This is a genomic window from Polynucleobacter sp. MWH-UH35A, assembly GCF_018687075.1.
Lineage (GTDB): Bacteria > Pseudomonadota > Gammaproteobacteria > Burkholderiales > Burkholderiaceae > Polynucleobacter.
Window position 1 is genome coordinate 340057 of the sequence record NZ_CP061285.1, and the last position, 112628, is coordinate 452684.

At 45.7% G+C, this 112628-nt stretch carries 122 protein-coding genes and 2 tRNA genes (2 of these 124 only partly in view); 74 read left to right on the forward strand and 50 right to left on the reverse strand.

The window, feature by feature from the left end; all coding sequences use genetic code 11:
• The 3 genes from ICV36_RS01835 to ICV36_RS01845 all read left to right on the forward strand — a co-directional run.
• A protein-coding gene (locus ICV36_RS01835; protein WP_215400856.1) for a UDP-glucuronic acid decarboxylase family protein crosses the window boundary here: on the forward strand, nt 1-412 show its end. The gene continues 524 nt to the left of window position 1, outside the view; 412 of the gene's 936 nt are visible here — the last part of the coding sequence; its start codon lies off the left edge, out of view; it ends in the stop codon at nt 410-412.
• Nucleotides 413-440: 28 nt separating this feature from the next.
• Nucleotides 441-1610 (forward strand): nucleotide sugar dehydrogenase, encoded by a 1170-nt coding sequence (locus ICV36_RS01840; RefSeq protein WP_215400857.1) that lies wholly within the window; start codon nt 441-443, stop codon nt 1608-1610.
• Between the two features lie 364 nt (nt 1611-1974).
• Nucleotides 1975-2766 carry a hypothetical protein gene (locus ICV36_RS01845; RefSeq protein ID WP_215400858.1) on the forward strand — a complete coding sequence of 264 codons (792 nt, stop codon included), beginning with the start codon at nt 1975-1977 and terminating at the stop codon, nt 2764-2766.
• A gap of 159 nt (nt 2767-2925) precedes the next feature.
• Here ICV36_RS01845 and ICV36_RS01850 read toward each other — a convergent pair whose 3' ends face one another.
• Complete coding sequence (locus ICV36_RS01850; protein WP_215400859.1) at nt 2926-3954, reverse strand: calcium:proton antiporter; 1029 nt, start codon at nt 3952-3954, stop codon at nt 2926-2928.
• A gap of 97 nt (nt 3955-4051) precedes the next feature.
• Between ICV36_RS01850 and ICV36_RS01855 the strand changes: the two genes are divergently transcribed.
• A complete protein-coding gene (locus ICV36_RS01855; RefSeq protein WP_215400860.1) occupies nt 4052-4414 on the forward strand; it encodes a sirohydrochlorin chelatase in 363 nt (120 codons plus the stop codon).
• On the opposite strand, the gene cobA is transcribed toward ICV36_RS01855, so the two are convergent.
• From cobA to ICV36_RS01870, 3 genes are read right to left on the reverse strand one after another with little or no spacing between them, the layout of a single operon-like run.
• Nucleotides 4337-5221 (reverse strand): uroporphyrinogen-III C-methyltransferase, encoded by an 885-nt coding sequence (gene cobA, locus ICV36_RS01860; RefSeq protein WP_215400861.1) that lies wholly within the window; start codon nt 5219-5221, stop codon nt 4337-4339. The genes ICV36_RS01855 and cobA overlap by 78 nt on opposite strands.
• A 32-nt stretch (nt 5222-5253) precedes the next feature.
• On the reverse strand, nt 5254-5832 hold the full coding sequence (locus ICV36_RS01865) for a DUF934 domain-containing protein (RefSeq protein ID WP_215400862.1): 579 nt from the start codon (nt 5830-5832) through the stop codon (nt 5254-5256).
• Entirely contained in the window at nt 5829-7544 is a 1716-nt protein-coding gene (locus tag ICV36_RS01870; RefSeq protein ID WP_215400863.1) for a nitrite/sulfite reductase, read from the reverse strand. Before ICV36_RS01870 ends, ICV36_RS01865 begins: the two co-directional genes overlap by 4 nt.
• Before the next feature lie 184 nt (nt 7545-7728).
• Between ICV36_RS01870 and ICV36_RS01875 the strand changes: the two genes are divergently transcribed.
• Together ICV36_RS01875 and ICV36_RS01880 are read left to right on the forward strand one after the other, a co-directional pair.
• Nucleotides 7729-8007 (forward strand): type II toxin-antitoxin system RelE/ParE family toxin, encoded by a 279-nt coding sequence (locus ICV36_RS01875; protein ID WP_215400864.1) that lies wholly within the window; start codon nt 7729-7731, stop codon nt 8005-8007.
• 10 nt (nt 8008-8017) lie between these two features.
• Nucleotides 8018-8320, forward strand: coding sequence for a HigA family addiction module antitoxin (locus tag ICV36_RS01880; RefSeq protein ID WP_215400865.1), 303 nt, complete (start codon nt 8018-8020; stop codon nt 8318-8320).
• 79 nt (nt 8321-8399) lie between these two features.
• Here the strand turns inward: ICV36_RS01880 and ICV36_RS01885 are convergent, their stop codons facing one another.
• Nucleotides 8400-8786 (reverse strand): hypothetical protein, encoded by a 387-nt coding sequence (locus ICV36_RS01885; protein ID WP_251375045.1) that lies wholly within the window; start codon nt 8784-8786, stop codon nt 8400-8402.
• Nucleotides 8776-9000, reverse strand: coding sequence for a hypothetical protein (locus ICV36_RS01890; protein WP_215400866.1), 225 nt, complete (start codon nt 8998-9000; stop codon nt 8776-8778). The genes ICV36_RS01885 and ICV36_RS01890 overlap by 11 nt, the downstream gene beginning before the upstream one ends.
• Nucleotides 9001-9183: 183 nt before the next feature.
• Between ICV36_RS01890 and ICV36_RS01895 the strand changes: the two genes are divergently transcribed.
• The 3 genes from ICV36_RS01895 to ICV36_RS01905 all read left to right on the forward strand — a co-directional run bounded on the left by ICV36_RS01895 (nt 9184) and on the right by ICV36_RS01905 (nt 11114).
• Nucleotides 9184-9762, forward strand: coding sequence for an HdeD family acid-resistance protein (locus tag ICV36_RS01895; protein WP_215400867.1), 579 nt, complete (start codon nt 9184-9186; stop codon nt 9760-9762).
• A gap of 42 nt (nt 9763-9804) precedes the next feature.
• On the forward strand, nt 9805-9984 hold the full coding sequence (locus tag ICV36_RS01900) for a hypothetical protein (RefSeq protein WP_215400868.1): 180 nt from the start codon (nt 9805-9807) through the stop codon (nt 9982-9984).
• Nucleotides 9985-10052: 68 nt separating this feature from the next.
• Nucleotides 10053-11114 carry an acyltransferase gene (locus ICV36_RS01905; RefSeq protein WP_215400869.1) on the forward strand — a complete coding sequence of 354 codons (1062 nt, stop codon included), beginning with the start codon at nt 10053-10055 and terminating at the stop codon, nt 11112-11114.
• Nucleotides 11115-11123: 9 nt separating this feature from the next.
• Here the strand turns inward: ICV36_RS01905 and yjgA are convergent, their stop codons facing one another.
• Nucleotides 11124-11651 (reverse strand): ribosome biogenesis factor YjgA, encoded by a 528-nt coding sequence (gene yjgA / locus ICV36_RS01910; RefSeq protein ID WP_215400870.1) that lies wholly within the window; start codon nt 11649-11651, stop codon nt 11124-11126.
• Complete coding sequence (locus tag ICV36_RS01915) at nt 11641-12498, reverse strand: hypothetical protein (RefSeq protein ID WP_215400871.1); 858 nt, start codon at nt 12496-12498, stop codon at nt 11641-11643. The genes yjgA and ICV36_RS01915 overlap by 11 nt, the downstream gene beginning before the upstream one ends.
• Nucleotides 12499-12631: 133 nt before the next feature.
• On the opposite strand from ICV36_RS01915, the gene ICV36_RS01920 reads away from it, so the two are divergent.
• From ICV36_RS01920 to ICV36_RS01945, 6 genes are all read left to right on the forward strand, one after another.
• Nucleotides 12632-14266, forward strand: a complete 1635-nt coding sequence (locus tag ICV36_RS01920) for a GMC family oxidoreductase (protein WP_215400872.1) — start codon at nt 12632-12634, stop codon at nt 14264-14266.
• Entirely contained in the window at nt 14259-15179 is a 921-nt protein-coding gene (locus ICV36_RS01925) for an EamA family transporter (RefSeq protein WP_215400873.1), read from the forward strand. Before ICV36_RS01920 ends, ICV36_RS01925 begins: the two co-directional genes overlap by 8 nt.
• 144 nt (nt 15180-15323) lie before the next feature.
• Complete coding sequence (locus ICV36_RS01930; protein WP_215400874.1) at nt 15324-16508, forward strand: ABC transporter substrate-binding protein; 1185 nt, start codon at nt 15324-15326, stop codon at nt 16506-16508.
• Nucleotides 16509-16652: 144 nt separating this feature from the next.
• A complete protein-coding gene (locus ICV36_RS01935) occupies nt 16653-17531 on the forward strand; it encodes a branched-chain amino acid ABC transporter permease (protein ID WP_215400875.1) in 879 nt (292 codons plus the stop codon).
• Entirely contained in the window at nt 17531-19459 is a 1929-nt protein-coding gene (locus tag ICV36_RS01940) for an ATP-binding cassette domain-containing protein (protein WP_215400876.1), read from the forward strand. The genes ICV36_RS01935 and ICV36_RS01940 overlap by 1 nt, the downstream gene beginning before the upstream one ends.
• Before the next feature lie 30 nt (nt 19460-19489).
• Complete coding sequence (locus ICV36_RS01945; RefSeq protein ID WP_215348454.1) at nt 19490-20218, forward strand: ABC transporter ATP-binding protein; 729 nt, start codon at nt 19490-19492, stop codon at nt 20216-20218.
• Nucleotides 20219-20322: 104 nt separating this feature from the next.
• Here ICV36_RS01945 and ICV36_RS01950 read toward each other — a convergent pair whose 3' ends face one another.
• The 3 genes from ICV36_RS01950 to ICV36_RS01960 form a co-directional block, all read right to left on the reverse strand.
• A complete protein-coding gene (locus ICV36_RS01950) occupies nt 20323-20823 on the reverse strand; it encodes a hypothetical protein (protein WP_215400877.1) in 501 nt (166 codons plus the stop codon).
• Nucleotides 20824-20931: 108 nt separating this feature from the next.
• Complete coding sequence (locus ICV36_RS01955) at nt 20932-21750, reverse strand: sulfite exporter TauE/SafE family protein (RefSeq protein WP_215400878.1); 819 nt, start codon at nt 21748-21750, stop codon at nt 20932-20934.
• A gap of 3 nt (nt 21751-21753) precedes the next feature.
• Nucleotides 21754-22998, reverse strand: a complete 1245-nt coding sequence (locus tag ICV36_RS01960; RefSeq protein WP_215400879.1) for an FAD/NAD(P)-binding oxidoreductase — start codon at nt 22996-22998, stop codon at nt 21754-21756.
• Nucleotides 22999-23145: 147 nt separating this feature from the next.
• Here ICV36_RS01960 and ICV36_RS01965 point away from each other — a divergent pair, with 147 nt between their 5' ends.
• Both ICV36_RS01965 and ICV36_RS01970 read left to right on the forward strand, forming a co-directional pair.
• Nucleotides 23146-24006, forward strand: a complete 861-nt coding sequence (locus ICV36_RS01965; protein ID WP_215400880.1) for an MBL fold metallo-hydrolase — start codon at nt 23146-23148, stop codon at nt 24004-24006.
• Nucleotides 23996-24319: a metalloregulator ArsR/SmtB family transcription factor gene (locus tag ICV36_RS01970; protein WP_215400881.1), complete on the forward strand. Its 324-nt coding sequence runs from the start codon at nt 23996-23998 to the stop codon at nt 24317-24319. Before ICV36_RS01965 ends, ICV36_RS01970 begins: the two co-directional genes overlap by 11 nt.
• A gap of 5 nt (nt 24320-24324) precedes the next feature.
• On the opposite strand, the gene ICV36_RS01975 is transcribed toward ICV36_RS01970, so the two are convergent.
• From ICV36_RS01975 to ICV36_RS01995, 5 genes are read right to left on the reverse strand one after another with little or no spacing between them, the layout of a single operon-like run.
• Nucleotides 24325-24750: a hypothetical protein gene (locus tag ICV36_RS01975; protein ID WP_215400882.1), complete on the reverse strand. Its 426-nt coding sequence runs from the start codon at nt 24748-24750 to the stop codon at nt 24325-24327.
• A complete protein-coding gene (locus tag ICV36_RS01980; RefSeq protein ID WP_215400883.1) occupies nt 24747-25568 on the reverse strand; it encodes an FAD:protein FMN transferase in 822 nt (273 codons plus the stop codon). The genes ICV36_RS01975 and ICV36_RS01980 overlap by 4 nt, the downstream gene beginning before the upstream one ends.
• On the reverse strand, nt 25565-26152 hold the full coding sequence (locus tag ICV36_RS01985) for an FMN-binding protein (RefSeq protein WP_215400884.1): 588 nt from the start codon (nt 26150-26152) through the stop codon (nt 25565-25567). The genes ICV36_RS01980 and ICV36_RS01985 overlap by 4 nt, the downstream gene beginning before the upstream one ends.
• An 8-nt stretch (nt 26153-26160) precedes the next feature.
• Complete coding sequence (locus tag ICV36_RS01990) at nt 26161-26340, reverse strand: hypothetical protein (RefSeq protein ID WP_215400885.1); 180 nt, start codon at nt 26338-26340, stop codon at nt 26161-26163.
• 19 nt (nt 26341-26359) lie between these two features.
• Nucleotides 26360-27274 carry a DUF6662 family protein gene (locus ICV36_RS01995; RefSeq protein WP_215400886.1) on the reverse strand — a complete coding sequence of 305 codons (915 nt, stop codon included), beginning with the start codon at nt 27272-27274 and terminating at the stop codon, nt 26360-26362.
• 148 nt (nt 27275-27422) lie between these two features.
• Here ICV36_RS01995 and ICV36_RS02000 point away from each other — a divergent pair, with 148 nt between their 5' ends.
• Nucleotides 27423-27665, forward strand: a complete 243-nt coding sequence (locus tag ICV36_RS02000; RefSeq protein WP_215400887.1) for a DUF3820 family protein — start codon at nt 27423-27425, stop codon at nt 27663-27665.
• On the opposite strand, the gene ICV36_RS02005 is transcribed toward ICV36_RS02000, so the two are convergent.
• Nucleotides 27657-28700 carry a DNA/RNA non-specific endonuclease gene (locus tag ICV36_RS02005; RefSeq protein ID WP_215400888.1) on the reverse strand — a complete coding sequence of 348 codons (1044 nt, stop codon included), beginning with the start codon at nt 28698-28700 and terminating at the stop codon, nt 27657-27659. The genes ICV36_RS02000 and ICV36_RS02005 overlap by 9 nt on opposite strands.
• Before the next feature lie 539 nt (nt 28701-29239).
• Here ICV36_RS02005 and ICV36_RS02010 point away from each other — a divergent pair.
• Nucleotides 29240-30199 (forward strand): transglycosylase SLT domain-containing protein, encoded by a 960-nt coding sequence (locus tag ICV36_RS02010; protein ID WP_251375046.1) that lies wholly within the window; start codon nt 29240-29242, stop codon nt 30197-30199.
• A 93-nt stretch (nt 30200-30292) separates the two neighbouring features.
• Here ICV36_RS02010 and ICV36_RS02015 read toward each other — a convergent pair whose 3' ends face one another.
• Complete coding sequence (locus tag ICV36_RS02015; RefSeq protein ID WP_215400890.1) at nt 30293-30640, reverse strand: FKBP-type peptidyl-prolyl cis-trans isomerase; 348 nt, start codon at nt 30638-30640, stop codon at nt 30293-30295.
• 86 nt (nt 30641-30726) lie between these two features.
• Here ICV36_RS02015 and ICV36_RS02020 point away from each other — a divergent pair, with 86 nt between their 5' ends.
• On the forward strand, nt 30727-31743 hold the full coding sequence (locus ICV36_RS02020) for a DUF6352 family protein (RefSeq protein ID WP_215400891.1): 1017 nt from the start codon (nt 30727-30729) through the stop codon (nt 31741-31743).
• Here ICV36_RS02020 and ICV36_RS02025 read toward each other — a convergent pair.
• Entirely contained in the window at nt 31740-32936 is a 1197-nt protein-coding gene (locus ICV36_RS02025; RefSeq protein ID WP_215400892.1) for an MFS transporter, read from the reverse strand. The two genes, ICV36_RS02020 and ICV36_RS02025, sit on opposite strands and share 4 nt — an antisense overlap.
• Nucleotides 32937-33172: 236 nt before the next feature.
• Here ICV36_RS02025 and ICV36_RS02030 point away from each other — a divergent pair, with 236 nt between their 5' ends.
• The 5 genes from ICV36_RS02030 to ICV36_RS02050 all read left to right on the forward strand — a co-directional run bounded on the left by ICV36_RS02030 (nt 33173) and on the right by ICV36_RS02050 (nt 38451).
• A complete protein-coding gene (locus ICV36_RS02030; protein WP_215400893.1) occupies nt 33173-35407 on the forward strand; it encodes an NADP-dependent isocitrate dehydrogenase in 2235 nt (744 codons plus the stop codon).
• A 109-nt stretch (nt 35408-35516) separates the two neighbouring features.
• Entirely contained in the window at nt 35517-35924 is a 408-nt protein-coding gene (locus tag ICV36_RS02035) for a BLUF domain-containing protein (protein WP_215400894.1), read from the forward strand.
• 56 nt (nt 35925-35980) lie between these two features.
• Entirely contained in the window at nt 35981-36943 is a 963-nt protein-coding gene (msrP, locus tag ICV36_RS02040; RefSeq protein WP_215400895.1) for a protein-methionine-sulfoxide reductase catalytic subunit MsrP, read from the forward strand.
• A 2-nt stretch (nt 36944-36945) separates the two neighbouring features.
• Nucleotides 36946-37494, forward strand: coding sequence for a lipocalin family protein (locus ICV36_RS02045; RefSeq protein ID WP_215401522.1), 549 nt, complete (start codon nt 36946-36948; stop codon nt 37492-37494).
• Nucleotides 37495-37527: 33 nt separating this feature from the next.
• Nucleotides 37528-38451 carry an MBL fold metallo-hydrolase gene (locus ICV36_RS02050; protein ID WP_215400896.1) on the forward strand — a complete coding sequence of 308 codons (924 nt, stop codon included), beginning with the start codon at nt 37528-37530 and terminating at the stop codon, nt 38449-38451.
• Between the two features lie 19 nt (nt 38452-38470).
• Here the strand turns inward: ICV36_RS02050 and ICV36_RS02055 are convergent, their stop codons facing one another.
• Complete coding sequence (locus ICV36_RS02055; protein ID WP_251375050.1) at nt 38471-39268, reverse strand: hypothetical protein; 798 nt, start codon at nt 39266-39268, stop codon at nt 38471-38473.
• A gap of 56 nt (nt 39269-39324) precedes the next feature.
• Here ICV36_RS02055 and ICV36_RS02060 point away from each other — a divergent pair, with 56 nt between their 5' ends.
• Nucleotides 39325-40095, forward strand: a complete 771-nt coding sequence (locus ICV36_RS02060) for an SDR family oxidoreductase (protein WP_215400897.1) — start codon at nt 39325-39327, stop codon at nt 40093-40095.
• Here the strand turns inward: ICV36_RS02060 and ICV36_RS02065 are convergent.
• A complete protein-coding gene (locus tag ICV36_RS02065) occupies nt 40092-40634 on the reverse strand; it encodes a DUF2889 domain-containing protein (RefSeq protein ID WP_215400898.1) in 543 nt (180 codons plus the stop codon). The genes ICV36_RS02060 and ICV36_RS02065 overlap by 4 nt on opposite strands.
• Nucleotides 40635-40734: 100 nt before the next feature.
• Between ICV36_RS02065 and ICV36_RS02070 the strand changes: the two genes are divergently transcribed.
• Together ICV36_RS02070 and ICV36_RS02075 are read left to right on the forward strand one after the other, a co-directional pair.
• The gene (locus ICV36_RS02070; RefSeq protein WP_215400899.1) at nt 40735-41460 is read left to right on the forward strand and encodes a pseudouridine synthase; all 726 of its coding nucleotides are present in this window, start codon (nt 40735-40737) and stop codon (nt 41458-41460) included.
• A gap of 14 nt (nt 41461-41474) precedes the next feature.
• Nucleotides 41475-41765 carry a 4a-hydroxytetrahydrobiopterin dehydratase gene (locus ICV36_RS02075; protein ID WP_215400900.1) on the forward strand — a complete coding sequence of 97 codons (291 nt, stop codon included), beginning with the start codon at nt 41475-41477 and terminating at the stop codon, nt 41763-41765.
• Here the strand turns inward: ICV36_RS02075 and ICV36_RS02080 are convergent.
• Nucleotides 41762-41977, reverse strand: coding sequence for a hypothetical protein (locus ICV36_RS02080; protein WP_215400901.1), 216 nt, complete (start codon nt 41975-41977; stop codon nt 41762-41764). The genes ICV36_RS02075 and ICV36_RS02080 overlap by 4 nt on opposite strands.
• Before the next feature lie 225 nt (nt 41978-42202).
• On the opposite strand from ICV36_RS02080, the gene msrQ reads away from it, so the two are divergent.
• Complete coding sequence (gene msrQ / locus ICV36_RS02085) at nt 42203-42796, forward strand: protein-methionine-sulfoxide reductase heme-binding subunit MsrQ (RefSeq protein WP_215400902.1); 594 nt, start codon at nt 42203-42205, stop codon at nt 42794-42796.
• 12 nt (nt 42797-42808) lie between these two features.
• Here the strand turns inward: msrQ and ICV36_RS02090 are convergent, their stop codons facing one another.
• The gene (locus ICV36_RS02090) at nt 42809-43699 is read right to left on the reverse strand and encodes a transporter (protein WP_215400903.1); all 891 of its coding nucleotides are present in this window, start codon (nt 43697-43699) and stop codon (nt 42809-42811) included.
• A gap of 60 nt (nt 43700-43759) precedes the next feature.
• On the opposite strand from ICV36_RS02090, the gene ICV36_RS02095 reads away from it, so the two are divergent.
• On the forward strand, nt 43760-44086 hold the full coding sequence (locus ICV36_RS02095) for a hypothetical protein (RefSeq protein ID WP_251375051.1): 327 nt from the start codon (nt 43760-43762) through the stop codon (nt 44084-44086).
• 19 nt (nt 44087-44105) lie between these two features.
• Here ICV36_RS02095 and ICV36_RS02100 read toward each other — a convergent pair whose 3' ends face one another.
• Nucleotides 44106-44726 (reverse strand): SOS response-associated peptidase, encoded by a 621-nt coding sequence (locus ICV36_RS02100; RefSeq protein ID WP_215400904.1) that lies wholly within the window; start codon nt 44724-44726, stop codon nt 44106-44108.
• Nucleotides 44727-44810: 84 nt separating this feature from the next.
• Between ICV36_RS02100 and ICV36_RS02105 the strand changes: the two genes are divergently transcribed.
• A complete protein-coding gene (locus ICV36_RS02105) occupies nt 44811-45650 on the forward strand; it encodes a peptidylprolyl isomerase (RefSeq protein WP_215400905.1) in 840 nt (279 codons plus the stop codon).
• Nucleotides 45651-45698: 48 nt separating this feature from the next.
• On the opposite strand, the gene ICV36_RS02110 is transcribed toward ICV36_RS02105, so the two are convergent.
• Genes ICV36_RS02110 through fdxA form a run of 4 tightly spaced genes read right to left on the reverse strand, consistent with a single transcriptional unit; the run spans nt 45699 to nt 48429 of the window.
• Complete coding sequence (locus ICV36_RS02110) at nt 45699-46187, reverse strand: dihydrofolate reductase (RefSeq protein WP_215400906.1); 489 nt, start codon at nt 46185-46187, stop codon at nt 45699-45701.
• Between the two features lie 10 nt (nt 46188-46197).
• The gene (locus ICV36_RS02115) at nt 46198-46992 is read right to left on the reverse strand and encodes a thymidylate synthase (RefSeq protein ID WP_215400907.1); all 795 of its coding nucleotides are present in this window, start codon (nt 46990-46992) and stop codon (nt 46198-46200) included.
• A 47-nt stretch (nt 46993-47039) separates the two neighbouring features.
• Complete coding sequence (locus ICV36_RS02120; protein WP_215400908.1) at nt 47040-48086, reverse strand: NAD(P)/FAD-dependent oxidoreductase; 1047 nt, start codon at nt 48084-48086, stop codon at nt 47040-47042.
• Between the two features lie 19 nt (nt 48087-48105).
• Complete coding sequence (gene fdxA, locus ICV36_RS02125) at nt 48106-48429, reverse strand: ferredoxin FdxA (protein ID WP_215400909.1); 324 nt, start codon at nt 48427-48429, stop codon at nt 48106-48108.
• A 118-nt stretch (nt 48430-48547) separates the two neighbouring features.
• Between fdxA and ICV36_RS02130 the strand changes: the two genes are divergently transcribed.
• A complete protein-coding gene (locus ICV36_RS02130) occupies nt 48548-49561 on the forward strand; it encodes a D-glycerate dehydrogenase (RefSeq protein WP_215400910.1) in 1014 nt (337 codons plus the stop codon).
• Between the two features lie 83 nt (nt 49562-49644).
• Here the strand turns inward: ICV36_RS02130 and ICV36_RS02135 are convergent, their stop codons facing one another.
• The 5 genes from ICV36_RS02135 to ICV36_RS02155 all read right to left on the reverse strand — a co-directional run bounded on the left by ICV36_RS02135 (nt 49645) and on the right by ICV36_RS02155 (nt 55723).
• On the reverse strand, nt 49645-49938 hold the full coding sequence (locus ICV36_RS02135; RefSeq protein ID WP_215400911.1) for a hypothetical protein: 294 nt from the start codon (nt 49936-49938) through the stop codon (nt 49645-49647).
• Nucleotides 49939-49950: 12 nt separating this feature from the next.
• A complete protein-coding gene (gene glp / locus ICV36_RS02140) occupies nt 49951-51267 on the reverse strand; it encodes a gephyrin-like molybdotransferase Glp (protein WP_215400912.1) in 1317 nt (438 codons plus the stop codon).
• Nucleotides 51264-51869, reverse strand: coding sequence for a molybdenum cofactor guanylyltransferase MobA (gene mobA / locus ICV36_RS02145; protein ID WP_215400913.1), 606 nt, complete (start codon nt 51867-51869; stop codon nt 51264-51266). Before mobA ends, glp (ICV36_RS02140) begins: the two co-directional genes overlap by 4 nt.
• Nucleotides 51869-52996 (reverse strand): GTP 3',8-cyclase MoaA, encoded by a 1128-nt coding sequence (gene moaA, locus ICV36_RS02150; protein WP_215400914.1) that lies wholly within the window; start codon nt 52994-52996, stop codon nt 51869-51871. The genes mobA and moaA overlap by 1 nt, the downstream gene beginning before the upstream one ends.
• A gap of 93 nt (nt 52997-53089) precedes the next feature.
• Complete coding sequence (locus ICV36_RS02155; RefSeq protein ID WP_215400915.1) at nt 53090-55723, reverse strand: Rne/Rng family ribonuclease; 2634 nt, start codon at nt 55721-55723, stop codon at nt 53090-53092.
• Between the two features lie 464 nt (nt 55724-56187).
• Here ICV36_RS02155 and ICV36_RS02160 point away from each other — a divergent pair, with 464 nt between their 5' ends.
• The 3 genes from ICV36_RS02160 to sppA are packed head-to-tail and all read left to right on the forward strand — an operon-like array spanning nt 56188 to nt 58895.
• Complete coding sequence (locus ICV36_RS02160; RefSeq protein ID WP_215400916.1) at nt 56188-57204, forward strand: RluA family pseudouridine synthase; 1017 nt, start codon at nt 56188-56190, stop codon at nt 57202-57204.
• Between the two features lie 8 nt (nt 57205-57212).
• Complete coding sequence (locus ICV36_RS02165) at nt 57213-57896, forward strand: HAD-IA family hydrolase (protein WP_215400917.1); 684 nt, start codon at nt 57213-57215, stop codon at nt 57894-57896.
• 51 nt (nt 57897-57947) lie between these two features.
• Entirely contained in the window at nt 57948-58895 is a 948-nt protein-coding gene (gene sppA, locus ICV36_RS02170; RefSeq protein WP_215400918.1) for a signal peptide peptidase SppA, read from the forward strand.
• Nucleotides 58896-58955: 60 nt separating this feature from the next.
• On the opposite strand, the gene ICV36_RS02175 is transcribed toward sppA, so the two are convergent.
• A complete protein-coding gene (locus ICV36_RS02175; protein ID WP_215400919.1) occupies nt 58956-59726 on the reverse strand; it encodes an SAM-dependent methyltransferase in 771 nt (256 codons plus the stop codon).
• Nucleotides 59727-59762: 36 nt separating this feature from the next.
• Nucleotides 59763-60359 (reverse strand): Maf family nucleotide pyrophosphatase, encoded by a 597-nt coding sequence (locus ICV36_RS02180; protein ID WP_215400920.1) that lies wholly within the window; start codon nt 60357-60359, stop codon nt 59763-59765.
• 43 nt (nt 60360-60402) lie between these two features.
• On the opposite strand from ICV36_RS02180, the gene ICV36_RS02185 reads away from it, so the two are divergent.
• From ICV36_RS02185 to nagZ, 17 genes are all read left to right on the forward strand, one after another.
• Complete coding sequence (locus ICV36_RS02185; RefSeq protein WP_215400921.1) at nt 60403-60978, forward strand: DUF177 domain-containing protein; 576 nt, start codon at nt 60403-60405, stop codon at nt 60976-60978.
• A 105-nt stretch (nt 60979-61083) separates the two neighbouring features.
• Complete coding sequence (gene rpmF, locus ICV36_RS02190) at nt 61084-61263, forward strand: 50S ribosomal protein L32 (protein ID WP_011902241.1); 180 nt, start codon at nt 61084-61086, stop codon at nt 61261-61263.
• Between the two features lie 83 nt (nt 61264-61346).
• Nucleotides 61347-62360, forward strand: a complete 1014-nt coding sequence (gene plsX / locus ICV36_RS02195; RefSeq protein ID WP_215400922.1) for a phosphate acyltransferase PlsX — start codon at nt 61347-61349, stop codon at nt 62358-62360.
• Nucleotides 62357-63343, forward strand: coding sequence for a beta-ketoacyl-ACP synthase III (locus tag ICV36_RS02200; protein WP_305848871.1), 987 nt, complete (start codon nt 62357-62359; stop codon nt 63341-63343). The genes plsX and ICV36_RS02200 overlap by 4 nt, the downstream gene beginning before the upstream one ends.
• Nucleotides 63344-63401: 58 nt before the next feature.
• Nucleotides 63402-64337: an ACP S-malonyltransferase gene (gene fabD / locus ICV36_RS02205; RefSeq protein WP_215400923.1), complete on the forward strand. Its 936-nt coding sequence runs from the start codon at nt 63402-63404 to the stop codon at nt 64335-64337.
• 48 nt (nt 64338-64385) lie between these two features.
• Complete coding sequence (gene fabG / locus ICV36_RS02210; RefSeq protein WP_215400924.1) at nt 64386-65129, forward strand: 3-oxoacyl-ACP reductase FabG; 744 nt, start codon at nt 64386-64388, stop codon at nt 65127-65129.
• Nucleotides 65130-65231: 102 nt separating this feature from the next.
• Nucleotides 65232-65471 carry an acyl carrier protein gene (gene acpP, locus ICV36_RS02215; RefSeq protein WP_215361078.1) on the forward strand — a complete coding sequence of 80 codons (240 nt, stop codon included), beginning with the start codon at nt 65232-65234 and terminating at the stop codon, nt 65469-65471.
• 21 nt (nt 65472-65492) lie between these two features.
• Nucleotides 65493-66740, forward strand: a complete 1248-nt coding sequence (gene fabF, locus ICV36_RS02220) for a beta-ketoacyl-ACP synthase II (RefSeq protein WP_215400925.1) — start codon at nt 65493-65495, stop codon at nt 66738-66740.
• A gap of 50 nt (nt 66741-66790) precedes the next feature.
• Nucleotides 66791-68239 (forward strand): DegQ family serine endoprotease, encoded by a 1449-nt coding sequence (locus tag ICV36_RS02225; protein ID WP_251375052.1) that lies wholly within the window; start codon nt 66791-66793, stop codon nt 68237-68239.
• 136 nt (nt 68240-68375) lie between these two features.
• Entirely contained in the window at nt 68376-70181 is a 1806-nt protein-coding gene (gene lepA / locus ICV36_RS02230) for a translation elongation factor 4 (RefSeq protein WP_215400926.1), read from the forward strand.
• Complete coding sequence (gene lepB, locus ICV36_RS02235) at nt 70181-70987, forward strand: signal peptidase I (protein WP_215400927.1); 807 nt, start codon at nt 70181-70183, stop codon at nt 70985-70987. Before lepA ends, lepB begins: the two co-directional genes overlap by 1 nt.
• A 5-nt stretch (nt 70988-70992) precedes the next feature.
• Complete coding sequence (gene rnc / locus ICV36_RS02240) at nt 70993-71784, forward strand: ribonuclease III (protein WP_215400928.1); 792 nt, start codon at nt 70993-70995, stop codon at nt 71782-71784.
• A 44-nt stretch (nt 71785-71828) separates the two neighbouring features.
• Nucleotides 71829-72722, forward strand: a complete 894-nt coding sequence (gene era / locus ICV36_RS02245; protein WP_251375116.1) for a GTPase Era — start codon at nt 71829-71831, stop codon at nt 72720-72722.
• A gap of 5 nt (nt 72723-72727) precedes the next feature.
• Nucleotides 72728-73462 (forward strand): DNA repair protein RecO, encoded by a 735-nt coding sequence (gene recO / locus ICV36_RS02250; protein ID WP_215400930.1) that lies wholly within the window; start codon nt 72728-72730, stop codon nt 73460-73462.
• Between the two features lie 12 nt (nt 73463-73474).
• Entirely contained in the window at nt 73475-74218 is a 744-nt protein-coding gene (pdxJ, locus tag ICV36_RS02255; RefSeq protein WP_215400931.1) for a pyridoxine 5'-phosphate synthase, read from the forward strand.
• 37 nt (nt 74219-74255) lie between these two features.
• Nucleotides 74256-74648 (forward strand): holo-ACP synthase, encoded by a 393-nt coding sequence (gene acpS / locus ICV36_RS02260; protein ID WP_215400932.1) that lies wholly within the window; start codon nt 74256-74258, stop codon nt 74646-74648.
• A 29-nt stretch (nt 74649-74677) separates the two neighbouring features.
• On the forward strand, nt 74678-75766 hold the full coding sequence (nagZ, locus tag ICV36_RS02265; protein WP_215400933.1) for a beta-N-acetylhexosaminidase: 1089 nt from the start codon (nt 74678-74680) through the stop codon (nt 75764-75766).
• A 77-nt stretch (nt 75767-75843) separates the two neighbouring features.
• Here the strand turns inward: nagZ and efp are convergent, their stop codons facing one another.
• Nucleotides 75844-76404, reverse strand: coding sequence for an elongation factor P (efp, locus tag ICV36_RS02270; RefSeq protein WP_215400934.1), 561 nt, complete (start codon nt 76402-76404; stop codon nt 75844-75846).
• Nucleotides 76405-76491: 87 nt separating this feature from the next.
• Nucleotides 76492-77562 (reverse strand): elongation factor P maturation arginine rhamnosyltransferase EarP, encoded by a 1071-nt coding sequence (gene earP / locus ICV36_RS02275; protein WP_215400935.1) that lies wholly within the window; start codon nt 77560-77562, stop codon nt 76492-76494.
• Here earP and uvrC point away from each other — a divergent pair.
• The 5 genes from uvrC (at nt 77561) to ICV36_RS02300 (ending at nt 80951) form a co-directional block, all read left to right on the forward strand.
• Nucleotides 77561-79471, forward strand: coding sequence for an excinuclease ABC subunit UvrC (gene uvrC / locus ICV36_RS02280; RefSeq protein WP_215400936.1), 1911 nt, complete (start codon nt 77561-77563; stop codon nt 79469-79471). The two genes, earP and uvrC, sit on opposite strands and share 2 nt — an antisense overlap.
• 33 nt (nt 79472-79504) lie before the next feature.
• Nucleotides 79505-80080 carry a CDP-diacylglycerol--glycerol-3-phosphate 3-phosphatidyltransferase gene (pgsA, locus tag ICV36_RS02285; protein WP_215400937.1) on the forward strand — a complete coding sequence of 192 codons (576 nt, stop codon included), beginning with the start codon at nt 79505-79507 and terminating at the stop codon, nt 80078-80080.
• Between the two features lie 116 nt (nt 80081-80196).
• Nucleotides 80197-80272: transfer RNA gene (locus tag ICV36_RS02290), tRNA-Gly, on the forward strand.
• Nucleotides 80273-80321: 49 nt separating this feature from the next.
• Nucleotides 80322-80395 (forward strand) — tRNA-Cys (locus tag ICV36_RS02295).
• Nucleotides 80396-80489: 94 nt separating this feature from the next.
• Nucleotides 80490-80951 carry a hypothetical protein gene (locus ICV36_RS02300; RefSeq protein ID WP_215400938.1) on the forward strand — a complete coding sequence of 154 codons (462 nt, stop codon included), beginning with the start codon at nt 80490-80492 and terminating at the stop codon, nt 80949-80951.
• A gap of 75 nt (nt 80952-81026) precedes the next feature.
• Here the strand turns inward: ICV36_RS02300 and lexA are convergent, their stop codons facing one another.
• The gene (lexA, locus tag ICV36_RS02305; RefSeq protein WP_215400939.1) at nt 81027-81746 is read right to left on the reverse strand and encodes a transcriptional repressor LexA; all 720 of its coding nucleotides are present in this window, start codon (nt 81744-81746) and stop codon (nt 81027-81029) included.
• Nucleotides 81747-81805: 59 nt separating this feature from the next.
• Between lexA and ICV36_RS02310 the strand changes: the two genes are divergently transcribed.
• The 6 genes from ICV36_RS02310 to dnaB all read left to right on the forward strand — a co-directional run bounded on the left by ICV36_RS02310 (nt 81806) and on the right by dnaB (nt 87016).
• Nucleotides 81806-82882 (forward strand): asparaginase, encoded by a 1077-nt coding sequence (locus ICV36_RS02310; RefSeq protein ID WP_215400940.1) that lies wholly within the window; start codon nt 81806-81808, stop codon nt 82880-82882.
• 134 nt (nt 82883-83016) lie between these two features.
• Nucleotides 83017-83391, forward strand: a complete 375-nt coding sequence (rpsF, locus tag ICV36_RS02315) for a 30S ribosomal protein S6 (RefSeq protein WP_215400941.1) — start codon at nt 83017-83019, stop codon at nt 83389-83391.
• A gap of 59 nt (nt 83392-83450) precedes the next feature.
• Nucleotides 83451-83744, forward strand: a complete 294-nt coding sequence (gene priB, locus ICV36_RS02320) for a primosomal replication protein N (protein ID WP_215400942.1) — start codon at nt 83451-83453, stop codon at nt 83742-83744.
• 13 nt (nt 83745-83757) lie between these two features.
• Nucleotides 83758-84030 carry a 30S ribosomal protein S18 gene (rpsR, locus tag ICV36_RS02325; protein ID WP_011902267.1) on the forward strand — a complete coding sequence of 91 codons (273 nt, stop codon included), beginning with the start codon at nt 83758-83760 and terminating at the stop codon, nt 84028-84030.
• Between the two features lie 13 nt (nt 84031-84043).
• On the forward strand, nt 84044-84496 hold the full coding sequence (gene rplI / locus ICV36_RS02330; protein ID WP_215361102.1) for a 50S ribosomal protein L9: 453 nt from the start codon (nt 84044-84046) through the stop codon (nt 84494-84496).
• Nucleotides 84497-84565: 69 nt separating this feature from the next.
• Entirely contained in the window at nt 84566-87016 is a 2451-nt protein-coding gene (gene dnaB / locus ICV36_RS02335) for a replicative DNA helicase (protein ID WP_371743214.1), read from the forward strand.
• A 112-nt stretch (nt 87017-87128) separates the two neighbouring features.
• Here dnaB and ICV36_RS02340 read toward each other — a convergent pair whose 3' ends face one another.
• Nucleotides 87129-87395 (reverse strand): hypothetical protein, encoded by a 267-nt coding sequence (locus tag ICV36_RS02340; protein WP_215400943.1) that lies wholly within the window; start codon nt 87393-87395, stop codon nt 87129-87131.
• Between the two features lie 122 nt (nt 87396-87517).
• Here ICV36_RS02340 and ICV36_RS02345 point away from each other — a divergent pair, with 122 nt between their 5' ends.
• A complete protein-coding gene (locus ICV36_RS02345) occupies nt 87518-89641 on the forward strand; it encodes an autotransporter domain-containing protein (RefSeq protein ID WP_215400944.1) in 2124 nt (707 codons plus the stop codon).
• 6 nt (nt 89642-89647) lie between these two features.
• On the opposite strand, the gene ICV36_RS02350 is transcribed toward ICV36_RS02345, so the two are convergent.
• The 10 genes from ICV36_RS02350 to ICV36_RS02395 all read right to left on the reverse strand — a co-directional run bounded on the left by ICV36_RS02350 (nt 89648) and on the right by ICV36_RS02395 (nt 99715).
• Complete coding sequence (locus tag ICV36_RS02350; RefSeq protein ID WP_215400945.1) at nt 89648-90181, reverse strand: C40 family peptidase; 534 nt, start codon at nt 90179-90181, stop codon at nt 89648-89650.
• Nucleotides 90162-91820, reverse strand: a complete 1659-nt coding sequence (locus tag ICV36_RS02355) for a PhoH family protein (RefSeq protein ID WP_215400946.1) — start codon at nt 91818-91820, stop codon at nt 90162-90164. Before ICV36_RS02355 ends, ICV36_RS02350 begins: the two co-directional genes overlap by 20 nt.
• Before the next feature lie 232 nt (nt 91821-92052).
• Nucleotides 92053-92520 carry a peroxiredoxin gene (locus ICV36_RS02360; RefSeq protein WP_215400947.1) on the reverse strand — a complete coding sequence of 156 codons (468 nt, stop codon included), beginning with the start codon at nt 92518-92520 and terminating at the stop codon, nt 92053-92055.
• Between the two features lie 41 nt (nt 92521-92561).
• Nucleotides 92562-93479: a polysaccharide deacetylase family protein gene (locus tag ICV36_RS02365; protein ID WP_215400948.1), complete on the reverse strand. Its 918-nt coding sequence runs from the start codon at nt 93477-93479 to the stop codon at nt 92562-92564.
• Nucleotides 93480-93498: 19 nt separating this feature from the next.
• Nucleotides 93499-94545, reverse strand: a complete 1047-nt coding sequence (locus ICV36_RS02370; RefSeq protein ID WP_215400949.1) for a bifunctional UDP-4-keto-pentose/UDP-xylose synthase — start codon at nt 94543-94545, stop codon at nt 93499-93501.
• A 37-nt stretch (nt 94546-94582) separates the two neighbouring features.
• Nucleotides 94583-95452, reverse strand: a complete 870-nt coding sequence (locus ICV36_RS02375; protein ID WP_215400950.1) for a formyltransferase — start codon at nt 95450-95452, stop codon at nt 94583-94585.
• Nucleotides 95453-96415 (reverse strand): glycosyltransferase, encoded by a 963-nt coding sequence (locus ICV36_RS02380; RefSeq protein WP_215400951.1) that lies wholly within the window; start codon nt 96413-96415, stop codon nt 95453-95455. It lies immediately after the preceding gene.
• 41 nt (nt 96416-96456) lie between these two features.
• Nucleotides 96457-97620 (reverse strand): DegT/DnrJ/EryC1/StrS aminotransferase family protein, encoded by a 1164-nt coding sequence (locus ICV36_RS02385; RefSeq protein WP_215400952.1) that lies wholly within the window; start codon nt 97618-97620, stop codon nt 96457-96459.
• Nucleotides 97621-97646: 26 nt separating this feature from the next.
• Nucleotides 97647-99338, reverse strand: a complete 1692-nt coding sequence (locus ICV36_RS02390; RefSeq protein ID WP_215400953.1) for a glycosyltransferase family 39 protein — start codon at nt 99336-99338, stop codon at nt 97647-97649.
• Nucleotides 99338-99715 (reverse strand): Mth938-like domain-containing protein, encoded by a 378-nt coding sequence (locus ICV36_RS02395; RefSeq protein WP_215400954.1) that lies wholly within the window; start codon nt 99713-99715, stop codon nt 99338-99340. The genes ICV36_RS02390 and ICV36_RS02395 overlap by 1 nt, the downstream gene beginning before the upstream one ends.
• A 79-nt stretch (nt 99716-99794) precedes the next feature.
• Here ICV36_RS02395 and ICV36_RS02400 point away from each other — a divergent pair, with 79 nt between their 5' ends.
• From ICV36_RS02400 to ICV36_RS02430, 7 genes are read left to right on the forward strand one after another with little or no spacing between them, the layout of a single operon-like run.
• Nucleotides 99795-101051, forward strand: a complete 1257-nt coding sequence (locus ICV36_RS02400) for a pyridoxal phosphate-dependent aminotransferase (protein ID WP_215400955.1) — start codon at nt 99795-99797, stop codon at nt 101049-101051.
• On the forward strand, nt 101048-102358 hold the full coding sequence (locus ICV36_RS02405) for a homoserine dehydrogenase (protein WP_215400956.1): 1311 nt from the start codon (nt 101048-101050) through the stop codon (nt 102356-102358). Before ICV36_RS02400 ends, ICV36_RS02405 begins: the two co-directional genes overlap by 4 nt.
• Nucleotides 102359-102385: 27 nt before the next feature.
• The gene (thrC, locus tag ICV36_RS02410; RefSeq protein WP_215400957.1) at nt 102386-103828 is read left to right on the forward strand and encodes a threonine synthase; all 1443 of its coding nucleotides are present in this window, start codon (nt 102386-102388) and stop codon (nt 103826-103828) included.
• A 57-nt stretch (nt 103829-103885) separates the two neighbouring features.
• A complete protein-coding gene (gene glp / locus ICV36_RS02415; protein WP_215401528.1) occupies nt 103886-105109 on the forward strand; it encodes a gephyrin-like molybdotransferase Glp in 1224 nt (407 codons plus the stop codon).
• A gap of 18 nt (nt 105110-105127) precedes the next feature.
• Nucleotides 105128-105385: a molybdopterin converting factor subunit 1 gene (gene moaD / locus ICV36_RS02420; protein ID WP_215400958.1), complete on the forward strand. Its 258-nt coding sequence runs from the start codon at nt 105128-105130 to the stop codon at nt 105383-105385.
• Nucleotide 105386: 1 nt separating this feature from the next.
• Nucleotides 105387-105839, forward strand: a complete 453-nt coding sequence (moaE, locus tag ICV36_RS02425; protein ID WP_215400959.1) for a molybdopterin synthase catalytic subunit MoaE — start codon at nt 105387-105389, stop codon at nt 105837-105839.
• A gap of 41 nt (nt 105840-105880) precedes the next feature.
• Nucleotides 105881-107542, forward strand: a complete 1662-nt coding sequence (locus ICV36_RS02430; RefSeq protein WP_215400960.1) for a carboxylesterase/lipase family protein — start codon at nt 105881-105883, stop codon at nt 107540-107542.
• A gap of 51 nt (nt 107543-107593) precedes the next feature.
• Here the strand turns inward: ICV36_RS02430 and ICV36_RS02435 are convergent, their stop codons facing one another.
• Complete coding sequence (locus ICV36_RS02435; RefSeq protein WP_215400961.1) at nt 107594-107839, reverse strand: GIY-YIG nuclease family protein; 246 nt, start codon at nt 107837-107839, stop codon at nt 107594-107596.
• Nucleotides 107840-107954: 115 nt separating this feature from the next.
• Between ICV36_RS02435 and clpB the strand changes: the two genes are divergently transcribed.
• The 3 genes from clpB to aceA form a co-directional block, all read left to right on the forward strand.
• On the forward strand, nt 107955-110558 hold the full coding sequence (gene clpB / locus ICV36_RS02440; protein ID WP_215400962.1) for an ATP-dependent chaperone ClpB: 2604 nt from the start codon (nt 107955-107957) through the stop codon (nt 110556-110558).
• Between the two features lie 53 nt (nt 110559-110611).
• Nucleotides 110612-111847: an MFS transporter gene (locus ICV36_RS02445; RefSeq protein ID WP_215400963.1), complete on the forward strand. Its 1236-nt coding sequence runs from the start codon at nt 110612-110614 to the stop codon at nt 111845-111847.
• A gap of 283 nt (nt 111848-112130) precedes the next feature.
• Nucleotides 112131-112628, forward strand: partial view of an isocitrate lyase gene (gene aceA, locus ICV36_RS02450; protein WP_215400964.1) — the 5' portion only. The gene runs 801 nt beyond the window's last position; the window shows 498 of its 1299 coding nt (coding positions 1-498); its start codon is at nt 112131-112133; the stop codon falls past the right edge of the window.

The following is a 112628-nucleotide window of genomic DNA, read 5'->3' on the forward strand; positions in this document are numbered from 1 at the left end:
TGGTCCTCGCATGCATCCCAATGATGGTCGGGTAGTTAGTAACTTTATTGTCCAAGCCTTGCAAGGCAAAGACATCACGATTTATGGTGATGGTCAGCAAACCAGAAGCTTTTGCTATGTCGATGACTTAATTGACGCTATGGTCAAAATGATGAACTCCGAAGAAGGTTTTACTGGGCCAGTCAATATTGGTAATCCAGGCGAGTTCACCATGCTGCAGCTTGCAGAAGCCGTTCTAAAGCTATCAGGTAGTAAATCGAAAATCATTCATCAGCCGTTACCATCAGACGATCCAAAACAGCGTCAGCCTAACATTGAATTAGCAAAGGCGAAGCTCGGCTGGCAGCCCAAGGTTAATCTTGAAGACGGTCTAAAAGAGACCATTGCCTACTTTAAGAAGGTTGTGGGGTAAGTTAGTTTTTAAGAATTGAAAGTTTTTTATGAAAATAGCAGTCGTTGGCACTGGTTATGTTGGCTTATCAAATGCCATATTACTCTCTCAAAATCATGAAATAGTTTCGTTGGATATTGACTTTAAGAGAGTAGAAAATCTCAATAAAAAAATATTACCCATTCACGATGAAGAAATGGCTCTTTTCTTGCGTGACAAGCCATTAAATTTGCGGGCAACTTTAGAAAAGAATGATGCATATGATAATGCGCGATATGTCATTATTGCCACGCCAACCGATTATGACGAAGAAACAAATTACTTTAACACCAGCTCTATTGAATCTGTTGCTAAAGATGTCATGCACATTAATCCAACTGCGGTAATGGTGATTAAATCAACTATACCCGTCGGCTTTGTTGAGAGTTTGCGAGAAAAATTAAATTGCCAGAATATTATTTTCTCACCAGAATTTTTACGTGAAGGTAAGGCTCTGCATGACAATTTATATCCATCTAGAATTGTTGTGGGGGAGCGCTCCGAGCGAGCTGAGATATTTGCAAATCTATTAAAAGAGGGTGCTCTCAAAAAAGATATTCCGACTTTGTTTACTGGACCCACGGAGGCGGAGGCGATTAAATTATTTGCTAATACCTATCTAGCGATGCGTGTGGCGTATTTTAATGAAATTGATACCTATGCCTCTATTCATCATTTAGATCCACGAGAAATTATTGAGGGTGTAGGGTTAGATCCTAGAGTTGGTAAGCACTATAACAATCCGTCCTTTGGTTATGGCGGTTATTGCTTACCAAAAGATACCAAGCAGTTATTGGCTAACTATGATGCCGTGCCGCAGAATTTAATTCAGGCCATTGTTAGTGCAAATTCAACTCGTAAAGATTTTGTAGCGAGTGAAATTCTTAAAAAGAAGCCTGAGGTAGTAGGTATCTACCGCTTGGTTATGAAGGCTGGTTCAGATAATTGGCGTGCTTCGAGTATTCAGGGAATTATGAAGCGAATAAAGGCCAGGGGAATTAAAGTTATTATTTATGAACCTATGTTTACTGAGGACAATTTTTTTAACTCAAAAGTTATTTCTGATATCGAGCGGTTTAAGAATGAATCGGATTTAATTATTACTAATCGTATTAGTCCAGAGCTCGATGATGTGTCTAGCAAAGTATATACAAGAGATCTATTTGGCGTTGATTCATAGGTGGATTTAACTTGTGTCAATGTCAAGTTTTTATGTCTTATGTTTAAGTAAGTAATTCACAAAAAAGATATTTGACACAATGATTTCTAAGGCTGTTTCATGGGGATTTCTTCAAAGAGGTGCCTGGCAACTTTAAGTCTCGCTTTGCTTCTATCGCAAAAGAAAAATATCATAGACCTAAATAGTATGCCAGCATGGTATGTGAGTCTTAATATGAATGGTTTATCTTAACTGCTTACAATTGTCTGATGGAGGCCATCCAAAGTTTCTAGGGGATTAAATTAGTCAAGATCCCTCCTGATGAATATTTGGGTATAACGAGCTTACAGTGCAGATTTTTAATTCAATATTGGATAAATGGGTAATGAATAATTCAAATAAAGATTTTGCGATTTTAGTTTTATCTTGTGATAGGTACGCTGATTTGTGGGGGGCATTTTATTCGCTATTTTTTAATGCTCTAGGTCTGGATAAGTATCGCATTTATCATGGTTCAAATACAGTTAAATGCTCTGATGATCGTGTAGTGAATTTATTGTCGGGCAAAGATGAAAATTGGAGTACTAGCTATATAAAAATACTTAATCAGATTCCTGAGGAATCACTTTTTGTCATTTTAGAGGATGTATTTATTGAGGGTGTTATTGATATTGAAAAATTTAAAAAATGCATCCAATTGATGAGGCTAAATCACGTTAGACATATAAAATATTTTCCTAATCCTCGGGGGGATAGTGGTGTGGATGAAATAGATTTTTTAAGTGCCTATAATAAGGGTGCACCTTACAGGGTTACTGTTTGTGGATTTTGGAATAAAAAAACCCTACTAGAATTACTTATACCCGGGGAAAATCCATGGAATTTTGAAATTAACGGCTCTTATAGGTCGTCTTATTCTGATGGTTACTACTGCCTTAAGGACCCATTATTTAGTTTTAAGAATATGGTTGAAAAGGGTATGTGGATTCGCAAATCGATAAAATGGGCTATGCAAAAAAATATAGTCTTAGATTATAAAAAAAGACCCCATATGAGTATATTGACAACAATTTTTTCTAATATAAAGATGCTTTATTTCAACTTTATTTTAAAAATAAATTGGCGCTTGCGACTGAAAATTATAAATTTATTTAAAAAATTGCTAGCCGTTTATTAATTAAAAGATATAAATAATAACCAGCATATTTTTCTAAAATCTATTAGAGTACTACTCATCCTTTTTTCTTAGTTTTTAAACTAAATCTGCCCTTAAGAAATATTTAATTGATTCTTATGTTCGGGGGGGTGGGGGCTAATTGAGGGAGTGGGGACTCCCTTACGGCACCAAACTCAAGAAAAGATACTCAAAGAAAATAATCAGATGAACTACACCTTGCAGTAGTGTAGTTCGGCCTATTGCAAGGGTTAAGGCACCAATAAAGAAGGTGAGGTACATTAGCGTCATATTGAGATCGCTAATGCCTAGGCTCAGTGGCAGCTGAAAGTAAATGGCAATCGCCGCAATGACTGGAATGGATAAGCCAATGCTGGCCAAGGCCGATCCAAGAGCAAGATTCAAACTACTTTGCAGGCGATTGGCTTTGGCCGCTCGCACGGCAGCATAGCCCTCGGGCAATAACACCAACATTGCAATGGCAATACCTACAATGGTTTTGGGTGCGCCAGCGGCCTTCACTCCAGCTTCAATGGCTGGGCTGAGAAGTTCAGCAAGACCAACAACAATAACAAGCGAGACAATAAGCAATGCTGCGCTCACAACCGTTTTTAGATTGCTAGGCCTCGGAGCGTGAAAGTTAATATCCGTTTTCTTTTCTTCTGCTTTGGGTAAGTAGTAGTCTCGATGGCTGACAGTTTGGAAGAATAAAAAAGCGGCATACAAAGCAAATGAAGCAATCCCAGCAAAAGCCAATTGGCTTTTAGTAAAGTCGGGTCCTGGTGTGCTGATAGTCACGGTGGGCATTACCAAAATAAATGTGGCCAATGCGGTTAAAACCGCCAGGGCAGAATTAGTTCCCTCATTACGAAAAGACATCTCATGATGATGTAGCCCGCCAATAAAAATACATAGGCCAATAACGCCATTGATAACGATCATCACGGTAGCAAATACGGCATCCCTAGCAATGAATTGAGAGCCATCATGGCCACTAAGCATCATAGAAATAATGAGAGATACTTCAATAATGGTGACGCTGATCGCCAATACTAGTGCCCCATAGGGCTCACCCGTTTTATGGGCAACAACTTCAGCATGATGTACTGCTGAGAGCACGCCGCCAATCAAGGCTACTGCCATGAGGGCAATAAACCAGGTTTGGCTGGCAAGAGAATGAAGAAGCTCCATGAATAGGCCTTATAGGTACGCTTTTAAGAAATTAAGGTTAAGCTTACACATTAACTAATAAACAAATTTATTGATTATGAGAGTTTATAAGTAATTTATGAGGGCAATCATTCTTTTTGGCCACGGTGCTCGAGATGTACGCTGGCGTGAGCCTTTTGATCGTTTGATAGGACTGTGGCGTGCTCAGCATGCTGGTACTCCTGTCGAGCTTGCTTTCTTAGAAATGATGCAGCCTTCGTTAGAAGAGGCTGTGGCTGCATTGGCTGGTGGTGGGGCTACTCAAATTATCGTAGTGCCCGTATTCTTTGGTCAGGGCGGTCACCTGCGAAATGATTTCCCAGCATTGCTGGAAGAATGCCGGGGAAAGTTCCCTGGCGTGGAGTTAAGCGCTACGCCTGCCGTTGGTGAGGATTTGGCTGTCTTGCAAGCGATTATCGACTTCGGAGCCAGAGCTCTCTAGCCTCTCGTCTAAGTTTTCGTTTGGGCATTCGCTTGCTTGGATTTTGCTTCTTAGAGCTTCCCCAATCATGATGAGCGCAGGCGAGCTGCTATCAAACCATTGATCCGCTCTGCCTGCGGCCAAATCTCCTAAGGTGCTGGTCCACAAGCGCTCACGTGGCGTACTAACTGCTTCTAATATATGCACAGGTGTATCTGGGTGATGCTGATTTACTCCCCTAGTGCTTTGCTCAATTAGCTGTTGCGCAATTCGGGCTGCATCCTTGCGACCCATGTAGTAAACCAGGGTATCCGCACTCGGGTTGGGGATTGGCTGACCCATGGAGACGTTCTCTGTGCCCTGAGCCAGGGTAATGAATGCCACACTACGCGATACACCACGCAGCGTTAATGATTGCTGAATGCTGGCTGCACCAGCAAGAGCGGCAGTAATTCCAGGCACAACCTCAACTTCAATCCCAGCATCCTTAAGGCTCTGAATCTCTTCATCAGCTCTGCCAAAGAGCATCGGATCACCACCTTTGAGGCGAACGATTGCTTGATGCTTCTGGGCGGCATCTACTAAACGCTTGTTAATGAACTGCTGCGCTGAAGAAAGTTTGCCGCAGCGTTTACCAACGGCTACTTGAATAGCTTGCGGGCAAAGTTTTAGCATCCCTGGATCAACTAAGGCATCGTAGAAAACAATGTCAGCCTTCTCTAGAAGTTTGGCACCACGAACCGTAATAAGGTCCACTGCTCCTGGCCCAGCACCAACCAAATACACTTTACCAAGTGAATTGGTCTTGCTGTAAGAGATCTTGGCCATGTTTGTTATTGAGCTTGATTGATTACAAGTGCTTAAGGTTGTACGGGCAGTCCGTATGTGGTTCTTAACCCGCGCCAGCTGTTTTGTGTCGTTACACTAAACAAATCAAATTGCTTCAAAGCGACTTCGAGATTTTGATCAGGGCGTAGGGCAAAACTATCAAACCCAACACGAGCACCTTGTAATAGCTGGTCAATCAGAACATCACCAATGGCACGGATCTCACCTTGCCATTGGAAGCGGTCTCTGAGTAAGGCAGCAGTACTAAAGCTTCTACCATCTCTAAAGATCGGGAAATGTGCTGCCACTAATGGCCACACTGTTTTACCTGCTTCAATGACATCAGCGTGCTTAAGAATGTCATCATCGGTAGCAAACCACACACCAATTTGTCCGTTCTTGGCTTTGGCAGTGACATCAGCCTCATGGTGGTGCTCGAGCCACCAAGTAAATGGCACCAATACTTTATGAGCACCATGCTCTAAATCCGGCAAGCCACCTTCATCCTGACTGCCACTCCACACTTGCCATTCATTTGGGGCTAGAGCAGGTTTGTCATTTTTTGGAAAATGCAGAATTTCTGAATGGGAAGCTATATTCAATTGACTCATGATGCATCCTCCCCAGTTACATTGCTTTGGGACTTTTCTTTTTTCTTGGCATCTTTATAGGCTGCCTCTTTGAATGGTGCTACGCCAAGACGGTTATAGGTTTGGATAAACGATTCATCATCACTGCGATTATTTACATAAGTATTAATGACATTCGTAATCACATCCGGAATTTCATCGGCGTAGAAAGAAGGGCCAATGACTTTACCAATAGCCGCATCATTGCCTTGCTCGCCACCTAAAGTGATTTGATACCACTCCTCACCATCTTTATCGACTCCAAGTACGCCGATGTTGCCTACGTGGTGATGGCCGCAAGAGTTAATGCAGCCAGAGATGTTCAGACTAATGTCACCTAAATCAAATAGGTAATCTAAATCATCAAAGCGCTCTTGAATCGCTTTCGCAATTGGAAGGGATTTAGCGTTTGCCAATGAGCAGAAATCACCTCCCGGGCAAGCAATGATGTCGGTAAGCAAGCCTACGTTTGGTAGTGCAACCTTTTGCCCCTTCGCTTCTTGCCAGAGTTCATAAAGCTTTCCTTGCTCAACATCGGCCAATACCAAGTTTTGCTCGTGAGTGGCGCGCAATTCACTAAAACTATATTGATCTGCTAAATCTGCAATCGCATACATTTGCGCTGTGGTTGCATCTCCAGGTGCAACTGTGCCATGGGGCTTAAGCGACAGAATCACGCTCGCATAACCAGGTACTTGATGTGGTTTGACATTACGTTCTAACCACCGTGTAAAAGCAGCTTTATCATTTTCGCTAGCTGTATTAATAACCTGCTCATTTGTTAATGCGGGTAATGTTTTGTAGGCAGGCTTTGTGAAATGCTTTGCAACGCGATCCCACTCAGCTTGAGTAAAGTTGTCATCACCATTTTTAATGTGAGCCCATTCACCTTCAATCTGGCGCGCAAACTCTTCTGGACCCAAGGCTTTCACTAAGATCTTGATGCGAGCCTTATACAGATTATCTCTTCTACCGAAGCGGTTATATACTCGCAGCAGGGCTGTAAGGTAGCTAGGCAGTACATTCCAAGGCAGCCCCTGTTTAATCAATGAGCCTAGAATTGGCGTACGACCCATACCACCGCCTGCATAAATATCAGCAGTTAATTCTCCAGCGGAGTTTTTCTTGAGCTCAATACCAACGTCATGGCATAGCAATACCGTGCGATCTTCTTTGGCACCATTGACGGCAAACTTAAATTTGCGCGGTAAGTGGGCGAATTCAGGATGGAGTGTTGACCACTGACGCAAGAGTTCACAAACTGGACGAGTATCAACATACTCATCACCTGCCACACCCGCAAAGGGATCACTTGTAATGTTGCGAATGCAGTTACCTGAGGTTTGAATGGCATGCATTTCTACTTTGGCAAGTTCAGCCAAAATATCTGGAGTGTCTTCAAGCGTTACCCAGTTGTACTGAATATTTTGGCGCGTAGTGAAGTGACCATAACCACGGTCATACTTTTCAGAGATGAGCGCCAAGGTGCGCAACTGTTTTGAACTAAATAGACCGTAAGGAATCGCAACACGCAACATATAAGCATGGCGTTGGTGATAAAGGCCGTTCTGTAGACGAAGGGGGCGAAATTCTTCTTCTGCTAAGGTGCCGTTTAAACGACGGGCAACTTGATCCCGAAATTGGGCAACTCGTTGATCTACAAGGGTTTGGTCAATTGCATCGTATTTATACATAAGGAGGCTATTGTCGTATTTGATGGATATTTCTACAAATAATTAAAAATTGATTCTATATGTCTATATCAATATAAAAAGATTCAACTTCAGAGCGTCCCTGCAGGTCCGCTAAAGGGACTTTTATGGAAAAAGTACTAAATATTCCATTTTACAGATTCTGTAATACAGAATATAATGGGGAATGATCCGCTCATTTTCTTGTGAACTTACTAAAGATTTATTTGAAAGTAAGGTTACAAGAAGGTTTGTAAACATCGAGAGGGTAGCGCGACGCAAGTTACTGCAATTGCATGCTGTTGTTAGTTTGCTGGATTTGAGGGTGCCTCCAGGCAATATGTTGGAAGCTTTAGGCGGAAATCGCAAAGGGCAACATAGTATTCGTATTAACGCTCAGTGGCGCATTTGTTTTGTTTGGCGTGAAGATGGCGCATACGATGTAGAAATTGTGGACTACCACTGAGGAGATGACGATGACGAAATTGCTAGATGAAATTCATCCCGGAGAAATACTGCTGGAAGACTTTATGAAGCCGATGGGCATTACCGCTCGCCAGCTAGCTGCTGATATCGATGTTGCGCCCAGTCGAATTAGCGAGATTGTGAACGGTACTCGCCCCATTACTGCCGATACAGCCCTGCGACTTGGCCTGTTCTTTTCAATGGATCCTAGATTTTGGTTAAACCTGCAAGCCGATTACGACATGCGTGTTGCGAGAAGAACTCTGCAGAAAGAAATAGAACCAAGAATTCGTGTTTTTAAAATAGCCGCCTAGTTAGTGGCAACAAATTAAAAAGCCCCGGAACATCGGTGCTTTTAACCTAGATCTTTAGATCGATAAAAATGTTCTTAATTTACAACCCGTTTTCTCGGTAGTGCTTATAGAGGTTGGCGATGGAGGCAAAGCCAAGAACAACAATCAGTACTGCAAATAAATATTCTGTTGTGAGGTAGGTATAGACACCCATCTGCACCAAGACTATCGCAACAACGAAAGCCGCAATCGATCCAAAAGCCACCAGCTTAAAGTTAGGCACGAAAGCACCTAAAGTAATAGCAATGAATACGATGTAGAGATCAGAGACGAGTTGGTCTGCTGTTACAAAGATGCTATTGGTGAGCTCAGGATTGGTGAGCTTTCCTAAAACGGCAATGACCAAAATGGAAGCTAGGATCGCAAAGTTGAGCTTTGCTTTGAGAAGAATGGTCTTAAATTGATCGCCCATGGTTTTATGAAGCACTGCCGTTAAATACGAGGCTGATGCCAATCCACAAAATAATAAAAGCAATTAAAACGGTTGAACCAATTTTCTTGAGGAAATACTCTAGGCTATCCATATAAGCTTCATTACCTCTACCAAAGTAATGGTCAAAGCGCTTCCAATAAAGACGCCCCACAACTAAGGGAAGGAGCATCGCAACGATGCCTAAAATCACGGTTAAGGTGTTATCCATTCTGAAACTTTCTCTGCTAACAATCTCTAGGGATTGGCTGTAAAGGCTAAAGAATACCTGTTTTTGCTTTTCGTCCGGCTTAGTGCTGGTTTGGGGCTCATCAATTAGCGTTATTCGGGACCAAAAGGCGTTTGTTGATACAGTAGAGGCTACTTTTCAACCACTTCATTCGAAAGCATCTCTATGGCCGAACTATCAACCGCTCAGATTCAGGAACTTCGCACAAAAGTATTGGGCGCAGCCGCTAAAGTTCCAGGCGCTCTAATTGGCCTTGGAATTTTATTTATCGTTCTGGGCATGATCGGAATTGCAGGTCAAACCTTATTCTCATTTATTTCGGTTAATATTTTAGGCATTTTCTTATTTGCTGGCGGCCTTCTTCAGGGTGCGCATGCCCTCAAATCACAAGGCTGGAAAAGCGTAGGCGTGCAATTGGTATTAGCTGCTCTCTATATTGCCGCCGCTATCTTTGCTTGGGCTTTCCCAATTCCAGCGCTTGAAGCAATCACATTGTGGCTAGCCGCAATATTCTTTGTAACGGGCGCCTTGCGATTGATCTCAGCATTCCAACACCGTCACTTCCGTGAATGGTTCTGGTTGGTTTTGTCATCAGTTATCTCCATCTTGATGGGTGTGCTGATTATGAATGGTTATCCAGAATCTAGCCTTTGGCTGCCAGGCATGTTGATTGCGATCGAGCTATTGCTGCAGGGTTGGTCATTGTTGTTTATGGGACTAGCAGCACGCTCACTGATTAAATAACTTGGTAATAAGATTTAGAAAGCACAGCAAAGAGTCTTCATCATGGCAATGAAAAAAACCGATCTCTATAAGAACTTGGCTTTGAAAACAGCCCAGGGAATGAAAAACGCTGCCAAGACTCCTAAGCCAGGCTCCGCCGATGCCGTAGCAAAGTCTAAAAAAGAGCTGGCAGGTGCAAATCCCTTGTTAGCTTCTTTGATGGGTAAAACCAAAGCTAAATAATATTTGTAAAAAATACTTGAAGCGAATACTTGAAACGAATACTTGAAGCGAATACTTGAAACGAATACTTGAAACAGACAGCCCCGCTTTTTCTGATTGATGCTTTAAAGGCCTTTGCGGCCTTATTAATCATCCTGCATCACCTATCAAGTTATGGGCAAATTGCAGAAGATGCTCGTCGCGTCTTTCCTGGTTTGATGACTTGGTTGTTTGAGTACGGTCGTTATGCGGTGCAGATCTTTCTGGTGATGGCGGGCTATCTGGCAGCCCAGTCTTTAAGTCGTTATGCCAATCTTAAATTTAGCGCTAATAGTTTGCTAAAGCTCATTCTCAATCGTTATCTGCGCTTATTTGCACCATATGCTGCCGCACTTATTTTTACTATTGTGTGCGCATATATTGCGCGCTTCTGGGTCAATGATGAATTCGTTGGTGAATCAGAAACGCTATCGCAATTTCTGGCGCACCTCTTTTTTATCCAAGGCATTTTAGGTTTAGATTCCATCTCTGCTGGCGCTTGGTACGTGGCGATTGATTGGCAGTTGTATTCCGTGCTGGCAATCTTATTTATTTCTTTTCCGAGCTATCAAGCATTGATTTGGTTAATTAGCGTTCTGGCTGTAAGTTCTTTACTGTTCTTTAATCGCTCTGCTGACTTTGAAGCCTATTTCATTTATTTCATCGGCTCATATGGCTTAGGGGTACTAGCTTACTTAGCCGGCCGCTTTGAAGATATAGGTATCCAGCGCTTGGCTAAGTTGGCATTGATTTTAATTGGCTTCATTATTGCTGCCTCCTCTATCCAACAAGTTTGGCTCAGAAACTTCCTCGCTTGGTTTGTGGCCTTGGCCTTGTATTTATGGGGTGATACTCAATACCCAAAAGCTATTGCCCAGAAGGGTCTAGGAAAAGCTATTGCCTGGGGAAGTCAGCGCTCTTATTCTGCTTTCTTAATTCACTTCGCATTTATATTGCTGGCAAACACGCTCTATATCGCCTTTGGTTTGCATGCACATGAAAGTGGCGCATTAGCTATTGCTTTGATGTTAGGGGTTGTAATAACTAGTGTGATAGCGGCCAATTATGTTTATCGCTGGATAGAGGTCCCAGCAAATAAACTCAAGATCTAATCAAAAAGATTACAGGCCCATATCCTTCAGTACGCGGAAGATCTCGCGATAAGCCTTAGGCGGCTTGTTTAGCTCTTTCTCTTTGCGCGCATTTCGAATTAAGGTGCGCATATTTTGAATATCCATTTCAGGATATTGTTCAATCATCTTGGTAAATGCTTCGTCATTGGCAATGAGTCTGTCGCGATAACTCTCCAGAAAGTGCAACTTCGCAGTCTCGGCTTTGCTCACGCCTTGAATTGCATCTAAACGCTTTTGAATCGCATCTAATTCTTCTTCATCTAAGAAGCGCATGAGTTTGCCTAGATACTGCTTATGGCGGCGAATAGCTTCAAAACTCTTGATCTTATTGGTTTCTGCAATAGCGGCTTTGATGGCCTCATCCAGGGGGATTGTCTTGAGGGCATCGCTACTCAAGGCAGCCAAAACTTCAGCCAATTTCTGGCGTTCAGTCATTTGGCGCTTGAGCTCAGACTTGCTGGGACCTTCATCCGCCTCAACGAGCTTGGGAGTGCGATTTTTCTCGTTAATGTGCATATGGGCTACGTAGATATTTTTTTGTGAGTCGGCGAATTAAATTTTTAATGGGAGTTTCTTGGTGCGGCATCACAATGACATCATCGACCTTTATAGTCCCTAGATTGCCATCTGGAATGGTGCGATTAGTATAGTTATTAGGCAGATGATGCACGAAGCAGCGGCTATCAAATTGTTGATTTTTGAGATCAAAGCCAACTAAATTGCGCGAAGTGCACCAGTCAGGCACATTGAAAAAAGTTAGGCCGTGCCCAGCCCGCTCCCTTATGCCCCACTCACCAAAATCCGGATTTGATGATCGACCATTCAGGTGTTCCAACATAAGCTCACGAGTAAGTAAATACAGTCCTTGGTATGGATGTGGCAAATTCAGGAATACATAATCTGGGTTTTTATAAACTTTCGGTAGCTTTCTGAAGCGAAATTGTTCTCTGGCATCGGAGCTATACCATTGACCGTCAGATGATCTTTGTTCAATTCTCAGGAATGATGGAATTAATCCAAGTGGACTGAGCGTTTCCAAACTTTCTTGCCAGTACTCAAAATTTTCTTTGGTTATGAGAAGGTCATCCTCTAAATACATATAGTGAGTAATTGATGGATCAACGATTAACTTCCTGAATACATCAAAATGTGACCAAGGAAGTAAGTAGGGGTGTCCAATCCCTTGGGGGATAAAAAAATCGTATTTAAATCCTTTGTTCTTTAAGATTGCGTCTAATTGCTCTAGCTCACCTTGCTCTTTCTTGGCATTGGTAACAATGTAGACTTCAACGAAGGGACATAAGTGCGCAAAATGTTTTGTCATGGCCTCCAAATATTGAAGCCGTTCTTTTGAAAAATGCACAGTAACGCAGATTGCAAGACGGGTGTTGGTCATGGAAGATTAGCAAATTAAGTTCATTTTGAGCATTTAATAGTATGGATTCTGTAATTGGTAAATAATACAAAGTAAGGCTTCAAATTAATTTACGCTCAATATGACTCAATTAGATCAGAAAAACACTTACGATTACATCATTATTGGCGCAGGCAGCGCAGGCTGTATGTTGGCTAAGCGTTTAACTGAAAATCCCAATAAAAAAGTCTTGCTGATTGAGGCGGGTAAGAACGACAACTACATCTGGATTCATATTCCAGTTGGGTATTTGTATTGCATTGATAACCCAAGAGCAGATTGGCGTTTTAAGACCACTGCTGAACAGGGTTTGAACGGTCGCTCATTGTTATATCCCCGCGGACGAGTCCTGGGCGGTTGCTCATCCATCAACGGCATGATTTATATGCGTGGCCAAGCAGGTGACTACGAATCTTGGGTGCAAGCAACTGGTGACGATTCTTGGTCTTGGGAAAATGCTTTGCGCCGTTACAAATCATTTGAGGATTACCACGGCGCCGCTAATCAATGGCATGGCAAAGGTGGCGAGTGGACTGTATCCAAGCAACGTCTGCGTTGGCCTATCATGGATCGCTTTAAAGATGCTGCCGTACAAGCCGGCATTCCGGCGTCAGATGACTTCAATCGTGGCGATAACTTTGGTGTTGGTTACTTCGATGTGAGCCAACGCGCTGGTTGGCGCCTGAACACTTCAAAAGCATTTTTGAGGGATGCGATGAGGCGTGGCAATCTCACTGTCATTACTGAAGCGGTAGTGAATAAACTGAAGATTGACCCTGCCACGAAAAATTGTTTCGGCGTTGAGTACATTAAAAATGGCCAAGTTTGCGAGGCCTTATGTGCCATCGAGCAGGGCGGTGAGGTATTGCTGAGTGCTGGCGCAATCGGAAGCGTACAAATTCTGGAGCGCTCTGGCGTTGGTGCTGCTACACATTTAAATCAATTGGGTATCCCAGTCATCGCTGATCTTCCAGGAGTGGGTGAGAACCTGCAAGACCATTTGCAGCTTCGCATGATTTACAAAGTCAACGGAATTAAGACTCTCAATACCAAAGCCAATTCATTGCTTGGAAAACTCCTGATTGGCTTGGAATATGTATTCAAAAGATCTGGCCCAATGTCGATGGCGCCATCACAGCTGGGCGCCTTCGCCTTTAGCTCTCCCGAGCAAAAGAGTGCAAACGTGGAGTATCACGTGCAACCGTTATCCCTAGAAAAGTTTGGCGAAGACTTGCATACATTTAATGCATTTACTGCCAGTGTTTGTAATTTGCGACCCACTTCGCGCGGCAGTGTACACATCAATTCAATCGATCCAGAAGCGCCGCCAGTGATTAGCCCCAATTATTTGTCGACCGATGAAGATCGTAAAGTAGCAGCAGAGTCTTTGCGTTTAACTCGCAAGATTGTGGAGCAGGCAGCGCTGGGTCCTTATGCCCCAGAGGAATACAAGCCAGGTATTCAATATCAAACGGATGAAGAGTTAGTTAAAGCGGCTGGGGATATTGGTACAACGATTTTTCATCCAGTAGGTACTTGCAAGATGGGTCGTGCCGATGATCCACTGGCTGTGCTCGATTCTGAGCTGCGAGTAAGAGGTATTCATCATCTGCGAGTGGTAGATGCTTCGGCGATGCCAACCATTACTTCGGGCAATACTGCAGCTCCAACGATGATGATTGCGCAGCGCGTAGCAGAACTGCTGACGCATGCCTAAGGTGGCTTCGCAAAAAAGCTACTCATTACCAGCGAGTCATTTATTGCTGGCACTCGCTATTGTGGCGGTGTGGGGCACTAACTTTGTAGTGATTAAGTTATCACTAGCTTCCTTCTCACCATTCTTATTTGCCGCACTACGCTACACCTTTGCATTTTTACCGCTGGCACTTTTCTTTCCCATGCCTAAAGTTTCATGGGTCAATCTCTGCACTTATGGGGTTGCAGTGGGGGTGGGGCAGTTCGGTATTTTGTATTTTGCGATTGATGGTCGCATTTCTCCAGGTCTGGCTTCGTTAGTCATTCAGACGCAAGTATTTTTCACAATCGGTTTTGCCATGTTTTTCGCTAAAGAGCGTTTGCGTACCTATCAAACCATAGCGGTTCTGGTGGCGATGACTGGTTTAGTAATTATTGCGCTGCACACTGATGCTAGCACCACCGTTCTGGGTCTCGCCTTGGTTGTATTTTCTGGATTCTCGTGGGGTATAGCAAACACCGTCAGCCGCAGGGCAGGTTCTATAAATATGCTGTCTTATGTGGTCTGGGCGAGTGCTTTTACCATTCCCCCTTTATTTGCCCTGTCTTATGTGTTTGAGGGTGGGTGGGGTCAAATGAGCGCCTCATTGTTTGCTGCCCCAATGGGAGCATGGGCTGGGGTTTTGTGGCAATCCTGGGCAAATACCCTCTTTGGTTATGGGGCGTGGGCTTGGTTGCTCTCCAAGCATCCGGCGGCCGTAGTGGCGCCAGCGCCTTTGCTGGTACCTATCTTTGGCATGGGGGCTGCTGCTTATTTTCTAGCTGAACCATTGCCCCCATGGAAGATCGAGGCGGCGGGGTTAGTGATCGCTGGCTTAATCGTCAATTTATTCTGGCCAAGTATTGAACTCAAAATCAGGCGGTATTTTTCGTAAGGATTTTCTTCCCCAGGGGCTAATGTAAAACCCTAATAGATACCCCTTTTTTTGCCTTTGCATTAACAGTAAGATAACTATTCGTTTGTGTTGTACCTATAAAAAAGTATTTATTCATTAGCAATTTTTAGTCATGGAGACTTTATGAACATTCGTCGTCACATTTTTGCAGTAGCAGCTACTGCAATGCTTGCAACCGGTGCTTACGCTGCCGATATCAAACTTGGTGTTTCTGGCCCATTTACTGGCGGCTCTGCTTCCATGGGTGTGAGTATGCGTGATGGTGTGCGCTTAGCAACAAAAGAAATTAATGCTGCTGGCGGTATCAATGGCAACAAAATCGTTTTGGTTGAGCGCGATGATGAGGCAAAAAATGAGCGTGGTGTGCAAATCGCACAAGAGTTGATTAATAACGAAAAAGTAGTTGCTACTCTTGGATACATCAACACTGGTGTTGCATTGGCTTCACAGCGTTTCTATCAAGACGCCAAGATTCCAGTAATGAACAACGTGGCTACTGGTTCTATCTTGACTAAACAATTCCCTAATGCACCGGAAAACTATGTTTTCCGCAATGCTGCGCCTGACAATATTCAAGCGCCATTGATCGCTAAGGAAGCGGTTGAAAAGCGTGGCTTGAAGAAAGTGGCAATTTTGGCCGACTCTACAAACTACGGTCAGTTGGGTCGTGAAGACTTAGAGAAGGCCTTGAAAGGCTATGGCGTAACACCAGTTGCAGTTGAGAAATTCAACATTGGTGACGTTGACATGACTTCACAGTTACTCAAAGCAAAAAATGCTGGTGCAGATGTTATTTTGACTTACGCAATTGGACCTGAGTTGGCGCAAATTGCTAACGGTATGGCGAAGTTGGGTTGGAAAAAACCAATGATCGGTAGCTGGACATTGTCTATGGCTAGCTTTATTGATACAGCTGGTAAGAATGGTAACGGTGCAACAATGCCACAAACTTACATTCAGACTCCATCTACAACAGCTAAGCGTAAAGCTTTCCAAGCAGCTTACTTGGCCGAGTTCAAGCCAAAGAACAACAACATTGCATCTCCGGTTTCTGCAGCACAAGGATATGACTCTGTTTACCTCTTGGCTGCTGCGATTAAGCAAGCAAACAGCACAGAAGGGCCAAAGATTGTTGCAGCATTGCAAGACTTGAAGGCTCCAGTTGACGGTGTTGTAATTACTTACAATAAGCCATTCTCTGCAACTGATCACGACGCTATCAAGATGAAAGACGTAGTGATGGGTGTAGTTGAAAATGGTCGCGTTGAGTTCTTGAATGCTGAGGATGCAACTCCGAAGAAGAAGTAATTCAATTTACTAAGGCGGTGCAAGATGTTTAGTTATTTTGCACTGCAGCAATTGATAAAACAGAGCGCCGCCCAAAAAGCGGCGTTTTGCTTACAATGTCGGATTCGTTAATAAAACAATATTAAATATATTTAGGCAGACACAATGGACATGCTTGCACAAATCCTCTCGAGCGGTATCGCTGTGGGGATGATCTATGCGGTAATCGCTTTCGGTTTCCAGCTCACTTTTGCCACATCCGGCACTTTGAACTTCGGTCAAGGTGAAGCGCTGATGTTGGGTGCTCTCGTAGGTTTAACCTGCGTTGACACCTTTGGCATGAACTACTGGGTAATGATCCCGGTTGTTTGCTTGTTCGGCATGATTCAAGGTAGCTTCGTTGAGCTGATTGGCGTACGCCCTGCGATCAAAATTAAATCCGAGTTTGGTTGGATTATGTCCACCATCGCCCTCGGTATTATTTTTAAGAACGTTGCTGAAAACATTTGGGGTCGCGATGCATTGCCATTCCCATCGCCCTTGCCAATGGAGCCAATGAGTTTCTTGGGTGCAAGCATTTTGCCTATGGAAATTCTGGTGGTTGTTGGTGCTCTGGTCATGATGTTGTTGGTGGAGTTTTTTAACCGCAAGACCATTTACGGTAAAGCGGTTGTAGCAACTGCAAATGACCGCGATGCTGCTGGCTTGATGGGAATTAACACTAGCGTAGTTATTACCTTCTCCTATGCTTTGTCTTCTTTAACTGCAGCGTTTGCAGGCGTGTTGATTGCGCCTCTGACTTTGACTGGCGCAACCATGGGTGGCGCATTGGGTTTAAAGGCATTCGCGGTGGCAATTATTGGCGGCTTGTCTAGCGGCATGGGAATCATTGTGGGCGGCTTAATTCTCGGAATCGTAGAAACTGCTACCGGTTTCTATGTCTCTACTGGTTATAAAGATGTTCCAGGTTTGATCTTGCTATTGCTTGTCCTTGCATACAAGCCATCTGGTCTCTTTGGTAAATCTGCAATTAAGAAAGTTTAATGATGAAGAAGTCTCTATTACCTCTATTAATTGCAATTGCGGCACTCTTTGCTTTGCCGTTATTTATTCATAACCCTTATTACATTCACTTAGTTGAAACCATCCTGATCTATACCATCTTGTTATTTGGTTTGGATATTGTGGTGGGTTATGTGGGTCAGGTTTCATTGGGTCACGCTGCACTCTTTGGTATCGGTTCATACACAGCTGGCGTTTTGTATTTCCATTTTGGCTGGACTATTTGGGGTACATTGCCTGCCTCTATCGTGGTGACCTCGATCTTCGGCGGTATTTTGGCTCTGCCTGCTCTAAAAGTAATTGGACCTTACTTGGCGATGGTGACCTTGGCTTTTGGAACCATTGCGCAGATCTTGATTAACGAGATGACTTGGTTGACTGAAGGTCCTTTAGGTATCAAGATTCCTAAGCCTGAACTCATGGGCGTGCCGATGACCAAAGCCGAGTACTTCTGGATGGTTGGCATCATTTTGATTCTCTCCATGATTGTGGTGGATCGCTTTGTTAAATCACAAATTGGTCGCGCTTTTGAAGCATTACGCGATAGCCCAATTGCTTGTGACTGTATGGGTGTATCCGTTTACCGCTTTAAGGTGATCGCATTTGTGATTAGCGCCGGCTTTGCTGGTCTAGCTGGTTGCTTGTATGCGTACTCAGAGCAATACATTTCACCTAATACTTACAACAACGAACTAGCGGTTCTCTTTCTGCTCGGCATCATCATGGGCGGACGTAAGTCGCGCTTAGGTGCGGTGATCGGTGCGGCAATTATTGTGTTGTTGCCAAAGCTTTTGGACGACATTAACTTGTTCCGTATCGTTGCTTCGATTATTGCAATCGTAGTGGTGGTGGGTGCTGGTTTGGCCTTGTCTAAGAAGGTCACTACGCCACGTCGTGTGGCAGTGCCTATCGCTGGTGTAGTCGGTTTGGCTGCGTTCTCGTTCTGGCTCAATACCATCTCTGACTGGCGTCTCAGTATTTTTGGCTTCATGATTTTGTTGGTGGTGTACTACTTGCAAAACGGTATTGTTGGATTTGCAAAGAGCTTCTATCAATCTATTGTTGGTAAAGCGAAGACTACTCGCGGTGGTGATGCTGAAGTGGTGGATGATTCCATTAGCTTTATTAGTACCGTTGCCAATCAAAATACGGGTGCAGAACTCCTCAAAGTGGATTCCATCTTGATGCAGTTTGGTGGTCTGAAGGCATTGAATAATGTAGATCTGAGCATTAAGCGCGGCACTATTCATGGTTTGATCGGTCCGAACGGTTCCGGTAAGAGCACCATGATGAACGTCTTGACTGGTATCTACACACCTACCGCTGGCAATGTGTTGTTCGCTGGTCAAAGCGTAGTGGGCAGAACTTCTTCTGACATCGCTTTGTCTGGTATTGCGCGCACCTTCCAAAACGTTCAGCTCTTCGGTGAAATGACTGCCATCCAAAATATTTTGGTTGGTCTCCATCACACTTTCAAATCCAATATGGTTGAAATTGCGTTGCATCTCTCGCGCTACAAGAAGGAAGAAGCGGAGGCGCATGCGCGTGCAATGGCATTGCTCAAATTCGTTGGCTTAGATGATTTAGCAAATGAAGAAGCACGTAACTTGCCATACGGTAAGCAACGTTTGCTAGAGATCGCTCGTGCCTTGGCATTAGACCCCGAGTTGCTCTTGTTAGATGAGCCAGCCGCAGGTTTGACAGCGCCTGACATCAAAGAACTCTTGCGCATTATTCGTAAGATCCGCGATAGCGGTATTACCTTCATCCTGATTGAGCATCACATGGATGTGGTGATGTCAGTATGCGATACCGTTTCTGTATTGGACTTCGGTCAGAAGATTGCAGAAGGTAAACCAGCTGAAGTTCAGGCAGACGAGAAGGTGATTCATGCCTACTTGGGTACTTAATCACTAGAACATATTGAATCGGTAAATACCATGTTATCTATTAAGAATCTTGAAGCAGGCTACGGCAAAGTCAAAGTCCTCCATGGCATCAATATTGATGTGCCTAAAGGACAGGTGATTACTTTGATTGGCTCTAACGGCGCCGGCAAAACAACGACCATGCGTGCAATTACAGGCATGATCAAGCCAACCGCTGGTGAAGTCACCTTGGGCGGCGAAAAAATTGACGGTTACGACTCTCATAAAATTGCACGCTTAGGTTTGGCGCATAGCCCTGAAGGCCGTCGTGTATTTACGACCATGTCTGTTACAGACAATTTATTGCTAGGCGCTTTTCCACGCTTTACTGGCAGCCGCCCTAAGGGTGACATCAAAAATGACTTGGAAAAGTCTCTCGAAATGTTCCCGCGCCTTAAAGAGCGTCGCAATCAATTGGCTGGCACTTTGTCTGGTGGCGAGCAACAAATGTTGGCGATGGCGCGCGCTGTGATGCTTAATCCAGAGATCATTCTCTTGGATGAGCCATCGATGGGTCTTGCACCAATCTTGGTTGAAGAAGTGTTCAAGATCATCTCCAACTTGAAGTCACAAGGTGTGACCATGTTGTTGGTGGAGCAGTTTGCTGCCGCAGCTTTGAACGTAGCAGATTATGGCTATGTTCTGGAGAACGGTAAGATCGCTACTCATGGACCAGCTGCAAAGCTCAAAGATGATCCTGCTGTGAAAGCGGCTTACTTGGGTGGTGCTGGTGGTCACTAAGTAGTGCAGTAAGCAGTTCAGCAAGCAGCCCATTAAGCTGTAGATAATAAAAAAAGCCCTTAGCAATAAGGGCTTTTTCTTTTTCGAGGCAGTATTAGCTAGCATCAGCTTGAGAGTAGCTTAATAGCTTCGCGTATTAAGAGCGCTCTATAGCCCATATAAATTGCTACTACAGTAAATCCCAATAGAAAGAGTTTTGGAATTAATGCGCCCTCTTCAACTATTTCGCTATTGAGTAAGCCCAGCGCCACCGCAAAGAAGAATAGGGCTCCTAGACCGAGAATGAGCCAATTCTCATTGCTGCTGACTTGCTGTGTTTGATTGCTATAGGCAAGAACCTGTAGGACCTCACCTTTTTGGCACCCGGATACGGTAATGTGATCGCCTTCAGCAATCACCATCGGGGATGAAAACTTCGCCTCGATTGCTTTATCACCCAAGTTAAATGTAGAAATAAAGAAGCGCTTGTAGTAGACAGAGGAATGGTCATGGGTAGGCTTCTCGGGGTTAACGTATTCGAGGAGTGCATGATTAAGATTGCTGACTGATCCAGAAGCCACGCTGAGTGAGCTTGATAAAAAATGACTTGGCTTTATGACTGACATCAGGAAAACTCCCAAAAGGCTAAAGCTCAGTATAAAGAGAAAGGATGGTAGCGGTCTTTTAAGTGACACGGATCGATCATTGCTGCGCTAGGTTTGCCCTATTGCGGGTCAAATAGTGTTGAGTGCTTTGATCATTAGGCTTACAGCAATCATCAAGGTGAAAATCGCAAATATTTGCTGAATTCTGGGCCCACTGATTTTCTTTTCTAGCATTTTTCCGGCCAGTAAACCAAGTAATGATCCGCAGCCAAATGGAATTGCGATCGCCATATTTAAATTGCCTGAAGCAAGAGAAATAAAGGCGCCTCCAGCAGAGACAATGGTTAATACACCTAGCGATGTAGCAACGATTGACTTCATTGGTAAGTCGGTGAATTTATTTAAGGCAGGCACCAAAATAAATCCTCCGCCCACTCCTAGTAACCCAGACAAAAAGCCTGCAATAGCTCCTGAAAACATGAGCGCACGTGCACATGGAACGGTCCAAATCAGCTTACCTATTGAAGAATCTAATTGGCACGGAGGCGCTTTGATTTGCGGGGCTGGTTTACCAGAAAGATTTCTGGCTACCTGCAGCAGCATGCGAATCGAGACATACATTAAGACCAAACTAAATAAGATGAGTAGTGGGGTATTGGGTACTCTCTGGGCCAGCCATAAGCCAAGGGGGGATAAGATCAAACCAAAAATGGCCATCAGCATAGCTGCTTTATAGCGAAGCGCCTTAGCCTTGAGCCCAATCGCCGCACCAACGCCTGCTGATATGGTAATTGCCAACAGAGCAATCGGCCCAGCCTCAGAAATAGGTAGATGCAGCAGAAAGACCAGTAGCGGTACGGATAGAATGCCGCCACCAGCCCCTGTCAGGCCCATGAGGACGCCAACAAATATTCCTATTGCTAGGGTTAGGTAAGGCAATAAATCCATTAATTAATTTTCAAATGGTCGTGCTAGCCACTCTCTACCTTTGAGCATTGCATTCCAGTAAAGCCAAGGAAGCACATCTTTCTTCAGAATCCACGCAAGCTTGGTTGCTTTAAGAGGGTTAATAAGCCAAGGAAAGGTTGGTAGAAGTTTTCCGCCAAAGCCAAACTCGGCTAACACAATCTTTCCGTTCTCAACTGTCAATGGGCATGAGCCATAACCATCGTATTTAGTTGGTAGCGGTTTGTGATGTTTTGCTGCGAGTAAATTTTCTGCAACGACCACTATTTGTTTTCTGGCTGCTGCAGCTGTTTTGGAGTTCGGTGATGAACAGCAGTCACCAAGTCCAAAGATATTGGGATAGCGAGTGTGTTGCAGTGTGAATTGATCCACCTCAACAAAGCCATCAGCATTAGAAACAGGACTTCCTTTGAGGCAGTCTTGCGGACCTTGGGGAGGGACGACATGCAGCATATCAAAAGACTTTTCGACCTGTGTGACGTTGCCGTCGGCATCTTTTACTGCAAAGATGGCCTTCTTGGCTGGGCCATCTACTGAAATGAGGTTTGTATTGAAATTGAGTTTGGCATTATATTTTTTGACATATTCCATCAGTGGAGGGACAAAATCAGCCACGCCAAAGAGGGCAGCCCCCGCATTATTTAACTCAACCTCGATGTTGTTTAGTCGACCTTGCTTTTGCCATTCATAGCAAGATAGATACATTGCTTTTTGTGGTGCGCCAGGGCACTTTATCGGCATAGGCGGTTGCGTGAAAATAGCTTTACCAGACTTCAAACCGCGCACTAACTCCCAGGTGTATGGGGAGAAGTCAAAACTATAGTTAGAGGTCACTCCATTTTTACCAAGGGTTTCTTTTAATCCAGGGATAGCATCCCAGTTAGATTTGATACCTGTAGCGATTGCCAATTGTTTGTATTTGACAGGTGCCCCAGCATCAATTAATACCTCATTGGATTCGGGATTAAAGCCCGTTACTCCAGCTTTAATCCAACGCACTCCAGATGGAATCAGGTCTTTAGTCTTGCGCTTACTATTATTAACATTAAAAGCGCCGCCTCCAACGAGTGTCCAAGAGGGTTGGTAATAGTGATTTTCGGAGGGCTCAATGATAGCAATGCTTAAAGATTGATCTCTAGATTTAAGGCTGGCAGCTAAGCCTATGCCAGCAGCACCGCCGCCAGCAATCACTACGTCATAGGTATCGGGGTTTGTGCTTGCTAAAGTCATATTGCCTCCACTTCCAGGTTTTATTGGATTTAACTTAGCAAAATAGCTTGAATTCAGAAAATTGGCTATCAGGGTTTATGATTAGTCTACATTTTTATATAGTATTTATCATAAAATAAACCATTCACAGTAAATTGGAAATGACAGATGAAACCAATCGTTAAGGGCTTTTTTGACCCAGATACCTGGACCGTAACCTATGTGGTTTATGAGAAGCCGAGTTCACCTTGCATCATTATTGATTCGGTACTGAATTACGACCATAAATCGGGGCGTACTAATACCAAATCCGCTGACGAGGTCATTGAGTTTATTAAGGCCAACCATCTGACCACGGAATGGATCTTGGAAACCCACGCACACGCGGATCATGTATCAGCAGCACCCTATCTAAAAGCGAAATTAGGCGGCAAAGTTGCTATTGGTGATCATATTTCAGTAGTACAAGGTGTATTTAAGAAAGTTTTTCATCTAGAAGAATCATTCCCGGTGGATGGCTCCCAGTTCGATTATTTACTTAAAGATGGCGAGGAAATTGCGTTTGGCAATCTCAGCTTTAAATCACTTTTTGTGCCTGGCCACACTCCGGCCTGTATGGCATATCAAGTGGGTGATGCCGTTTTTGTCGGCGATACCATGTTTATGCCAGATGTGGGAACTGCGAGATGTGATTTCCCAGGCGGTGATGCACATACACTTTACAAGTCGATGAAAAAGATTTTGAGCTTGCCTGGTGAGACAAGATTATTCATGTGTCACGACTATCCACCAGATGGCCGTCCAGTGAATTACGAAACAACCGTTGCCGAGCAGAAAAAATCGAACATACATATGCACGATGGCATTACCGAGGATGAGTTTGTACAAATGCGGAGTAAGCGAGACGCCACTCTACAAATGCCGGTGCTCATTCTGCCTTCTATTCAGATTAATATTCGTGCGGGTCATCTGCCTGAGCCAGAAGCCAATGGCATAGCTTATTTAAAAATTCCTTTGAATGCCCTTTAACAAAACGATGACTAAATCGGAGCTTAAGAAAATGCAGGCATCTGCCGCTGATGCTTGTAGGCTAATGAAGGTTTTATCTAATAGCGACCGCATGATGCTCTTATGTGAGATGGGTCAAGGTGAAAAATGCGTTAGCGAGCTAGAAGACGCTTTAGATCTCCATCAGCCTACGCTATCACAGCAATTAACGGTGTTGCGTAAAGAAAAGTTGGTACAGACGCGCAGAGAAGGAAAGCAGATTTACTATTCTTTAGCTAGTGAAGTAGCTATTGCAGTCATGGGTCTGCTGTATAAGCACTACTGTAAAAAATAGAGCACCTAACTGCGTAGTTTGTTGTTGCGAAATTTTGAAAAAGTATGCAGTAGGAAAATCAGAAAAAAGAGTAGGCCGACTATCCAGTGGGTATCTACTGCGGCATCCCGAATCTCTTCTGGCCCGTAATAAAGAAGGGCTCCAGAAATGAGTAATGCAGCAAGAAAGCCCAGCTGACTAAAGCCACTCCACCACTGCCTCTTTGATTTGAATCCAGCCTTGAGGTGAAATGGCAATATTGAACCAAGAGCCAGAGTCGCTAGCATTGCCGCAATTCCGTGAGCAGTCAAGATGCTGTGTGAGCCAAGGACGCTTCTTTGCAAGTGGAATTCATGCCCCAGTAAATAGAGAAGGCCTGTGATAGAGCAAGCCATCATGCCGCAAATCACAAACGTTCTTTGCCAGTTAGGCATTTTTCCCAGGCGGCTCATGTGCAAATCCTAAGGGCTTTTGCCGAGAAGCGACTAAAGCAAGGATGATGCTCGTTATTAGATAAGGCTAATACTTTAGTTAACGCATCTGCATACACACATTCTTTTGCGAGAATGGAAAATGAACCTGAAACTTCAGCATGAACTTCTGAGAAATGCTGAGCCAAGGGATTAATGATGTAGCTTTGTTGCCCATCTCTTTTTGCAAAGTAGAGGCTGCTAGTGGCAATTGCTCCATCTTTTAAAGAGCCAATTTCAATTAATTCTTCAGGCATTTCGGGACTGCGAATTTGAATGGGGAAAGCGGTATCGCCAAATACCCGCAGGTCTCCGCCTGCGTTAACAGAGCCGGAACTAATTCCCTCTGATATGAGAATTCTGACGGCCATATCAACTGCAAACCCTTTAGCGATACCACCAAGATCAAGGCAGATTGGACGGCCAGATTTGATGAGATCAGGCGCCAAGAACTCAACATCCTCAATGCCGCCTAGCTCGTGATTCGAAAAGGTGATGTGACGAGGTAGCAAGCCTGCAGTAACTAAGCGATGGCCAATACCGCAATTAAATAAGCCTTCTGACTCTTGATAAATCTCTTTGGCGATTTTGATGACTTGTGCGGTCCATGCATGAATTTCTACCGCCTCAGAATGGGCTCGTTGATTAATTTGGCTCAGTTCACTTTGTACATTATGAAAACCCATCAGATCTTGAACCTTCTGGATAGCTGCAAAGGCGTTGTCCACGGCAATTTCCCCATTCTCTTGATCAATCGAGATTTCAACAAAGGTTCCGAGCAAAGGTTTGCAGCGAGTCATTTTGCGCTAGTTGCTTTGATTGCTTGGGTTGGGGTGCTTGGTGCGGTTGCAGGGGTATTCTTTAATGCCAATTCATAAAGAACGGTGACCCGCTTGACACCGTCTGTGAGGTGCTTGCAAGATAAGGTTGCGCCGCCGATATTTTGAATGTCTTGATTGAGCTTGATAGGGTCGCTTGCAGTTTTGCCGACAAATTGCTTACGCCATTGCGCTTCTGCCACCTCATATCCATATGACTCGACGTATTCCAGCACTTCAATTCCTGCGATGCTGCCATTTGGGTTGATGGCCACTGCATAGGTGATCATTTCATGTTTTCCAACAACCTCATCAATGATTAGCCAGCTACCATCAGATGCTTTCCAAATGCGATCTCCTTGAAAAGGATGGCGAATGCTAGATGCCGCTCGCATCTTGTCCTGCAGATCATCGGTAATGATGATGGGATTTTTTGCTAGCGCCTTATTAGGAAAGAGTAACTTTTGAGCTTGTTCAGCAGAAACGTAAATTTTTGCATGGGCAATGATCGGTGCGCTGATCATTGTTAAGCTAAGAAGGGCTAAAGGGTTCGGTTTCCAAATCATGATTACATTTATGCAGTGAGTAATTCATTTGCTTCGTAACAAAGCGTTTGAATATCGGGGTTGATGCCCTTGAGATTAGATAGCGTTTCAAACATCATCAATGCTCGCTCTTTGGCTGTTTGACATTGAGTGGCTTGAAACCTTAACAAGTGAGTCAGAGCTGCAACTAATAGATTCTGAGTTTCCATAAGTTCTTTCGTTGAGTATTTAGTTAAGAGGAAAACCAACTTTGACAATGAATTCATTTACTGAGTGGCTATCCCAAACGCGTGCATTAGAGCACTCAGCAGTGCCGTCACCCATGCAAGTGTTGCCTTTTAATTGATAGCGCCAAGCCCCAGTGATCCACCAGTCTTTGGCTGCATAGTGCATATTGGGGCCAACAAAAGTAGCCCTCTGTACTTGGTTTTGTAGGTTGTAGCTTGAGTAGTCGTTGTGGAAGCGGGCTTCTACGCCGGCTGACCATTTCGGAGCAAATCGATAGCTAGCGCCCACCAAAAAATCGAGCATTGATTCTGGTACATTGCCATTGCCAATAAATTTCAATTGCTCATTTGCAACCACTACGTTTCCAGCAAGTATCAGGCGATCATCAATAAAGTTCGATTGCAATAAGAGGCGAGCTTCAATTTCATTTTTATTTCGACCAAGCGTAGGTTCTAGGTAAAGCCCCACGCCAACCGGAGAGGTTACTGGGTTGGTAATGCGATAAATTGCCTCTAAAGATCCCCCTTCGATGCCGCTTTTGCGAAATGGAGCTGCCGGATTGTGACCTTCGGGAACGGGTTGACCGCCAGTACAGGTAGCCGCGTCACCACAAGCTTCTGGATTGGTGTAATTTTGGTTGGCGTTAACGTAATACGCATTTAAATAGCCTGCGATTTGGAAATCATTCGTAAGACCATATTCAAGCTCGGTTCTGGAGAGCCATGCATTGTAAGAACCACTTGCTTGTTGTTTATTCAGTTGCAGACGTTGCTCAAACTCCAGCTTTCCTTTGGGTTGCAAATCTAAGGTGTAAATCCAGCCAAAAGCACCTTCTCCCGCATGGGCCAGGGAGAAGTGGAGGGTGGCTGCAAGAAAGCAGGTAAAGGCGAGTAGTTTTTTGAGATTGAATGTCATCTTTTGAGTGGTTTGGTTAAAAATCTAAATGAGAACGGTTCTCAATATAACACCAAATGAGAATGATTCTCAAGTAAAGAATTAACCATCGACTCAAAAAGGGCGAAATCTAGAAGCATTTCTTGGTTTGCTTGTAAGATTTCTGCAAATGAATGCAGAGTCCTTAGAAAAGCTGGTTTTAATGAAAATGCCTTTTGGTAAATATGCTGGGCGTGCTTTGGCGGATTTGCCGGGGAACTATTTGGCGTGGTTTGCACGCGAAGGTTTTCCGAAGGGCGAGCTTGGTCAGTTACTGGAGTTGATGCATACCCTTGATCACAATGGGTTGCGCGGGCTGCTGGCACCCATACAGCGGGCACATGGTTTGCAGGCTAAATCTAAATTACTTTGAACGGACAATAAGGGTGACGCGATTGTGTTCGTAAGTCACCGTTGCAGAATCTGGTGGGCTGCTTTGTAGAAGACTAACTTGTAGCTTGGTTTGTGACTCAATCTGTTTGGCAATCTGTTTTGCCAAATTGGTATTGCGGTCATATTGGATCTGAATGCTCTCAATCTTACCTGCCTGGATGTTATCAATGACGCCATTGAGTTTGCTAGATGAGTATTCATCAAAAAATACGGGGTACCATCCACCCAACGGCTTCCGAACCTTTGTTTTTAAGTGATCTGTTGCTATAAGAGGCTGTTGATTCGTATTGCTATTGACTGGTAAATGAAAGTCAATCCCCGTTTTTTCCACCAATTCTGGATAAGTTATTGGTGGACTCATAATTGCTTCATTGGTGTTTTCAATCCAGAAGGCCCAAGCAGTATTTTTGCTGGGATCGTATACCAATTTATAAAGATAGCTTGGGATCGTTACGCGACCTCTGCCGATACTGCCGCTATTTCCAACTGAGCCCGTGAAAACATAAATATCACCGGCAGCTCTCTTGACGTAAGCCCGAGTTGGCTCCTCAACATTTTTAGCCCAGATACCCTGATTGTTTTGTCTTGCCTGAGGCATCATATTTGCTAAGGAGAATGATTGCGCCATGGAGCGTTCATTGCTCATATCCCCGGCTGGGGCATTGTGTCCACGGTCATAGCCACTTCCGCGGTAATCCGCTAAGAGCGAACGCTCTGCGAATGGCAATCTGGCCTCTTCATAAAACTGATTAGTTCTTCGTGGGTGCGGCATCGAAAGCTGCTCTTTGTGCAGTTTCTCAACTACATAGATAGGCTTTTTATCCTGAGGGGAGTAATAGATGGCAAAGCCATCAAAGCAAAGGTCTCGTCCAACCTGGTTGCTAGTGGGAATTTGCTGGGCTGGAAAAAGATCTTTGCAGTCATCAAAAGCTGCCAGCGCATTTAATGATGCCAATGATGCTGAAATTGCCAAAAGGGCAAATAAACGGGCAAGAAGATTGCGAAGGAATTTCATGGAATCTAAGTGTATTGGCTCTCCCTCGAATGCTCCCGTTTTTTAATCAGGACTAGCTCCAGGGCGAATAAGAATCAGGGGTTCCCTAATCATTTTCTGTGCGAGAGAATCCATTTCTCGGTCTACAGAGCCAAATAAATAGTGCTACGCAATAACACTTTGCTTGCTACTACCCCTAGAAAATATGGGAGTGCAAAGCACTAGATGTATGGTTTTTGAGCTTAAATTTTTGGACAACATTGCAAAAAAGTCCTATTAAAACCATTTTTTTATAGAGTGAAATTAGTGCCTCCTAACATCTATAAGTAATTGATTTAATTGATTTATATCTGATTATTGGTGACTCTCTACGGGATCTCCCGTATTTCTAGATCAATAAGTTATCAATTTTATATTCTTTATTCTTGACTTGATATAAGAAACTTCTTAGGATGACCCATGGTTTTTAATTATTGCGATGCAACATAAAACAGCAACACCGTTTTTCGAGGCCTCGCAAACAATGAATGAGTAAATGTTTATCTAACAATTTGAGCGATATGCAGACAGTCCAGCCAACACTGTTGACTGCTAAAGAGCTGCTAGCGCATGCCATGGCTCCGGTCTATCGAGTCATTAATGGCCTACTCGTCGTTACTGTTTTTATGGTGGTTGGTCTTTGGCTCTCGGGTAATGGCACCAATGCTGGTGCTTTTGACTTAGCTCGTATTCTGGTTCCAGACGAAGCGCGCCATATGGTTTGGAGCAATGGATTTGGCATGCTCAACCAATATAAAGATTCCAATGAAGTGTCAGCGCCACAAGTAGCTGATACTGAGATCGCTGCGGTGATCTATAACAAATCTAAAGCACCTGTTACCACTGGTCTAGCAAGCGCTAAGCAGCAGACTGTAGCTTTGCTCATGCCTTCCGTAGCGCAAATGCAGGTGAAATCGATTTCACATTTGTCGGATCGCATCCCAAGTTCGAAGATTGATCCCCAGGCCTTGGATAGCAATTTAATGGGCTCGCTACAGAATCAACGTGCAGTAGCGGACTTCTTTGAAAAGAAATACAGCCTAGATCGTGCCAAGATTGAGGAGTATGTTTCGAATACGATTTTGATTGCTAAAGAAGTCAATATTGACCCAGTGCTTTTATTGGCAGTAATTTCAGTAGAGTCCAACTTCAATCCAAACACCAAGAGTCATGCTGGTGCCGAAGGTTTAATGCAAGTGATGACTTCAGTGCATAAGGATAAGTACGCCATCTTTGGCGGCACTTCTGAGGCTGCCAAGCCTGAAGTAAATATCCGTGTTGGCGCTTATATTCTTAAATACCTCATCGCTACTGCAGGCTCATTACGCAATGGTTTGAAGTATTACGTTGGCGCTGCAAATGCTGAGGATGATGGTGGTTATGCTGACAAAGTAATGGCAGAAAGAAATCGTCTCATCGGCTTATGTCAAAATCGCTCATCTAACCGTTTGACCTTGAATGGTAAAGATTTGCGTTCTTAAGCAACGTTTTATCCGCATTAACTGTGCGCAGAATATAAAAAGCCACCCTCGGGTGGCTTTTGCTTTACTGCCTATCTAGCGTTTCTAGTGTTATTAGTTTACGCCGTGCAATTCCACGTCAAACACGAGTGTCGCGTTTGGAGGAATTACACCGCCAGCTCCGCGTGCGCCGTAGCCCATTTCAGATGGAATGATGAGGGTGCGCTTACCGCCGATTTTCATACCAGCAACACCTCCATCCCAACCTTTGATGACATGACCGGCGCCCAATGGGAAGCTAAAGAGTTGTCCACGATCAAGTGAGCTATCAAACTTTTGGCCTTTGTGATCAGCTGCATTTTCGTCATACAACCAGCCGGTGTAATGTACATCCACATGATTGCCTTTGGTGGCTTCTTGGCCATTGCCAACAACGGTATCGATTTTTTTGAGTTCACTCATGATGTTTTCCTATTTCACACAAATTGATGGGCTAGTATATTCTGAGCCCTGTAAATTGACAGCAAGCCAACTTTAACTAAAAACGTATGACAAATTATTGGGCAAATTCAGCCTACAGCACTCTAGCAGTCAGTCCCGATCATCAGTTATTGGTGACGGATGATTTTTTGCGTACTTATATGGCAAGGCCCGAGCTTGCGCTAGTCCCCGAATCTTGCCCGAATGAGCGTGCTTTGCATCAGCGCTTGACTGATAACCCGCGTGTTGAAGTATCTGAGGCTGAAATCGCTGCAATGGCTGATGTAGATATCCAAGAAAACTATCGCATTTGGTTGCGTTATCGAGCGCGTCTACTTTCAGCCAGCTCCCTAGAGGGCTTTTATATGGGTTTATTTAAAGGCGAGGGCGTTGACGTTCCACCTTTATTTATTTCATTGCTAGCTCAAATTTTTATCAGGCATATTCTGGGCGACCAAGCAAATCCATTGGAAGCGCGGATGGGTGAGCTCTTTTTTAGAACTCAGAAAATCACCGTGATTGAAGATGGCATTGTGATGGGGGCGGATGAAGAGGTGGTGGCTCGCAATGCGCAGGCAGGCGAAACGGGCAACATTATGGATTTGCTCAAAGGTAAATCCATGAGTATGCGTTCGGCGGATCTAGATGTCATTCATGAAGATAATGCTGATGAGTATTGGTTGCGAAATGAAGATTTTGATTTTGCGGTTCAACTCAATTTTGGGCACGAGCCTATTAATCATTTTTGTCGTGTTTTAGAAAAATGGCTTAAGCACTTTTTAGGTATTGCTGTGCGCATTACGCCGATGCAGCAAATTACGGATCCTAAATGGTCATGGCATGTTGGTTTAGATGCTGCTGCCACAGATATACTGAACAAGCTGTACAACAAAGAGCTGGTGGAAGCTGACGAGTTGCAGAAAGTGATTTGTTTATTTCGCTTGGACTTTATTGATGAGACAGCAGTAACCCAGAGTCAGGCTGGTAAGCCGGTGTATATGGCTATTGCCATGAACGATCAACAGCAGTTGAAGTTAAAGCCCCAAAACCTACTATTTAACTTGCCTCTGGCAAAGACTTCTTAAGCCGGCCCTGGCGACTTTTTGCGTTGCTGAGCTAGCCATAAGATGGCTAAGCCAGTAACAATCACTGGGGTGAGCGATCCCCAATTCAGAATGCTCCAACCATGAGAGGTGATTAGGGCACCCGAACCAAAGGAAGTGAAGGCCATTGTTCCAAAGACAAAGAAATTAATAGCGGCTTGTGCTTTATCCCGTTCATTCGGTTGATAGGCAGTCATGGCCAAAGAGGTAGCACCAGTAAATAAAAAGTTCCAGCCGACACCCAGTAAAAATAATGCGATAAAGAATTGATGAAGATCCGTTCCGCTGAGTGCAATGGAAATGCAGACAAAGTTCAGCAGAACGCCAGTGCCCATAATTTTTAAGACCCCAAATCTTTGAATGAGTGAGCCTGTAAAAAAGCCAGGAGCAAACATGCCAATGACATGCCATTCCAAAACTAAAGCGGTATCAGAAAACGGCAGTCCACAGATTTGCATAGCCAAAGGGGTGGCAGCCATGAGTAGATTCATAACGCCGTAACCTAAGGCTGCGCCAATGACGGCGACCATGAAAACTGGTTGACGCAGGATCACACTTAAAGGGCGCCCATCGGTTAGCGCATGTTGGGTTTTCAATTCTTGGGGGAAGTGAATGAACTGCATAACAAGGATACCAATGAATCCAGCGATGGATAGAGTCAGATAGGCGCCAAGAAATGCGGTGTCAAACAGGTCTCTAGTCCAGGATGCGAGATTGGGACCAACGACCGCACCAAGGATGCCCCCAGCTAAAACCCAAGAGACAGCCTTATCACGTTGACTGGTCTCGGTAAGCTCAGCAGCAGCAAAGCGATAAAGCTGGCCGTTGGCGCTGTAATAGCCAGCAATAAAGGTGCCCATGACCAAAAGCCAAAAGTTCTTGCTGATGGCGGCATAGGCGCACAACAGGGCGGACAACATGGCGACCAATAAGCCTAGCTGAAAGGAGATCTTGCGCCCAAAATAGTTCTGGGATTTGGCCACGATGGAGGTAGAAAAGGCACCCCCAACAACGTATCCCATGACAGGTAGGGTAGCCATCCAGCTTGCCGGCGCCAAGCTGAGGCCTACAAGTCCATTAATTGCAATAAAAGTGACGTTATTGGTGAGGAATAGGCCCTGACAAATGATCAGCAGCACCAGATTCTTATTTAGTAAGGGATGTTTGCTGGTCATAGCATGCAGTTTACGGCGAATTTGCTACGTCGGTTGCCTTGGTGGATTCCCTTAAATTGGCTGTTATCAGGTGCTTTCAAGTGCAAAACCGCCATTTTTGCCAAGTCCGATGATTTAAAATGAAGGACTCGCCTCATTGGCAAAAGGTCCGCTAAAAGCGACTTGCGAAATGTGGATTTGAGGGTGACAGGGTAAAAACCTGACTCTGTAATTTTTTCAATATTGAGGAAACATTCATGGCTTCAGAGAAATCAAAGATTATTTACACGCTGACAGATGAAGCGCCACTTTTGGCGACTTGCGCATTTCTGCCAATTATTCGTACTTTTACGGCACCTGCTGGCGTAGAGATTGTGAAGAGCGACATTTCTGTTGCCGCTCGTATCTTGGCTGAGTTTTCTGATTGCCTTACTCCTGAACAACAAGTTCCTGATAACTTAGCAGCGCTCGGCAAGATGACTTTGTTGCCTGATACAAACATCATTAAGTTGCCAAACATTAGTGCCTCTGTTCCTCAGTTGCTCGCAGCTATTAAAGAGTTGCAATCTAAAGGCTACAAGATCCCTAATTTTCCTGAAGATCCAAAAACGGATGAAGAAAAAGCGATCCGTGCTCGCTATTCCAAATGCTTGGGTAGTTCAGTTAACCCAGTTTTACGCGAAGGTAACTCAGATCGCCGTGCGCCACCCGCTGTAAAGCGCTATGCGCGTAAAAACCCACATTCCATGGGTGAGTGGAGCCAAGCTTCGCGTACCCACGTATCTCATATGCATGGCGGCGACTTCTACTCTAGCGAGAAGTCAATGACTATGACTAAGGCTTGCGATGTGAAGATGGACTTGGTAACGAAGAGTGGCAAGACTATTGTCCTCAAGCCAAAAGTTTCATTATTAGCTGGCGAAATCATCGACAGCATGTACATGAGCAAAAAAGCCCTGTGTGAGTTCTACGAGAAAGAAATCGAAGATGCTTACAAGACTGGCATGATGTTGTCCTTGCATGTGAAGGCCACCATGATGAAGGTTTCACATCCAATCGTATTTGGTCACGCTGTAAAGATTTTCTACAAAGATGCTTTCGAGAAGCATGCCAAGCTATTTGAAGAGTTGGGTGTAAATGCCAATAACGGTATGAGCAGTCTGTACGAAAAGATTAAAACTTTGCCAGAGTCTAAGCGCGAAGAAATTATCCAAGACTTGCACGCTTGCCATGAGCATCGTCCTGCCTTAGCGATGGTGGATTCCGCTAAGGGTATTACCAACCTCCATTCACCAAGTGATGTGATTGTGGATGCTTCTATGCCTGCCATGATTCGTGTTGGTGGCAAGATGTGGGGTGCGGACGGTCGCTTGCATGACACTAAGGCGGTAATCCCAGAAAGTACCTTTGCGCGTATCTATCAAGAGATGATTAATTTCTGTAAGACGCACGGTAACTTTGATCCAAAAACCATGGGTACGGTTCCTAACGTAGGCTTAATGGCTCAACAAGCTGAAGAATATGGTTCACACGACAAGACTTTTGAGATTCCAGAAGCTGGTGTAGCACGTATCGTTGCTGATGACGGCACGGTATTGCTTGAGCAGAATGTTGAAGAGGGTGATATTTGGCGTATGTGCCAATGTAAAGATGCGCCAATTCGTGACTGGGTCAAGTTGGCCGTGAACCGTGCGCGTCTTTCAAATACCCCAGCTGTATTCTGGCTCGATGAGTACCGCCCACACGAAGCCGAATTGATCAAGAAGGTAAATACTTACCTGAAGGACTATGACCTCACAGGCGTTGATATTCAAATCATGTCCCAGACTCGTGCAATGCGTTACACCTTAGAGCGCGTGATTCGTGGCAAGGACACCATCTCTGTAACCGGTAATATTTTGCGCGACTACCTCACCGACTTATTCCCAATCATGGAATTGGGCACAAGTGCGAAGATGTTGTCTATCGTGCCTTTGATGGCAGGTGGTGGCCTCTTCGAAACGGGTGCAGGTGGTTCAGCTCCGAAGCACGTTCAGCAGTTGGTAGAAGAAAACCATTTGCGTTGGGATTCACTCGGTGAATTCTTGGCTTTAGCAGTATCTCTTGAGGATATCGGCGATAAGACAGGCAACAATAAAGTCAAAATCTTGGCGCGTACATTGGATGAGGCCACTGGTAAGTTACTGGATAACAATAAGTCGCCTTCACCGCGTACGGGTGAGTTGGATAACCGCGGTAGCCAGTTCTACTTGGCAATGTACTGGGCTGAGGCATTGGCTGCTCAAACCGAAGATAAGGAATTGCAAGCCTACTTTGCGCCTTTGGCAAAATCCTTGATTGAGAATGAGCAGAAAATTGCGGATGAGCTCAAGGCGGTGCAAGGTAAACCAGCAGATATTGGCGGTTACTTTGTAGCTGACCCAGAAAAGTGCAAGGCTGTAATGCGTCCTAGCGCTACTTTCAATGCGACCCTAAAGGCGGCAAGAAAATAATAAGTAGAAGCGCTAAGTACATTTTTTTTAAAAATAGTATTAATATTTAAAGGCAAACTTTCGGGTTTGCCTTTTTTATTGATCAACCCTCATCTGCAATTTCTGAGTGATGCCAAAGACAAAAGACCTAGTGGAATTGAGTTATCTGAGCGAGGCGGTCTCAGATATGTCTTTTCTTGGCTTAATGCGATTGCTGGAGTCAGCCCGTGCGTTTAATCAAAAGAATGGTATCTCCGGCATTCTTTTGTATGACAACCAGCAGTTTGGGCAAATCATTGAGGGTGAGCGCGCTAGCGTGATGAAAGCATGGAAGCGCATTCAGGACGATAAGCGTCACCACCGCATTGAATTATTAGAAATCAAAGAAATATCAGAGAAAAGTTATTCAGATTGGCTGCTGCGCTTTTACGGTGGCGAATCTTTGGTCAGAGACTATCCCGCACTTGCTGACATGGTTGGTGGTATGGATAAGCACAGCTTGGCCTTAATGAATAAAATGCGCGCGAGTCAGTCTTAAGCAAGAATTTTCCATCGGTAGCAAAATAGGTTAATTCCATCGCCGAGGATTACGAAATGCGCTTTATCGACAAGACTATTCTTGCGAGTGACATTACTCCAAAAGAAGTATTTGAAAATCGCCGAAACCTCATAAAAACTGCAGCCGCAGGGGGCTTTGGCTTGGCTTTGGCTCCTTGGTTCTCAAGGGAGGCGCTTGCCGCTCCTCCAGAAAAGCTCGCCGCCGCGCTTAATCCTGCTTTTGCAGACAAGGACGGGCTTACTCCGTACAAGTACATTACAAGCTACAACAACTTTTACGAATTTGGCACAGATAAAGCGGATCCAGCAGCGCATGCTGATAGCTTGCAAACCCGTCCATGGACTATCTCTATCGAGGGTCTTGTTAAAAAACCCATGACATTGGATATTGATGCGCTCCTGAAATTGGCTCCAATGGAAGAGCGCATCTATCGGATGCGTTGTGTTGAAGGTTGGTCGATGGTGATTCCTTGGAATGGATATTCTCTCTCCAAGTTAATCAACAAAGTGGAGCCATTGGCAGCAGCAAAATATGTTGAATTTATTTCTCTAGCGGATCGCAAGCAAATGCCGGGAGTCAAAAGCAACATCATTGATTGGCCCTATCGAGAGGGTTTGCGCATGGATGAGGCTATGAATCCATTGACGCTGTTAACCTTTGGTTTGTATGGCGAAGTGCTGCCGAAGCAGAATGGCGCCCCCGTTCGCATAGTGGTGCCCTGGAAGTATGGCTTCAAGAGTGCTAAGTCGATTGTCAAAATCCGCTTCACCGAAGAAATGCCCAAGACTAGTTGGAATCAATTTGATGCTAGGGAGTATGGCTTTTATTCCAATGTGAATCCTCAAGTAGATCACCCGCGCTGGAGTCAGGCTGTTGAGCGTCGCATTGGTGACCCTAAAGGAATGTTTGCGCCTAAGATTAAAACCCAAATGTTTAATGGCTATGGTGAGCAAGTGGCCAGCATGTATACGGGCATGGATCTGAAGAAGTACTATTAGTGATGAAGAAAATTTATGCGGTATTTATTAGTGCCTCTATTTTAATATTTAGCTTTTCTGCTCAGGGGCAGGGAAGTGATGTGGCAGTAAAGACAATTCCATCGCTTGATGTACAGCGTTACTTGGGCACTTGGTATGAGATTGCCAAATTTCCGAACTGGTTTCAGAAGAAATGCGTCAGCAATACTAAGGCGGTTTATTCAGCTAGGGCTGATGGAACGTTAAAAGTCTTAAATAGCTGTAAAACAGTTGACGGAGAAGTTTCAGAGGCCGAGGGAACGGCTCGACAGATCGGACCCAAGGAATCTCCAAAGCTAGAGGTGCGCTTTGCTCCAGCCTGGCTATCTTTTATCCCTATGGTATGGGGTGATTATTGGGTGATTGATTTAGATCCTCAGTATCAAGTAGCGGTGATTAGTGATCCGCGCCGTGAGTATCTTTGGATTTTGTCTAGAACTCCTCAGCTGAATAAAAAAGTATATGAAGACACTCTGCAACGCATACAAGCACAACAGTTTGATGTGCGTAAGTTGGAGCTCACCGCTCAATAACAAAGCAAAGTAACGCATTTAATTGACTAAAGCATGACAGCGCACTTATTGCCACCAGGAATTGAAGTATTTGAAAGAGGCTGGCTCTCCGCTAATAATATTTTTCACTTTGGTGAGTCTGATGCTGCTTTAGTGGACTCTGGGTACTGGGCACATCAAAATCTCACTCAAGATTTGGTGCGCAACGCTCTGCAAAAGCATGGCTTATCAACTTTAAATAAGCTAGTGAATACCCATCTGCATTCAGATCACTGTGGTGGCAATGCCGCCTTAATTAAAGAATTTGATTGCAATGTATTTATTCCTGCAGCTGAAGAGATTGCAGTTCAAAGCTGGGATAGCGCGTTATTGAGCTACGACAACTTGGGACAAGAGTGTCCGCGGTTTGCGCATCATGACGTCTTGGTTCCAGGTCAGGAGATATTACTAGGTAGATACCATTGGCAGATATTGGCTGCGCCGGGGCATGACCCGCACTCAGTCATGCTCTATCAGGCAGATCATCGCATATTGATTTCTGCGGATGCTTTATGGGAAGAGGGTTTTGGCGTCATCTTCCCCGAGCTCTGGGGCGAGGCCGGCTTTGAGGAAGTGGCGCAAACTTTGGACCTGATTGAGACTCTGCCTGTGGATCTGGTGATTCCTGGGCATGGTGCACCATTTGTTGATGTTACAAAGTCACTGGCAACAGCGCGTTCAAGACTGGATTACTTGGCATCTGATCCAGATCGCAATGCCCGCCACGGCGCTAAAGTTTTGCTGAAGTACCGTTTGTTGGAATGGCGCAGTCGTGACATAAAGCAGGTTAATGAGTGGATCTCTACTACACCCGCACTCCTGAGTGCAGCAAAGTTACTCAATATGACTATAGATGAATTTACGCAGTGGCTGCCTAAGGCCTTAGTAAAATCTGGCGCTGCAAAATTAGAGGGCGATACTTTGATTGATATTGCTTAAAGTATGCCCTGCAATTTTATTAAAAAGTGAGCGATATTTTTCCGTAAACAGTCCAGTTGTACAGTGGATACGTTTGCACAATCTGTTTGGCGCCACCAATTGCAATTAATAGGTTTTTATTAATGCTTTGGGTCACCATGGCGTCGATTGGCACAAACCAACCCCCGCTGGCTGCGTTATAGACAGCGCCGTTCTCATCCCAGAAACGAATCTGCGTACTGGGGCTTAAATTGAGTCCTACTGTTGGGTAGAGCTCAAGTCGACTTGCTAGAGGGGGCGCACTAAAGCCGGCAGGTGCTTTTGGACTAAAGCCGAACATGTAACGTGCTAAGGGAGATATATCTGCCAGCAGAGTGTGTTTGCTATCTGCTGGTTTAAAAGAGGTGCTCACTTGAGGGCCAGCTAGCCATTGACCTGCATTGCCAAGTGGAGCGGTAAGTCGGGCACCTAAATTACCAAGCCAACCAGCTTGACCACCCCAAATTGTGAGCATTGCGTAGCTGGGTGAAAAAGTGCCAGTCGATTGAGCGGGCAGCTGGGGTCCATAGACGGCTGAATATGCCGTATCTAATCTGACTGTGCCATGCCAATCACCCAGATTTAGAGGGTTGTAATACCGGAGTTTGAGTGTATCGGCATTAATTTGTGAGCCATCGTATTCATGGTAGGCCCAAAATTCAAGTGTATGAGACTGAGATCTTTCTTGAGAGGCATTAATGAGGCCTAAAATAGGCGTGACATTAGCCTCCTCTGTGGCGCTCACTGAAGCAGAGGAAATGCACAACAAATAAAAGGCCAGCGCACGCAGGAATACCATATAGGCATTAATATTAAATTACAAAACACTTTTTATTGAAGATTTGAAGAGGAAGTATGGAGCACACTGTATTGGTTACTGGCGCAACTGCTGGATTTGGAGAGGCTACTGCCCGCCGTTTTTTGGCTAATGGTCATCGGGTTGTGGCTGTTGGTAGAAGGGCTGAGCGTTTAGCGGCTTTAAAAAGCTCTTTGCCTGCCGAACAGCAGAAAAAACTCTTCACCATGGTGGTAGATGTTTGCGACAGTGCTCAAGTCGATGCTCTGGCGACAGCCTTACCAGCCGAATTTTCAAAAGTGACCGTTCTGGTAAATAATGCCGGTCTTGCCCTAGGTTTGGAGCCTGCTCACAAAGCATTTTTGAGTGACTGGGATCAAATGATCGATACCAATATCAAAGGGCTAGTGCATATGAGTCGCGCATTCTTGCCTGGCATGGTTGAGCGCAAGTGTGGACATGTAATTAATTTAGGTTCGGTTGCTGCAAACTATCCTTATCCAGGTGGGAATGTTTACGGCGGAACCAAAGCATTTGTGAAGCAATTTAGTTTAAATTTGCGCGCTGATCTTATTGGCACTCCTGTGCGAGTAACCTGCATTGAGCCAGGAATGTGCGCTGGCACGGAGTTTTCAAATGTTCGCTTTAAAGGTGATGATGACAAGGCGCAGAAAGTCTACACTGGTGTTCAGGCTTTGAGTGCTGACGATGTTGCTGAGACTATTTATTGGTCAGCTACCTTGCCAAGCCATATTAATATCAACGTCCTGGAGGTTATGCCGGTTCAGCAAGCCTTTAATGCATTTAACGTACATCGCGGCGAGTTTTAAGTCTTAGGTTTATTCCACTGATAAAACTGGGGATATACGCGCATTACTACCGGACCATCAAAATCCCAGGACTTACAGGTGCCCAAGTAGAGTGGCGGCTTATCTCCATTGGGATCAAAAAATGCTCCTGGAATGGATTGATAAGCAGCAGTTGCAAGACTTACCAGCAGTTCTCGCAGATGAGTGCACCCTTTAATACCGCCTAGGTGCTTATCAATCGTTTTGCGCCATCCTTTACCTAAGCGCTCTCCAATCAATGCATCCATCGGCGGAATGGCAGCAGTACATTCTGCATGAGGTTGCCCATCCATTACCGCTTCAATATCTTGGATGACAAACTCTTGATCAAGTGTGACTCGCAGCCACATATCATGAAAGGCTTCGCCAGGCTGCCAGGTTTTTGCGCTAGTCTGAAAAGGATTTGTTTTAAAGTCTTTGAGATGTCCTTCGATATCCCATAATCCATCCTCCCTCGCATAGCCCTGGAAAGTAATTTCGCGAGTGTGAAGAAGAGAGCGTGCTTGTGGGCTAGAGAGCATGGTGATGGTGTTTATAAATAACGATTCACCAATAATAATGAAATGCAGGGAAAGACGATTGATCCGATAGCAGCCTTCTCTGTAGTATCCTCTGCAGCATATGGCAAAACCGATTTCCCTGGAAAAAATTCTCTTTAGCCAAGGCTTTGGCACCCGCCGCTATTGCAGTGATTTGGTCTATGCCGAGTTGGTTAAGGTTAACGGCGAATTAGCCGAAGATCCCGAAGAGCGAATCCCTACCGAAAATTTGATCTTGAATGTTGAGGGTCAGGACTGGGAGTATCACGAGAAAGCCTATCTTGCTTTTAATAAGCCGGCCAACTATGAGTGTTCGCACAAAACAACACATCACCCCAGTGTTTATAGTTTGTTGCCCAGTCCTTTTGTAGAAAGAGGGCTGCAATGTGTGGGTCGCTTGGACTATGACACTACAGGATTGCTTTTAATTTCGGACGATGGTCAGTTTATTCATAAAATGACGACCCCTAAGAAAAATATCGGCAAGGTATATGAAATCACTACGCCTGAACCGATTACACAAAAACAAATGGATCACCTCATGAATGGTGTTGTGCTTGATGATGATCCTAAGCCTTGCTTTGCTACGGCATGCAATCAAATTTCTGATCATGTATTAGCAATGACAATTGTTGAGGGGCGCTATCATCAGGTAAAGCGCATGATGGCTGCCGTAGGCAATCATGTCGCTAAACTACATCGTACTGAAATTGGGGCATACAAAATGCCAGCTGATTTAGCTGAGGGCGAATGGCGCTGGTTGTATGCGGATGATTTAAAACAGCTCTCGCAAAGTATTGCAGCTTAACGGAGTCTAACCCTGTGCTTGGCGAATTGAATTTAGAGCTTGAAGTTCCAAAATGGTCTCTAAGTCCTAATGGAAAGTCGATTGCACGAGAATTTATTTTTGCAAACTTCAAGCAAGCATTTGAATTTATGACGCTTTGCGCTCAATATGCAGAAGAAATTGACCACCATCCTGATTGGTCAAACTCTTGGAATAAAGTGATGGTGCAGTTAACAACCCACTCGGCCGGTACTTTAACTGCATTGGATATTCAGCTAGCAAAGGCGATGGATGCCTTTGCTGCCCAAGTACAGCGCAGAGATTAGTGCTCTTCACCTTCGTGTTCATCCTCATTCATGCTCATAAGAATAGTGGCTAACAGGCCATAGACCACTTCGGTGGAAATCATTCCATCTTCGTCAAGCTCATCAATTAAGTCGTTCAAACGATCCTCAGTTGGCTCGTTGAGTAGAGTCATTGCACACTCGCACCCATAGTCAAAATCTTCATCGTTTTGGGTTTGGTTTTCTTGGGTCATATTTATCCTTAATTGAGGCCTCAGGATAGCAAATTACGGTCCAATTCGATAGGGTTTTGCAAGATGCAAAATATTGACGTAGAGCTCAAAATGTCCGCTGCTTTGGAGGCCCTAGGGTGGGGCGACGATTTAGACAGTAGGCCCTGCTGTAGCAGATAGGGTTTCTGTATTAATTACCGGGGAAGTTCTTAACTTCCCATAGAGTAAGGAGGTTTAATATGCCTTATGAAGCTTATTAAGACGGCCGTCTTTCTCCTATCTCTGATGCCTCTGGCACGCTTGGTATGGCTGGGCAGTGATGACGGTTTGGGGGCTAATCCGATTGAATTTATCACCCGCTCCACCGGTACCTGGGCACTCGTTTTTCTTTGCTTGACTCTGGTGATGACGCCATTGCGTTTGATAACGGGTTTGGCGGCCTGGATTAGGCTGCGTCGCATGTTGGGTCTGTTTTGTTTCTTCTATGCCTGCATTCACTTTTCAATCTGGTTTTGGTTGGACCAGAATTTAAATCTTCAATCGATGTGGGGTGATGTGATGAAACGACCCTTTATTACGATGGGATTCTTGACATTGGTACTGCTTGCTCCATTGGCAGCCACCTCAAATCAGTGGGCAGTCCGCCTACTTGGGAGACGTTGGGCTCTATTGCATAAGTTTGTTTACCTCATTGCCTGTACTGCAATCGTTCATTATTGGTGGCATAAAGCTGGCAAGAATGATTTGGATACGGTTTCGATCTATGCAGCGGTGATTCTGCTACTACTTGCTTGTCGACTGCCGTTTGTGAAAAATGTTCTTCAAAGACGGCGAAGCTAGAGGCAGAGAAGCCTAAAATTCAGTAGTAAAACGCAAGGCTAAACGGCGTGATTCAACAAAACCGTTTTTGATTTCCATATCCCGTCCGTATTGGAGACTAATTCTGCCAAATGGGTAATACGCTAAAGCACTCAATAAAAAGCGTTGAGTATTCACAACATTATTTTGATAGGTATTGCCAATCGTAGTCGCACCGCCGGCAACATAAAAATAAGAGGCGCCTAACGTGTAAGTCTGATTAATTTTATAGATGGGACCCAACTGCGTGGTAGTGAGTGGCTTCTGATTGAGAGAGGTATTGGTAGATGAAAAGCACGCTGCCGCACATTGACTATTGCCGCCAAACCACATAGTGTCGACTGCGATCATGCCGTCTAGATTTTCAATAATAGGTTGCTGATAGCCCATCTGAATGTCAGATTTGTAGCGATTCTCGCCGATATTAAATGCTTGCTGACTGTTATAGGCACCTGTTGGTGCCGATAAATAGGCTGCAACACCAAAGTATTTCTTTTTCTCTCTATCGGCGTAAGGCCAAATCGCAGTGGCAAAAGTGAGGTCGCCAATACCGGTACTGGCAGCATAAGAGGCTAGTGAACCTTCGGGCTTAATCGTCCCATACGGTATTTGAATGTAAGAAATGGCTGGCAGGTCTTGTACTGCGTAACTTGTACTAATGCGCGCAATGGCGCTTTGGGTGCCAATGTCAGGGCTGCCGAATGGCTTTGTTGATACTACTGAGCCATTTCTATAGAAAGTGCCATTCTCTGTATTGAGGTAGCTGATCATGACATGGCTCTTACCTGGTACCGGTGCGGCAATATCATTTGGCTGTAAATCAATGGCAGAGGCTATTGCGGGTAACAGCAAGATAGAGAGCGCGACGATTCGGAAAAAATGCATTCAAGCATTGTAATAAATATAAAAAGAAGTGGTATTACGTACTGCCCTACAATCGATGCTATGAGTACATGTGCCTTGCGATTAACTTCTTTCCTACTATTCATTGCTATTTCAGCTTGTAGTCAAGCGCCTATCAAACCTCCCGGCTCCACAACATTCTCTCCGTATACCCCTCAACAGATTCAGGAATTTAATCGTCAGAGTCTTTCTCCGGTAGAAGGCCCGTTTGGCCCAGTGGATCCAAGAGCGGAAGATTTGCGTATTGCTAAAGAGCGCGCAGCGGATTTAAAATTGTATAGCCAACCAGAGGGCGAAGAAGAGGCAGAGGCGATTGAAACTCAGTCCGTCGATCCTTATCAAGTGACTAAGCCCATCATGACTTTCTAGGCAATTATCTAACTGGGTATTACTCGATCGTTAACTCTGGAATAGAGTCCAACTGCAGTAAAGTGCGCGCCTCTTCTGGTGTGGCATTTAACCATGCGTCAAAGAGCTCAGGGCGCAAGGGAACTACAGTACGTTTTTCTTCATCAGGTTTGTGCATGCGGTTCATTACCGGATGATTGCCCGCCTCAATCGTCAGCATGGAAAAAGAGACAATCAGTTCACCAGTTTCAGGCTCGGTCCACGTATCCCAAATTGAAGCGATTGCCATCGGCTCTTGGTTGGTCTGCTTAATGATGGTACGCACTGCCTTACCGGATGCATAGCAGGGCTCATAAAAAGCATCTGCTAGCGCTAAGGCGTAATGTCGTTTTGTCCAGGCATGCTTATTGGAGGGTTTCTCTGCAACCGTTTCTGCTCTGGCGTTGTAAGTCTTTCTGCCAAAATTTTCTTCCTTCGCCCAGGACGGCACTAAACCAAAGTGAGCCAAGCCAATTGCTGTGCGCTCGGTATTGTGACTTTTAAGAATAATAGGGTCTGGGTATGTCGGAAAGACATCGTGAGCATTGGATTGAGGTAAATCAAGATCAAAGTAGGTTTTGACCCAATTCGTATTGATTGTTGTGAGATATTGAACACACATGGTTTTATTTTACTGCGCCATATTGGGCTGGACCTTATGCCTGCTGGTACTATGGAGGCTAAATTTTAGAAAGACATCCTCCTTATGAAACCTTTTCGCTCTGTATTGAATCCCTTGGTCATTCGCTTGATCGCTGCAGGTCTATTGACTGGTGCACTGATAAGTGGAGCTTCTGCGCAACAAAGTGGTTTACCAATTAATGCAGCCGCCTCTGTTAACGGAGTCATTATTACTAATGACATGGTTGAGCAAGGTATAAAGGCTGCGATATCCCAAGGACAAAAAGATTCTCCAGAATTGCGTAAGATAGTGATTGAAAAGTACATTGAAGTGCTATTACTTTCACAGCAGGCTGAGAAAGATGGTTTAGCCAATTCTGAAAAAGCCAACACGCAGTTGGCCATGATTCGTCAGAACTATTTGGCTGATCTAGAGCTATCTACCTATATGGCAAAAAATCCCATTACCGATGCAGACGTTCAAGCTGAATACAACAAAGAGATTGCATCTTTGGGTTCTCAAGGGATGATTACCGAATATAAGGTGAGTGATATTGCTGTTGCTACTGAGGCGGATGCACAGGCTGCGTTAGTGCGCATTAAAAAAGGCGAGCCCTTTGATAAAGTTGCTAAAAGTGTTTCTTTGGCCCCAAACAAGGTTCAAGGTGGAGCTGTAGGATGGGTTCAGGCTGGGCAGTTGGGTCCTCAATTAGCCCCCGCGTTAACTGCACTTTCTAAGGGTCAGGTTACAGCACCGATTCAGATGCAACAAGGCTGGTACCTTATGAAGTTAGAAGACAAAAAATCGAGTAAGCCGCCTTCATTTGAGCAAGCTAAGCAAGCTATCCGTGCAGGCATGACTCAAAGAAAGCAGTTTGAGTTTTTAAGTCAGATTGCAAAAGATTCCAAGATTGTAGTTCAGTAAAAAGTATATTTTTACTTGAAATAAATAAGGACTCCGAGGAGTCCTTATTTATTGTCGTTCTAGAGTAATAAAGCTAAAGCTAATATCACCCTCGGATCCTGGTGTTCGTTCCACCTCTTTCCAGGCGGATTCATTCGGTACCTCAAAGAAAGTATCGCCACCCTCAATATCCAGATCAATTTCTGTAATGTAGAGACGGTCTGCTTTGTCAAAAGCTTGTTTAAATAGTTGTTCACCACCAATGACAAAAACACGTGGAAACTCACTCAAGCGATTTAATGCTTCGTCGAGAGAGCTTGCTAATTCACCACCAGTAGCCTGATAGTCTTGATTACGGCTGACGATAATATTGCGACGACCTGGTAGGGGGCGTCCAATCGATTCCCAGGTCTTGCGACCCATAATGACGGGAAAGCCCATAGTGACACGTTTGAAGAACTGCAAATCGGCTGAGATCTTCCACGGCATTTGATTATCGCGACCAATGACGTGATTGCGTGAGCGCGCAACAATCATAGAAATAGCAGGTTGAGTCATAAGTAAGTTTTTAGATGGCTACAGGAGCTTTAATGTGGGGATGGGATTCATAGCCAACGATTTCGAAGTCTTCAAACTCGTAATCGAATATGGAATCAGGTTTACGCAAAATATTGAGCTTTGGTAGCGGGAAAAAGTCACGTGATAGCTGCAGCTCTACTTGCTCTAAATGATTGCTATATAAATGGCAATCACCACCAGTCCAAATAAAATCACCAACCTCTAGATTGCATTGTTGCGCCATCATATGCGTCAGTAAGGCATAGCTGGCGATATTAAAAGGTACACCCAAGAATATGTCAGCACTGCGCTGATAGAGTTGGCATGACAACTTACCATCTGCGACATAAAACTGAAAGAAGGCATGGCAAGGCGCTAAAGCCATACGGGGAATATCTGCTACATTCCAGGCAGAAACAATAATGCGACGTGAATCTGGATTCTTCTTGATGGTTTCAACCACTTCAGATATTTGATCAATGTGCTGACCGTTAGGTGCGGGCCATGAGCGCCACTGATAGCCATAGATGGGGCCTAATTCGCCGTCGGGTGCAGCCCATTCATTCCAAATGGATACACCGCGCTCTTTGAGCCAATTATTATTGGTGCTGCCCTTGAGGAACCAAAGCAATTCATAAATGATGGACTTAAGGTGTAGCTTTTTAGTGGTCACCATCGGAAAGCCGTCGGCCAAGTTGAAGCGCATTTGGTGCCCAAATACGGAAACCGTGCCAGTTCCAGTCCTGTCAGACTTTTGAACGCCTTTGGCGAGAACTTCTTTCATGAGATCGTGATATTGACGCATATATGTATGGGCTAAAAATGGTGGTGTATTAACGAATTAGGGATAGCTTACTCGAATGTGGGCGACTTCACCCCGAGAGCCTGGTGAAGCTTGGGGGAGGTGGTTGTGTATTGCAGCTGAATCTGTTTTTCTGGGTTCAGATACGCTGCGGCTGCAAAGGCAGCCAAGGCGGCCTCATGAAATCCTGACAGAATTAGCTTTTTCTTGCCGGGGTAGATATTGATATCACCAACCGCATAAATTCCGGGGGTGCTGGTTTGAAATTTCTCTGTATCAACGCAAATTTGCTTGCGATCGATATTTAGCCCCCATTCCGCAATCGGGCCTAGCTTTGGGGAGAGTCCATAGAACACCAAAAGATCATCGAGTGGAATCTGTTTTTCTTCACCATCAATATTGGTGAAAGTGATTTCAGAAAGCAGATCATCTCTCACTGCATATGCAGTCACTTGTCCAATCAATAGTTGTATATGATTGCCGCTACAAAGTTCGCGCATTCTTGCAATCGATTTTGGTGCAGCCTTAAATTCATCGCGACGGTGAATCAAAGTGACACTCGCTGCAATATCTGCAAAGTAGATTGCCCAATCTAGAGCGGCATCACCGCCACCGCAAATGACAACTCGTTTGTCTGCAAATTTTTCAGGATTTTTAATGTGATAGAAAAGTTGCCTGCCTTCAAAGGCATCAATGCCTTCAAGGTTCATGGTTCTTGGCTGAAAGGCGCCTACGCCACCAGCAATAAAGACGGTTTTGCTAAGGAAATGATTGTCTTGTGATGTGCGAATAAGAAAGCGTCCATCAGATTGGGATTCAAGCTTGTTAACCTCTTGTCCCAGATGAAACTGGGCATTGAAGGGTTTAATTTGTTTGAGTAAATTATTGGTAAGTTCACGACCAGTGCAAACTGGAATCGCAGGAATATCGTAGATAGGCTTATCTGGATAAAGCTCAATGCATTGACCGCCAACCTCTGGAAGTGAGTCAATGACGTGGGCTTTAATTTCTAGTAGGCCTAATTCAAATACCTGAAAGAGACCCACAGGACCGGCGCCAATGATGACGGCATCGGTTTCTATGGGTGAATGTGACACGAATTGCTTATGCTAGAAATTACTTTACTAGCTGATCAAGTTTATTTTTAACGTCTTTCCATTCTTCAGCATCAGGAAGGGCTGTTTTGGATTTGGTAATCGAAGTCCAAGAAGGGGAGAGTTCGGCATTCAGTTTGATGAATGCTTGTTGATCACCAGGTACGTCGTCTTCAGCATAAATGGCATTTACAGGGCACTCTGGAACGCAAACCGCACAGTCAATGCACTCGTCTGGATCAATTACTAAAAAATTGGGGCCTTCGCGAAAGCAGTCAACTGGGCAAACATCAACACAGTCGGTGTATTTGCAACGGATACAAGCTTCGGTAACAACGTAAGTCATGGCAGTTTTGTTTCAAGAGCCCCAAAAGCTGGGTGCTAAGTTGTAAAACCTCAATTTTAGCCGAAATAGCCTATTTTTCAGGCAAAAGGACTAATTTACTTGTTGTAAAGTTCCCCCTATGAATACACAGTCCAATAGTGCAGTTAATCCGCAAAAACCTCGAATTTTGGTGGCAAGAGCCATTTTTCCAGAGGCTTTAGCCAAACTGGAGGAATCCTTTGACGTTCGATCCAATCAAGAGGATCGGATTTTTAGCGCCGAAGAGTTGCAAAAAGAACTCTCTGGGGTTGTGGGGGCATTGGTTGCGGGTAGCGAAAGAATTGATGCGCATGCTCTGGCGCATGCCAAAGACTTAAAAGTGGTGGCCAATATTTCTGTGGGCTATAACAATTTCGATATTCCGGCGATAACCGCTGCTGGAGTGATGGCAACTAACACCCCTGATGTATTAACCGACACGACTGCGGACTTTGGTTTTGCATTACTCATGGCAACTGCAAGACGCATTACTGAATCTGAGCATTGGGTACGCGCAGGCCAATGGGATAAGTGGTCGATTGTGAATAATCCGCTAGGGATGGATTTGCATCACAGCACAGTTGGCATCATTGGTATGGGGCGTATTGGTCAGGGCATTGCAAAGCGTGCCTTAGGTTTCGGAATGAATGTGATTTATCACAATCGCAGTCATCTATCTGATGCTGATGAAAAAGCGTGCGGGGCAAAGTATGTCTCTAAAGAAGAATTGCTACGCACTGCTGATCATGTGGTGTTGGTCTTGCCTTATAGCGCCGAGAGTCATCACACCATCGGTGCAAAAGAAATTGCCCTGATGAAACCGACTGCAACCCTGATAAATCTTGCCCGTGGCGGGATTGTGGATGACGCTGCGCTAGCTCAAGCACTCAAGGAAAAGAAAATCTTTGCAGCTGGTTTAGATGTGTTTGAGGGTGAGCCTAAAGTGCATCCTGAATTGCTCAAGTTGAGCAATGTAGTATTGGCTCCGCACATTGCCAGTGCAACTGAAAAAACACGAAGAGCCATGGTTGATTTAGCGATAGACAATTTACGCGCTGCAGTCGATGGGAAAAAACCACCTAGCTTGATTAATCCAGAAGTCTATAAGAGCTAGTTAAATTAACAAAGCAGTATAAAAATAATGCCGAGTGTGTACTCGGCATTATTGTCTGTGGCAGAGCTCTGAATACAGGTTATTTATTCAGCATCAATTTCTTCTGGAAGTTCGCGCATGGCTAATTCAATACCGCCGAACTTGCCTGCAACCCAGTTGTAGACCTTGCACGCAATCCACAACAATCCAAAGCCGAGTAGGGCATTCAGAATGAGCGCCGATAGTACGGTGAATCCAGGTATGGCGCCGTCACGAATGAAGGCTACAAATAGTGCCAACAAAACGATTGGAACGGAGAAACAGAGGTACACCAAAACCAAAGTTTTGGCGGTATGCATTGGGTCGAGAAAGACAAGTTCTTTTTTGGTGAGTTTCATGATGACGCAATCTTAAAGCAGTCCATCAAAAAGCGCTATATCTACCCAGTCTCCGGCGGCAATATTTCCCTGTTCATGACCTAAGATGACGAAGCAATTAGCCTCACTCATCGAGCGCAGAATTCCTGCACCTTGACTGCCCGTCAGCCTTACAGAAGGCTTCCCATCAGAGCTACGCCTCAGGATGGCGCGCTGAAACTCTGTGCGCCCTGGCTTTTTGCGGATAGGGGCTTCAGCAATCGCCTGCACCAGTGGCGGTTCGGTTTGATTGGCGCCGTTGAGTTGTAGAAGGGCTGAGCGAACAAATTGATAAAAGGTCACCATGACCGCTACTGGATTTCCGGGCAAGCCAAAGAAAAGTGTTTTGCGAGCGGGAGACTTCCCAGCGATAGGTTTGAGGACTCCAAAGGCCATTGGACGACCTGGACGCATCGCGATCTTCCAAAATCCAACATCACCCAACTCTTGCATGATCTGTTTTGTGAAGTCTGCTTCACCAACAGACACGCCACCAGAGGAGATTAATACATCAGCTCGGCTTGCTGCATCAATGAAAGCTTGCTTTAAAGAGGTGGGATCATCGCGCACAATGCCGCAATCAATGATCTCTAAATTTAGGCGATTGAGTAGGCCTGTCAGACTATAGCGATTGCTGTCATAGATGCTGCCAGGATCCAATATTTGATCTAAAGGGCGTAACTCGTCACCAGAAGACAGAATGGCTACTTTGAGTTTGCGCTTTACTGGTAAGGATGCAATACCGAGTGAGGCAGCTAAACCAAAATCCGATGGGCGCAATAAACGGCCAGCTTCAATTGCAGGTTTACCTTTTTGAAGATCTTCGCCACGCAGGCGGCGGTTCTCCCCGGCCTTTAATTGATCTTGCCGAAACTGAATGGTGAGCTCATTTATTGCAGTGGTGAATTCTTGAGGAATTACAGTATCGCAACCAGCCGGCATGACTGCGCCGGTCATGATTTTGAGGCATTCACCGGGGCCAATGCTGCCTTCATAAGGTCTGCCGGCATAGGCTGTGCCAACAATGCTTAAAGAAACGACTGCACTATTGGTGTCTAGACATTGACCATCAAATGCAAAGCCATCCATCGCCGAGTTATCAGCAGCTGGAACATCGATTGGGGAGAGTAGATCTACTGCCAAGATGCGATCAATTGCTTTGTCTAGAGCAACAGTTTCAATATCAGCCGGATCATTAATGGCTCTGGACTCTTGAATGAGATCGTCTACTAATGCTGCAATGGCTTTGCGAGCATGATCAACATGTAGTGATGAAGTCAAAAGTATTGGCTGATTTGGGGAGTGACTCATGCAGACACTTCTTCTAATGCTTTAAGTTCTTCAGGAGTATTGACGTTGGCAAATACTTGTGGATCATCAAAAATGACTGTGCTACTACGCAACTCTTTAAACCAACGATCAATTTTGAGATCGCCCTTAAGTAAAAAATTGGCTAGAGAGTCTTGTAAGTTCGCGCGCATTAAACAAAATACGGGCTGCGCCCAAACTTTACCATCCGCTTCTTTACTTGAGGCATAAACCAATTGAAAATCCCCTCGCTCCATCTCTGCGCTTAAAAGTTCAGCAAGATTATTGGGCAGCAAGGGTGAGTCACAGGGCGAGGTCAGCATGTAAGGCGTCTTGCATGCCTTCAAGCCAACGGAGAATCCAGCTAGTGGCCCTGAAAAATCGGGTGTTTCATCCATGATTACTGGGTACCCATAGCTTGCGTACTTTGTAATATTACGATTGGCATTAATCACCATGGTTTGTACCTGGGGCTTTAGCTTTGCAACAGCCGACTCAATCAGCGGCTTTCCATGAAATGGAATTAATCCTTTATCAATGCCGCCCATGCGTTGTGCACGGCCGCCAGCAAGTATTAATCCAGTGATGTCTTTATTGGAAATCATTAGCCGCCGATATAGGACATTTCAACCTTGCGGTTGCCTGAAGATAAATTCGCCGTATTGGAGCCTCTGATTTCGGAATAGTGGTCATCCCGAGCTGCCCATGTATTCATGATGGCATTGGCAATTTCTAGATCGGATTTACCTGAGCGCAGCAAGGTTTTGAAATCAAAGCCTTCGTTAGCAAAGAGGCAGAGATACATTTGTCCGTCAGTCGAGATGCGTGCTCTAGTGCATTCATGACAGAAGGTTTGAGTGACACTAGAAATGACGCCAATCTCACCTGAACCATCAACATAGCGCCAGCGTTGCGCAACCTCACCAGAATAGTTCGCCTCAATGGCTTCCAATGGAAATACTTCATGAATTCTTGCAATCACTTCTTTGGATGGAAGTACCTGTTCCATATTCCAGCCATTAGAACTCCCAACATCCATAAACTCAATAAAGCGCAAAATCACACCGCTACCCTTGAAGTGCTTGGCCATCGCAACAATCTCATGATCGTTGGTACCTTTTTTGACCACCATATTGACTTTGATGTTCTTAAAGCCAGCCTCTTGTGCAGCGGCAATTCCATCAAGCACATCGGCAACAGGAAAATCAACATCATTCATTTTTTTGAAGATCGCATCATCTAAGCCATCAAGGCTGACGGTTAATCTTTGCAGACCAGCAGTTTTTAATGCCGCCGCTTTCTTGCGCAAAATGCTGCCGTTGGTAGTGAGAGTCAGATCTAGGGGCTTGCCGTCAGGTGTTTGGATTTTTGCCAGCATCTCAATGAGCACTTCTAGGTTCTTGCGAAGTAGTGGCTCACCACCCGTTAGCCTAATTTTTTCAACGCCCAAAGCAGTGAAGATAGAAGTGAGGCGATTGATTTCCTCAAAACTTAATAACTCTTTATGGGCAAGATAAGGATAGTGTTGATCGAATACTTCCTTAGGCATGCAATAAGTACAGCGAAAGTTGCAACGATCAGTAACTGATATACGCAGATCTCTTAAGGTACGCCCACGGGTATCTTTCGTATGTCCATGAGGGGTGACAAGCTGCGCACCAATGGAAGGCGCAAGACCTCTGCCTTCATCGATGCGAATAGGGATTACCTTTGGGATTGCTTTATCAACCATGTTCTCAATTATGGCTGTGAAACGGGGTTTCTGCCAAACCGCCAAATATCCTTGTGGGATAAATGGCGGTCTAGAGAAAAAGCGTTAAATGACTTAAACCGTTTTTTCTTGGCCGCCGGTTTCAACTAAAACCATAGGGCCATCAGGAAGTTGAGCAGCAGGCCTAGGCGCTCTGCCTAAGTTGTGTGCAACGGGTTCTGCTTGAATCTGGCTTTGTGCTTCAGCATGTTTTGCAGAATCAGTGGCGACCCAAATCATGCCGGCTGACTGCACAACGCTATGCAACGGAGTTTCCTCAAGCGCTTGGAAAGCAACTTTAGGAAGTTCTGGTGCGGGCTTACTAATTACTTCTACTGAAGAAGTGACTGCAACAGCAGCTTGGACGATTGGAGGAGATGCAGGAGCACTCTGTGCAGGGCGATTAGATTGACGTGGCGCACGTGGAGCGCGCTCTTGTCTTTCTTGTTTCTCTGCCGCAGGCTTTGCATTTCCAAAGCTATTGACAAGGTTCTGAATCGGCATGCTTGCAGATGCACCAGCCATCCCAACTGGAGGGCCTGCAAATGGGCTGGCAGTCACTGCATTTACGGTTGTGGCTGCCGCTGGGTTAGTGGCTTCACCACCGCCTTCAGTACGCTCGCCACGTTGACCGCGACCACGACCACGTCGATTGCGACCACGACCACGACGTTCTTCGCCATCAGCTGCAGGAGTAGTTTCATTCCCAGGCGCTGCTTCAGTTGCAGGCGTTACTGCAGCTGGATTAGCTTGGCGCTCTGGTTTGGGACCATTTTGATTGCCCTGGTTGCGGTTGCCGTTACGGTTATTGCGATTGCGATTATTGTTAGAGCCTTCTGCTGGAGTGCCTTCAGCTGCATTCGCGGCAGGACGCTCAGCACGTTCAGTGCGGTCGCCTCGGCGGTTGCGCCCGCGATTGCGGTCGTTACCATTGCGCCCTTGATTGCGACCACGTGAGTGGCTTGGGGCTGGCTTCTCTTCAACTGCTGGTGATGAACCAAAGAGGCTCTTAATAAAGCCAAATAAACCACCAGTTTTTTCTGCTTTAGCTACTTTTTCAGTGCGAGCAGGACGTGGTTGGCTGATCGGCGCAGGTTGAGTTGGAGTGATGCCCTTAACCGCAGCTTCTGGGCGTGCTTTTACATCAGCATCTTTTTTGCTTACGGTGGTATCTGTCTCAAGTTCGCGAGCAGCTTCTTCTGCCATCACATAGCTTGCTTTTTGATCGTCAAGACGAGGATCATCATGACGCAAACGCTCTAGTTTGTAATGTGGAGTCTCTAGATGCTTGTTGGGAACCATTAAGACATTTACTTTGAAGCGCGTCTCAATCTTGATCACTTCAGCGCGTTTTTCATTCAAGAGGAATGCAGCCACTTCAACTGGTACCTGAGTATGAATTGCTGCAGTGTTTTCCTTCATCGCCTCTTCTTGGATGATGCGCAGAACTTGCAAAGCAGAAGATTCAGTATCGCGAATGTGACCAGTGCCATTACAACGTGGGCAGGTTACATGGCTACCTTCAGATAATGCAGGGCGCAAACGCTGGCGCGACATTTCCATTAAGCCAAATTTGGAGATCTTGCCCATTTGTACGCGGGCGCGGTCATGACGCAGGGCATCGCGCAAGCGATTCTCAACATCCTTCTGTGCTTTGCTGGACTCCATGTCAATGAAGTCAATGACGATCAAGCCACCCAAGTCACGTAAACGTGCTTGACGAGCGATTTCATCGGCGGCTTCTAAGTTTGTGCGTGTTGCAGTTTCTTCAATATCAGAACCGCGGGTTGCACGTGCTGAGTTCACGTCCACCGAAACCAAGGCTTCTGTGTGGTCGATCACAATTGCGCCACCAGATGGGAGTGGCACGGTGCGTGAGTATGCGGTTTCAATTTGATGCTCAATCTGGAAGCGTGAGAACAAAGGCACGTCATCTTGGTAACGCTTCACGCGAGGCAAGTTGTCTGGCATAACAACAGACATAAATGCGGCAGCTTGCTCGTAGATGTCATCGGTATCGATGAGAATCTCGCCAATATCTGGCTGAAAGTAATCGCGAATTGCACGAATGACCAAACTAGATTCGAGATAGATCAATAGTGGGGCAGAATTGCCTTTAGCAGCTTCATCAATCGCTTTCCACAATTGCAATAGGTAACTTAAGTCCCATTGCAATTCAGTAGCATCACGACCAATACCAGCAGTACGAGCAATGATGCTCATGCCGTCTGGCACTTCTAATTGAGCCATAGCCTCACGGAGTTCTTGACGATCTTCACCTTCAATGCGACGAGATACGCCGCCTCCACGTGGGTTATTTGGCATCAAGACCAAATAGCGGCCAGCCAAGGAGATAAAGGAGGTGAGGGCAGCGCCTTTTTGGCCGCGCTCTTCTTTTTCTACCTGGACAATGATTTCTTGACCTTCACGCAAAGCATCTTTGATAGAAGCATTGCGGACGTCGATACCCTCTTTAAAGTAACTGCGGGCCACTTCCTTAAATGGTAAGAAGCCATGGCGCTCTTCGCCGTAATTGACAAAGCAGGCCTCAAGGGAAGGTTCAATACGGGTAATGACACCTTTGTAGATATTGCCTTTGCGTTGTTCACGGCCGGCAGCTTCGATATCGATATCAATGAGTTTTTGACCATCAACGATGGCAACTCGCAACTCTTCTTGTTGAGTTGCATTAAACAACATGCGTTTCATAACACTCTCCTATGGGGGAGGGTGACCTTGCGCGCTGCGTTAGGGGACAAGTTAAATACCACTTAGGTCTGTACCTAAGGTGGTTTATGAGTGTGGATCATGCAAATCTAAGCACTTTTTGCTTAGTTCACCCAGTTAACGGTTGGTTAAATCGGTGCCACACTTGACGATCGCCGCAGAGACCTCCTTTAGGTCATCAATGCAGGCGCGCGCCTGAAAACTGTCTTCTAATCGCGGGTCGCGGCATACGGCACACCAACCCTGCGCCTCATTACAACGGGGGAGGGGCAACCCCGGGAGTCTATTAAAGGGCGACTCCAAGCTCCACGATTCAAACCTGACTTCAGGTTGGGATCTAGCCAATAAATTGGCTAGAGCGTTGATTATACGGCACAAGTTGCGTGACAATGGGGTATTGTTGAGTCCCTTGTCGTCCCCTACTGGGGTCACAAGAGAGATAAATCATGAAATCAGAACCCATTTCCAAGCCTTTAAAGCAAAAAACACCAACTACTTCAGTGTCTGCTGCGGTGCACCTTCAGACCATTGGTCCGGAAGAGGCTGGCCAACGCTTGGATAACTATTTACTACGCTGGGCTAAAGGGGTTCCTAAAAGCCATGTTTACCGAATTATTCGATCTGGCGAGGTTCGGGTCAATAAAAAGCGGGCAGAGCCAACCACGCGCTTGATTGAGGGTGATGTTGTGCGTGTCCCGCCAGTGCGTATTGCCGAACCAGCCCAAATGGCGGCGGTGAATACTGCTCAAACCAAGTCTCGGGCGCATGGCTATTCAGACAAAATGCCAATTCTTTTTGAAGATGAGGCCCTCTTAATAGTGAACAAGCCGGCTGGTTTGGCAGTCCATGGGGGTTCTGGTATTGCACTCGGGGTAATTGAAACCTTGCGCATCACCCGCCCCGAGCTCAAGTTCCTGGAACTGGTGCATCGCTTAGACCGAGATACTTCTGGAGTTCTGCTGCTGGCTAAAAAGCGTAGTGCCCTGGTAGAGCTGCATCGCCAAATTCGTGAAGGTCAAACTGATAAGCGCTACTTCTTGCTTGCACATGGTGCAATTAATCAGGGCGCACAGACCATGCAGCTTAAATATCCGTTGCATAAGTATCTTTTGCCTAACGGTGAGCGCCGCGTTCGAGTTGATCCAGATGGTCTGCCAAGTCATACCGCATTGCGAGTGACTAAAACACTTCAGCGTGAAGACGCTACCATTACTTTGGCTGAAGCACAGCTCAAGACAGGGCGCACACATCAGATTCGGGTGCACTTACAAAAATTAGGACACGCGATTTTGGGTGATGATAAGTACGGCTTTGAAGATTTAGATAAGCAGATTAAATCGAAGCGTTTATATCTACATGCTCATCTGGCCGGCTTTACGCATCCACGCACGGGTGAAAAAATGCGGATTGAGTCGCCGTTGCCTCTAGAATTTACTGCCATGATGAAAACTTTTGAATTGTAAAAAGCAGAATGCCTCAATCAAACAATTCGAATAAATCAAATCGACCCTATGACCTGATTGTTTGGGACTGGGATGGAACCATCATGGATTCCACGCCAACAATCGTGCATTGCATTCAGCAAGCTTGCCGTGACCTAGGCTTTAAGGCGCCAGACGACACTTTGGCAAGTTCAGTAATTGGTTTGGGGATTCAGGACTCATTGCGAAGAGCGGTACCTTGGATTGAGCCGATGCATTTTCAAAAGTTGACGGATCGTTTTCGTTATCACTACTTAGCCAAAGATCATGAGCTCGATTTGTTTGTTGGCATTCGTGAATTGTTAGAGCAACTGCATGATGATCAGTATTTGCTTGGAGTGGCAACTGGTAAATCGCGCGTAGGTCTCGATCGGTCTTTAAAGCATCATCAAATCGGCCATCTTTTTCATGAGACTCGTACTGCTGATGAATCTTTCTCGAAGCCCCATCCGGGGATGCTGTTGGAGTTATCAGATGTTACTCAAGTGCCGACTCGTCGCATGCTGATGATCGGTGATACGACGCATGACTTGGATATGGCAGTCAATGCTGGTGTCGATGCTGTTGCAGTCACTTATGGCGCCCATCCTCCAAGTACCCTAAAGGAATCGCCCTCATTGGCGCATGTCAATAGTGTTGCGGAACTTGCGCAATGGCTTAAACAGAATTTGTAACCTGGCAATTAAATTAGCAAGTAATTAAGAAATACAGAGGAATTTAAAAATATGGAAAATAATCCAAATCCAAACTGGGAGCGCCAAGCGCTTGAGCACCTCTTATTGGAGAACTTGAAAGAGACTCGTAAAGCACGTCGCTGGAAGGCGTTATTAAGAGTCTTAACTTTGTTGGTAATTGTGGGTGCTTTGTTGTCGATATTTGATTTTCATCTTCCAGGCAAAGGCATGGGCGTAGAAAAGCATACGGCCTTAGTGACTTTGGAAGGGGAGATCTCTTCAAGTTCATTGGCCAATGCGATGGACATTAATTCTTCTTTACTATCGGCGTTTGAGAATGAGCAAAGTGCTGGGGTGGTGCTGCGCATCAATAGCCCTGGTGGTTCGCCAGTTCAGGCCGGCATGATTAATGATGAGATACATCGCTTGCGAAAGCTTTACCCCAAGAAACCGTTTTATGTCGTAGTGGAAGATATCTGTGCATCGGGTGGGTATTACGTTGCTGTCGCCGCAGACCAAATCTTGGTTGATAAAGCCAGTTTAGTAGGCTCTATTGGCGTGATCATGGAAGGCTTTGGCTTTACTGGCTTAATGGATAAGTTGGGTGTGACTCGTCGCATGATTACCTCAGGATCTAACAAGGGTATGTTGGATCCATTTAGCAAGGAGAATCCAAAACAAGTTGAAATGGTAAGGACCATGATTGATGAGATTCACCAGCAATTTATTGCGGTAGTAAAAGAGGGTCGTGGTGATCGCTTAAAGGATGTGCCGGATTTATTCTCGGGACGTATCTGGAATGGCGAGCAAGCCGTCAAGATTGGTTTGGCTGATGGCTATGGCACGGTTGATACCGTTGCGCGCGATATCTTCAAAGCACCCGATGTTCTGGACTACACCATGAAAGAAAACTTTGCAGAGCGTGTAGCTAAACGCTTTGGGGCTGAGGCTGGCGCTGCTGCTGGTAAGGCTTTAGTAAAGACGCCGGATCTGAAATAAATTAAGAGCGAAACAAGTAATAAGACAAAAAACAGAAAGCATAGCTAAAGCAATGAAGCTCTAGGCCAATAGTAGAAATACTGTTGGCCTATTTTGTAGTGGGGCGCACGCAGCCTCATTTGGATAGCGTTTACGCCAATCTGCAATCGATAATGTTGTGATCGTTTCTGATGGCAGGCTGAGATCCACCCCCAGGCAAAGCAAGCTTTGCGGCGCTAATGAATTAATGCAAGCCATCAACATTGCGGTGTTGCGATAGGGAGTCTCAATCCAAATTTGCGTTTGTTGTAATTTGCGAGACTCTACTTCTAATTGCTTTAACTTTGTTGTGCGCTCATGGGTGTCATGAGGTAGGTAGCCTTGAAATGCAAAGCGTTGACCATTTAGTCCACTTGCCATTAGCCCGAGCAATATTGAGCTTGGTCCAACCAATGGCTTTACTTGTGCACCCAACTGATGTGCCGCCAGAACAAGCTCTGCGCCTGGGTCAGCTACGCCGGGTACGCCCGCTTCCGACATCAAACCCATGTCATTTCCAGCAAGCAGAGGTTTTAGTAAATCAGTGGGTTTTACAGAGTCGCCATACTTGGCATTGCGTGCGGCACCGCGCCACTCACTCATCTGCATTTCTTGAATCGTGCAAGCCAATGGAGAAGCAGAATCGATTGCTTTTAACAGGGCGCGTGCTGTTTTAGCATCTTCCACAATCCAATGCTTGAGCTTGGCTGATTGCGCAATGGTCTCCGCGGGAAGGACCCAAGGTAGTTGCTCAACACGACTATCGTTGCCCAAGGTGTTGGGAATTAAATATAGGGTGCCAAGCTTAGCCATAAAATATTTTCCGATGATCCTTTTAAATTGGTCGCATTAGGTTTTGAGTGGAATGACAAAACCAGCATCACGCAATAATCCCGTTAAGGCAATGAGCGGTAAGCCAATTAAAGCAGTTGGGTCATCACTCTTAATGGCGTCTAGCAGGCTGATGCCTAGACCTTCTGATTTGGCGCTACCCGCGCAATCATAGGGCTCTTCGGCCAATAGGTAACTTTCTAAAACATCATCAGAGAGTTTGCGAAAGGTGACTTCAGTTGGAACGCAGAGGGTAGTGTGGGTATCGCCCTTCATCAAACACAATGCCGTTTGAAAAGTCACTTTTTGACCTCGCATCAGTTGCAACTGCGCTAACGCCCTTTCAAAATTTCCTGGTTTACCAATTGCAGCGCCACACAGATCGGCAACTTGATCAGAGCCAATGACCCAAGCATCTGGATGTTCTTTGGCAACTGCAGCTGCTTTTGCATGCGCGAGGCGCATTGCTAATTCGAGAGTGCTCTCACCGGTGAGAGGTGTTTCATCGACCTGCGGTGAAATCACCTCAAATGGAATGCGCAGACGCTCTAAAAGTTCGCGGCGATATTGGGATGTTGATCCTAGAATCAAGCGTTGGTTTTGAAAACTACTCATCGTATTCTGTGCTTTCTGGTGCGGCTTCATTTAGACTGATGCTATGAATCGTAATCAAGTTTTACCTCAAGTCGAGCTATCTGCAGAGCCTAGTGCGTTAAAGAGGGTCGATTTTTGTGCTCCTCAATCTTATAAGGGTGCTGGTTTTTTAAGCATCTCGGACTTGCCAAGGGTGGCCGAGGAAGTTTCGGTAATCAATCCAACGGACGGTTTTAGCTGGTCGGTTGCGACCCATTTCGAAAATTCTCCAGGCAGTGAGCCTCATCAGATCCTCGAATTGGGTCTAAAAGGGCGTCTGCATCTCGTTTGCCTGCGTTGTTTGCAGGATTGCGCAGTGGATTTGGATGAAAAGAGACGTTTTATCTTGGTTTTGACTGATGCCGAGGCGGATGACTATTCCATTGAGGATGAAGAGCAGGAGCCTTTGGTGGTAAGTCAGCATTTCAACCTCTTGGAGGCCATTGAGGATGAGGTTTTGTTGTCTTTACCCCTGATTCCAAAGCATCCAGATGGGTTTTGTGAGCCCCACGCCTCCACTTTTGGTGATGGGGCTGATGAGGATGCCGAAGTTGAGCGGGAAAATCCCTTTAACATATTGAAAAATATGAAGAAAAACTGAAATTAAGGTTTGTATTTCTGTTGTTGTTTTGAGTATCTTTTGTCAATAAATCAAGCATTTAGACGCTTTTCCATGCTAGAATGTCGCCTTGCTTAGGAGTTCAATATGGCCGTTCAACAAAATAAAAAATCACCTTCCAAACGTGGCATGCATCGTGCGCACGACTTTTTGACCGCACCTGCTACGGCTGTTGAAGCCACAACTGGTGAGGCTCACTTGCGCCACCACATTTCACCTAACGGCTACTATCGTGGTCGCAAAGTTGTTAAAACAAAAAACGACTAATTTTTTAGTCCAAACAGATCGAAGCGGCTCCAGTAAAAGCCGCTTTTTTCTTGGATAAATCACTTGCAGCAATCAATGAGCTTATGAGCGTTACTCTCGCTATTGATGCCATGGGCGGAGATCATGGAGTCGTCGTGACGGTTCCAGCTGCCTGCGATTTTTTAGAAAAACACGCAGATGTGAGGATCGCCCTTGTTGGTGATCCCGATTTAATCAAGCAAGTCTTGAGTAAATCATCAAAAGCGCCAATGGAGCGCATTCAAATTATTCCTGCTAGCGAAGTTGTCTTGATGGATGATCCCATTGAGATTGCGTTACGACGCAAAAAAGATTCCTCTATGCGCGTGGCAATCGAGCAAGTGAAAGAAGGGGTTGCTGATGCAGTTATCTCCTCCGGTAATACCGGTGCGCTCATGGCGATCTCGCGCTATATCCTCAAAACACTCGATGGTGTTGATCGACCTGCGATTGCTACTGCCATTCCCAATGAACTGGGGCGTGGCACGACTATGCTGGATTTGGGTGCAAACGCAGACTGTGAACCAATGCACTTGGTTCAGTTTGCGCAAATGGCCAACGTGATGGTGCAGGTAGTTGATGGCAAGCAAAACCCTTCGATTGGCCTTCTGAATATTGGTGAAGAAGTCATTAAAGGCAATGAGGTGGTTAAGCAAACTAGCGAATTACTTCGCCAGACTTCTTTGAACTTTTACGGCAACGTAGAAGGTAATGACATCTTTAAAGGAACCACGGATATTGTGGTGTGTGATGGCTTTGTAGGTAATGTTGTTTTAAAGGCTAGCGAAGGCTTGGCTAAGATGATGAGCGGAATGATCCGTGAAGAATTTAATCGTTCATTGTTGACGAAGTTAATGGCAATTTGCGCAATGGTGCCTTTGCTCAGAGTGCGCAAGCGCGTTGATCATCGTCGTTATAACGGTGCAGTATTGCTGGGTTTGCGCGGCTGCGTGATTAAGAGTCATGGTTCCGCAGACAGTTATGCATTTGGCTTTGCCTTGGATCGTGCTTATGAAGCAGCCAAGAATCGCATGGTAGAGCGCATTGCGGCAGCCTTTGTGGTGGAGACAAAAGTATGAGTATTTTTGCAAGAGTGGCTGGCACAGGAAGCTATCTTCCAGAGTTACGCCTAAGCAATCAAGATTTAGTAGAGCGCCTTGCTAAAACTGGTTTAGAGACCAGTGATGAGTGGATTAAGACCCGCAGCGGAATATCTGCGCGTCACTTTGCTGCTGACAATGAACTCACTAGTGATTTGGCGGTAAAGGCTGCACAAGCTGCACTAAGCAGCGCAGGAATTACTTCCGAAGATTTAGACCTCATCATTTTGGCTACTTCTACTCCAGATCATCTAGGCGGCTTTCCAAGTACTGCTTGCGTAGTGCAGGATAAATTAGGTGCACACACTTCTTGTGCAGCTTTCGATGTGCAAGCAGTTTGTGCTGGCTTTACTTATGCACTTGCTATTGCAGATGCTTTTGTTCGCTCTGGCTCATATAAGAAAGTATTGGTCATTGGGGCAGAAACATTCTCCCGTATTTTGAATTTCCAAGATCGTGGAACTTGTGTTCTGTTTGGTGATGGTGCTGGAGCGGTTGTGCTCGAGGCCTCAAAAGAAGCTGGCATTTTGTCTACTGCCTTGCACGCTGATGGTAGTCAACGCGATATTTTGTGTGTACCAGGTCGTGCTGGTAATGGTGAAGTGCATGGCTCTCCATTTATGACAATGGATGGCCAGGCCGTATTTAAACTAGCTGTTAAGGTATTGGAGCAAGTTGCCCATGAGGCGCTTGAAAAGGCAAATCTCAAGCCCGAGCAAATCGACTGGTTAGTGCCGCATCAAGCGAATATTCGAATCATGGAAGGCACGGCCAAGAAAATGGGCATGTCTATGGATAAGGTTATTGTTACTGTGCATGAGCATGGCAATACTTCGGCCGCTTCAATTCCTTTGGCATTAGATTGCGGAGTTCGCTCAGGACAAATCAAGCGTGGTCAACATCTGTTGTTAGAAGGTGTTGGCGGTGGTTTTGCTTGGGGTGCGGTTGCCATTAAATACTAAGAAAAATTTACTTTTATTTATCTATCTCTCTAATTTCTTTCATTAGCGAATTAAACACATGACATTTGCATTCGTATTTCCAGGTCAAGGCTCTCAATCTGTTGGCATGCTCAATTCCATTTCTGAACGTCCAGAAGTGCGCGCAACATTACAAGAGGCTTCCGAAGCCTTGGGCGAAGACGTTGCCAAGTTAATTGCTGAAGGCCCCGCTGAGGCTTTATCGTTAACTACCAATACGCAGCCCGTGATGTTGACTGCTGGCGTAGCTTTTTATCGTGCGTGGTTGGCTGCTGGTGGCCCCGCCCCTCAAGTGATGGCTGGACATAGTCTTGGTGAATATTCGGCCTTAGTTGCAGCAGGCGTGATTGCTTTTAAAGATGCGGTGCCTTTGGTGCGTTTTCGTGCTGAAGCGATGCAAAGTGCCGTTCCGGTTGGTACTGGAGGTATGGCGGCTATTTTGGGTTTAGATGATGCGACAGTGATTAAAGTTTGCGCTGAGGCAAGCGCTGCTTCTGGTGGCGTAGTTGAGGCAGTGAATTTCAATGCACCTGGACAAGTGGTGATTGCTGGTGCAAGCGACGCTGTTACTAAAGCTTGCGAGTTATTAAAAGCGGCCGGTGCAAAGCGTGCATTGCCATTGCCAGTATCAGCACCATTCCACTCTTCTTTATTGCAACCTGCTTCTGAGAAGCTCAAAGCATATTTGGCCAATATCGAATTTAAGGCGCCAACCATTCCCGTGATTAATAACGTGGATGTAGAAATTTTGAATGACCCGATGGCAATTAAAGATGCCTTAGTGCGTCAGGCTGCAAAACCTGTGCGTTGGCAAGAAACAATTCAAGCCATGGCTGCTCAAGGCATCACGCAAGTAGTGGAGTGCGGCCCTGGCAAAGTTTTGGCAGGTCTTACCAAGCGTATTAATGATCAAGTCACTGGTGTGCCAGTCTTTGATGAATCTAGTTTGAATGAAGTTCTGGCAAGCTTGAAATAAAAGCAAGTGATTAAAAACAGCGATTAAAAGAAATAGCGGAAGATAAATATGAATCTCGACTTAAGTGGACAAATTGCTTTAGTAACTGGCGCCTCACGCGGAATCGGTCAAGCAATTGCAGACGAGTTAGTGAAGTGTGGCGCTAAGGTTATTGGCACCGCAACCTCAGAAAGTGGCGCTAAGGCAATTGATGATCGTTTAAAAGCTTCGGGTGGTGCAGGTAAGGTATTGAATGTCACCGCACCAAATGCTTGTGAAGAAATTATTGATTCGATCGTGAAAGAATATGGCGGTATCAATATCTTGGTAAACAACGCTGGCATTACGCGCGATAACTTGGCGATGCGCATGAAGTCTGATGAATGGACTGATGTGATTGATACCAATCTCAGTTCTGTGTTTCGTTTGTCACAAGCGGTCATGCGTCCCATGATGAAGGCTCGCGGCGGCCGCATTATCAATATCACTTCTATTGTTGGTCACATGGGCAATCCTGGTCAGGCAAATTACGCTGCTGCAAAAGCAGGTGTTTCTGGCATGACGCGTGCTTTAGCCCGTGAAATTGGTAGCCGCAACATTACCGTTAACTGCGTGGCTCCTGGTTTTATAGATACCGATATGACCCGCGCTTTGAGCGAAGAGCAGCAAAATGCCCTAAAAGTGAACATTCCTTTGGCAAGATTGGGTAGCCCCGAGGATGTGGCTCAGGCTGTGGCGTTTTTGGCCTCTCCGGCCGCTGCTTACATTACGGGTAATACCCTACATGTGAATGGCGGGCTCTATCTGGCCTAACGGCAAAGCAAGAATTTGACGATTTTTCGGCAAATTTGCTAATCCGGTCTAGCAAACTGATAAAATTCTTTTCATCGTTTTTTACAACCCCTGGGGAAATTAATGGACAACATCGAACAACGCGTTAAGAAAATCGTCGCTGAGCAATTAGGCGTCGCAGAAGGAGAGATCAAGAATGAATCTTCTTTCGTGAACGACTTGGGCGCTGACTCTCTTGACACTGTTGAGTTGGTTATGGCTTTGGAAGATGAATTCGGCATCGAAATTCCTGATGAGGAAGCTGAAAAGATCACCACAGTTCAGCTCGCGATCGACTTCGCTAAATCAAAAGCTCAGGGTTAATTCCCTAGCTTAGGTATTACTGTGTCAGCATCAAATGGCCGACGCCGGGTTGTAGTCACCGGCCTTGGCCTCATCTCACCTGTTGGTAATTCAGTTGATCTAGCTTGGTCTAATTTGCTCGCGGGCAAATCAGGCATTGCAACCATCACCAAGTTTGACCACACTCCGCTTAGCGTTCATTTCGCTGGAGAGGTGAAAGATTTCAATGTCGAAGAGTATGTTTCTGCCAAAGAAGCGCGCCATATGGATACCTTTATCCATTACGGTATCGCTGCTGGCACACAAGCGCTTCGTGATAGCGGTTTAGAGATCACCGAACAAAACGCCGAGCGCGTTGGTGTAATGGTTGGCTCCGGTATTGGTGGCCTGCCAATGATCGAAGAAACCGGTGCCGAGCTATTGGCTCGCGGTCCTCGCCGCATCTCACCTTTCTTTGTTCCAGGTTCAATCATCAATATGATTTCTGGCCACCTCAGCATCTTGTTTGGTCTCAAAGGTCCAAACGTTGCTGCGGTAACTGCTTGTACAACGGGTTTGCACAGCATTGGTTTGGCCGCACGTTTAATTCAGTACGGCGATGCTGATGTGATGGTTGCTGGTGGTGCTGAATCCACAATCTCTGCTTTAGGTGTTGGTGGATTTGCTTCTGCAAGAGCGCTTTCAACACGCAATGATGATCCTGCGACTGCATCACGCCCTTGGGATAAAGACCGCGATGGTTTTGTTCTGGGTGAAGGTGCGGGTGTTGTCGTGCTTGAAGAGTACGAGCATGCAAAAGCGCGAGGCGCAAAAATTTATTGTGAATTACTCGGCTTTGGTATGAGTGGTGATGCGTATCACATGACTGCTCCGAACATGGATGGCCCACGTCGTTGTATGGTGAATGCAATGCGCGATGCCAAACTTAATCCAGATCAAATTCAGTATTTGAATGCTCATGGAACTTCTACGCCACTGGGTGATAAGAATGAAACTGAAGCAATCAAAGCGGCCTTGGGCGATCACGCTAAAAAGGCTTTAATCAACTCCACTAAGTCCATGACGGGCCACCTTTTGGGCGGAGCCGGCGGCTTGGAGTCTGTATTTACTATTCTGGCGCTACACAACCAGAAATCACCACCTACTATCAATATCTTCAATCAAGACCCTGAGTGTGATTTGGACTACTGCGCTAATACTGCTCGGGACGTGAAGATTGACCATGCCGTCAAAAACAATTTTGGCTTTGGGGGTACTAACGGTACCTTGATTTTCGGCAAATTGACCTAATATTCTCTTTATCTTCATCTTTGGTTTTCACCAAGTAGGTCTATAGCATTATGAAAAAGTACTTAATTGCGCTCATGACTTTTTTTAGTCTTGGGTATGTCGCATTTATTCCAACGGCTGCCGCACAAAATCCACGCGTAACAATTCCGGATTTCGCAGATTTGGTTGAGCGAGCTAGTCCTGCGGTGGTGAATATTCGTACAACTGAAAAAGTGGTGGTCCAGCAGGCGCAGGGTGGCATCCCTGGAATGCCTGAGGATCAAGCTGAATTCTTTCGTCGTTTCTTTGGTGTGCCTATTCCTGGGTTACCGAATGGCCCTAAGCAGGCGCAGCCAAATCCCGGAAAACCGCAAGAGGCGGACCGTGGTGTTGGTTCTGGTTTCATTATTGAATCCAATGGATTAATTTTGACCAATGCACACGTGGTTGAGGGTGCTACTACGATCTATGTGACCTTAACGGATAAGCGTGAGTTCAAGGCAAAGTTGCTTGGTATGGATAAGCGTACTGACGTAGCGGTTGTCAAAATTGAAGCACGTGACTTACCAAAGCTGCCATTAGGTGACTCATCTAGGGTGCGAGTTGGAGAATGGGTGCTAGCGATTGGGTCTCCGTTTGGTCTTGAGAACACTGTCACAGCAGGTATCGTGTCAGCCAAGAGTCGCGATACTGGTGACTACTTGCCTTTCATTCAAACTGACGTAGCAGTTAATCCTGGAAACTCAGGTGGACCACTCTTAAATACTGCCGGTCAAGTGATTGGTATTAATTCCCAAATCTTTAGCCGTTCTGGCGGATACATGGGCATCTCATTTGCCATTCCGATTGATGAGGCAATGCGTGTTGCCGATCAATTGCGCACGAATGGCAAGATGACTCGAGGTCGTATTGGTGTTGCTTTGGGTGAAATGACCAAAGAGGTTGCTGAGAGTTTGGGCTTAGGAAAACCACGTGGTGCTTATGTTCGTAATGTTGAGCCGGGCGGTCCAGCTGCTGCCGGTGGAATTGAAGCAGGCGATGTGATTTTGAGTTTTAATGGCCGCGATATTTCGAAGTCAACTGACTTACCAAGAGTTGTAGGTGAAACTAAGCCTGGTACTTCAGTGCCAGTGCAGGTTTGGCGCAAAGGTGGAACTCGTGATTTAACTGTTACCGTTGCGGATACAGAATCCACTCAGGCAGCCAATAAGAAGTCTGATGCACCTGCGGCAAATGGCGGCAGTGCAAATGCCCTTGGGGTTGCGGTCAGCGAGCTTTCGGAATCCAAAAAGAAGGACTTAAACATCAAAGGTGGAGTTGAGGTTACTGGTTTGGGGGATGGCCCCTTAGCCAGAGCAGGAATTCGACCTGGGGACGTCATTATTCGGGTTGCGGATGCGGATATCACGGGTGTTAAGCAGTTTGAAGCCCTTGTAAAGGGTTTGGACGCCAATCGGGCTGTTCCAGTCTTTATCCGCCGTGCCGACAGCACTTTGGTGGTCCCTGTAAGGCCCAAATAACCCTATTTTGGGCTTAAAAATGGGGTTTGGCGCCTCTTGGGCGCCACCCATTACAATCACTTCAAGACGACTTTTTGCAGCGCATCATTGTGGTGCGTTCTGACAAGGCGTTTTTTGAATGACCTATTAAGACGCTATGGATTTAATCCGCAATTTTTCTATCATCGCCCATATCGATCACGGCAAATCAACGCTTGCCGATCGCATTATTCAACTTTGCGGCGGTCTCTCCGATCGCGAAATGGAAGCTCAAGTTCTTGACTCAATGGATATTGAGCGTGAGCGTGGCATCACGATTAAGGCGCAAACCGCAGCTTTGAATTACAAGGCAAAAGACGGCAAGATTTACAACATCAATTTGATTGATACCCCTGGGCACGTGGATTTCTCTTACGAAGTCAGTCGCTCTTTATCTGCTTGCGAAGGCGCATTGTTGGTAGTCGATGCCAGCCAAGGGGTTGAAGCGCAAACCGTTGCCAACTGTTATATGGCGCTTGAGTTGGGTGTTGAGGTTGTGCCGGTGCTCAATAAGATTGACTTACCGCAAGCAGATCCTGATCGCGCCAAACAAGAGATTGAAGATGTTATTGGCATTGATGCGTCTGAAGCCGTTACCTGTTCGGCCAAGACGGGTATGGGTGTTGCAGACGTGATTGAGGAAATGATCGCAAAAGTGCCGCCACCAAAAGGGAATGCGACAGAGCCATTACAAGCATTAATTATTGATTCTTGGTTTGACAACTACGTTGGCGTGGTGATGTTGATTCGTGTGGTGAATGGCACCCTAAAGCCAAAAGAAAAGATTACCTTAATGGCGAATGGCTCAACCCACTTAGTTGAGCATGTTGGTGTATTCAGTCCGAAATCAGTAGATCGCCCAGAGTTATCTGCGGGTCAAGTAGGCTTTGTGATTGCTGGTATTAAAGAATTGAAAGCTGCCAAGGTTGGCGATACCGTGACGCACTCTCCTGGACAGCAAGGCCGCACTCCTGCAGCCGAACCATTGCCTGGATTTAAAGAAGTGAAACCCCAAGTCTTTGCAGGACTATATCCAGTTGAGGCTAGTGAATACGATCAATTGCGCGAGTCACTCGAGAAGCTCAAATTGAATGACGCTTCACTTTTATATGAACCAGAAGTTTCGCAGGCTTTAGGCTTTGGATTCCGTTGCGGCTTCTTAGGTTTGCTCCATATGGAGATTGTGCAAGAGCGCTTGGAGCGTCAGTATGGCATGAACCTCATTACCACTGCTCCAACCGTGGTGTATCAGGTGCAGCAGTCAGATGGCACGATCTTAATGGTGGATAACCCATCAAAGATGCCAGAGACCAGTAAGGTCGATACCATCATGGAGCCGATTGTTACAGTCAACCTGTATATGCCTCAAGAGTATGTTGGCTCAGTGATTACTTTATGTGTTGGAAAGCGCGGTATTCAAACGGGTATGAACTATCTTGGTCGCCAAGTGCAGCTCACCTATGAATTGCCAATGGCTGAGATTGTGTTGGACTTCTTTGACAGGCTGAAGTCCATCTCTCGTGGCTACGCTTCAATGGATTATGAGTTCAAAGAATATCGACCTGCAGATGTAGTGAAGGTCGATATTTTGATCAACGGCGATCGTGTGGATGCATTGTCTGTAATCGTTCACAGAAGCAATAGTCAACATCGCGGGCGCGAAGTGGTTGCGAAGATGCGTGGCATCATTCCCCGTCAAATGTTTGATGTAGCTATTCAGGCGGCAATTGGTAGCAATATTGTGGCTCGTGAAAACGTAAAGGCATTGCGCAAGAACGTTTTGGCTAAGTGTTATGGCGGCGATATCTCTCGTAAGCGCAAGCTATTAGAGAAGCAAAAAGAAGGTAAGAAGCGTATGAAGCAGGTAGGTAACGTGGAGATTCCACAAGAAGCCTTCTTGGCTATTCTGCAGGTGGAGGATTGATGAACTTTGCTCTAGTCCTTTTCATCCTGGTAATTGTTTCTGGAATCGCTTGGGTTGCGGATAAATTGCACTTTGCCCCGCAAAGGCGTTTGGCTGGTAATGACCGCATGCCTTTATGGCTTGAGTACACCGCTGGCTTCTTTCCAGTCATTTGCGCGGTATTTGTGTTGCGCTCTTTCATTGCTGAGCCGTTCAAGATTCCTTCGGGCTCAATGATCCCTACATTGCAGATAGGCGATTTCATTTTAGTGAATAAATTTACCTATGGAATTCGTTTGCCTGTAATTAATCAAAAAGTAGTTGACTTGGGTTCTCCTAAACGCGGTGATGTTGTGGTGTTCCGCTACCCACGAGACGAATCCGTCGATTATATTAAGCGTGTAGTGGCTTTGCCAGGTGACGAAATCACTTATGAAAATAAACGACTGACTATTAATGGTCAGCCTTTGCAATACAGCGGTGGCGAACCTTATCTCGACCCTGAGAATATGCGTTACGCCAAGCGTTTCACTGAAACCTTCCCAGCAGACTTGGGGGGTAATCGTCATGAGATTCTGAATGACCCAGATCGTCCGGCCACAGTATTTCCGACTGAGCGTTTTCCGGGTTCTGAGTTCTGCCAATACCAGCAGTCTGGTCTGACTTGTAAGGTACCTCCAGGACATTACTTTGCGATGGGCGATAACCGTGATAACAGCGCAGACTCACGTTATTGGGGTTTTGTCCCAGATAAAAACATTGTGGGCAAAGCCTTCTTTGTTTGGCTCAACCTAGGTAATCTGGGTCGAATCGGCGGATTCGAGTAAATATCATGAATGCGCGCGCCGTGATCGAAACTGGACCGCTGCAAGAGCGACTCGGCTATACCTTCAAGAAGCCAGAGCTACTAAATCAAGCCTTGACTCATCGTAGTCATAGCAAGAAGAATAATGAACGTCTGGAGTTTTTGGGGGACTCGATTCTTAATTGCGTAGTGGCTGAGATGCTTTACGAACGTTATTCAGATTTGGATGAAGGCGACCTTTCTCGTGTGCGTGCGAATCTCGTGAAGCAGCAGGCTTTATATGAAATCGCCCAAACATTATCTTTATCCGATTACTTGCGCTTAGGCGAGGGTGAGCTCAAGAGTGGTGGCTTCCGTCGCCCCTCTATCCTTGCGGATACCCTAGAGGCAGTGACTGGCGCTATTTTTATGGATGGTGGTTTTGAGGCTGCTAAGGCAAGTTTGCGCAAGCTCTACTCCATTATCTTGGCGCATGTTGATCCTAAAACCTTAGGTAAAGACGATAAAACCTTATTGCAAGAGTGCCTGCAGGGTTATCAATTGCCCTTACCTACCTATAACGTTACTGGTACTTCTGGTGCTGCACACAACCAGCAGTTTGAGGTGGAGTGCTTGATCCCCAGTCATAAGGTGGCAGTTAAAGGTGAGGGTGCTTCACGACGTGCTGCTGAACAAGCGGCAGCGAAGTTGGCGTTGATTGCCATGCTGAAGGCTTTGCCGCAAGAATCTCGTAAACCCAAGAAGACACGGTCAGCTAAAAAGAAAGCGGCAAAAAAAGAAGTGACCGAAGAGCAGTTTAATCTTAAGCTGAAGGGCTAATCGTGTTTAGATGCGGCACCATCGCCATTGTTGGGCGTCCTAATATGGGTAAATCGACCCTTCTGAATGCATTGGTTGGCCAGAAGATCAGTATTACTTCTCGTAAGGCGCAAACTACACGCCACCGTATTTTGGGTATTCAGAATCGCGATGAAGCCCAGTTTATTTTTATCGATACACCTGGCTTTCAGACGCGATTAATGAATACGCTCAACAAGGCGCTTAATCGCACTGTTACTACGGCTCTGCAAGACGTTAATGTGGCTTGCTTTGTAGTTGAGGCCGGTTACTTTGGTGAGGACGACAAAAAGGTATTGAAATTATTGCCAGATGACTTGCCTGTAGTGCTCGTATTAAACAAGCTGGATTTATTTAATAGTCGCTTTCAGACTCCATCAGAGCGCGACCAGGCACTGCTCAACTTTATTAAAGACATGGCTCGCCCTTGGTGTGAATTGGGCGGTCATGAAGATCAGAAATGCGAGTTTGCTGAAATCGTGCCGATGAGCGCCAAGAGCCCTGGCGATATCGAAAGATTGCTGGATGTGCTTGAAGGCTATCTACCTGAGGCGCCAGCTGTCTATGATGGCGATACCATCACTGACCGTAGCGAACGCTTCTTAGCGGCCGAAATTTTGCGAGAAAAAGTATTTCGCTTTACTGGTGAAGAGTTGCCTTACACCAGTACCGTAGTTATTGACCAATTTAAGATGGATGGCAAGATGCGTTGTATTGCGGCAACCATCTTGGTGGATCGCGATAGTCATAAAGCAATGATCATTGGTCAAAAAGGCGAGCGCCTAAAAAAGATTTCAACAGATGCCCGCATTGATATGGAAAAGCTCTTTGATGGCAAAGTCTTTTTAGAGACTTGGGTCAAGGTCAAGCGTGGCTGGGCGGATGATCGCGCCGAACTGCGGGCACAGGGGTTAGAATAAATTCCATGGCCTCGATTCGTGTTGCTGACGAACCTGCTTTTGTATTGCACAGCATCCCCTATAAAGAAACTAGCTTAATTCTGGATGTTTTTACGCGGCAACATGGTCGCATGGCACTAATTGCTAAAGGGGCTAAGCGCCCGCATTCGACATTACGCCCTGTTCTTCAACGCTTTCAGCCATTATTGGTTTCATGGAGTGGCAAGTCTGAACTGCGCACCCTAACAAAATCAGAGTGGGTGGGTGGCATGCCTTCTTTGGTGGGGGATGCCTTGCTTTGCGGTTTCTATCTCAATGAATTACTTGTCAAGTTTTTAGCGCGTGAAGATGATTACGAAAAACTCTACGATCGCTATGCACAGACTATCAATGCGCTATCTAACCTTGAGTTTGAATCTAAGGGTCTAGAAGAAATCCTACGTCCTTTCGAGTTATCGCTCTTGCAGGAAACGGGTTATGCTGCCGCCTTGGATCGTTGTGTTGAAACGAATGAGGCGCCATTGGCTCACGAACAATATGTTTACCAACCAGAGCGCGGTGTGCGTCCGGTGCAGGTGGATGACCCCGGACATTGGCCAGTGCTGACTGGAAAATCGCTATTAGCGATTGCTATTGGAGATTTTTCGGATCCCGAGACGCTGTCAGAGAGTAAGCAATTGATGCGTTTTTTGCTGGGTCTGCATTTACAGGATCAAGTATTGACGACTCGCCAGATTTTGATTGATTTGAAAAAAATCTAGTAACCTACAGAGATGAGTAGCCATTCAAGCCTTGAATTAGGTATCAATATCGACCATGTTGCCACGTTGCGTAATGCGCGGGGTACGATTTATCCTGATCCATTAAGGGCGGCAGCTTTGGCTGAAGAGGCGGGCGCAGACCTCATTACTTTGCATTTGCGTGAAGACCGCCGTCACATTAAAGATGCTGATTTGCTAGCACTACGCCCACTCATCAAAACTCGCATGAACTTAGAGTGTGCGGTAACGCCAGAGATGATTGACATCGCTTGCCAAGTAAAACCTCACGATGTTTGTTTGGTCCCAGAAAAGCGCGAAGAGGTCACAACCGAAGGCGGTTTAGATGTGGTGGGTCATTTTGATGCGGTGAGGGCCGCTACCCAGAAACTGAATGATGCAGGCATTCGAGTATCGCTGTTTATTGACCCAGAAGAAAAGCAAATTCAGGCGGCTAGAGAGGTAGGGGCAACCGTAGTCGAATTGCATACCGGTCGTTATGCTGATTTAACAGGCGCTGAGCAGGCTCAAGAATTGGAGCGCATTCGTAAAGCTGCGGCCTTTGGTAAAAGTATTGGCTTGAGAGTTAATGCCGGTCATGGTTTGCATGAGGGTAACGTGAAACCCATTGCTGCTATTGATGAATTGTCCGAACTGAACATTGGCCATGCCATTGTTGCTGAAGCCTTATTTAAGGGTTGGCAAAAAGCAATCATCGACATGAAAGCCTTGATGAACCATGGTAGAGCGAGCTCTTAAGCATTAACAACAGCAAATAAAAGCTATTAAAGTAAATATGATCATCGGCATCGGCACTGACATTCTGCAGATTGAACGCTTACAAGCGGCTTACGATCGCACCAATGGCCGCCTGGCTGAAAAAATTCTGGGTCCAGATGAGATGTTGGTATTTCAGCATCGTCTGGCCAGAAATCATAAGCGGGGTATTGCATTCTTGGCTACGCGCTTCGCAGCTAAGGAAGCTTTCTCCAAAGCAATCGGTCTTGGCATGAGAATGCCAATGACATGGCGCTCCCTACAAACTCTGAATGAGTCTAGCGGCAAACCTGTGACCTCCTACTTAGGAAAGTTAGCGCAATTCATGCAAGAAAAAAATTGGGAAGCTCATGTCACTGTAAGTGATGAGCAAGACATGGCAATTGCTCACGTAATTGTTACTCAGAAGTAAATAAAAATATAGTTGAAATAGAGGAAGAGATGAGCAAGTTAACGATGGCGAAGATGGCCCCTGGCCCAATTACCTTAGATGTAGTTGGTCTCGAGTTAAACGCCGAGGATCGCCGCCGCATTTTGCATCCCCTCACTGGTGGAGTCATTTTATTTGGCAGAAACTTTGCCAATCGTCAACAGCTTACTAAGCTGACTACGGCCATTAAGAAGCTTCGTCCAGATGTGCTGATCTCTATTGATCATGAGGGCGGTCGAGTCCAACGTGCTAGGACTGATGGCTTTACCCATCTGCCCGCAATGCGTAAGCTAGGTGAACTGTGGGGTGCTAAAAATAAATCCACTCATGCTGCAGAGTCTGCCGCTATCGCCATGGCAGCTGCAACAGCTTGTGGATATGTGCTCGCTGCTGAGTTACGTGCTTGCGGGGTTGATTTCAGCTTTACTCCAGTATTAGATTTAGACTTTGGTCGTAGTGGTGTGATCGGGGATAGATCATTTAGTCGTGACCCACAAATTGTTTTTGCCTTGGCGAAAAGTTTGAATGAAGGCTTACGTCTTGCGGGAATGGCCAACTGCGGCAAGCACTTTCCTGGACATGGTTGGGCGGAGGCTGATTCGCACGTAGCCATTCCAGTAGACGAACGCTCTTTGAAAGAAATCTTGAACGATGACGCTAAGCCGTATGAGTGGCTCGATTTGAGTTTGGCATCAGTGATGCCGGCGCATGTGATTTATCCAAAAGTGGATAAGAACCCAGCAGGCTTCTCAAAGGTTTGGCTCCACTCAATCTTGCGTCAAGAGCTAGGTTTTGAGGGTGTGATCTTTAGTGATGATCTTTCTATGGAAGGCGCTAGTGTTGCTGGATCGGTAGTCAAAGGCGCAGAGATGGCCTTAGAAGCGGGTTGCGATGCGGTCCTTATCTGCAATCGCCCAGATCTTGCTGATCAATTACTCTCAAAACTCAAAGTCTCAAAAGCCAAGCAAGCAGAATCTGCAACACGTTTAAATCGTCTTATGCCGCTAGCCTCAGCACCAACGTGGGGTGACTTGCAAGCTGAAGCTCAGTACCAGCATGCGAAAGGCTTGCTTACACAGCTGGGTTTGATTGCTGAGTAATTAGGGGTAAAAGCGTTTGTAACAATAAAAAAGCCCGGCATGCCGGGCTTTGTGCATCGTAGCGAACTAATTACAAATTAGTTCGCACGGCTGCGGTATTCACCAGTGCGAGTATCGATTTCGATCTTGTCACCTGTGTTGCAGAACAATGGAACTTGCAATTCATAGCCAGTTGCCAACTTTGCGCTCTTCAACACTTTGCCTGAGCTGGTGTCACCTTTAACTGCTGGTTCTGTGTAAATGATTTCGCGAACCAAGGAGTTAGGCATTGCAACAGAAAGTGCTTTACCTTCGTAGAACACTACTTCGCAAGGCATGCTTTCTTCGAGGTAGTTCAAGGCATCGCCCATGAACTCAGCTTCAACTTCATATTGGTTGTAATCACCATCCATAAATACATACATTGGATCTGCGAAATAAGAGTAGGTGCATTCTTTCTTATCCAGAATCACAACATCAAACTTGTCATCGGCCTTGTAAACACCTTCATTTGGTGCGCCAGTTAACAAATTCTTAAATTTCATTTTCACAACAGAGGAGTTGCGGCCAGAGCGGCTATATTCGGCCTTTAAAACGACCTGGGCATCAGTACCAATCATGACTACGTTACCAACGCGGAGTTCTTGTGCTGTTTTCATCTTGCTATTCCTGGGGGCAGAGCTAATATTCTGCGGTTTTTATCAAAAACAAGATTGTAACCGCCCGCAAGCCTTTATTGCTTGGGATTAAGCGACAAAGTGCATTAAACGTGCTGGAAGACCGCCATCCGCTTGTTTTTCAAGTAAATGGGCGCGCCAGTCCTTGGCATGCGCATTCCAGTTACCCAAGTCGCCAAACCATTCGCTGGGCATTGCCCAGGTCATGGCGGCAATCGTAGCCAACCTTAACTCTTGGCTGGCCTCCTCCAAATAGAGATCCAAAAAAGCCGCTAATTTGACTTCATGAGCGCGATCTTCTTGTGGGTAGATGTGCCAGATAAATGGCTTGCCAGCAAGTTGGGCTCGTATAAAAGAATCCTCACCGCGGACGATATTAAAGTCGCATTGCGACAACACCCAGTCATATTCATCCTGAGATACAAAAGGCAGCGAAAGCAATTGAACGTTTGCCGGCAATTGGATTGGTTGCTCACCATAGAGGTTTAATTGTTCGGCATGGCCGTATGCCAGGAGGACATCTATATCTTCACCGAGCTGCCCTAAATCCATTAGCCATTTTTTAAGTGGCGCTCCTGGGTAGCAAAAAACACTGATCCGTTTGGCTCCTGGACGTAGCTGAGACCAGATGGCTTTCAGATCATTGGGGGTACTTTTTTCAACGAGATGCCCTTCCGCTGGTATCGGGTCAAGCAATAGTCCTCCGACCTCTTCTTGAAAGCCGGGAAAGAAAAAATACTTCGGAATGCCATGGGATTGAGGTGATGGTTTGCCGTGGAAATCAATCACCCAAGGTTCTGCACTTAAGTACTCCAGATTAATAATGAGTGGCTTGATGGGGGCAACAAAAAGACCGGTTAAGTAGCGTTCCGGTAGTTCACAACCAAAAGCCTCAATGACTACATCAGGCGTTTGAACGGGATGGCGAGCATTGCTATAACTTGCTTCCCATGGCTGGATATCGATTCTGTCTTTAATTGAGAGGTCAACACCTGAAGCGAGTAAATTAAGGGTTGGCAGGTCATCGCAAAAAATACGGACCTCTTGCCCATGAATGCTTGATAAGCTTCGGGCTAGACGCCAGCAAACACCGGCATCACCATAGTTATCGACGATTTGGCAGAAAATATCCCAACGCATGAGTAATTCGCTTTTCGAAACCCTTCAGCAGGATGTTAAACGGCTACCCGGATTGCCGGGGGTATATCGCTTTTTTGACGAAGCAGGACGTATTCTGTATGTAGGCAAAGCTCGCAACCTTAAAAAGCGTGTCTCAAGTTATTTTCAGCGCACCCAGTTATCACCGCGTATCGAGCTGATGGTGGGCAAAATTGCCCGCTATGAGACAACGGTAACACGGACTGAAACCGAAGCCCTCATTCTAGAGAACAATCTTATTAAAGAGTTGGCTCCGCCATTTAATATTTTATTTCGAGACGATAAATCTTATCCCTATGTGATGTTGACAGGGCATCAGTTCCCACGGCTATCCTCATATCGTGGAAAAGTAGATAAGCGTAATCAGTACTTTGGCCCATTTCCGAATAGTTGGGCAGTGCGGAATAGTGTTCAGATTCTTCAAAAAGTATTTCGTCTGAGAACTTGTGAAGACTCTGTATTTAAGAATCGTAGTCGCCCTTGTCTTTTACATCAAATTCATCGGTGTAGCGCTCCCTGTGTGGGCCGTCTCAGTGCGGAGCAATATGGACAGGACGTTGCTCAAGCGACGCGATTTTTAGAAGGCGATCATAGTCAAGTTTTATCCGAGCTTGAAAAAGAAATGCACAAGCACAGCGAAGCCATGGAGTTTGAGATGGCAGCAGTATTGCGCGATCGCATCGCTGATCTATCTAGTGTCTTACAGCAGCAATCTATGGATGTTGTGGCTGAAGGCGAGGGCGATGTCGACATCATCGCTGTTGCTCAAATGGAAGGTATGGTTTGCGTCAATCTGGCGATGGTGCGAGGGGGTCGTCATCTTGGGGATCGAGCCTATTTTCCTAAGGGGTTGAGAACGACATCCGGCGAATTGCCATCTCCCGCGGAGATATTAGAGGCATTTATTGCGCAGCATTATTTAGAAGAACATCTAGAGGATGCAACAACCAATTTAATCCCTCCGGTATTGATATTGAATCATGCATTGCAGTCCAGAGGCGATGATCTCAGTGAGCTTAATGAAGCTCCGCCAGAAGATTTGCATGAGTTACTAAATGCACAAGCTGGTAGAAAAATTACCTTCCTGCATCAGCCTCAGGGGCAAAGGCGTCATTGGCTGGCGATGGCTGAGGGTAATGCCAAGATTGCCTTAACGAAACGCTTAGTAGAGACTGGCGGACAGTTGGCAAGAGCGCGTGCCCTGGCGGATATCCTCAGCCTCGAATTGGAAAGTCTTGAACAGTTACGCATTGAATGTTTTGATATTAGCCATACCTCTGGTGAAGCAACTCAAGCATCGTGTGTGGTGTATTCCAAGAACGCAATGCAATCAAGCGAGTATCGACGCTTTAATATTAATGACATCACGCCGGGAGATGATTACGCAGCAATGCGCCAAGTATTGCAAAGACGTTATGCCAACTTTCAAGAGTTGCCAGTAGAAAAAATTCCGCAAGTGATTTTGATTGATGGCGGTAAAGGACAAGTAGAGATGGCGCGTCAGGTGTTATCTGAATTTGGCATGGATGTAGGTTTGATTGTTGGTGTTGCCAAAGGCGAGGGTCGCAAGGTCGGATTGGAGACGCTGATTTTTGCTGATGGACGTGAACCTTTGGAGTTGGGTATCGATAGCGCCGCATTGCTATTGGTGGCGCAGATTCGAGATGAGGCGCACCGCTTTGCCATTACTGGGATGCGAGCCAAGCGCGCTAAAGCGAGAACAATTTCTCGTTTAGAAGAGATCGAGGGTATTGGTGCAAAGCGCAGACAAAAGCTGCTGGCGCGTTTTGGTGGTCTTAAAGGCGTTGCAAACGCCAGTATTGAGGAAATTGCTAGTGTAGAAGGCGTCTCTTTAACGCTGGCCGAGCAGATATATCGTCAGCTTCATTAGGTGCCTTCACTATTCTTAGTTTATGCTTATCGCATGCCCTTTAATTTACCCATTGCCTTAACCTGGCTGCGTGTTGCAGCCATCCCGCTATTGGCGGTGGTTTTTTATCTTCCCAATTCTTGGCTCACGCCTTTTGAGAAGAATTTAATTGCAGCAATCATTTTTATCTCTGCTGCGATTACCGATTGGTTAGATGGTTTTCTAGCGCGTCGTCTAAAACAAGAATCTGCATTTGGTCAATTCTTAGATCCCGTTGCTGACAAACTCATTGTTGCTGCAGCCTTATTGGTGCTGCTGAATATGGATCGTGTGCAGGTTTGGGTAGCGCTCATCATCATCGGTCGCGAAATTACCATCTCCGCACTACGTGAATGGATGGCTTTACTGGGTGCTGGAAAAAGTGTGGCAGTACATATGGTCGGCAAACTCAAAACCACAGCCCAGTTGGTGGCCATCCCATTTTTATTGCTCAACGACACTGTATTTGGCTGGTTAAATTGCGCACAGCTAGGTACCTGGTTAATTTGGATCGCCTCATTTTTAACGCTTTGGTCCATGTTCTATTACATGAAAAAGGCTTTACCGCAGCTTGCTGGAAAAATCGACTAAGCGATCAAAAGCCCAGCCAGTTAAGCCTTTCATGGCAATTGCATTCCCCCAATTTTTAGGTTTTACAAGGAATAATGCTTTCTTGGCGATTGTTTGTTAAACTATCGCCCTGTTATGCGGGAATAGCTCAGCTGGTAGAGCGATACCTTGCCAAGGTATAGGTCGGGAGTTCGAACCTCCTTTCCCGCTCCAAGTTCGATGGGAAGCCCTTAAAAGCTTCCCATTTTTGATTCAAGAGTATGGCGCGTTGGCCGAGTGGTTAGGCAGGAGCCTGCAAAGCTTCGTACGGGGGTTCGATTCCCTCACGCGCCTCCAGTGAATTGTCTTGACGATTTAGGTGCATCACCTAAAATACTTTCAACGAATGTAAGTAAAAAAGCGTCGGCCACCTTAATCAATTAAAGAGCACATGATCACAATACGAACCCTCAAAGTTAGCGCCCTAACATTATTTTTGGCAGCGCTTATGGGCGCATGCGCGAGCTCGGGTGATTCACCAACTGGTACACCCCAGGAGGTTCAAGAGGTTCAAGCTCAATTGTTGGGTGATATGCCATTGCCTGCCGCATCAAAAATTATTGGTGCAGAATCTTTAATCATCGGACGCGGTGATAACTGGGTAGGGCGTGTTGTTCTATCTGGTGTACAAACGCCAACGGATATTTATGCATTCTTCCAATCAGAGTATCCGCGCGCAGGATGGACCACCGTTAGTGCTGTGAAATCGAAAACCAGTATTTTGGTATTTACCAAAGGCGACCGTACAGCTACTGTGGAATTAAACGAGGGTTCGTTGACTGGACCTAAAACATTGATCACGATTACTTCGTCACCAAAGAACGCCAATGTTGTGGCACCAAGCAAGAAGTAATTAAAGCATTTGACTCTTGTTGAGAGTAAATAAAAAGGCCTCTAACAAGAGGCCTTTTGCTTGCGGAGCTTTAGTTTATAACCCTTCAGCCCTGATTAAGCCAACCGCTTGGCCTTCAACTGCAAAGTTGGGTTGACGATCATCCACTAATATGTTTTTGAAGTCTGGGTTCTCTGCTTGCAGCTCAATGACGATGCCGTTCGCCGTTTTCTTTTGTTGCCAACGTTTTACTGTGACTTCATCATCAAGACGGGCAACCACAATATCGCCATTGCGTACTTCAGTCGTTTTGCGAACGGCCAAGTAGTCGCCATCCAAAATTCCGGCGTCGCGCATGCTCATGCCCTTTACTTTTAATAAGTAATCAGCACCTTTGCTAAATAAACTTGGATCAATTGGAACCTGTTTTTCAATATGCTCTACAGCCATGATCGGTGAGCCAGCAGCAACTCTTCCAATTAATGGCAGGGTGAGTTGTTGTAATGCGCCTGACGGTAAGGATAGTTGGCGATATTTATTGCTGTTGTGAGTTTGATTAAATCTTTGTGGAATGCGAATGCCGCGTGAAGTTCCCGGCGTTAACTCGATGTAGCCTTTTTTTGCTAAAGCGCGAAGATGTTCTTCGGCTGCATTAGCAGAGGCAAATCCCAACTGTGTAGCAATCTCGGCTCGAGTTGGTGGAAGACCGCTCTCATCGATGGCCTTAGTGATTAACTCCAAGATCTCATTCTGACGTGGAGTGAGTTTGGGGAGGGCAGTTAGCTCCTCCGGAAAATCGACTGTGTTTATGTCCATACTGGGATTGTATACAGCAGTTTTTGATAGGGCAAGCTATTTAAGAGGGATAATGGGGTATGAGCTCACAACAAAATCACCCTGAAACTACACCCCATATCTTGGTTTTGGGCATGGGCGGAACGATTGCTGGCTTGGCGCCAAGCCCAATTGAGAACCCTATGCAATACGAAGCTGGTCAGGTCGATGTTGCCTCTTTGCTTACACATATTCAATCTGCTGTTCCTGATGGCATTCAGTTGGTTTCAAAGCAAGTGGCCAATACCAATAGCCGCAACCTAACGGAGTCCTTATTGACCCTTTTAGGCGAGACTGTTCGAGAGGCTCTTGCAAACACCCTGGTTAAAGGGATAGTGGTCACTCACGGAACCGATACGATTGAGGAGACAGGGGTCTTTTTACAACTGACTTGTGGAAAATATGCTCAAAATTTAGGCAAAAGAGTGATCTTAACTGGCGCGATGTTGCCTGCCAATGCACCCAAGGCTGATGGCCCATCCAACCTATTGGATGCTATTCGCTGGGCTTCTACCCCTATAGATAACTGCCCGGGCGGTATTTATGCCGTCATGGATGGGAGGGGATGTTTGGCGATGGATCTCGCAAAGCGGCACGGTAGTGCGCTCAATGCGCCAATTCAGTCTTCACCCAGCAGTTCCGTTGGACTCATTAATCCATCCTGGCTATCCGGCGTGAAGGCGGTTCAGGCTCTCTGGACTGAGGATTTGCCGATTCCAAAGGAAGGCGAATGGCCTTGGGTCGAAATCTTAACCAGTCATGCTGGCGCCCGTTCGGAGACGATTACCCATTGGCTTACCTCCAAGGTAAAGGGCCTCGTTATTGCTGGATCTGGCATGGGGGGTTTCCATGACGCCTGGAAGGATTCGCTTATTGCAGTAGTTAAGCATGGCATTGCCTTGGTGCGGACTTCGAGGACTGGGGCCGGGGAAACCATGCCAAATCTACCTGAAAAAGACATTGCTGGATGTTTGGCGGCGGGCAGCCTGTCTGCACCCAGAGCGAGGATTGCCCTGCAACTGGCTCTGAATGCTGAGAAACAGGCTCAATCCTCTGGTAAATCCCTGACTTGGCAGGATTTTTTTGCTAGAATAGCGGTCTTGCCTGTAATTCGGTAAGCGCTGCAAAGCGGCTGTAAAAGTGTTGTAAGTTTTACCTACAATTTGTTACTACCTTGTCACACTGGCGCTGAGTTCGCAACCATCAGAACTTAGCAAGACGCCCAGGTGACTTTATCCTTAAGGAGTGTTTGATGCGTCATTATGAAATCGTCTTTATCGTCCATCCGGACCAAAGCGAGCAAGTGCCAGCGATGATCGATCGCTACAAAGCTACATTAGCAGCTGCGGGCGGCAAAATTCATCGTATGGAAGACTGGGGTCGTCGTCAGATGGCTTACATGATCGACAAGCTTGCTAAAGCCCATTACGTTTGCATGAACATTGAGTGCGACCAGAAAACTCTGGAAGAGCTCGAGCATGCGTTCAAATTTAACGATGCTGTTTTGCGTCACCTCATCATCAAGACTAAGAAAGCGGAAACAGAGCCTTCCATCATGATGAAAGAAGTGCAGCGTGAAGAAGCGCGCAAATCTGCTCAAACTGAAGCTCCTGTAGCGGCAGCCTAAGTTAGAAATTTGAAGAGGAATACACAGACTAGAAAACGTATCAGAGAAGCGGAGCGGCGTTGAATCATTTCACCCTAACTGCAATCTTGGTCTCTAAAGACGCGATTCGATTTACACCAGCAGGAATACCGGTGATGCATTGCTTGCTAGAGCATAGCGGGCAAGCAAACGAGGTAGGAGTGGCAAGGAAAATTCAGATGAACGTTGAAGCCATCACAATCGGTCCGATACAAAAGGATCTAGAGCGAATGGATTTAGGAGCTGAGGCAGTGTTTGAGGGATTCTTAGCACCCAAGACTCTACGTAATCAAAGACTTGTTTTCCATATCACCCATATTCAATTGAAAAATTAAAGAGGAAATCATCATGGCGTTTGGAAAGAAACCCGATTTCAAAAAGAAACCAGCTCAGAACCCATTGTTCAAGCGTAAGCGTTATTGCCGTTTCACTGTTGCTGGCGTAGAACAGATTGACTACAAAGATGTAGATACATTGAAGGACTTCATTGGCGAAAACGCCAAGATCACTCCTGCTCGTTTGACAGGCACAAAAGCTAAATATCAGCGTCAGTTAGACACTGCTATTAAGCGTGCTCGTTACTTGGCTTTGTTGCCATTCTCCGATCAACACAAGAAATAATTAGGAGCCCTCAATGCAAATCATTCTTTTAGAAAAAGTAACAAACCTGGGCAACCTCGGCGACATCGTTCGCGTTAAAGACGGTTTCGCTCGTAACTTCTTAATCCCACAACGTAAAGCCCGTCGTGCAACTGAAGCAGCTATCGCTGACTTTGCAGTTCGTCGTGCTGAGTTGGAAAAATTGGCTGCTGAGAAATTGGCTGCTGCTGAAGCGGTTGGCATCAAACTCAAAGACTTGGTTCTCGAAATCGGTCAAAAAGCGGGTGTTGACGGTCGCTTGTTTGGTTCTGTAACCAATCATGACATCGCTGATGCGTTGAAAGCTAAAGGCTTCACAATTGAGAAGTCTTCAGTTCGCATGCCTACTGGCCCATTGAAAATGGTTGGTGATCATCCTGTAGCGGTTGCTGTTCATACCGACGTTGTTGCAGACATCACCATTCGTGTAGTTGGCGAGCAAGCTTAAGTTTTAGAACTGTAAATAAGCCACATGGCTGAATCCCGTTCACGTTCCGTTGCGCTAAATCCTGGCATGATGGGTTCTGGGGATGCAGTCGTGCAGGCTTTAAAAGTTCCACCGCATTCTGTAGAAGCCGAGCAATCACTGCTCGGCGGTCTACTGATCGATAACTCTGCTTGGGATAACCTAGGCGGAGTATTAAACGATAAAGATTTCTATCGCCCCGAACATGCTTTGATTTACAAAGCAATTGCTCGTTTAGTTGGCGACAATCATCCCGCTGACGTCATTACGGTTCATGATGCAATTAAGTCTGAGCAGGGCGGCGATTTGGTTGGTATTGATTACCTTAATTCATTAGCGCAAAACACGCCAAGTGCAGCGAACATTAAAGGCTATGCTGACATTGTTCGTGATCGCAGTATTTTGCGTCGTTTGATTGAAGTTTCAGACAGCATTGTTAATTCAGCATTCGTTCCAGAAGGCCGAACAGTCAGAACCCTGTTGGATGAAGCTGAGTCACGCATTCTGCAAATTGGTGAAGAAGGTAGTCGCAAAGCGGATTACCTCGAAATTGAGCCGCTCTTAAAAGCAGTAGTTGCGCGTATTGATGAACTCTATAACCGCCAAGGCGGCAGCGATATTACCGGCATCGCAACTGGCTTTATAGATCTAGATAAGCAAACCAGCGGCTTGCAAAAGGGTGATTTAGTGATTGTTGCCGGACGTCCTTCCATGGGTAAGGCTCAACCACTTGATGCAAAAATTAAAACGGTTGATGGCTGGAAATTGATGGGTGACCTGAAGTTTGGCGATCGACTGGCATCTGTCGATGGTCAGCACTCTATGGTTACGGGCATTTACCCACAGGGCATTAAACAGATATACAAAGTGACTTTTTCTGATGGTCGTCAAGCTGAATGTTGTGACGAGCATCTTTGGCGAGTCATGTATCGGGATTGGTCTGAGCCACGAGTTATTAATACATCTCGCCTCATGGAGATGCTGCAGTGTGCACGCTATAAAAACAGATTATGGATTGATCCAGTCTCGGGTGATTTTGGTCACACAAAAGAATTGCCAATTCATCCGTGGGTCTTAGGTGCATTGCTAGGTGATGGCACGTTAGCGCTATCCCATGGCAGCGTAATGTTCTCCACTAAATCTCCTGAACTTGTCGACCGCATCAATATGCTCGCTGGCTATGAAATGGAGTTGGTGCATGCAAATGCTTATGACTGGAGACTAGTTTCCAAGGAGAGGGTTGCTGTTAATGGCCAAAGAGTTCATGTAAAGACAAACTTCTTTAGATCCGCACTCGATGAATTAGGCATGCTTGGCTGCAGAAGTTTTGATAAATATATTCCGGCTACTTATCTTGAAGCCAATAAAACTTCTCGTCTTGCATTGTTCCAGGGTTTGATGGATACCGATGGATGGATTGAAAAGTGGGGCTCCATTCGCTTTTGTACTGCAAGCAAACAATTGTCTGAGGATGTCGCAACTTTAGCTAGATCTCTAGGTGGCTTTTGCTCAATAGCGCATAAGCAGACAAGCTACACCTACAAGGGTGAAAAGAAGCAAGGTCGATTATCTTATGTTTTGAATATGAGCTTCGCTGCCGGCTTTGAAGCTTTTACTCTGCCAGAAAAGAAAGAAAGATTAAGAGCTAACTGGGATCGCCAACGTAGACTGACATTCAAGGCTATTGAGCCGTCTAGGATGTCTGAGGCGCAATGTATCTCAGTTAGTCATCCTCAAAGAACCTATGTAACAAATGACTATGTAGTTACTCACAACACCGCGTTTGCGTTGAATATTGCTGAGAATGTTGCGCTTGCTGAAGGTTTGCCAGTTGTAGTGTTCTCTATGGAGATGTCGGGCGAACAATTGGCAGCCCGTTTATTGGGTTCGGTAGGGCGCGTTGACCAGGGTCGTATGCGTACTGGCAAGTTGCAAGATGATGAGTGGCCACGCGTTACCGATGCAATTGCACGTTTAAGCAACACCCAAATTTTGATTGATGAGACAGGTTCTCTATCCAGCTTAGAGTTGCGTGCACGTGCACGTCGTATTGCCAGAAACTTTGGCGGTACGCTCGGATTGGTGGTGATTGATTACCTGCAGTTGATGAGTGGTTCCGGTTCCGAAAACCGTGCAACCGAGATTTCTGAAATCTCACGCTCACTCAAGTCGCTTGCAAAAGAATTGCAGTGCCCAGTAGTTGCGCTATCTCAATTGAATCGTGGTCTTGAGCAGCGTCCTAACAAGCGTCCGATCATGTCTGACTTACGTGAATCTGGCGCTATTGAGCAAGATGCCGACTTAATTATGTTCATCTATCGTGATGAGGTGTATCACCCAGATACCACGACCGATAAAGGTGTGGCAGAGATCATCATTGGTAAGCAGCGTAACGGTCCAATTGGTACGGTGCGCCTAAGTTGGCAAGGTCCGTATACCAAGTTTGATAATTTGGCGATGGGATCGATTGGTTACTCTTCTGGTGGATATGAGCCGTTCTAAGTAAAAATATTAAAAAAATAGAAGAGCAAATAGATGAAGAAAAAGCCTCACATTGTGAGGCTTTTTTACTGAAGCAATAAATCAGATCAGCGCGTGATACATGTAATGAATATTATTTGCCGCCTTCGCATTTCTTGATGGAGGCCGCTTTAGCTGCGCCATAGAGTGGCTTGCCATCTTTACTTACCGCCTTTGCTTCACAGTCATTCGGCTTGGTATCACCCATGCATTTCTTAATGGAGGCATCTTTGGCGGCTCCATAAAGCGGCTTACCATCTTTGCTCACCGCTTTCGCTTCACAAGCAGCTTGATCAGCAAAAGCGTAAGTGGGAAGTGCAAAACTTAGTGCAGCGCTTAAAGTAATGATCAACTTTTTCATATGATTTCTCCTAGTTTGGTGAATTAACTATATCTGCTTATAAAGCTTAAAACTATTATTTTTTAATCATTTGGTTAATGCATTAGCTCTAGGGTTAATGGATATAAACTATCGGGGTAATTATGATTAACCATATCTTTAATGTGGCTAAATCTCCAATCCCCTTCATAGTTGAGTTCAATACGATGCTCCTTCGGTCTGTATATCAGTGCATTACTCGGATTTCCTTGGCTGGATTTGCTTTATTTGCTTCTGCAGCAGTCTTTGCGGCTGGTAGTTGTGATAACTACACTCCCGATACAAGCGGAACAACGGTTACCTGTATTCCGTCTGGCTCAACTTCTGCTGGTGTAATTTCCACGCAAGGTAGCACCAGTGCAGGCAACAACGTTACTGTGAATGTAAATTCCGGAACCGTACTTTTAATTAACGGCTCCACAATTGGTTTAGGTAGTGGCGCCAATGTTACAAACAATGGTAATTTAAATACCAGCTCTTTTTATAACGGCTACGGCATATCTTCTGGGGCAAATAGTCGATCTCAAGCAGGCGGTAGCACCATTGCAAACACTCCTATTACGGGCGTTTCTGGTACTGGCTCTATTACTACGGGCGGTGGAAATGCTGCCGGTATTTACATTAGCGCTACGAATGCAAGCTCGAGTGCAAACACAATTACGAATGCCGGATCGATAACGACATCTGGTGCCAATTCCGCTGGTGTGCGCCTTAATTCTGGCTCAAGGTCTGGAGTAAATACGATTTCAAACTCAGGAGTGATTTCTACTTCGGGGGCATCGGCCAATGGCATTGATATTTTAGGATCTGCACAGGTAACCGTTGAAAATACTGGCTCTATCACGGCTTCTGGCGCGAATTCCTTTGGTATTTACAGCGCCGGAAATATAACTACTTTGAATAACTCGCAGGGTGGCTCGAACCCCCTGACGTATTCAGGTATTTTGCCAGTTAACTATAACGTGATTGTTACGGACTTAACTCATTACGGTAAGTTAGATGTCACTAAAGGTGCCGTAACTGGAGTAATGAATTTCAATATTAATAATGGCTCCTCGCTGGCATATAACACTACATACTCAACCGTTCTTAATGGATTGAAGATTAATAATCTCGGAAATTCATATGGAACATTTAATTCTGGTGGCAATAACTATGTATGGGCCTTGGTACATCGTGTAGGTGGATCTGCTATGCAGTCTGACTTGGTCATTCAACCCATTCCCCCATCTGCAGCGCCGCCGGCCCTCGATACTCTGAAGGCCGAATTAATTGCCCAAGACTATCTGCTTAACCCTGTAGATCCTGATACTCAGGCTTCACTTACTTCGCTAGGTAATACTCTGCAAAGTCTATTTGCTATGCAGAGTGCTGGTGTTGTGAATGGCACGACCTATGACTGTTCTCTGTTTGGTGCAAATAATGTTTGCGTTTCTGCTGGTGGTCGCTTTACAAATGTTAGCGGCTATCCCGATAACACTACCAGCGCTTTGATTATTGGCGCCTATCGTTTTTCTCCTAATTTACGATTTGGTGGATATCTAGATCAAAATCTTGTGCAAAGCACTCCTGGTGGAATTGCGCAGCTTAACAATGGCAGCCCTATGGTAGGTGTCTTTGGCGTTTGGTCTCAAAATTCGGATGGTACGGGTGTGGAAGCGAAAATATCTGCTGGCTATGCGAATAAGGGTGCAACCTTAACTAGACCGGTAGTGGGAGCTTCGGAGGCTGGGTCTGGTTCAACTAATTTAACCACGCAAGGTATTCAAGGTTTACTTAAATATGGTTTTGCAGTTGGTAATAAGTCTCTTATTTCGCCATATGCTGGTATGCGTTATGTTGTGGGAGGTATGGGCGGTTATAGTGAGGCTCAATCGAATACTGTCTCCAGTCCTTTAACTTATAACGCCATTGCTAATTACACAACAACTGCGCTTGCAGGATTCATTGGAAGTCATAAGCTAAATGAGAAAACAATGCTAGTTGCCAGTGCTGGTGCGGAAAAAGATGTCAATGCGAATGTCGGTAATCTGATTTCTACTGGTAACGGCGATTACAACATTGCTATGAATAATAACTACCGCACATTAAGACCGACAGCTACCCTTGGCGCTTTTTATGATTTAAGTACTAGGGAGAGACTAGGTTTAACAGGTATTTATCGTCAAGAGGCTTATCAAGCCATCACATCCACAACAGTCCTAGCCACCTATACAGTCGGTCTTTAATACTGCTTACTGGGAAGCTATGCGACGTGCTTCAGTGAACTTCGCAGCCCAGTAGGGTGTGGTGATGTAATCGAGGCGTACAGTTCCACCGGCACTTGGAGCATGTACAAATCTGCCTTGCCCGACATAGATACCAGCATGTGAATATTTTTCACCAGTCGTGTTGAAGAATACTAGATCACCAGGCGCAGGCGGCTCATTATCAACACTACGACCTTTGGTGCTCATCAATTGAATGGTGCGCGGTAGTTTGATGCCTGCAGCCTTGTTATAGACATACACAATCAGTCCACTGCAATCAAACCCACCTTTTGGGGTATTGCCGCCATATCGATAAGGGACGTCTACTAAGCCAACTGCAGCAATAGAAATATCTTCAGTTCCTACACTGGTGTCTTGTTTGAATTGAGAAACTTTTGCGGCGCTTGATTTTCCGCCAAATGTGCTGCACCCGCTTAGGATGAGTAAGCTACAAATAAAAATGCCGCACCCCAGAAGAGTGCGGCATGAGAAAGATTGCTTAGAGTGCGTCAGCAGCATGATCCGCAAGACGTGAACGCTCACCGCGAGCCAGGGTCACGTGACCGCCATGACGCCAGCCTTTGAAGCGATCGACTACATAAGTAAGTCCAGAAGAGCCTTCGGTTAAATATGGAGTATCTATCTGTGCAATGTTTCCTAAACAGACAATTTTGGTTCCAGGGCCTGCGCGAGTAACTAAGGTCTTCATTTGTTTTGGAGTCAAGTTTTGCGCTTCATCAATAATGACGAACTTACTTACAAAGGTTCTACCACGCATAAAGTTCATGCTCTTTACTTTGATGCGCGACCGAATGAGTTCTTGGGTGGCAGCGCGACCCCACTCACCAGCACCATCATCATTGCGTTGCAGAACTTCAAGGTTGTCATCAAACGCACCCATCCAAGGCTGCATCTTTTCTTCTTCGGTGCCTGGAAGAAAGCCAATGTCTTCGCCGACCGGCACGGTGGCACGTGTAATGATAATCTCGTTATAACGCTTGCTGTCTAATACTTGCTCAAGCCCAGCAGCCAATGCTAGTAGGGTTTTTCCAGTACCAGCTTGACCTAACAGGGTCACAAAGTCCACATCAGGATTCATCAGCAGGTTCATAGCAAAGTTTTGTTCGCGGTTACGTGCGGTAACGCTCCAGACGTTGTTTTTCTGGTGAGAGAAGTCTCTGAGTGTTTGTAGAAGCGCTGTCTTGCCATTAATTTCTTTTACTTGGGCATAGAAAGGAGTAGAGCCATCTGGATTTTCTTGATAAACAAATTGGTTTACCAACATGCTTTGCACGGATGGTCCAGTAACTCGATAAAACATCGTGCCGGATTTAGAATCAGCCCAGCTTTCCATATCCTTGCCATGCTTAGGCCAAAAATCTGCCGGTAATGTCATTACGCCCGCATACATCAAGTCGCGATCTTCTAAAACTTGGTCATTGAAGTAATCTTCAGCAGGCAAGCCAAGTGCGCGCGCTTTAATGCGCATATTGATATCTTTAGATACCAATACGACTTCTTGGTCTTTGCGAGTTTTTTGTAATTCGCTAACAACCGCAAGGATAAGGTTGTCACCTTTACCTTCGGGCAGACCCTCAGGCAAAGCTTGGGTAGTGAGTTTTGTTTGGAAGAATAAGCGACCAGTGACATCTTGATTGCCTAGCTTATTCAGAGGAATACCATCATCCAAGGTGCCGCTCGTGCCGGCAATCAACTGGTCTAGGGATCTACTTACAGTACGGGCATTGCGGGCTACCTCAGTCATACCTTTCTTATGATTGTCCAGCTCTTCAAGAGTGGTCATCGGCAGATAAAGGTCATGCTCCGAAAAGCGAAACAGTGAGCTTGGGTCATGCATCAACACGTTAGTATCCAGGACAAATAAGCTTGGGGGTCCAGTGCGAACAACGCGCTTTGGTTTTGCCGGCGCCGTTACTTTGTTCTCATTGCGCTGTTGATGTGTAGGACGATGGTCCGCTTTAATCTTTTCGAGGGCAACTTCAGCCGCAGATAAATCTTCTTCCGCATCGTTAGTCCAATCAACAGCTTCCATTACCACTGGTTTTGCTTGAGCAGGACGTTTCTTTAAGTCGGGAGTATCTTTGCGACTGAGTTTCACTTGATCAGCAATTTGAGTGGGGATTGGGGGCAGTGGCATGGACTCTCCTAAAAGAAAAAACCGCCAAGCGGAGTGCGTTGACGGTTTATTGCGAAACTGGTTGCGGTGGTACTGAAAAAACGGAGGGGGTTACTCTCCGCACCTGATCTGAGATATTCAGGTTTCTGATTCAAACGGATTGTCAGACTTTCCCGTCGTTTACGGTGCATATGAATCACTTTACCCCAAAATTCGGGGTTTGCAAGCACCTCAGATCAAATTGTTGTAAAAATTACTTAGTGGCTTGAGCTGCTTGTAATACCTCTGTCACATGACCTGGAACCTTCAGGCCGCGCCACTCTTTTACAAGCTTGCCGGTGGAGTCAAATAAGAAGGTGCTGCGCTCGACGCCACGGACTTGTTTGCCGTACATATTCTTCATTTTCATGACGCCGAAGATCTGGCAAAGTGTCTCTTCAGTATCAGCAACTAACTCAAATGGGAGCTCTAGTTTGCTGCGGAAGTTATCGTGTGATTTGATGCTATCTCGGGAAACCCCTACCACCAAAGTATTGGCCTTAGTAAAGGCCTCAATGTTGTCTCTGAATTCACCTGACTCAGCAGTACAACCTGGAGTCATATCCTTGGGGTAAAAATACAGAACCAATTTTTTGCCTTTTGCGGACGCTGGCGAAAATGTTAATCCAGAAGTTGCTGGAATTGCGCACTGCGGTATGGGTTGACCAATGGCTACTGTCATGATGATCCTTCGTTGGTTGTCTCTGATGCTTAATAAATGAATTAGTTATTTTGAATGATTAAATCACCGCTGCGATTAGGTATTTCACCCCAAGTCAGTGGCAGTACGGCTATTTTATCGAGTTGCTTGGTTGCCTCCCAAGATTTGTGCAGCTCGCCCATGGTGACAAGGTCATGGCCTTGATTTAGCCATCCAGCTAGCAGTTGCTCAAATGCTGGTAATAACTTCTGACCTTCCAGTTCAGCATGCAAGGTGAAGACCTGGTCATTTGGGTTGCTCTGAGTGATCTCTAAAAGCTTCTTAACGGCACCAAATTCATCGGCACCATCGATACCGATGAGCTCATCAAAGGTGGGGAGTGTGGTTGGATATTGAACATGCTTGGCTTTACCTGCGGATAGCGCAAGACGATAGGGTATGAGGTTTGGTTCCGCCCTTCCATCAGACGAGTAGGCAATACCCCATTGATCAAGTTGCTCAAAAGCAGCTTCATTCATTTGCCATCCAGCTGCGCCATATGTGACTGGCGCATGACCAAAGATCTCTACAAATCGATCCCAGCTTTTTTGCATCATTTCTTTGGTCCACTGCGCATCTTGGTTGCGGACGGCATCTTGCCATGCAACATGATCCCAAGTATGAATCCCAGTTTCGTGACCTGCTTTATCAATGGCGCGCATTTCTGCGGCGGCTTTCTTGCCAATATCTGGTCCAGGAAGGAGAACTCCATAAAGCAAAGTCTTTATGCCGTAATGCTCGACAACGGAGGTGCGACTTACTTTTTTTAAAAAGCCTGGTCGAAAGACACGCTTTAAGGCCCAGCCAGTATGGTCAGGGCCAAGGCTGAACAGAAAGGTGGCTTTGAGACCAAAACGCTCTAGAGTTCGAGCAAGATTAGGTACACCCTCTTTAGTGCCGCGTAAGGTGTCTACATCAACCTTGAGAGCTATCTTAGCCATGTACCTTTGGTTTACTCGCTTATTCTTTATCAACTAGGTGACGTGCTTTTTCTACGTCGCCACGATAGGCTTCAAAAATATTTTTGAGGGCATCAGTCATTGTGGTCGTAGGCTTCCAGCCCAATTCATTCATCGTGTTATCAATTGCAGGAACGCGATTTTGCACATCTTGGTAGCCTTCACCGTAATATGCGCCTGAAGTTGTCTCCACAATTTTGACTTCATTCGCATTCTTTGCATACTCAGGAATACTGCGGGCAATCTCCAACATCTGATTGGCTAGTTCGCGAATGGAGTGATTGTTTTTAGGGTTGCCGATGTTGTAGATCTTGCCATTAGCAACGCCACCTTTGTTGTCGATAATGCGCATCAAAGCATCGATACCATCGTCAATATATGTAAAGGCACGTTTCTGGGCTCCACCATCAACAACGTTAATAGATTCGCCGCGAACAATATGACCTAAGAACTGAGTCACTACACGGGATGAACCTTCTTTTGGTGTGTAGATGCTATCTAAGCCAGGGCCAATCCAGTTAAACGGACGGAAGAGGGTAAAGCGCAAACCTTCCATGCCATAACCCCAGATCACGCGATCCATTAATTGTTTAGAACATGCGTAGATCCAGCGTGGCTTATTGATAGGGCCGTAGATCATATTCGATTTGGACGGATCGAACTCGCCGTCTTCGCACATGCCATAAACCTCAGAGGTTGATGGAAATACTAAATGCTTTTTGTATTTCACAGCAGAACGCACGATTGGTAAATTGGCTTCGAAGTCGAGCTCAAATACTTTTAGTGGCTGCTGTACATAGGTGGCTGGAGTTGCAATCGCTACTAAAGGCAGAATGACGTCGCATTTACGGATGTGATATTCAACCCATTCTTTATTGATGGTGATGTCACCTTCAAAGAAATGCATACGTGGATGATTGATTAAGTCACCAAGGCGATCATTTTGCATATCCATGCCATAGACATCCCAATCGGTTGTCTCAAGAATGCGCTTGGAAAGGTGGTGACCAATAAAACCGTTCACACCAAGAATGAGTACTTTTTTCATCTTTACTGCCTCGTTTTAATCTAATAAGTGTTGCTACTCAGTTGCTAGCTGGAAACCATTCCAAGATTTCTACTGCTTGGCGGTCGCCGCAAATACCGAATACCTGATTATCAACCACTTGGATGCCACAAACCCCAAGATCGAGATTGGCTGGAAATGGCCCATTTAAGCCGGTCCTGGCAACAATCATTACCTTGCCCTGATGGTCCGTGAAGGCGCCGGGATATGGGGGTGCAACTGCTCTCACGAGGTCATGGACCTGTTTGGCAGTCTGGTTCCAATGAATTTGCCCATCTGCAGGCTTTCGACCCCCAAAATAGCTGCCTTTTTGGAGTTCATTCGGTCTGCGAGGAACTTTGCCCTTTAGGAGGCTGGGTAAAACTTGGTCAATAACACTCACGGCCGCCTGACTGACTTTGCCAAATACATCGGTAGCGGTTTCATTCGGACCAATACTGATTGCCACCTGCCCAACGATATCCCCTGCATCCGGTTTGGCCTCCATCACATGCAGGGTTGCGCCAGTTTCAGTTTCGCCATGAAGGATCGCCCAGTTTACGGGGGCACGACCACGGTATTTCGGAAGTAGTGAGCCATGCATATTCAGTGCGGCAATTTTTGCGCACTTCAAAATCTGCTCTGGAATCATGAAGCGATAGTAGAGGGAAAAAATATAATCTGGAGCAAGAGCTTGCAGCTTCGGAATTAAATTGACTAATTCATTCGCGTTGGGCGCAATGTAAGGGATATTTTTCTCAGCACACAGTTTTGCCACACTCCCAAACCAAACATTCTCATTAGGATCGTCCTGATGGGTAACTACAAGATCAATTTGTATGCCCGCATTGAGAAGCGCTTTGAGGCAGTTGACGCCAACATCGTGATAAGCAAAGACGACTGCGTGCAATTATTTTTTCTCTAGAACAGTTTGCACAACGTAGCGAGGGCGGTTGCGGATTTGCTGATAGATGCGACCAATATATTCACCTAAAAGACCGAGTCCGAAGAGCATGACGCCAATTAAGAAGAAGGTTAGGGCGAAGAGGGTGAATACACCCTCCACCTCAGCGCCTAGAACAAAGCGGCGTACCAGTAGGTAAGCAAACAAGCTGCCTGCAGCTAGGGATAGCAACATACCGAGGATCGAGAAGATCTGTAGCGGCATGATGGAGAAGCCGGTAACCAAATCAAAATTTAGGCGAATCAGTTGGTAAAGGCTGTATTTAGATTCACCTGCAAAACGTTCTTCATGCTTAACAGTAATTTCCACTGGGTTTGCGGAGAAGGTGTATGCGAGCGCAGGGATGAATGTATTACTCTCATCACATTGACGAACTAAATCAACAATACGGCGACTGTAGCCTCGCAACATGCACCCTTGATCAGTCATCGTGATGCGGGTGATGTTTTCACGCAAACGATTCATAGCGCGTGAAGCAAATTTTCTGAAGAAGCTATCGCGACGATCAGCGCGTATGGTACCGACATAATCATGACCTTTTAATAGCTGTTCAGTCAGCGCATCAATTTCTTCTGGAGGATTTTGTAAGTCTGCATCCAAGGTAATGATGTGTTCACCTTTGGCGTATTCAAAGCCAGCCATGATGGCCATATGTTGACCAAAATTGCTATGAAATAAAACGGCGCGTGTGACATCGAGGCGGAGTTCAACTTGCTTGGAAAGGATGCCGGCGGAGCGATCTTTGCTGCCATCATTCACAAACACAATTTCATAGGTAATCTTGCGTTTGGCGGCTAGTGCATCCAAAGCGGGGTAAAGGCGATCAAATAGGGCCTGGAGACCATCTTCCTCGTTGTAGACGGGAATAACAATGCTGAGTGTTGGGTTGGCAACTAAATTTGCAGTCATGCTGCAATTTTGCCTGATTCTGTGGGTTTAACCCAAGAACACTAGTTTTTGCGGTATTTCAGCAAAATTCCGACCAATCCCCTAGCTATACGGCCAATATCTTCATCTGCCATTGAGGGAAATAGGGGGAGAGTGAGAATGGATCGACCAATGCGTTCAGCGATGGGCGTACCCGATGTTTTGTAACCTTGGTTCTTGTAAAGCGTGAAACCAGTAATTGCAGGGTAATGAACGCCAGTACCAATACCTAAATCTTTTAACTCTCTCATTACTTGGGCGCGATCGGCATTTAATTTCTCAAGGGGCAAAACAACTTGAAACATGTGCCAGTTGCTGTCAGTAAAGTTTTCCACTGGAAGTTCTAGATGCAAACTTTCCAAGCCGGCGGATTTCAATTCACCGCGGATGACATCAAAGTATTGGCGCGCTAATTGTGCACGACGCGCTTGATATGCAGGTAGTTGCTTTAGTTGCTCAAGGCCAATCGCCGCATTCACATCTGTCAAGTTATCTTTGCCGCCCAATACATCCACATCCATGCCGTCCATACCTTGACGGGTTAATCCCTGCAAGCGGAACTTCTCTGCAAGTTTTGCTTCATCAGCATTATTGAGCACAAGGCAACCACCCTCAATGGTGGTGAGATTTTTATTGGCCTGAAAGCTGAAGCTCACTAGGTCACCAAAGCTGCCAATCTTCTTCCCTTGCCACTGTGAGCCAAAGGCCTGCGCAGCATCTTCAATCACACGAAGATGATGCTGTTTCGCAATGGCGTAGAGCTGATCCATATCAACAGGTAAGCCAGCTAAATAGACCGGCATGATCGCACGTGTCTTTGGCGTGATTGCAGCAGCAACTTTATTCAAATCAATATTGCGTGTTATAGGATCAATATCGACGAATACTGGTTTTGCGCCAACACTCAAAATGACATTCGAGGTTGCAACCCAAGAAATGGGCGTAGTAAGTACTTCATCGCCAGGACCAATACCTGCAACTTGCAAAGCAATCTTCATGGTTGCTGTGCCATTGGCAAAACAACGCACTGGACGACCGCCAAAGTATTCTCTAAGGGTTGACTCAAACTCTGCCAGCTTTGGGCCAGATGTAACCCAACCCGAACGTAATACATCCGATACAGCATCAATCGTTTCTTGATTAAAGCTGGGTCGTGTAAAAGGAATAAATGTGGAGCTGTTTGACATGATGCTTCTTATATTACTTCACTGTGTCACTGCAACCCACTCGATGTATCTGGGTGCTTCACAATCACTCTGCGAGAGTCGCGGCCGACTTCCTGCATGGGGAAGTTCTGAACCTTTAGTGCATCAAATTGCTCTGGAACCATGAGGGCGTAGGCTGTTAGATCTTCCTGCCAACGGCTAATAAAGGCTTCTAAAGTTGGCATCCAAAGATCTGGTTCTTGATTTACACCAAATTCGAGTTCATCCGGTGACTCCACCATGATCATGGTTCGGCCTAAATAGAAGGGCACCGTGTGATCTAAAAGACGTACTGAATAGAAATTTACTTTTTCAGGAATGGAGGCTTTTACTCGCTCAACCAAATCAATGCCAGAGACGGCGCGGCCTAAAGTCTCATGACCAGTTCCAGCGATGATGGCGCACAGAAAAAACCCACAAGCAAAGCTCACAATACTTTGAATGCCATTGCGTCTGCTTTGCCATGCAGCGTAAGCACTAAAACTCACTAAAGCTAGCAATGCGGCAATTACCCAATAACTATATTGCGCATAGGCTTCAATTTCATCGGGCCTAGCTTGCTTGCCAATCGCATCTAAAAAGAAAAACCCAACGCAGCCCAGAAGTGCAAAACCAAGTGTCTGCACTTTCCATGGGAGCGCCATGGAGTTGGTGTGCCCCAGCAAGCGATCTAAGCGATTGCCAATGATTAAAGCAAGGGCGGGAAAAACAGGAATGATGTAACCGGGCAACTTAGAGTGAGAGACGCTGAAGAATGCAAAGATCACCACAAACCAGCATACCAATAACCAGCTAGGCGAGAACTCCCGACGACGCTCAGTCCACGCCTGGATAACCGCCCCAGGGATTTGCAGGGCCCAAGGGAGGATGCCAATGAGCAGAAGCGGGACAAAGTAATAAATAGGACCTGTTCTGCTGTGTGCATCTTGCGTGAAGCGTTGCAGATGCTCATGGATAAAGAAGAATTCCAAGAACTCGGGATTACGCTGCGCAACCAAAATAAACCAAGGTGCTGTGATAGCTAAGAACAAGATTGTTCCGCTAAATAAACGTAAGCGAGTCCAGATTTTCCAATCCCATGTGCTGATGGAGTAAGCAATAAAAACCATCGCCGGAATTGCGGCACCGATCACACCCTTGGATAAAGTGGCGAGTGCCATAAAGATCCAACAAGCCCACATCCAATTGCGGCAACTATTTTTATGGTGAGAAGTTTGTGCAATCAATAGGCTACATAAAGCTGCAACTAAAAATGCAGACAAACCCATATCTAGTGAATTGAAGTGACCGCTAATGACCCACATGGGGCTGGATGCCAGAACAACGGCAGCTAACCATCCAGCTCTAGGATTAAAGATTCTTGCGCCAGTAAATCCAACCAGAAGAATGGTTAAGAAGCCGGTGAGCGCTGTCCATAGACGTGCTTGCCAATCACCAATGCCAAACACTTGAAAGGCAGTAGCAGTGGCCCAAGCTTGCAATGGTGGCTTTTCAAAATATTTATAGCCGTTGTAACGCGGGGTAATCCAGTCGCCAGTGACCAGCATTTCTCGGGCAATCTCCGCATAGCGCCCCTCGTCAGATGGAATAAGGTGACGGTAGTTAAGGGTGCCAAACCATAGCAGCGCATACAGGATGACCAAGAGCAAAATCTTGCCTGGATGAAGGGCTGAGGACTGCCGAATCTGGCCAAATTGCATTAAACAGGTTCCACAATCAGCGCCAACAAGACTCGACGCCCTTCACCAACCAAAATGTTGTAGGTGCGACAGGCGGCTTGAGAGTCCATGATTTCAAAGCCAATTTTGGCGGAAATCAATGCGTTCAGTAGTTCTGGCTTCGGAAAACGTTGACGACTACCGGTCCCAATCAGGATTAATTCTGGTTTTAAATCAACGAGTTGCGTGAAATTATGGGCCTCTAGATCGTCAAATGTCTTAACTGGCCAATTGGAGATAGCGCCGTCAGAGCTGAGGACAACCGCATGGGCGTAAGGAATCTTATTGATCTCTACGTAGCCATCGCCGTAGCCGGTGATCGTATTCGCTCCCGAATGGGGGTCAGATTGAAGCTTCAAGTGGACTCTCTGTCATAATTATGTGGATTATAGCTAGCTGTTTTTTCTCATATTTCAAGAACTTACCCTTAAATTAATTGTGAAACCAATCCGAAAGTCCCAAAAGCTCGATAACGTCTGTTATGACATACGTGGGCCGGTGCTCGAGCTTGCTCAGCGGATGGAGGAAGAGGGTCACAAAATCATCAAATTAAACATCGGAAACGTAGGGGTTTTCGGTTTTGATCCACCTGAAGAGATTCAGTTGGACATGATCCGCAATTTGAGTAACGCATCCGCTTACTCCGATTCCAAAGGCATTTTTGCTGCTCGAAAAGCCATCATGCAGTATTGCCAGGAAAAGGGCATTCAAGGTGTGACATTGGATGACGTTTATACCGGTAACGGCGTTTCAGAACTCATCGTGCTTTCGATGAACGCACTCTTAAATGATGGCGATGAGGTTTTAGTGCCAACACCAGATTACCCGCTGTGGACTGCTGCCGTGAGTTTGTCGAGTGGCACACCAGTTCACTATCTTTGTGATGAAGCCAAAGGCTGGGAGCCGGACTTAAATGATTTGCGTAAAAAAATTACACCGCGCACTAAAGCAATTGTTGTAATTAATCCCAATAATCCGACTGGCGCAATCTATTCAAAAGAAGTGTTGTTGGAGATGATTCAGATTGCGCGCGAGCATGGTTTGATTTTGTTTGCCGATGAGATTTACGACAAGATGTTGTATGACGGTGAGAAGCATATCTCCCTCGCATCTTTATCGACGGATGTAGTTACCATCACCTTTAACGGCCTATCTAAGAATTACCGTTCCTGCGGCTATCGCGCTGGATGGATGATTGTCTCGGGTGATAAAGAGATGGTTCGTGACTATATTGAAGGCTTAAACATGTTGGCCTCAATGCGTTTGTGTGCAAACGTGCCAGGCCAGTATGCAATTCAAACGGCATTGGGTGGTTATCAGAGTATTAATGATTTAGTAGGCGAGGGCGGCCGTCTTGCAAAACAACGCGATCTTGCATGGAAACTCATTACGGATATTCCAGGTGTGACTTGCGTCAAACCCAAATCTGCTTTGTATTTATTCCCAAGGCTAGACCCTGAGGTTTATCCGATTGAAGATGATCAGCAGTTTGTTGCTGACCTCTTGAAGGAAGAAAAAGTATTGTTAGTGCAGGGCTCTGGTTTTAACTGGGGTAAACCGGATCACTTCCGCGTAGTGTTCTTGCCTCATGAAGATGTTCTTAAGGAGGCTATTGGCCGCCTTGCACGTTTTCTGGAGCGTTATCGTAATAAAAACAGCCGCAAGGCTTCTTCAACTGCAGCAAAGGCATCATGAAACCGATTCAAGTAGGTCTGTTAGGTATTGGCACTGTTGGTGGTGGCGTATTCACTGTTCTCGAGCGTAATCAAGATGAGATTACTCGCCGTGCTGGGCGTGGAATTCGTATTAATACAGTCGCCGATTTAAATGTAGAGCGCGCCAAAGAGCTTGTTAAAGATCGTGCACAAGTGGTGAGCGATGCTCGTGCCGTCATTAATAACCCAGAGATTGATATCGTTGTTGAGTTAATCGGTGGTTACGGCATCGCTAAAGATTTGGTTCTTGAAGCGATCGCTGCTGGCAAGCATGTAGTGACAGCCAATAAGGCATTAATCGCCGTACATGGTAATGAGATTTTTAAAGCGGCACATGCTAAAGGCGTGATGGTTGCCTTTGAAGCTGCCGTTGCAGGTGGCATTCCTATTATTAAAGCATTGCGTGAAGGTTTAACCGCTAACCGCATTGAATGGATTGCCGGCATCATTAACGGTACGACCAATTTCATCTTGTCGGAGATGCGCGATAAAGGTTTGGATTTTGGGACCGTTCTCAAAGAAGCTCAGCGCTTAGGTTACGCAGAAGCTGACCCTACTTTTGATATCGAAGGGGTTGATGCTGCGCATAAAGCGACCATCATGAGTGCGATTGCATTTGGTATTCCAATGCAGTTCGAAAAAGCGCACATTGAGGGCATCACTAAATTAGATGCCATTGATATTAAATATGCTGAGCAATTAGGCTATCGCATCAAGTTACTTGGCATTGCTAAGAAAACATCCACCGGCGTGGAGTTGCGTGTACACCCAACATTAATTCCTTCTAAGCGTTTGATTGCAAACGTTGAAGGCGCTATGAATGCCGTTCAAGTATTTGGTGATGCAGTGGGTACTACCTTGTATTACGGCAAAGGTGCAGGGTCGGAGCCTACGGCGTCTGCTGTTATTGCTGATTTGGTGGATATCACTCGCTTGCTTAGCGCTGATGCGGAGCACCGCGTTCCTTACTTGGCCTTCCAGCCAGATGCTGTACATGACACACCAGTGCTACCTATCGGCGAGATCACCACTAGCTATTACTTGCGCTTGCGTGTAGCTGATCAAGCTGGTGTATTGGCTGACATTACAAAGATTTTGGCTTCACATGGTGTATCTATTGATGCGCTTTTGCAAAAAGAGGCTGATGAGGGCGAGAGTCAGACTGATTTAGTCGCTTTGACTCACGAAACTAAAGAGAAGAATATGCTTGCCGCAATCAAAGAGATTCAAGCTCTCAAAACAGTTGCCGGCGAAGTGGTAAAGATCCGTTTAGAAAATCTGTCTTAAGCAAAACTCAGAAACTCAGCAAAATCCATGCGTTACCAATCTACCCGTGGCAATAGCCCAGAACAATCCTTTTTAGAAATTTTGTTGGGTGGATTGGCGCCTGATGGCGGCTTGTATTTGCCAACTCAGTACCCAAAAGTTACCGCAGCACAATTGGATTCCTGGCGCGGCTTGTCGTACGCTGATCTTGCGTATGAGGTTTTAAGTTTGTATTGCGATGATATTCCTGAGGCGGATTTGCGTGCGCTCTTGCGTAAAACGTATACCGAACAGGTTTATTGCAATGGCCGTCCTCAAGATAACGCTAAAGACATTACGCCGATCCATTGGTTGGGTGAAGAGCAAGGCACACGCATTGGTTTATTGAGTCTCTCAAATGGCCCGACTCTAGCTTTTAAAGACATGGCCATGCAGTTGCTTGGCAATCTTTTTGAATACGCCCTCAAGAAAAAAGGTCGGCAGCTCAATATTTTGGGTGCCACATCTGGCGATACTGGCAGTGCCGCTGAATACGCCATGCGTGGCAAAGAAGGTGTTAAGGTATTTATGCTCTCGCCGCGCGGCAAGATGAGCGCCTTCCAGTCTGCACAAATGTACTCCTTGCAAGACCCGAATATTTTTAACTTAGCAGTAGCTGGCGTTTTTGATGACTGCCAAGATATTGTTAAGGCGGTAAGCAATGATCACGCCTTCAAGGCGAATAATAAAATTGGCACAGTGAACTCCATTAACTGGGGTCGTGTGGTTGCTCAGGTGGTTTATTACTTTCAAGGCTACTTGCTGGCAACTAAGTCTAGTAATGAGAAAGTCTCATTCACTGTTCCCTCGGGTAACTTTGGCAACATCTGTGCAGGCCACATTGCTCGCATGATGGGTTTGCCAATTGCGCATTTAATTGCCGCAACAAATGAGAATGACGTTCTCGATGAGTTTTTCCGCACGGGCGTCTATCGTGCGCGTAAGTCTGCTGAGACCTTGCATACCTCAAGTCCTTCCATGGATATTTCCAAAGCAAGTAATTTTGAGCGCTTTGTATTTGACTTTATGGGCAAGGATGGCAAAGCAACTGCGGCGATGTTCAAGCAGGTAGATGAAGCGGGTGGTTTTGATATCTCTAAAGATGCGGTATTTAAGGAATTAGGTAAGTATGGCTTCCAATCTGGACGTAGCACTCACCAGAATCGCCTAGAAACTATTCGTGATATCGATCAACGCTATGGCGTCATGATTGACACCCATACCGCTGATGGTGTGAAAGTAGCCCGGGAGCATTTGCAAGCAGGCATTCCGATGATTGTGCTCGAGACAGCGCTCCCAATTAAGTTTGAGGAAACCATTGAGGTCGCCTTAGGTCGTCCTGCAGAATGTCCGCCAGCTTTTAAAGACATTAAATCCAAACCGCAGCGTGTAGTGAATATAGATGCAGATGTGAATCAGGTTAAAGATTTCATTACAGCGCATCTGGGTTAATTTTTTAACCCCCACAATCATTAACGTAATTAATACCTTCTTATGAACAAGCCATCAATGTTGACTGCGCAGCAGGCTTTAGACCACTTACTTTCTCATGCCAAAATGGTTGGTGAGAGTGAGAAGGTTGCTATGCAGGCTGCTTTAGGTCGTGTGCTTTCTGAAAACGTCAGCAGCTTGGTTGATGTGCCACCATTAGATAACACTTCGATGGATGGCTATGCCGTGCGTACTGCCGATACACAAACCGCCGGAAGCACTCTCAAGATTGCTCAGCGTATTCCGGCTGGGTCGATGGGCATCGCTTTGGAGCCAGGCACTGCCGCCAGAATATTTACAGGTGCACCTGTTCCACCTGGTGCTGATGCGGTGGTGATGCAAGAAGATTGTGTAGTGGAAGGCCAATCTGACCAAGTAACCATTAATACCGTCCCAGCATCTGGTCAATGGATTCGTCTCAGAGGTGAAGATTTAACTGCTGGCAAAACTTGTTTGACTGCCGGTACATTCTTACGTCCTCAGGAGTTGGGTGTCGCAGCCTCGGCTGGGCTTACTCACCTCAATGTAAAACGTCGAGTGAGGGTTGCAGCATTCTTTACCGGTGATGAGCTTGCGCTTCCTGGTGAGCCTTTAAAGCCAGGTGGTATCTATAACTCTAACCGCGATACTTTGTTAGCCTGCCTCAAATCCTTAGGTTGTGATGCAACGGATTTAGGTATTGTTCCAGATCGCCTTGATGCAACACGCGCAGCATTACGTAAAGCCAGCAAAGACCATGATTTGATTATTACCTCTGGTGGCGTTTCGGTTGGCGAAGAAGATCACATTAAGCCCGCAGTGACTGCTGAGGGAAGATTGGATCTTTGGCAGATTGCTATTAAGCCCGGCAAACCATTGGCTTTTGGTGCCGTTCGTAAATCAGACGAGCCTAAAGATGGTGAGGCCTGGTTTATTGGCTTGCCTGGTAACCCTGTATCTAGTTTTGTAACCTTCTTGTTATTCGTGCGCCCTTTTATTTTGAAGCTGCAGGGTCGTGAAGCTCAGAGTCCGCAATCTTATTTGATGCGAGCTGATTTCGATTGGTTAAAAGCGGATCGTCGCAATGAATTCTTACGCGTCAAGCTAAATAGCGGCGGCGGCTTAGATTTATTCCCGAACCAAAGCTCTGGTGTACTCACTAGTGCCTCTTGGGGTGATGGCTTAGTGGATTGCCCGCCTAATCAGCCAATTAAAGTGGGTGACCTGGTGAAATACATTCCCTTTGATGCGCTTCTCAAATAATCGGTTTACGATTAGCCCATGAAACTTGAACTACGATTTTTTGCATCATTGCGTGAAGCGCTCGGCATCTCGCAAGAGGGCATCATCATTCCTGCAACAGTCAAAACGATTGCGGATTTAAGGCTGCATTTGATTCAACGTGGCAATCCATGGTCTGAGGTATTAGCAGAAGGCAAAGTACTGCGTTGTGCCTTAAATCAACATATGGTTGATGCAAATACTTCATTGCAAGAGGGCGCTGAAGTGGCCTTCTTCCCGCCGGTGACTGGGGGCTGATATGCCGATCAAAATCCAAGAAAGCGATTTTGATATCAGTACTGAGGTAATGGCGTTACGCCAAGGCGATCCACGGGTTGGTGCAGTAGTGACTTTCTTGGGAACAGTCCGGGATATGAATGACGGCAGCCAAGTAAAAGGCATGACGCTTGAACACTACCCTGGTATGACTGAGAAGGCCTTACAGGAAATTCTGGATCAAGCCAAAGCCCGCTGGGACATTTATCAAACACTAGTGATTCATCGTGTTGGCCCTCTATTGCCAGAGGAGCAAATTGTTCTTGTGGTCGTGACAAGCGCTCATAGAGGAGAAGCATTCGCTGCTTGTGAATTCATCATGGACTACCTTAAGACGGCAGCGCCGTTTTGGAAAAAAGAAGACACCCCTGAAGGTGCGCGTTGGGTTGACGCTCGGGTGTCTGATGATGTTGCGTTGGAGCGCTGGAAAAGATAATCACCATTTTTTTGTAACTGCAATCACTTATGAGAGCTTCTATGAAGAACGTATTTGCATTTTTGTTTTGTTTAATCAGTATGAGCGCCTTTGCAAGCGCTGAACAACCCACAGTACAAATTGATACGGGCGTTTTGCAAGGTGCTTTTGAGCACAATATGCAAGTATTTAAAGGCATTCCTTATGCCGCTCCACCGCTTGGTGATTTACGTTGGCGTCCGCCACAGCCAGCCAAACCTTGGGCGGGTACTCGTGATGCCAGTAAGTTTGGTGATGTATGTCCGCAGCCTTATGTGAAGAACTTAAGCGCCGGTCTTCATGCACCAGGTAACGAAAATTGCCTGCACTTAAATGTATTTACCCCCACGCAAAACCTGAAGAATCTACCGGTGATGGTTTGGATTCATGGTGGTGGAATGTTGGTGGATGGCGCAAGGGATGCGCAATTTACACCCATTAACTTAATTAAAAACGGCGTTATCGTAGTTACCTTTGACTACCGTCTTGGCTCCCTTGGATTTTTTGCGAGCAAGGAGTTGATTGATGAAGCTAAGGCCAATGGTGAGCCTGTTGGGAACTACGGCACCATGGATCAAATTGCAGTTTTGAAGTGGGTCAAAAAGAATATTGCAGCATTTGGCGGGGACCCCAATAACGTTACTATCTTCGGCGAGTCTGCTGGGGGACGTAGCGTTACTTGGTTAATGGTTTCCGATGCAGCTAGAGGGCTGTTTCATAGAGCGATTGCAGAAAGCGCCCAACAAAGTCCATTACGTGGTTTGACCCAGAAACACTTGGGGATGACTCCGCAGGTCGATATCGATGCTAAATACATGGCAGCGCTTGGCGTGAAGACGATGAAAGAGCTCCGCAGTCTTCCCACAGATAAGTTGATTTTGACTGGCGCAGATTTTGAAAAGGACGAGTTTGGGGGACCTTTTGTTGATGGTCAAATCCTCAAAGGGGACCCTGTTCCATTGTTTGCTGCAGGTAAGCAGGCCAAAGTGCCATTCATGATTGGCACCAACTCTTGGGATTCCAGTTTTTTAGTTCCCAGTCAACCTGCACTGGATGTTCTTGCTAAAAAGTTACATGAGAATCCCAAGAATATTCAAAAGCTGTATTCAAGAGTGCGGGATAAATGTATAGAGTCATCTGACATTATGGGCGACCTGCTTTATCGCGGTAGTACGAAATTGTTGGCGGACAGTATGAATGGAATCGCCCCTGGATATGCCTACTACTTTGATTATTTAACAAGCAATATCAGGCCTGCCTATCCTGGTGTGCCGCATACCTTTGAGATTAGTTATGTGTTCGGTAGTTATGGTCTGATGCCGCAGGCACCAAGCAAGCCTGAATCTGGTGCGGATCAATGTGCTTTAATTGAAAAAGCGACTGCAGAACTAAAGGAAAAGAGTGTGTGGTCTAAATATTGGTACCCCATCACCAATAAAAATGATCCGCAAGATATTGCAATGTCGGAAAAAATGTCAGCCAGTTGGGCGGCATTTGCAAAGACTGGTAATCCTAATGTTCCTGGGCAAGCAAATTGGCCAACATACAGTCTTCAGTCTGACGTAATGCGCTATTACTCACCAGATAAAGAAACCATTACCGGCTTGCTCAAAGAGCGAGTTGCCTACCAAACGCTTCACTTGAGAGAAATGTTTGCGCTAGAACGTTTAAAGGATGCCTTTTAATATTCTTCAAACCACCCTCCTGGGTGGTTTTTGTTTGGTAGATTAACTAAGTTAACTAAGGCTGAAAAACCCCAGTTTTTGGTCTCTGGGTAAACCTTTTAATCTAGCCTCAGCCTTAGAGGCTTCTGAGCGGTTCGGGTGTTCTTGGGTGGCAAGAAGAATGACCGGTCTACGCGCTCTTGTATAACGCGCACCTTGCCCAGAGTTATGGGCTTCTAGACGATGCTCCAGACGATTGGTAATGCCGGCATAGTAGGTGCCATCAGCGCACTCAAGAAGGTAAACAAGCCAGGTCAAAATAGGTCAAATTAGCGTTAAAAAGGGCTTAAAAACCCTTGAAATTGGCAACATTGCCCTTATATTCTATAGATAGAAATTGATAAAAAGCAGATGAAGTAGATAGGATATAAGAATGAGAATAGATAAATTAACAACCAAATTTCAAGAGGCTCTTAGCGAGGCTCAAAGCATCGCTTTAGCTAAAGACAATCAATATATCGAGCCAGCCCACGTGTTGTTGGCAATGTTGCGTGACTCGGATGGGGGCGCAAAGAGTTTGCTAACTCGCGCAGGTGTGAATATCGCCGGCCTAGAAAAGGGTGTTGAGAAGATTATTGGCAACCTTCCTGAAGTGCAGGGCACTAGCGGGGAAGTTCAAGTCGGTCGTGATTTAAGTAATTGGCTGAACTTATGTGAAAAAGAGGCCAATAAACGCAACGATCAATTTATTGCTGGTGAATTATTTTTGTTGGTGGTAGCTGATGATAAGGGCGAATTAGGCAAGGTTGCTCGTGAGAATGGATTAAATCGTAAATCGTTAGAAGCGGCTATTGATTTAGTGCGCGGAGGAGAGTCAGTGAATAGTGCAGATGCCGAGGGTCAACGTGAGGCCCTAAAGAAATACACAGTCGATTTAACTGAGCGTGCTCGTATCGGTAAGCTTGATCCCGTTATTGGCCGTGATGACGAGATTCGTCGCACCATTCAGATCTTGCAGCGTCGCGGTAAGAATAATCCCGTGCTCATTGGTGAGCCAGGCGTCGGTAAGACTGCAATCGTAGAAGGTTTGGCGCAGCGTATTGTGAACGGTGAAGTGCCTGAGACCTTAAAGAATAAGCGTGTCTTGGTGCTGGATATGGCTTTGTTATTGGCTGGAGCCAAGTATCGCGGTGAATTTGAAGAGCGCCTTAAGGCGGTTCTGAGTGATGTTGCTAAAGATGAAGGTCAAACTATTATCTTTATCGATGAGATTCATACGATGGTTGGCGCAGGTAAAGGTGATGGCGCGATGGATGCCGGCAATATGCTCAAGCCAGCACTCGCACGCGGTGAATTACATTGCATTGGTGCAACGACTTTGGACGAGTACCGTAAGTACATTGAAAAAGATCCAGCGCTTGAGCGTCGTTTCCAAAAAGTCATGGTGGAAGAGCCAAGCGTTGAAGCAACTATTGCAATCTTGCGTGGTCTACAAGAGCGTTATGAGCTACACCACGGTATTGAAATTACTGATCCTGCAATCGTGGCTGCTGCAGAGTTATCGCACCGTTACATCACCGATCGTTTTTTACCAGACAAAGCAATTGATCTGATTGATGAGGCAGGTTCACGTATCCGCATGGAGATTGATTCCAAGCCGGAGGTCATGGATAAGCTCGATCGTCGTTTGATTCAATTGAAAATCGAACGTGAAGCCGTTAAGAAAGAAAAAGACGAAGCATCCCAAAAACGCCTAGCCCTGATTGAGGAAGAGATTAAGCGCCTTGGTGCTGAGTATGCCGATCTTGAGGAAATCTGGAAGGCAGAGAAAGGCGCTGTACTTGGCGCGGCCACCCTGAAAGAAGAGATTGAGAAAGTAAAAGCGGAAATTGCCAAACTTCAACGCGAAGGTAAGCTGGAAAAAGTTGCTGAGTTGCAATATGGCAAATTACCTGAGCTCGAAGCTAAGCTCAAATCTGCTGCGGCTGCAGAAGCCAAGGGCGATAAAGATGGCGTAGTGAAAAATAAATTGCTGCGTACCCAAGTGGGCGCAGAAGAAATCGCTGAAGTCGTTTCTCGTGCTACTGGTATTCCAGTGTCTAAGATGATGCAGGGCGAGCGCGACAAGCTACTGAAGATGGAAGAGTTATTGCATAAGCGGGTTGTGGGTCAAGAAGAAGCTATTACTGCGGTATCGGATGCAATCCGCCGTTCCCGCGCCGGTTTAGCGGAAGAGAATCGTCCTTATGGCTCATTCTTGTTCCTGGGGCCTACTGGTGTTGGTAAGACAGAGCTCTGTAAGGCGCTTGCTGGCTTCTTGTTTGATAGTGAGGATCATCTCATTCGTATTGATATGAGTGAGTTTATGGAGAAGCACAGTGTTGCACGTCTCATCGGTGCGCCTCCTGGCTATGTTGGCTACGAGGAGGGTGGTTATTTGACGGAGCAAGTTCGTCGTCATCCTTATAGCGTGATTTTGTTCGATGAGATTGAGAAGGCGCATCCAGATGTTTTTAACGTACTCTTACAAGTGCTCGATGATGGCCGTTTGACCGATGGTCAAGGTCGCACTGTAGACTTTAAGAACACCGTCATCGTGATGACTAGCAATATTGGTTCACATTTGATTCAGTCAATGGCCGATAAGAAGCAGGCAGAAATTAAGGAGGCGGTATTTGAAGAGTTGAAGAATCATTTCCGCCCTGAATTCTTAAATCGCATTGATGAAATCGTTGTCTTCCATGGTCTTGATAAAGGCAATATCGCTAATATCGCTAAGATCCTGCTGAAGAACTTGTCAGAGCGTCTGGCAAAAGTCGATATGCAGCTGGAGGTAAGTGATGCCGCTCTTAGCAAGATCGCTGAGGTGGGTTTTGATCCTGTCTTTGGAGCAAGACCGCTTAAGCGCGCTATTCAGCAACATATTGAAAACCCCGTTTCCAAGATGATTTTGGAAGGAAAGTTTGGCCCCAAGGATGTGGTGCCTGTTGACGTAGATAAAAAAGGCGACTTTAGCTTTACGCGTCAGGTTCACTAAGCGGAACCTCAAGAAGTTCAGCAGGAATAATCCTGCACCAGTAAACTCGGTACATGACTGTTGCGCTTAGTAGGCGTGCCAGTGATGTCCGGGTTATTGGTCTCATTAGCCTAGCTCACGGCAGCTCCCATTTCTTTCATTTAGTACTCCCTCCCATGTTTCCATGGTTGAAGGATGCTTTTGCTTTGAGTTATGCCGAGCTTGGTTTGTTGATGTCAGTTTTCTTTGTGGTGTCATGTGTTGCTCAGGCTGCGTCTGGATTTATCGTAGATCGTATCGGTGCAAGACCTGTGTTGTTCTCCGGGGTTGGTTTGCTTGCTCTTGCGGCTCTTGTGTATTCACAAAGCAATGGTTATGCCATGCTCTTGATGGGCGCAGTGATTGCTGGGTGTGGCAATGGTATTTTTCACCCTGTAGACTACACACTCATCAATCACAAAGTCTCGCCACCTAATCTTCCTTATGCCTACTCAATGCATGGTGTGACCGGTTATTTAGGTTGGGCCGCAGCGCCAGCCTTTATGGTTGCTATTGCTCAATTGAGTGATTGGCGCATAGCCTTCCTTTCGGCGGCGCTATTGGAGGTATGTATTTTGGCGGTTCTTTGGCTTAATAGAAGCTATCTACTCGACGACGTTAAAGAGCGCCATGAGCAAACCCAGGCAAGCTCTAAAGCTGCAAATCCTAACGCTACTCCAGAGAGCCCTTTTGCGTTTCTGAAATTAACTGCCGTTTGGTTATGCTGGGTTTTCTTTTTCTTCAGCATGGCATCTACTTCAAGTCTGCAATCGTTTGCTCCGAGCGCATTGTTTGCGATCTACCAAGTGCCTTTAGACGTGGGAAGTTATTACATCACTTTATTGGCGCTGGGTAGTGCTGTTGGTGTTTTATTTGGTGGTTATCTGGCTGCAAAGTTACAAGTGCCCGAACGTATTGTTTCTTCTTGCTTATCTATAACAATCGTGTTGTGTTTGTTGTTGGCCACTGGATTTATTTCACCAAGTCTCATTCCATTTCTATTTATTGGATTGGGTTTTGGTTATGGCGTTGTCGCTCCCTCACGTGATCTGTTGGTGAAGACAGTAACGCCTAAAGGGGTTGCAGGGCGCGTCTATGGAATTGTCTACTCTGGTATTGATTTGGGGGCTGCAGTTGGTCCATTCATCTTCGGTTTCTTTATGGATGCAGGTATTCCGAAAGCATTATTTCTTGGTATTTCGCTATTTCAGTTGATGATTATTCCAACGGTATTGAAGGTGTCGGCGGGTACTACGCCCAAATCAGCTTGAGCAATCCTGAAATATTTTCATAATATGAAATGTCATTACGCTGCGTAAAATGCAGCGCAATAAGTAATCTCCAGTTTTATATCAAACAGTGAATATTCATTTCACATTGTGAAAATATACCTATAAGCTATTGAATTTAAATAGTTATATATTTTTATAAATAACTCAAATTTAGCTTGCCTGCATTTTTGAAATAGCTAAACTCTTATATAAGACATAAGACTTGAATGGGTCTTAAAGGTCCTCAAATTTTGAAGTACTTGTTTAACTTAGGGAGAAAAACATGGCAGATCGCAAAGCTGAAATTGCAGCAATTCAAAAGGATTGGGATACTAATCCACGTTGGAAAGGTATTAAGCGTGGTTATACAGCAGAGGACGTTGTGCGCCTTCGCGGCTCATTGAAGATTGAGCACACTTTGGCAAAGCATGGCGCCGAAAAATTATGGGATCTAGTGAATAACGAAGCCTATGTAAATTGCTTAGGTGCGTTAACTGGTGGTCAAGCAATGCAGCAAGTTAAAGCTGGCATTCAAGCAATCTACTTATCTGGTTGGCAAGTAGCTGCTGACGGTAACTCTTATGCAGCTATGTACCCAGATCAATCTCTGTATCCAGTTGATTCAGTGCCTAAAATGGTTGAACGCATTAACAACTCATTTCAACGTGCGGATGAGATCCAAACCGAAAAAGGTATTAACCCTGGTGATGCGGGTTACATCGACTACTATGCTCCAATCGTTGCTGATGCCGAAGCAGGCTTTGGTGGTGTGTTGAATGCA

Bases quoted from the DNA above. Each gene is read 5' to 3' on its own strand.
- ICV36_RS02045 (WP_215401522.1), top strand. From the start codon at position 36,946: ATGAAGAAAATTTATGCGGTATTTATTAGTGCCTCTATTTTAATATTT.
- ICV36_RS02135 (WP_215400911.1), bottom strand. From the start codon at position 49,938: ATGAAACTCACCAAAAAAGAACTTGTCTTTCTCGACCCAATGCATACC.
- dnaB (WP_371743214.1), top strand. From the start codon at position 84,566: ATGGGTTCTGGGGATGCAGTCGTGCAGGCTTTAAAAGTTCCACCGCAT.
- msrQ (WP_215400902.1), top strand. From the start codon at position 42,203: ATGAAGCTTATTAAGACGGCCGTCTTTCTCCTATCTCTGATGCCTCTG.
- ICV36_RS02030 (WP_215400893.1), top strand. From the start codon at position 33,173: ATGGCTTCAGAGAAATCAAAGATTATTTACACGCTGACAGATGAAGCG.
- ICV36_RS02430 (WP_215400960.1), top strand. From the start codon at position 105,881: ATGAAGAACGTATTTGCATTTTTGTTTTGTTTAATCAGTATGAGCGCC.
- ICV36_RS02380 (WP_215400951.1), bottom strand. From the start codon at position 96,415: ATGACTGCAAATTTAGTTGCCAACCCAACACTCAGCATTGTTATTCCC.
- rpmF (WP_011902241.1), top strand. From the start codon at position 61,084: ATGGCCGTTCAACAAAATAAAAAATCACCTTCCAAACGTGGCATGCAT.
- ICV36_RS02020 (WP_215400891.1), top strand. From the start codon at position 30,727: ATGACAAATTATTGGGCAAATTCAGCCTACAGCACTCTAGCAGTCAGT.
- rpsF (WP_215400941.1), top strand. From the start codon at position 83,017: ATGCGTCATTATGAAATCGTCTTTATCGTCCATCCGGACCAAAGCGAG.
- ICV36_RS01990 (WP_215400885.1), bottom strand. From the start codon at position 26,340: ATGGAAACTCAGAATCTATTAGTTGCAGCTCTGACTCACTTGTTAAGG.
- ICV36_RS02300 (WP_215400938.1), top strand. From the start codon at position 80,490: ATGATCACAATACGAACCCTCAAAGTTAGCGCCCTAACATTATTTTTG.
- glp (WP_215400912.1), bottom strand. From the start codon at position 51,267: ATGAGTCACTCCCCAAATCAGCCAATACTTTTGACTTCATCACTACAT.
- ICV36_RS01965 (WP_215400880.1), top strand. From the start codon at position 23,146: ATGAAACCAATCGTTAAGGGCTTTTTTGACCCAGATACCTGGACCGTA.
- earP (WP_215400935.1), bottom strand. From the start codon at position 77,562: ATGCGTTGGGATATTTTCTGCCAAATCGTCGATAACTATGGTGATGCC.
- ICV36_RS02070 (WP_215400899.1), top strand. From the start codon at position 40,735: ATGGCAAAACCGATTTCCCTGGAAAAAATTCTCTTTAGCCAAGGCTTT.
- ICV36_RS01920 (WP_215400872.1), top strand. From the start codon at position 12,632: ATGACTCAATTAGATCAGAAAAACACTTACGATTACATCATTATTGGC.
- lepB (WP_215400927.1), top strand. From the start codon at position 70,181: ATGAACTTTGCTCTAGTCCTTTTCATCCTGGTAATTGTTTCTGGAATC.
- ICV36_RS02055 (WP_251375050.1), bottom strand. From the start codon at position 39,268: ATGGTATTCCTGCGTGCGCTGGCCTTTTATTTGTTGTGCATTTCCTCT.
- ICV36_RS02130 (WP_215400910.1), top strand. From the start codon at position 48,548: ATGAATACACAGTCCAATAGTGCAGTTAATCCGCAAAAACCTCGAATT.
- acpP (WP_215361078.1), top strand. From the start codon at position 65,232: ATGGACAACATCGAACAACGCGTTAAGAAAATCGTCGCTGAGCAATTA.
- mobA (WP_215400913.1), bottom strand. From the start codon at position 51,869: ATGATTTCCAATAAAGACATCACTGGATTAATACTTGCTGGCGGCCGT.
- ICV36_RS01955 (WP_215400878.1), bottom strand. From the start codon at position 21,750: ATGGATTTATTGCCTTACCTAACCCTAGCAATAGGAATATTTGTTGGC.
- ICV36_RS02390 (WP_215400953.1), bottom strand. From the start codon at position 99,338: ATGCAATTTGGCCAGATTCGGCAGTCCTCAGCCCTTCATCCAGGCAAG.
- ICV36_RS02105 (WP_215400905.1), top strand. From the start codon at position 44,811: ATGAAACCTTTTCGCTCTGTATTGAATCCCTTGGTCATTCGCTTGATC.
- lexA (WP_215400939.1), bottom strand. From the start codon at position 81,746: ATGGACATAAACACAGTCGATTTTCCGGAGGAGCTAACTGCCCTCCCC.
- ICV36_RS01995 (WP_215400886.1), bottom strand. From the start codon at position 27,274: ATGACATTCAATCTCAAAAAACTACTCGCCTTTACCTGCTTTCTTGCA.
- ICV36_RS02180 (WP_215400920.1), bottom strand. From the start codon at position 60,359: ATGAGTAGTTTTCAAAACCAACGCTTGATTCTAGGATCAACATCCCAA.
- ICV36_RS01880 (WP_215400865.1), top strand. From the start codon at position 8,018: ATGACGAAATTGCTAGATGAAATTCATCCCGGAGAAATACTGCTGGAA.
- ICV36_RS02360 (WP_215400947.1), bottom strand. From the start codon at position 92,520: ATGACAGTAGCCATTGGTCAACCCATACCGCAGTGCGCAATTCCAGCA.
- ICV36_RS02080 (WP_215400901.1), bottom strand. From the start codon at position 41,977: ATGACCCAAGAAAACCAAACCCAAAACGATGAAGATTTTGACTATGGG.
- ICV36_RS02175 (WP_215400919.1), bottom strand. From the start codon at position 59,726: ATGGCTAAGCTTGGCACCCTATATTTAATTCCCAACACCTTGGGCAAC.
- efp (WP_215400934.1), bottom strand. From the start codon at position 76,404: ATGAAAACAGCACAAGAACTCCGCGTTGGTAACGTAGTCATGATTGGT.
- ICV36_RS02355 (WP_215400946.1), bottom strand. From the start codon at position 91,820: ATGCCACTGCCCCCAATCCCCACTCAAATTGCTGATCAAGTGAAACTC.
- ICV36_RS01900 (WP_215400868.1), top strand. From the start codon at position 9,805: ATGGCAATGAAAAAAACCGATCTCTATAAGAACTTGGCTTTGAAAACA.
- ICV36_RS02370 (WP_215400949.1), bottom strand. From the start codon at position 94,545: ATGAAAAAAGTACTCATTCTTGGTGTGAACGGTTTTATTGGTCACCAC.
- ICV36_RS02100 (WP_215400904.1), bottom strand. From the start codon at position 44,726: ATGTGTGTTCAATATCTCACAACAATCAATACGAATTGGGTCAAAACC.
- ICV36_RS01945 (WP_215348454.1), top strand. From the start codon at position 19,490: ATGTTATCTATTAAGAATCTTGAAGCAGGCTACGGCAAAGTCAAAGTC.
- ICV36_RS01985 (WP_215400884.1), bottom strand. From the start codon at position 26,152: ATGATTTGGAAACCGAACCCTTTAGCCCTTCTTAGCTTAACAATGATC.
- ICV36_RS02060 (WP_215400897.1), top strand. From the start codon at position 39,325: ATGGAGCACACTGTATTGGTTACTGGCGCAACTGCTGGATTTGGAGAG.
- ICV36_RS02200 (WP_305848871.1), top strand. From the start codon at position 62,357: ATGAGTATTTTTGCAAGAGTGGCTGGCACAGGAAGCTATCTTCCAGAG.
- pgsA (WP_215400937.1), top strand. From the start codon at position 79,505: ATGCCCTTTAATTTACCCATTGCCTTAACCTGGCTGCGTGTTGCAGCC.
- ICV36_RS01980 (WP_215400883.1), bottom strand. From the start codon at position 25,568: ATGACTCGCTGCAAACCTTTGCTCGGAACCTTTGTTGAAATCTCGATT.
- ICV36_RS02050 (WP_215400896.1), top strand. From the start codon at position 37,528: ATGACAGCGCACTTATTGCCACCAGGAATTGAAGTATTTGAAAGAGGC.
- ICV36_RS01840 (WP_215400857.1), top strand. From the start codon at position 441: ATGAAAATAGCAGTCGTTGGCACTGGTTATGTTGGCTTATCAAATGCC.
- ICV36_RS02310 (WP_215400940.1), top strand. From the start codon at position 81,806: ATGAGCTCACAACAAAATCACCCTGAAACTACACCCCATATCTTGGTT.
- ICV36_RS01845 (WP_215400858.1), top strand. From the start codon at position 1,975: ATGAATAATTCAAATAAAGATTTTGCGATTTTAGTTTTATCTTGTGAT.
- ICV36_RS01930 (WP_215400874.1), top strand. From the start codon at position 15,324: ATGAACATTCGTCGTCACATTTTTGCAGTAGCAGCTACTGCAATGCTT.
- ICV36_RS02115 (WP_215400907.1), bottom strand. From the start codon at position 46,992: ATGCGTCAATATCACGATCTCATGAAAGAAGTTCTCGCCAAAGGCGTT.
- thrC (WP_215400957.1), top strand. From the start codon at position 102,386: ATGCGTTACCAATCTACCCGTGGCAATAGCCCAGAACAATCCTTTTTA.
- ICV36_RS01870 (WP_215400863.1), bottom strand. From the start codon at position 7,544: ATGTATAAATACGATGCAATTGACCAAACCCTTGTAGATCAACGAGTT.
- ICV36_RS02025 (WP_215400892.1), bottom strand. From the start codon at position 32,936: ATGACCAGCAAACATCCCTTACTAAATAAGAATCTGGTGCTGCTGATC.
- ICV36_RS02035 (WP_215400894.1), top strand. From the start codon at position 35,517: ATGCCAAAGACAAAAGACCTAGTGGAATTGAGTTATCTGAGCGAGGCG.
- ICV36_RS01890 (WP_215400866.1), bottom strand. From the start codon at position 9,000: ATGGATAACACCTTAACCGTGATTTTAGGCATCGTTGCGATGCTCCTT.
- ICV36_RS02340 (WP_215400943.1), bottom strand. From the start codon at position 87,395: ATGAAAAAGTTGATCATTACTTTAAGCGCTGCACTAAGTTTTGCACTT.
- ICV36_RS02015 (WP_215400890.1), bottom strand. From the start codon at position 30,640: ATGAGTGAACTCAAAAAAATCGATACCGTTGTTGGCAATGGCCAAGAA.
- ICV36_RS02225 (WP_251375052.1), top strand. From the start codon at position 66,791: ATGAAAAAGTACTTAATTGCGCTCATGACTTTTTTTAGTCTTGGGTAT.
- ICV36_RS02090 (WP_215400903.1), bottom strand. From the start codon at position 43,699: ATGCATTTTTTCCGAATCGTCGCGCTCTCTATCTTGCTGTTACCCGCA.
- ICV36_RS02405 (WP_215400956.1), top strand. From the start codon at position 101,048: ATGAAACCGATTCAAGTAGGTCTGTTAGGTATTGGCACTGTTGGTGGT.
- fabG (WP_215400924.1), top strand. From the start codon at position 64,386: ATGAATCTCGACTTAAGTGGACAAATTGCTTTAGTAACTGGCGCCTCA.
- nagZ (WP_215400933.1), top strand. From the start codon at position 74,678: ATGAGCAAGTTAACGATGGCGAAGATGGCCCCTGGCCCAATTACCTTA.
- ICV36_RS02065 (WP_215400898.1), bottom strand. From the start codon at position 40,634: ATGCTCTCTAGCCCACAAGCACGCTCTCTTCTTCACACTCGCGAAATT.
- pdxJ (WP_215400931.1), top strand. From the start codon at position 73,475: ATGAGTAGCCATTCAAGCCTTGAATTAGGTATCAATATCGACCATGTT.
- ICV36_RS02155 (WP_215400915.1), bottom strand. From the start codon at position 55,723: ATGAAACGCATGTTGTTTAATGCAACTCAACAAGAAGAGTTGCGAGTT.
- plsX (WP_215400922.1), top strand. From the start codon at position 61,347: ATGAGCGTTACTCTCGCTATTGATGCCATGGGCGGAGATCATGGAGTC.
- ICV36_RS01935 (WP_215400875.1), top strand. From the start codon at position 16,653: ATGGACATGCTTGCACAAATCCTCTCGAGCGGTATCGCTGTGGGGATG.
- ICV36_RS02110 (WP_215400906.1), bottom strand. From the start codon at position 46,187: ATGACTCAACCTGCTATTTCTATGATTGTTGCGCGCTCACGCAATCAC.
- acpS (WP_215400932.1), top strand. From the start codon at position 74,256: ATGATCATCGGCATCGGCACTGACATTCTGCAGATTGAACGCTTACAA.
- ICV36_RS02365 (WP_215400948.1), bottom strand. From the start codon at position 93,479: ATGGCTAAGATAGCTCTCAAGGTTGATGTAGACACCTTACGCGGCACT.
- moaE (WP_215400959.1), top strand. From the start codon at position 105,387: ATGCCGATCAAAATCCAAGAAAGCGATTTTGATATCAGTACTGAGGTA.
- glp (WP_215401528.1), top strand. From the start codon at position 103,886: ATGTTGACTGCGCAGCAGGCTTTAGACCACTTACTTTCTCATGCCAAA.
- ICV36_RS01895 (WP_215400867.1), top strand. From the start codon at position 9,184: ATGGCCGAACTATCAACCGCTCAGATTCAGGAACTTCGCACAAAAGTA.
- fdxA (WP_215400909.1), bottom strand. From the start codon at position 48,429: ATGACTTACGTTGTTACCGAAGCTTGTATCCGTTGCAAATACACCGAC.
- ICV36_RS02445 (WP_215400963.1), top strand. From the start codon at position 110,612: ATGACTGTTGCGCTTAGTAGGCGTGCCAGTGATGTCCGGGTTATTGGT.
- ICV36_RS01850 (WP_215400859.1), bottom strand. From the start codon at position 3,954: ATGGAGCTTCTTCATTCTCTTGCCAGCCAAACCTGGTTTATTGCCCTC.
- clpB (WP_215400962.1), top strand. From the start codon at position 107,955: ATGAGAATAGATAAATTAACAACCAAATTTCAAGAGGCTCTTAGCGAG.
- ICV36_RS02005 (WP_215400888.1), bottom strand. From the start codon at position 28,700: ATGAAATTCCTTCGCAATCTTCTTGCCCGTTTATTTGCCCTTTTGGCA.
- rnc (WP_215400928.1), top strand. From the start codon at position 70,993: ATGAATGCGCGCGCCGTGATCGAAACTGGACCGCTGCAAGAGCGACTC.
- ICV36_RS01940 (WP_215400876.1), top strand. From the start codon at position 17,531: ATGATGAAGAAGTCTCTATTACCTCTATTAATTGCAATTGCGGCACTC.
- moaD (WP_215400958.1), top strand. From the start codon at position 105,128: ATGAAACTTGAACTACGATTTTTTGCATCATTGCGTGAAGCGCTCGGC.
- ICV36_RS01855 (WP_215400860.1), top strand. From the start codon at position 4,052: ATGAGGGCAATCATTCTTTTTGGCCACGGTGCTCGAGATGTACGCTGG.
- lepA (WP_215400926.1), top strand. From the start codon at position 68,376: ATGGATTTAATCCGCAATTTTTCTATCATCGCCCATATCGATCACGGC.
- recO (WP_215400930.1), top strand. From the start codon at position 72,728: ATGGCCTCGATTCGTGTTGCTGACGAACCTGCTTTTGTATTGCACAGC.
- ICV36_RS02010 (WP_251375046.1), top strand. From the start codon at position 29,240: ATGCAGACAGTCCAGCCAACACTGTTGACTGCTAAAGAGCTGCTAGCG.
- cobA (WP_215400861.1), bottom strand. From the start codon at position 5,221: ATGGCCAAGATCTCTTACAGCAAGACCAATTCACTTGGTAAAGTGTAT.
- rpsR (WP_011902267.1), top strand. From the start codon at position 83,758: ATGGCGTTTGGAAAGAAACCCGATTTCAAAAAGAAACCAGCTCAGAAC.
- msrP (WP_215400895.1), top strand. From the start codon at position 35,981: ATGCGCTTTATCGACAAGACTATTCTTGCGAGTGACATTACTCCAAAA.
- ICV36_RS02000 (WP_215400887.1), top strand. From the start codon at position 27,423: ATGAATGCAGAGTCCTTAGAAAAGCTGGTTTTAATGAAAATGCCTTTT.
- ICV36_RS01925 (WP_215400873.1), top strand. From the start codon at position 14,259: ATGCCTAAGGTGGCTTCGCAAAAAAGCTACTCATTACCAGCGAGTCAT.
- sppA (WP_215400918.1), top strand. From the start codon at position 57,948: ATGGAAAATAATCCAAATCCAAACTGGGAGCGCCAAGCGCTTGAGCAC.
- ICV36_RS02345 (WP_215400944.1), top strand. From the start codon at position 87,518: ATGATTAACCATATCTTTAATGTGGCTAAATCTCCAATCCCCTTCATA.
- fabD (WP_215400923.1), top strand. From the start codon at position 63,402: ATGACATTTGCATTCGTATTTCCAGGTCAAGGCTCTCAATCTGTTGGC.
- ICV36_RS01960 (WP_215400879.1), bottom strand. From the start codon at position 22,998: ATGACTTTAGCAAGCACAAACCCCGATACCTATGACGTAGTGATTGCT.
- yjgA (WP_215400870.1), bottom strand. From the start codon at position 11,651: ATGCACATTAACGAGAAAAATCGCACTCCCAAGCTCGTTGAGGCGGAT.
- ICV36_RS02350 (WP_215400945.1), bottom strand. From the start codon at position 90,181: ATGCTGCTGACGCACTCTAAGCAATCTTTCTCATGCCGCACTCTTCTG.
- ICV36_RS02165 (WP_215400917.1), top strand. From the start codon at position 57,213: ATGCCTCAATCAAACAATTCGAATAAATCAAATCGACCCTATGACCTG.
- ICV36_RS01975 (WP_215400882.1), bottom strand. From the start codon at position 24,750: ATGAGCCGCCTGGGAAAAATGCCTAACTGGCAAAGAACGTTTGTGATT.
- moaA (WP_215400914.1), bottom strand. From the start codon at position 52,996: ATGGTTGATAAAGCAATCCCAAAGGTAATCCCTATTCGCATCGATGAA.
- ICV36_RS02160 (WP_215400916.1), top strand. From the start codon at position 56,188: ATGAAATCAGAACCCATTTCCAAGCCTTTAAAGCAAAAAACACCAACT.
- ICV36_RS02095 (WP_251375051.1), top strand. From the start codon at position 43,760: ATGAGTACATGTGCCTTGCGATTAACTTCTTTCCTACTATTCATTGCT.
- uvrC (WP_215400936.1), top strand. From the start codon at position 77,561: ATGAGTAATTCGCTTTTCGAAACCCTTCAGCAGGATGTTAAACGGCTA.
- ICV36_RS01875 (WP_215400864.1), top strand. From the start codon at position 7,729: ATGATCCGCTCATTTTCTTGTGAACTTACTAAAGATTTATTTGAAAGT.
- ICV36_RS01950 (WP_215400877.1), bottom strand. From the start codon at position 20,823: ATGTCAGTCATAAAGCCAAGTCATTTTTTATCAAGCTCACTCAGCGTG.
- ICV36_RS02385 (WP_215400952.1), bottom strand. From the start codon at position 97,620: ATGTCAAACAGCTCCACATTTATTCCTTTTACACGACCCAGCTTTAAT.
- ICV36_RS01970 (WP_215400881.1), top strand. From the start codon at position 23,996: ATGCCCTTTAACAAAACGATGACTAAATCGGAGCTTAAGAAAATGCAG.
- era (WP_251375116.1), top strand. From the start codon at position 71,829: ATGGGTAAATCGACCCTTCTGAATGCATTGGTTGGCCAGAAGATCAGT.
- ICV36_RS02185 (WP_215400921.1), top strand. From the start codon at position 60,403: ATGAATCGTAATCAAGTTTTACCTCAAGTCGAGCTATCTGCAGAGCCT.
- rplI (WP_215361102.1), top strand. From the start codon at position 84,044: ATGCAAATCATTCTTTTAGAAAAAGTAACAAACCTGGGCAACCTCGGC.
- ICV36_RS01865 (WP_215400862.1), bottom strand. From the start codon at position 5,832: ATGAGTCAATTGAATATAGCTTCCCATTCAGAAATTCTGCATTTTCCA.